At 72.3% G+C, this 112533-nt stretch carries 110 protein-coding genes and 1 pseudogene; 62 read left to right on the plus strand and 49 right to left on the minus strand.

Annotation, left to right across the window (positions count from 1 at the left end; all coding sequences use genetic code 11):
- Positions 1 to 236: 236 nt before the first annotated feature.
- Both MY520_RS09395 and MY520_RS09400 read left to right on the plus strand, forming a co-directional pair.
- Positions 237 to 1565, plus strand: coding sequence for an MFS transporter (locus MY520_RS09395; RefSeq protein WP_436691820.1), 1329 nt, complete (start codon positions 237 to 239; stop codon positions 1563 to 1565).
- The gene (locus MY520_RS09400) at positions 1562 to 2611 is read left to right on the plus strand and encodes a YeiH family protein (protein ID WP_436691821.1); all 1050 of its coding nucleotides are present in this window, start codon (positions 1562 to 1564) and stop codon (positions 2609 to 2611) included. Before MY520_RS09395 ends, MY520_RS09400 begins: the two co-directional genes overlap by 4 nt.
- 1112 nt (positions 2612 to 3723) lie before the next feature.
- Here MY520_RS09400 and MY520_RS09405 read toward each other — a convergent pair.
- The 3 genes from MY520_RS09405 to MY520_RS09415 form a co-directional block, all read right to left on the minus strand.
- A complete protein-coding gene (locus MY520_RS09405; RefSeq protein WP_436691822.1) occupies positions 3724 to 4185 on the minus strand; it encodes a DUF6069 family protein in 462 nt (153 codons plus the stop codon).
- Positions 4186 to 4526: 341 nt separating this feature from the next.
- Positions 4527 to 4877 (minus strand): hypothetical protein, encoded by a 351-nt coding sequence (locus tag MY520_RS09410; RefSeq protein WP_436691823.1) that lies wholly within the window; start codon positions 4875 to 4877, stop codon positions 4527 to 4529.
- On the minus strand, positions 4840 to 5088 hold the full coding sequence (locus MY520_RS09415; protein ID WP_436691824.1) for a hypothetical protein: 249 nt from the start codon (positions 5086 to 5088) through the stop codon (positions 4840 to 4842). The genes MY520_RS09410 and MY520_RS09415 overlap by 38 nt, the downstream gene beginning before the upstream one ends.
- A 1016-nt stretch (positions 5089 to 6104) precedes the next feature.
- On the opposite strand from MY520_RS09415, the gene MY520_RS09420 reads away from it, so the two are divergent.
- From MY520_RS09420 to MY520_RS09430, 3 genes are all read left to right on the plus strand, one after another.
- Complete coding sequence (locus MY520_RS09420) at positions 6105 to 6299, plus strand: transposase (RefSeq protein ID WP_436691825.1); 195 nt, start codon at positions 6105 to 6107, stop codon at positions 6297 to 6299.
- 354 nt (positions 6300 to 6653) lie between these two features.
- The gene (locus MY520_RS09425) at positions 6654 to 8630 is read left to right on the plus strand and encodes a DUF2510 domain-containing protein (protein WP_436691826.1); all 1977 of its coding nucleotides are present in this window, start codon (positions 6654 to 6656) and stop codon (positions 8628 to 8630) included.
- 217 nt (positions 8631 to 8847) lie between these two features.
- A complete protein-coding gene (locus tag MY520_RS09430) occupies positions 8848 to 9879 on the plus strand; it encodes a peptidoglycan recognition protein family protein (protein WP_436691827.1) in 1032 nt (343 codons plus the stop codon).
- A 625-nt stretch (positions 9880 to 10504) separates the two neighbouring features.
- Here MY520_RS09430 and MY520_RS09435 read toward each other — a convergent pair.
- Positions 10505 to 11467 (minus strand): aldo/keto reductase, encoded by a 963-nt coding sequence (locus MY520_RS09435; RefSeq protein ID WP_436691828.1) that lies wholly within the window; start codon positions 11465 to 11467, stop codon positions 10505 to 10507.
- 294 nt (positions 11468 to 11761) lie between these two features.
- Between MY520_RS09435 and MY520_RS09440 the strand changes: the two genes are divergently transcribed.
- The 3 genes from MY520_RS09440 to MY520_RS09450 all read left to right on the plus strand — a co-directional run bounded on the left by MY520_RS09440 (position 11762) and on the right by MY520_RS09450 (position 16516).
- Positions 11762 to 12961, plus strand: a complete 1200-nt coding sequence (locus MY520_RS09440) for a cytochrome P450 (RefSeq protein ID WP_436691829.1) — start codon at positions 11762 to 11764, stop codon at positions 12959 to 12961.
- Between the two features lie 26 nt (positions 12962 to 12987).
- Positions 12988 to 14721 carry a dihydroxyacetone kinase subunit DhaL gene (dhaL, locus tag MY520_RS09445; protein WP_436691830.1) on the plus strand — a complete coding sequence of 578 codons (1734 nt, stop codon included), beginning with the start codon at positions 12988 to 12990 and terminating at the stop codon, positions 14719 to 14721.
- A gap of 811 nt (positions 14722 to 15532) precedes the next feature.
- Positions 15533 to 16516 (plus strand): ABC transporter substrate-binding protein, encoded by a 984-nt coding sequence (locus MY520_RS09450; RefSeq protein ID WP_436691831.1) that lies wholly within the window; start codon positions 15533 to 15535, stop codon positions 16514 to 16516.
- A 22-nt stretch (positions 16517 to 16538) separates the two neighbouring features.
- On the opposite strand, the gene MY520_RS09455 is transcribed toward MY520_RS09450, so the two are convergent.
- On the minus strand, positions 16539 to 17450 hold the full coding sequence (locus MY520_RS09455) for a PaaX family transcriptional regulator (RefSeq protein WP_436691832.1): 912 nt from the start codon (positions 17448 to 17450) through the stop codon (positions 16539 to 16541).
- 126 nt (positions 17451 to 17576) lie between these two features.
- Here MY520_RS09455 and MY520_RS09460 point away from each other — a divergent pair, with 126 nt between their 5' ends.
- Genes MY520_RS09460 through MY520_RS09470 form a run of 3 tightly spaced genes read left to right on the plus strand, consistent with a single transcriptional unit; the run spans position 17577 to position 21012 of the window.
- A complete protein-coding gene (locus MY520_RS09460; protein ID WP_436691833.1) occupies positions 17577 to 18968 on the plus strand; it encodes a glycine cleavage T C-terminal barrel domain-containing protein in 1392 nt (463 codons plus the stop codon).
- Between the two features lie 5 nt (positions 18969 to 18973).
- Positions 18974 to 20587: a long-chain-fatty-acid--CoA ligase gene (locus MY520_RS09465; protein WP_436691834.1), complete on the plus strand. Its 1614-nt coding sequence runs from the start codon at positions 18974 to 18976 to the stop codon at positions 20585 to 20587.
- Positions 20584 to 21012 (plus strand): acyl-CoA thioesterase, encoded by a 429-nt coding sequence (locus tag MY520_RS09470; protein WP_436691835.1) that lies wholly within the window; start codon positions 20584 to 20586, stop codon positions 21010 to 21012. Before MY520_RS09465 ends, MY520_RS09470 begins: the two co-directional genes overlap by 4 nt.
- 144 nt (positions 21013 to 21156) lie before the next feature.
- Here the strand turns inward: MY520_RS09470 and MY520_RS09475 are convergent, their stop codons facing one another.
- A complete protein-coding gene (locus MY520_RS09475; RefSeq protein ID WP_436691836.1) occupies positions 21157 to 21852 on the minus strand; it encodes a hypothetical protein in 696 nt (231 codons plus the stop codon).
- A gap of 335 nt (positions 21853 to 22187) precedes the next feature.
- On the opposite strand from MY520_RS09475, the gene MY520_RS09480 reads away from it, so the two are divergent.
- Positions 22188 to 22544 (plus strand): methyltransferase, encoded by a 357-nt coding sequence (locus MY520_RS09480; protein WP_436691837.1) that lies wholly within the window; start codon positions 22188 to 22190, stop codon positions 22542 to 22544.
- Positions 22430 to 22777: a methyltransferase gene (locus tag MY520_RS09485; protein WP_436691838.1), complete on the plus strand. Its 348-nt coding sequence runs from the start codon at positions 22430 to 22432 to the stop codon at positions 22775 to 22777. Before MY520_RS09480 ends, MY520_RS09485 begins: the two co-directional genes overlap by 115 nt.
- A 253-nt stretch (positions 22778 to 23030) precedes the next feature.
- Here the strand turns inward: MY520_RS09485 and MY520_RS09490 are convergent, their stop codons facing one another.
- The 3 genes from MY520_RS09490 to MY520_RS09500 form a co-directional block, all read right to left on the minus strand.
- On the minus strand, positions 23031 to 23759 hold the full coding sequence (locus tag MY520_RS09490; protein ID WP_436691839.1) for an enoyl-CoA hydratase/isomerase family protein: 729 nt from the start codon (positions 23757 to 23759) through the stop codon (positions 23031 to 23033).
- Between the two features lie 729 nt (positions 23760 to 24488).
- Positions 24489 to 24689, minus strand: a complete 201-nt coding sequence (locus MY520_RS09495; RefSeq protein ID WP_436691840.1) for a hypothetical protein — start codon at positions 24687 to 24689, stop codon at positions 24489 to 24491.
- Between the two features lie 613 nt (positions 24690 to 25302).
- Positions 25303 to 25530 (minus strand): type II toxin-antitoxin system Phd/YefM family antitoxin, encoded by a 228-nt coding sequence (locus MY520_RS09500; protein WP_436691841.1) that lies wholly within the window; start codon positions 25528 to 25530, stop codon positions 25303 to 25305.
- A gap of 75 nt (positions 25531 to 25605) precedes the next feature.
- Between MY520_RS09500 and MY520_RS09505 the strand changes: the two genes are divergently transcribed.
- The 4 genes from MY520_RS09505 (at position 25606) to MY520_RS09520 (ending at position 29023) form a co-directional block, all read left to right on the plus strand.
- Positions 25606 to 25851, plus strand: coding sequence for a type II toxin-antitoxin system Phd/YefM family antitoxin (locus MY520_RS09505; protein WP_436691842.1), 246 nt, complete (start codon positions 25606 to 25608; stop codon positions 25849 to 25851).
- Entirely contained in the window at positions 25848 to 26063 is a 216-nt protein-coding gene (locus MY520_RS09510) for a Txe/YoeB family addiction module toxin (RefSeq protein WP_436691843.1), read from the plus strand. The genes MY520_RS09505 and MY520_RS09510 overlap by 4 nt, the downstream gene beginning before the upstream one ends.
- A gap of 751 nt (positions 26064 to 26814) precedes the next feature.
- Positions 26815 to 27576, plus strand: coding sequence for a hypothetical protein (locus tag MY520_RS09515; RefSeq protein WP_436691844.1), 762 nt, complete (start codon positions 26815 to 26817; stop codon positions 27574 to 27576).
- A 499-nt stretch (positions 27577 to 28075) separates the two neighbouring features.
- The gene (locus MY520_RS09520) at positions 28076 to 29023 is read left to right on the plus strand and encodes a DMT family transporter (protein ID WP_436691845.1); all 948 of its coding nucleotides are present in this window, start codon (positions 28076 to 28078) and stop codon (positions 29021 to 29023) included.
- Between the two features lie 96 nt (positions 29024 to 29119).
- Here the strand turns inward: MY520_RS09520 and MY520_RS09525 are convergent, their stop codons facing one another.
- The 4 genes from MY520_RS09525 to MY520_RS09540 form a co-directional block, all read right to left on the minus strand.
- Positions 29120 to 30472 (minus strand): MFS transporter, encoded by a 1353-nt coding sequence (locus MY520_RS09525; RefSeq protein ID WP_436691846.1) that lies wholly within the window; start codon positions 30470 to 30472, stop codon positions 29120 to 29122.
- Between the two features lie 120 nt (positions 30473 to 30592).
- Positions 30593 to 32350 (minus strand): CocE/NonD family hydrolase, encoded by a 1758-nt coding sequence (locus MY520_RS09530; RefSeq protein ID WP_436691847.1) that lies wholly within the window; start codon positions 32348 to 32350, stop codon positions 30593 to 30595.
- A gap of 108 nt (positions 32351 to 32458) precedes the next feature.
- Entirely contained in the window at positions 32459 to 33511 is a 1053-nt protein-coding gene (locus tag MY520_RS09535; protein ID WP_436691848.1) for a Gfo/Idh/MocA family protein, read from the minus strand.
- Positions 33512 to 33672: 161 nt separating this feature from the next.
- Complete coding sequence (locus MY520_RS09540) at positions 33673 to 34506, minus strand: shikimate dehydrogenase family protein (protein ID WP_436691849.1); 834 nt, start codon at positions 34504 to 34506, stop codon at positions 33673 to 33675.
- 365 nt (positions 34507 to 34871) lie between these two features.
- On the opposite strand from MY520_RS09540, the gene MY520_RS09545 reads away from it, so the two are divergent.
- The 11 genes from MY520_RS09545 (at position 34872) to MY520_RS09595 (ending at position 47791) form a co-directional block, all read left to right on the plus strand.
- Positions 34872 to 35666: an IclR family transcriptional regulator gene (locus MY520_RS09545; RefSeq protein ID WP_436691850.1), complete on the plus strand. Its 795-nt coding sequence runs from the start codon at positions 34872 to 34874 to the stop codon at positions 35664 to 35666.
- Positions 35667 to 35756: 90 nt separating this feature from the next.
- Positions 35757 to 37787 carry an acetoacetate--CoA ligase gene (locus tag MY520_RS09550; protein ID WP_436691851.1) on the plus strand — a complete coding sequence of 677 codons (2031 nt, stop codon included), beginning with the start codon at positions 35757 to 35759 and terminating at the stop codon, positions 37785 to 37787.
- Between the two features lie 22 nt (positions 37788 to 37809).
- Entirely contained in the window at positions 37810 to 39630 is a 1821-nt protein-coding gene (locus MY520_RS09555) for a PEP-utilizing enzyme (RefSeq protein ID WP_436691852.1), read from the plus strand.
- Entirely contained in the window at positions 39630 to 40727 is a 1098-nt protein-coding gene (locus tag MY520_RS09560; protein ID WP_436691853.1) for a PEP/pyruvate-binding domain-containing protein, read from the plus strand. Before MY520_RS09555 ends, MY520_RS09560 begins: the two co-directional genes overlap by 1 nt.
- 5 nt (positions 40728 to 40732) lie before the next feature.
- Positions 40733 to 41230, plus strand: a complete 498-nt coding sequence (locus MY520_RS09565) for an acetyl-CoA carboxylase biotin carboxyl carrier protein (RefSeq protein WP_436691854.1) — start codon at positions 40733 to 40735, stop codon at positions 41228 to 41230.
- Entirely contained in the window at positions 41227 to 42594 is a 1368-nt protein-coding gene (locus MY520_RS09570) for an acetyl-CoA carboxylase biotin carboxylase subunit (protein ID WP_436691855.1), read from the plus strand. Before MY520_RS09565 ends, MY520_RS09570 begins: the two co-directional genes overlap by 4 nt.
- Positions 42594 to 44075, plus strand: coding sequence for a biotin carboxyl carrier protein (locus MY520_RS09575; protein WP_436691856.1), 1482 nt, complete (start codon positions 42594 to 42596; stop codon positions 44073 to 44075). The genes MY520_RS09570 and MY520_RS09575 overlap by 1 nt, the downstream gene beginning before the upstream one ends.
- Entirely contained in the window at positions 44068 to 44919 is an 852-nt protein-coding gene (locus MY520_RS09580; protein ID WP_436691857.1) for an HAD-IIA family hydrolase, read from the plus strand. The genes MY520_RS09575 and MY520_RS09580 overlap by 8 nt, the downstream gene beginning before the upstream one ends.
- A gap of 179 nt (positions 44920 to 45098) precedes the next feature.
- The gene (locus MY520_RS09585) at positions 45099 to 46091 is read left to right on the plus strand and encodes a patatin-like phospholipase family protein (RefSeq protein WP_436691858.1); all 993 of its coding nucleotides are present in this window, start codon (positions 45099 to 45101) and stop codon (positions 46089 to 46091) included.
- 291 nt (positions 46092 to 46382) lie between these two features.
- Entirely contained in the window at positions 46383 to 47204 is an 822-nt protein-coding gene (locus MY520_RS09590) for a class I SAM-dependent methyltransferase (protein WP_436691859.1), read from the plus strand.
- A gap of 53 nt (positions 47205 to 47257) precedes the next feature.
- Complete coding sequence (locus tag MY520_RS09595; RefSeq protein ID WP_436691860.1) at positions 47258 to 47791, plus strand: methyltransferase family protein; 534 nt, start codon at positions 47258 to 47260, stop codon at positions 47789 to 47791.
- Positions 47792 to 47892: 101 nt separating this feature from the next.
- Here MY520_RS09595 and MY520_RS09600 read toward each other — a convergent pair whose 3' ends face one another.
- Positions 47893 to 48639, minus strand: a complete 747-nt coding sequence (locus tag MY520_RS09600) for a hypothetical protein (RefSeq protein WP_436691861.1) — start codon at positions 48637 to 48639, stop codon at positions 47893 to 47895.
- A gap of 263 nt (positions 48640 to 48902) precedes the next feature.
- On the opposite strand from MY520_RS09600, the gene MY520_RS09605 reads away from it, so the two are divergent.
- From MY520_RS09605 to MY520_RS09615, 3 genes are all read left to right on the plus strand, one after another.
- On the plus strand, positions 48903 to 49352 hold the full coding sequence (locus MY520_RS09605) for an RICIN domain-containing protein (protein WP_436691862.1): 450 nt from the start codon (positions 48903 to 48905) through the stop codon (positions 49350 to 49352).
- A 227-nt stretch (positions 49353 to 49579) separates the two neighbouring features.
- On the plus strand, positions 49580 to 50515 hold the full coding sequence (locus MY520_RS09610) for a patatin-like phospholipase family protein (RefSeq protein WP_436691863.1): 936 nt from the start codon (positions 49580 to 49582) through the stop codon (positions 50513 to 50515).
- Positions 50516 to 50693: 178 nt separating this feature from the next.
- Positions 50694 to 51233, plus strand: a complete 540-nt coding sequence (locus MY520_RS09615; protein WP_436691864.1) for an HU family DNA-binding protein — start codon at positions 50694 to 50696, stop codon at positions 51231 to 51233.
- Between the two features lie 255 nt (positions 51234 to 51488).
- On the opposite strand, the gene MY520_RS09620 is transcribed toward MY520_RS09615, so the two are convergent.
- Positions 51489 to 52376 carry a helix-turn-helix domain-containing protein gene (locus MY520_RS09620; protein WP_436691865.1) on the minus strand — a complete coding sequence of 296 codons (888 nt, stop codon included), beginning with the start codon at positions 52374 to 52376 and terminating at the stop codon, positions 51489 to 51491.
- A 220-nt stretch (positions 52377 to 52596) separates the two neighbouring features.
- Here MY520_RS09620 and MY520_RS09625 point away from each other — a divergent pair, with 220 nt between their 5' ends.
- The 3 genes from MY520_RS09625 (at position 52597) to MY520_RS09635 (ending at position 55698) form a co-directional block, all read left to right on the plus strand.
- Complete coding sequence (locus tag MY520_RS09625) at positions 52597 to 53412, plus strand: alpha/beta fold hydrolase (protein WP_436691866.1); 816 nt, start codon at positions 52597 to 52599, stop codon at positions 53410 to 53412.
- Positions 53413 to 53482: 70 nt separating this feature from the next.
- Complete coding sequence (locus MY520_RS09630) at positions 53483 to 54982, plus strand: flavin-containing monooxygenase (RefSeq protein WP_436691867.1); 1500 nt, start codon at positions 53483 to 53485, stop codon at positions 54980 to 54982.
- 470 nt (positions 54983 to 55452) lie between these two features.
- A complete protein-coding gene (locus MY520_RS09635) occupies positions 55453 to 55698 on the plus strand; it encodes a hypothetical protein (RefSeq protein ID WP_436691868.1) in 246 nt (81 codons plus the stop codon).
- A 34-nt stretch (positions 55699 to 55732) separates the two neighbouring features.
- Here MY520_RS09635 and MY520_RS09640 read toward each other — a convergent pair whose 3' ends face one another.
- The 4 genes from MY520_RS09640 to MY520_RS09655 form a co-directional block, all read right to left on the minus strand.
- Positions 55733 to 55975, minus strand: coding sequence for a hypothetical protein (locus MY520_RS09640; RefSeq protein WP_436691869.1), 243 nt, complete (start codon positions 55973 to 55975; stop codon positions 55733 to 55735).
- 182 nt (positions 55976 to 56157) lie between these two features.
- The gene (locus tag MY520_RS09645) at positions 56158 to 56433 is read right to left on the minus strand and encodes an RGCVC family protein (RefSeq protein ID WP_436691870.1); all 276 of its coding nucleotides are present in this window, start codon (positions 56431 to 56433) and stop codon (positions 56158 to 56160) included.
- 96 nt (positions 56434 to 56529) lie between these two features.
- Complete coding sequence (locus MY520_RS09650) at positions 56530 to 57081, minus strand: GNAT family N-acetyltransferase (protein ID WP_436691871.1); 552 nt, start codon at positions 57079 to 57081, stop codon at positions 56530 to 56532.
- A gap of 434 nt (positions 57082 to 57515) precedes the next feature.
- Complete coding sequence (locus MY520_RS09655) at positions 57516 to 58322, minus strand: hypothetical protein (RefSeq protein WP_436691872.1); 807 nt, start codon at positions 58320 to 58322, stop codon at positions 57516 to 57518.
- Between the two features lie 66 nt (positions 58323 to 58388).
- Here MY520_RS09655 and MY520_RS09660 point away from each other — a divergent pair, with 66 nt between their 5' ends.
- Together MY520_RS09660 and MY520_RS09665 are read left to right on the plus strand one after the other, a co-directional pair.
- Complete coding sequence (locus tag MY520_RS09660; RefSeq protein ID WP_436691873.1) at positions 58389 to 58547, plus strand: hypothetical protein; 159 nt, start codon at positions 58389 to 58391, stop codon at positions 58545 to 58547.
- Between the two features lie 324 nt (positions 58548 to 58871).
- Positions 58872 to 59810 (plus strand): hypothetical protein, encoded by a 939-nt coding sequence (locus MY520_RS09665; protein WP_436691874.1) that lies wholly within the window; start codon positions 58872 to 58874, stop codon positions 59808 to 59810.
- A gap of 72 nt (positions 59811 to 59882) precedes the next feature.
- On the opposite strand, the gene MY520_RS09670 is transcribed toward MY520_RS09665, so the two are convergent.
- A complete protein-coding gene (locus tag MY520_RS09670; protein WP_436691875.1) occupies positions 59883 to 60086 on the minus strand; it encodes a zinc-ribbon domain-containing protein in 204 nt (67 codons plus the stop codon).
- A 236-nt stretch (positions 60087 to 60322) separates the two neighbouring features.
- Between MY520_RS09670 and MY520_RS09675 the strand changes: the two genes are divergently transcribed.
- Complete coding sequence (locus MY520_RS09675) at positions 60323 to 62284, plus strand: hypothetical protein (protein WP_436691876.1); 1962 nt, start codon at positions 60323 to 60325, stop codon at positions 62282 to 62284.
- 12 nt (positions 62285 to 62296) lie between these two features.
- On the opposite strand, the gene MY520_RS09680 is transcribed toward MY520_RS09675, so the two are convergent.
- The 14 genes from MY520_RS09680 to MY520_RS09745 form a co-directional block, all read right to left on the minus strand.
- The gene (locus MY520_RS09680; RefSeq protein WP_436691877.1) at positions 62297 to 62971 is read right to left on the minus strand and encodes a response regulator; all 675 of its coding nucleotides are present in this window, start codon (positions 62969 to 62971) and stop codon (positions 62297 to 62299) included.
- The gene (locus MY520_RS09685; RefSeq protein WP_436691878.1) at positions 62968 to 65409 is read right to left on the minus strand and encodes an ATP-binding protein; all 2442 of its coding nucleotides are present in this window, start codon (positions 65407 to 65409) and stop codon (positions 62968 to 62970) included. Before MY520_RS09685 ends, MY520_RS09680 begins: the two co-directional genes overlap by 4 nt.
- Positions 65410 to 65581: 172 nt before the next feature.
- The gene (locus MY520_RS09690; protein ID WP_436691879.1) at positions 65582 to 66379 is read right to left on the minus strand and encodes a TetR/AcrR family transcriptional regulator; all 798 of its coding nucleotides are present in this window, start codon (positions 66377 to 66379) and stop codon (positions 65582 to 65584) included.
- A gap of 31 nt (positions 66380 to 66410) precedes the next feature.
- Positions 66411 to 67592: a PP2C family protein-serine/threonine phosphatase gene (locus MY520_RS09695; protein WP_436691880.1), complete on the minus strand. Its 1182-nt coding sequence runs from the start codon at positions 67590 to 67592 to the stop codon at positions 66411 to 66413.
- The gene (locus tag MY520_RS09700) at positions 67589 to 68011 is read right to left on the minus strand and encodes an ATP-binding protein (protein WP_436691881.1); all 423 of its coding nucleotides are present in this window, start codon (positions 68009 to 68011) and stop codon (positions 67589 to 67591) included. The genes MY520_RS09695 and MY520_RS09700 overlap by 4 nt, the downstream gene beginning before the upstream one ends.
- Positions 68012 to 68013: 2 nt before the next feature.
- Positions 68014 to 68337: an STAS domain-containing protein gene (locus MY520_RS09705; protein ID WP_436691882.1), complete on the minus strand. Its 324-nt coding sequence runs from the start codon at positions 68335 to 68337 to the stop codon at positions 68014 to 68016.
- Complete coding sequence (locus MY520_RS09710) at positions 68334 to 69902, minus strand: PP2C family protein-serine/threonine phosphatase (RefSeq protein WP_436691883.1); 1569 nt, start codon at positions 69900 to 69902, stop codon at positions 68334 to 68336. Before MY520_RS09710 ends, MY520_RS09705 begins: the two co-directional genes overlap by 4 nt.
- A gap of 189 nt (positions 69903 to 70091) precedes the next feature.
- Positions 70092 to 70910 carry a DUF6544 family protein gene (locus MY520_RS09715; protein WP_436691884.1) on the minus strand — a complete coding sequence of 273 codons (819 nt, stop codon included), beginning with the start codon at positions 70908 to 70910 and terminating at the stop codon, positions 70092 to 70094.
- A 61-nt stretch (positions 70911 to 70971) separates the two neighbouring features.
- Positions 70972 to 71535: a flavodoxin domain-containing protein gene (locus MY520_RS09720; protein ID WP_436691885.1), complete on the minus strand. Its 564-nt coding sequence runs from the start codon at positions 71533 to 71535 to the stop codon at positions 70972 to 70974.
- Between the two features lie 91 nt (positions 71536 to 71626).
- Complete coding sequence (locus tag MY520_RS09725) at positions 71627 to 71818, minus strand: PLDc N-terminal domain-containing protein (protein ID WP_436691886.1); 192 nt, start codon at positions 71816 to 71818, stop codon at positions 71627 to 71629.
- Positions 71819 to 71893: 75 nt separating this feature from the next.
- Positions 71894 to 72454 (minus strand): flavodoxin domain-containing protein, encoded by a 561-nt coding sequence (locus MY520_RS09730; RefSeq protein WP_436691887.1) that lies wholly within the window; start codon positions 72452 to 72454, stop codon positions 71894 to 71896.
- Positions 72451 to 73353, minus strand: a complete 903-nt coding sequence (locus MY520_RS09735) for a universal stress protein (RefSeq protein ID WP_436691888.1) — start codon at positions 73351 to 73353, stop codon at positions 72451 to 72453. Before MY520_RS09735 ends, MY520_RS09730 begins: the two co-directional genes overlap by 4 nt.
- A 10-nt stretch (positions 73354 to 73363) precedes the next feature.
- The gene (locus MY520_RS09740; RefSeq protein ID WP_436691889.1) at positions 73364 to 74029 is read right to left on the minus strand and encodes a CBS domain-containing protein; all 666 of its coding nucleotides are present in this window, start codon (positions 74027 to 74029) and stop codon (positions 73364 to 73366) included.
- 264 nt (positions 74030 to 74293) lie between these two features.
- Positions 74294 to 74557 carry a hypothetical protein gene (locus tag MY520_RS09745; protein WP_436691890.1) on the minus strand — a complete coding sequence of 88 codons (264 nt, stop codon included), beginning with the start codon at positions 74555 to 74557 and terminating at the stop codon, positions 74294 to 74296.
- A gap of 138 nt (positions 74558 to 74695) precedes the next feature.
- Between MY520_RS09745 and MY520_RS09750 the strand changes: the two genes are divergently transcribed.
- Both MY520_RS09750 and MY520_RS09755 read left to right on the plus strand, forming a co-directional pair.
- A complete protein-coding gene (locus MY520_RS09750; RefSeq protein WP_436691891.1) occupies positions 74696 to 75916 on the plus strand; it encodes an Nramp family divalent metal transporter in 1221 nt (406 codons plus the stop codon).
- A gap of 147 nt (positions 75917 to 76063) precedes the next feature.
- A complete protein-coding gene (locus MY520_RS09755) occupies positions 76064 to 76441 on the plus strand; it encodes a cupin domain-containing protein (RefSeq protein ID WP_436691892.1) in 378 nt (125 codons plus the stop codon).
- A gap of 37 nt (positions 76442 to 76478) precedes the next feature.
- Here MY520_RS09755 and MY520_RS09760 read toward each other — a convergent pair whose 3' ends face one another.
- The gene (locus MY520_RS09760; RefSeq protein WP_436691893.1) at positions 76479 to 77222 is read right to left on the minus strand and encodes a VOC family protein; all 744 of its coding nucleotides are present in this window, start codon (positions 77220 to 77222) and stop codon (positions 76479 to 76481) included.
- A 53-nt stretch (positions 77223 to 77275) separates the two neighbouring features.
- Between MY520_RS09760 and MY520_RS09765 the strand changes: the two genes are divergently transcribed.
- The 5 genes from MY520_RS09765 (at position 77276) to MY520_RS09785 (ending at position 82229) form a co-directional block, all read left to right on the plus strand.
- On the plus strand, positions 77276 to 78022 hold the full coding sequence (locus tag MY520_RS09765; RefSeq protein ID WP_436691894.1) for an SDR family oxidoreductase: 747 nt from the start codon (positions 77276 to 77278) through the stop codon (positions 78020 to 78022).
- A gap of 230 nt (positions 78023 to 78252) precedes the next feature.
- Entirely contained in the window at positions 78253 to 79755 is a 1503-nt protein-coding gene (locus tag MY520_RS09770) for a diguanylate cyclase domain-containing protein (protein WP_436691895.1), read from the plus strand.
- Between the two features lie 243 nt (positions 79756 to 79998).
- Positions 79999 to 81588 carry a CHAD domain-containing protein gene (locus MY520_RS09775; protein ID WP_436691896.1) on the plus strand — a complete coding sequence of 530 codons (1590 nt, stop codon included), beginning with the start codon at positions 79999 to 80001 and terminating at the stop codon, positions 81586 to 81588.
- Between the two features lie 156 nt (positions 81589 to 81744).
- On the plus strand, positions 81745 to 81885 hold the full coding sequence (locus MY520_RS09780) for a hypothetical protein (protein WP_436691897.1): 141 nt from the start codon (positions 81745 to 81747) through the stop codon (positions 81883 to 81885).
- Between the two features lie 158 nt (positions 81886 to 82043).
- Positions 82044 to 82229: a hypothetical protein gene (locus tag MY520_RS09785; protein ID WP_436691898.1), complete on the plus strand. Its 186-nt coding sequence runs from the start codon at positions 82044 to 82046 to the stop codon at positions 82227 to 82229.
- A gap of 28 nt (positions 82230 to 82257) precedes the next feature.
- Here MY520_RS09785 and MY520_RS09790 read toward each other — a convergent pair whose 3' ends face one another.
- On the minus strand, positions 82258 to 82923 hold the full coding sequence (locus tag MY520_RS09790; RefSeq protein WP_436691899.1) for a Crp/Fnr family transcriptional regulator: 666 nt from the start codon (positions 82921 to 82923) through the stop codon (positions 82258 to 82260).
- A gap of 217 nt (positions 82924 to 83140) precedes the next feature.
- Here MY520_RS09790 and MY520_RS09795 point away from each other — a divergent pair.
- Positions 83141 to 83209 (plus strand): annotated as a pseudogene (locus tag MY520_RS09795) (zinc-ribbon domain-containing protein); the annotation flags it as partial.
- Between the two features lie 48 nt (positions 83210 to 83257).
- Positions 83258 to 86596 (plus strand): ATP-binding protein, encoded by a 3339-nt coding sequence (locus MY520_RS09800; RefSeq protein ID WP_436691928.1) that lies wholly within the window; start codon positions 83258 to 83260, stop codon positions 86594 to 86596.
- Between the two features lie 16 nt (positions 86597 to 86612).
- Here the strand turns inward: MY520_RS09800 and MY520_RS09805 are convergent, their stop codons facing one another.
- Positions 86613 to 87068, minus strand: a complete 456-nt coding sequence (locus MY520_RS09805; RefSeq protein ID WP_436691900.1) for a S8 family serine peptidase — start codon at positions 87066 to 87068, stop codon at positions 86613 to 86615.
- Between the two features lie 232 nt (positions 87069 to 87300).
- Positions 87301 to 87708 carry a GAF domain-containing protein gene (locus tag MY520_RS09810; protein ID WP_436691901.1) on the minus strand — a complete coding sequence of 136 codons (408 nt, stop codon included), beginning with the start codon at positions 87706 to 87708 and terminating at the stop codon, positions 87301 to 87303.
- Between the two features lie 186 nt (positions 87709 to 87894).
- Between MY520_RS09810 and MY520_RS09815 the strand changes: the two genes are divergently transcribed.
- From MY520_RS09815 to MY520_RS09830, 4 genes are all read left to right on the plus strand, one after another.
- Entirely contained in the window at positions 87895 to 88284 is a 390-nt protein-coding gene (locus MY520_RS09815; protein ID WP_436691902.1) for a hypothetical protein, read from the plus strand.
- 48 nt (positions 88285 to 88332) lie between these two features.
- Complete coding sequence (locus tag MY520_RS09820; RefSeq protein WP_436691903.1) at positions 88333 to 89631, plus strand: MFS transporter; 1299 nt, start codon at positions 88333 to 88335, stop codon at positions 89629 to 89631.
- A gap of 14 nt (positions 89632 to 89645) precedes the next feature.
- Complete coding sequence (locus tag MY520_RS09825) at positions 89646 to 90980, plus strand: tetratricopeptide repeat protein (RefSeq protein ID WP_436691904.1); 1335 nt, start codon at positions 89646 to 89648, stop codon at positions 90978 to 90980.
- 490 nt (positions 90981 to 91470) lie between these two features.
- Entirely contained in the window at positions 91471 to 91650 is a 180-nt protein-coding gene (locus MY520_RS09830) for a hypothetical protein (protein ID WP_436691905.1), read from the plus strand.
- Positions 91651 to 91672: 22 nt separating this feature from the next.
- Here the strand turns inward: MY520_RS09830 and MY520_RS09835 are convergent, their stop codons facing one another.
- Both MY520_RS09835 and MY520_RS09840 read right to left on the minus strand, forming a co-directional pair.
- Positions 91673 to 92020: a hypothetical protein gene (locus MY520_RS09835; protein ID WP_436691906.1), complete on the minus strand. Its 348-nt coding sequence runs from the start codon at positions 92018 to 92020 to the stop codon at positions 91673 to 91675.
- Positions 92021 to 92112: 92 nt separating this feature from the next.
- Positions 92113 to 92502, minus strand: coding sequence for a DUF4326 domain-containing protein (locus tag MY520_RS09840; protein WP_436691907.1), 390 nt, complete (start codon positions 92500 to 92502; stop codon positions 92113 to 92115).
- Between the two features lie 187 nt (positions 92503 to 92689).
- On the opposite strand from MY520_RS09840, the gene MY520_RS09845 reads away from it, so the two are divergent.
- Together MY520_RS09845 and MY520_RS09850 are read left to right on the plus strand one after the other, a co-directional pair.
- Positions 92690 to 93559 (plus strand): 3-hydroxyacyl-CoA dehydrogenase family protein, encoded by an 870-nt coding sequence (locus MY520_RS09845; RefSeq protein ID WP_436691908.1) that lies wholly within the window; start codon positions 92690 to 92692, stop codon positions 93557 to 93559.
- Between the two features lie 213 nt (positions 93560 to 93772).
- Entirely contained in the window at positions 93773 to 94339 is a 567-nt protein-coding gene (locus MY520_RS09850; RefSeq protein WP_436691909.1) for a hypothetical protein, read from the plus strand.
- Between the two features lie 13 nt (positions 94340 to 94352).
- Here MY520_RS09850 and MY520_RS09855 read toward each other — a convergent pair whose 3' ends face one another.
- On the minus strand, positions 94353 to 94505 hold the full coding sequence (locus MY520_RS09855; protein ID WP_436691910.1) for a hypothetical protein: 153 nt from the start codon (positions 94503 to 94505) through the stop codon (positions 94353 to 94355).
- A gap of 508 nt (positions 94506 to 95013) precedes the next feature.
- Between MY520_RS09855 and MY520_RS09860 the strand changes: the two genes are divergently transcribed.
- Both MY520_RS09860 and MY520_RS09865 read left to right on the plus strand, forming a co-directional pair.
- Complete coding sequence (locus tag MY520_RS09860) at positions 95014 to 95460, plus strand: hypothetical protein (RefSeq protein WP_436691911.1); 447 nt, start codon at positions 95014 to 95016, stop codon at positions 95458 to 95460.
- 853 nt (positions 95461 to 96313) lie between these two features.
- Entirely contained in the window at positions 96314 to 96796 is a 483-nt protein-coding gene (locus MY520_RS09865) for a hypothetical protein (protein ID WP_436691912.1), read from the plus strand.
- Between the two features lie 543 nt (positions 96797 to 97339).
- Here MY520_RS09865 and MY520_RS09870 read toward each other — a convergent pair.
- A complete protein-coding gene (locus tag MY520_RS09870; RefSeq protein WP_436691913.1) occupies positions 97340 to 97855 on the minus strand; it encodes a MarR family winged helix-turn-helix transcriptional regulator in 516 nt (171 codons plus the stop codon).
- A gap of 96 nt (positions 97856 to 97951) precedes the next feature.
- Between MY520_RS09870 and MY520_RS09875 the strand changes: the two genes are divergently transcribed.
- The 4 genes from MY520_RS09875 to MY520_RS09890 all read left to right on the plus strand — a co-directional run bounded on the left by MY520_RS09875 (position 97952) and on the right by MY520_RS09890 (position 100516).
- Positions 97952 to 98527, plus strand: coding sequence for an NADPH-dependent F420 reductase (locus MY520_RS09875; RefSeq protein ID WP_436691914.1), 576 nt, complete (start codon positions 97952 to 97954; stop codon positions 98525 to 98527).
- 47 nt (positions 98528 to 98574) lie between these two features.
- On the plus strand, positions 98575 to 99012 hold the full coding sequence (locus MY520_RS09880; protein ID WP_436691915.1) for a DoxX family protein: 438 nt from the start codon (positions 98575 to 98577) through the stop codon (positions 99010 to 99012).
- Between the two features lie 29 nt (positions 99013 to 99041).
- Positions 99042 to 99950 (plus strand): dioxygenase family protein, encoded by a 909-nt coding sequence (locus tag MY520_RS09885; protein ID WP_436691916.1) that lies wholly within the window; start codon positions 99042 to 99044, stop codon positions 99948 to 99950.
- A gap of 173 nt (positions 99951 to 100123) precedes the next feature.
- Positions 100124 to 100516 (plus strand): nuclear transport factor 2 family protein, encoded by a 393-nt coding sequence (locus MY520_RS09890; protein WP_436691929.1) that lies wholly within the window; start codon positions 100124 to 100126, stop codon positions 100514 to 100516.
- A 51-nt stretch (positions 100517 to 100567) separates the two neighbouring features.
- Here the strand turns inward: MY520_RS09890 and MY520_RS09895 are convergent, their stop codons facing one another.
- A complete protein-coding gene (locus tag MY520_RS09895; protein ID WP_436691917.1) occupies positions 100568 to 101758 on the minus strand; it encodes a 4-hydroxybenzoate 3-monooxygenase in 1191 nt (396 codons plus the stop codon).
- 825 nt (positions 101759 to 102583) lie between these two features.
- On the opposite strand from MY520_RS09895, the gene MY520_RS09900 reads away from it, so the two are divergent.
- On the plus strand, positions 102584 to 104371 hold the full coding sequence (locus MY520_RS09900; RefSeq protein WP_436691918.1) for a BCCT family transporter: 1788 nt from the start codon (positions 102584 to 102586) through the stop codon (positions 104369 to 104371).
- A gap of 101 nt (positions 104372 to 104472) precedes the next feature.
- Here the strand turns inward: MY520_RS09900 and MY520_RS09905 are convergent, their stop codons facing one another.
- Positions 104473 to 105084, minus strand: coding sequence for a TetR/AcrR family transcriptional regulator (locus MY520_RS09905; RefSeq protein WP_436691919.1), 612 nt, complete (start codon positions 105082 to 105084; stop codon positions 104473 to 104475).
- A gap of 84 nt (positions 105085 to 105168) precedes the next feature.
- Here MY520_RS09905 and MY520_RS09910 point away from each other — a divergent pair, with 84 nt between their 5' ends.
- Positions 105169 to 106341 carry an MFS transporter gene (locus MY520_RS09910; RefSeq protein WP_436691920.1) on the plus strand — a complete coding sequence of 391 codons (1173 nt, stop codon included), beginning with the start codon at positions 105169 to 105171 and terminating at the stop codon, positions 106339 to 106341.
- On the opposite strand, the gene MY520_RS09915 is transcribed toward MY520_RS09910, so the two are convergent.
- Both MY520_RS09915 and MY520_RS09920 read right to left on the minus strand, forming a co-directional pair.
- Positions 106292 to 107464 (minus strand): NAD(P)/FAD-dependent oxidoreductase, encoded by a 1173-nt coding sequence (locus tag MY520_RS09915; RefSeq protein ID WP_436691921.1) that lies wholly within the window; start codon positions 107462 to 107464, stop codon positions 106292 to 106294. The two genes, MY520_RS09910 and MY520_RS09915, sit on opposite strands and share 50 nt — an antisense overlap.
- A complete protein-coding gene (locus tag MY520_RS09920; protein WP_436691922.1) occupies positions 107461 to 107781 on the minus strand; it encodes a bifunctional 3-phenylpropionate/cinnamic acid dioxygenase ferredoxin subunit in 321 nt (106 codons plus the stop codon). Before MY520_RS09920 ends, MY520_RS09915 begins: the two co-directional genes overlap by 4 nt.
- Positions 107782 to 107910: 129 nt before the next feature.
- On the opposite strand from MY520_RS09920, the gene MY520_RS09925 reads away from it, so the two are divergent.
- Entirely contained in the window at positions 107911 to 108711 is an 801-nt protein-coding gene (locus MY520_RS09925; RefSeq protein ID WP_436691923.1) for an IclR family transcriptional regulator, read from the plus strand.
- A 402-nt stretch (positions 108712 to 109113) separates the two neighbouring features.
- Positions 109114 to 110235, plus strand: a complete 1122-nt coding sequence (locus MY520_RS09930) for an aromatic ring-hydroxylating oxygenase subunit alpha (protein WP_436691924.1) — start codon at positions 109114 to 109116, stop codon at positions 110233 to 110235.
- A 63-nt stretch (positions 110236 to 110298) separates the two neighbouring features.
- Here MY520_RS09930 and MY520_RS09935 read toward each other — a convergent pair whose 3' ends face one another.
- The 3 genes from MY520_RS09935 to MY520_RS09945 form a co-directional block, all read right to left on the minus strand.
- Positions 110299 to 111204 carry an MBL fold metallo-hydrolase gene (locus tag MY520_RS09935; protein WP_436691925.1) on the minus strand — a complete coding sequence of 302 codons (906 nt, stop codon included), beginning with the start codon at positions 111202 to 111204 and terminating at the stop codon, positions 110299 to 110301.
- Positions 111201 to 112106 carry a methylenetetrahydrofolate reductase gene (locus MY520_RS09940; RefSeq protein ID WP_436691926.1) on the minus strand — a complete coding sequence of 302 codons (906 nt, stop codon included), beginning with the start codon at positions 112104 to 112106 and terminating at the stop codon, positions 111201 to 111203. The genes MY520_RS09935 and MY520_RS09940 overlap by 4 nt, the downstream gene beginning before the upstream one ends.
- Positions 112107 to 112116: 10 nt before the next feature.
- Positions 112117 to 112533: MBL fold metallo-hydrolase (locus tag MY520_RS09945; RefSeq protein WP_436691927.1), on the minus strand; the 417-nt coding region annotated here is incomplete at its 5' end.

Raw genomic sequence — 112533 nt, forward strand, 5'->3', positions numbered from 1 at the left:
AACCGCCGCCCCGGCCAGCGCGGCTTCCTGCACCACGCCTGACCGGCACCGCCTGACCGGCACTCCTGATGGGCGGCCACCCGACCGCCCGACGGGGGGTGCGGGCTCTCCTCTGATGAGCGCCCGCACCCCCCATGTCGATGACGAACACACGGTTCGACGTCGACCCTCTCGACCCGCCGCCCGTCCGGGCGGCACCTGGATCGCACATCGACTCGTCGAACTGGAGCTTCGTCATGGCAACCCTGATCACCGAGAGGGTGGACGACAGGGTCGTCGACCTGCCCTCGACCCATGCGGCCCCCCGGGCCCGGAAGTACTTCCCCTGGCTCGTCTTCGCCCTCACCTTCGCCCTGCTGTTGTCGGACTACATGTCCCGGCAGGTGCTGTCCGCCGTCTTCCCGTTCCTGAAGCTGGAATGGGCCCTGACCGACACCGAACTCGGCGGGTTGACCAGCGTCGTCGCGCTGACCGTCGGCGTGCTGGCGGTCCCCCTGTCCCTGCTCGGCGACCGATGGGGCCGGGTCCGCTCGATCGTCCTCATGGCCGTCATCTGGAGCCTCGCCACGGCCGGCTCCGCGATCGCGGCCAACTACGAGCAGCTGATGCTGGCCCGCGTCTTCATCGGCGTCGGTGAGGCCGCCTACGGCAGCGTCGGCCTGGCCGTCGTCCTGGCCGTCTTCCCGGTCTACCGCCGGGCCTCGCTCACCGGTGCCTTCATGGCCGGCGGCTCGTTCGGCTCGGTGCTCGGCGTCGCCCTCGGTGGTGCCCTCGCCGTCCAGTTCGGCTGGCGCTGGTCATTCGCCGCCATGGCCATCCTCGGCCTGGTCCTCGTCGTCGCCTACCGGGCGCTGATCAGCGACAAGAAGCTCGAGGCGCACCGCGTCGCCAGCCCCACCGACGGCCAGCCGGTGGCGGCCCCCGGCGGCCGGGCCAAGCTCCGCAGCCTGTTCAGCACCCCATCGGTCATCGCCGCCTACGTCGGTAGCGGTCTGCAGCTGTTCATCGCCGGCTCGTTGTTCGCCTGGCTGCCCAGCTACCTGGGTCGTGCCTACGGCCTGGCACCGGACAAGGCCGCCGGCGTCGCCGCGATCGCGATCCTCTTCATGGGCGTCGGCATGATCGTCTGCGGCGCGGTCACCGACCGGCTGAGCCGGACCGTGGCGATCCGCAAGTGGACGACGGCCATCGTCTACACGTCGGCCTCCCTGGTCTGCCTCGGCGTCGGCTTCTCGCTGAATCCGGGTGGCGCGCAGCTGCTGCTGTTGGCGGTCGGCGTCTTCTTCGCCGCCGGCACCTCCGGCCCGGCGGGTGCGATGGTCTCCAACCTGACCCACGAGTCGATCCGCGCCACGGCGCTGGGCACGCTCACGCTGGCGAACAACCTGCTCGGCCTGGCGGCCGGCCCGCTGGTCACCGGCATCCTGGCCGACAAGTTCGGCCTGGTCGGCGCCATGAAGATCGTTCCGATCGTGGCCGTCGGCGCGCTCATCGCCCTGCTGATCGGTCGCAAGTTCTATCTGCGCAGCCTCGCCAAGGTCAACGCTCATTCGGTCACCCGATGACCGCCGTTCTGCCCCGCGAGGACGTGCGTGAGAACGACATCGACGAGGCCGTCGCGACCCCCGTCGCGGCACCCCGCCGGAAGGTGTGGACCGGGCTGCTCGCCGCCGGTCTCGGGCTCGGCGGTGCCATGCTGGCCCACCAGTTCGTTCCCGCGATCGGCGTGCTCACCTGGGCGGTCGCGCTGGGCATGCTGGCGGGCAACACCCGGCTGCTGCCCGCCGGGGCGCGGCAGGCGCTGGGCAAGATCACCAAGCGACTGCTGCGGGTCGGGATCGTGCTGCTCGGCTTCTCGGTCTCCTTCGGCTCGATCGCCGCGCTCGGCCTCGGCACCATCGGCCTGGTCGCGGCTACCCTGGTGATCACGCTGGTGGTGACCACCTGGCTGGGCAACCGGGTCCGACTGGGCGCGGCACGCAGTCTGATCCTGGGCACCGGCTTCGCCATCTGCGGGGCCTCGGCGATCGCGGCGATGGAGGACACCGCCGGCGCCGACGAGGAGGACGTGACCGTCGGCATCGCGATGGTCACCCTGTTCGGCACGCTGGCGATGGTCCTGCTGCCGCTGCTGGCGGGCCCGCTGGGCCTGACCGACCAGCAGTTCGGCATCTGGGCCGGGGCCAGTATTCAGGAGGTCGGCCAGGTGGTCGCCGCGGCCGGCGCGGGCGGAGCGGGCGTCGTCGCCATCGCCGTGGTGGTCAAGCTGACCCGGGTGCTGATGCTGGCCCCGGTGGTCGCCACCGTCAGCGTCCGCAAGCGCTTGGCCGGCCAGAAGACCGAGGGCAAGCGGCCGCCGATCGTGCCGCTGTTCGTGCTCGGCTTCCTCGCCTGCGTCGCCTTCCGCAGCACCGGGATGGTCCCCGAGAGTGCGCTCGCCGCGATCTCCCAGGTGCAGGTCGCCGCCCTCGGCGCCGCACTGTTCGGCATGGGAGCGGCGGTGCAGATCAAGACGCTGTTCCGCCGCAGCGGCCCGGTGCTCATCGTGGCCACGTTGTCGACGCTGCTCGTCGCGGGTGTCTCGTTGGCGGGGGTCTTGCTGCTCGGGTGACAGAGGCAGACCGCTCCCTCGGCTCACACCAGACGCCGGACCCCGGACCTGATCACGGGTCGGGGGTTCGGCGTCTTCCGATGACATCGCCCACTGCCATCGTGCTCGAATGCTCGTCGCTGACGCGCACCCGATCAGGCGGCCACCGCGTGGTGCCACGACGGTGGCCAACGGTGCTGTGCACGGTCGTTCGCGGCGGATGGCTGACGTCGTCGGTCGCCGTTGACTGCTGAGACGACCTTCGGTGAACACGTGCGAACGCCCCGCAGCCGCCCTGGCAGTGTCGGATCGGGTCCGGGAGTCCCTCAGCTATCCGTGTTCGACGGGGGACTTGGGCACCGTGAAGTGGGAGCCGTCCCACCGCCAGTTCCCGAAGTGGGGGAGGGGCGCGGTGTGCGCGGCTTAGTGGACATGGTCGGAACGTAGCGCGCCGGCCGGACAGCCATGATCGTGGTGATCATCAGGTCGATGGCCACCCCGTGCTGAACGCGCGGTGAAGCCGGCGCGCGGAAGCTCCTGCCTCCACTGCGGCGTGGTGATCCGCGGCTACGAGACCGCGAGCCTTCACCCCGAGCCGGCGAACTGCTACCACCCCATCGCTCGGGGACCGCTCGACCGAGGAGTGCCCTGGTCGCGCGGGCCATACGTAGCCAGCGCCCCCGCCGGGACGGCGTGGTCGCTTCCGTGCTAGAGGTCACTGCCCGACCGGGCTGCCGGCAACAGGGGCTCTCCTCGGCGGTGGTGGGGACTCGCAGTGGGCCGACGGTGACGAGCTCGCCCCAGCGACAGGCGTCCTCGTCCTCGCCTACGCACTCGTGCCCCTGGTCGGGAGCGCGGCGGCGCTCCGCCGAACCGCGCCTGGAGGCCGCGCGGAAGCCCTCCGTCGACCAGGATCACGGCCACCGCGACGGCGAGCCCTCGCCGCATGCCGCGGCGCATCAGCGCACCGACGAGGGGGGTGGGCGACGGCGGTCGGACGAACGCCTGGGCGACGAGTCCCAGCAGCCGGCGGGCGGCGTGGATGCCCCACGGCGACGGTCGAGGCGGCAACGCCGAGTACGACGGTCAGCCAAAGCGGGAGGCCGCGGGCCCGCTCACCCCGTTGTCCACGGTCAGCGGTAGGACCGCGGGTCCGGTCGCCCGCCGGGCGGCGGTCGGCGGACGCTCGCCGTCCGTGCCAGCACCGACGACAGGAGACTCAGCACGCACAGGCCGATGATCAGGTCGACCAGGGCCGTCGCGAGCCGGCCGCCGAGGGACCCGTCCTCGGTCAACGGCAGGACGACGCCGACCACCGTGGCCAGCCCGACGATCCAGGAGAAGAAGGCGCGCGGGCGGGGTGTGGTCAGCACCAAGAGGTGCGCCAGTGCGGTGGCGACCAGCGCCAGGGCAGTGGCGGTGAGCGCGTACCGCACCGGGAACGAGTCGCCGATCGGCAGCAGCGGCGGCTCGACCATGCTCACGTCGAGCAGTCCCTCCGCGACGAGGACCCCGACCAGGGCGACGAGCGCGGCCACCACGGCGGTGGCGAGACCGCCCGCCCACAGCCGGCCCGCGTCGACCGCCGGCCGCACGGGCGAGGAAGTTTCGGGAGTCGGGTCCACACCTGGCCTCCGGAGTCGAGGGGCTCGTCGGACGGGGACGGTAGGGAGGCGTCCCGGCCGACGCCTCCCCTCCGGAGGGTGATCCGCGGATCGCGCCGGGCAGCGAGGGCCGGTCAGCCGTAGGTGTCGGCGGGGTGCGAGATCCGCACGATTCCGGACGAGCGCTTCGTCGGCGTGCGACACTCCGGCCGCGCCTCGAGCGGACCGGGCGTCCGCGGTTTCGCCGGCCTCCGGTCGGATCGGTGGCCTACCGGGCTGGGGAGGCCACCGGCTGCACGGCGGTGGGTGGCGCCGACCGTGTAGACGTCGGCCTACGGGGGGCTGGCGTCGGCAGAGGGGCGGCTGACCTGAAGCACGGCGGCCGAGTGCGGTTCGAGGTCGAGCGCGTCCTTGACGGACGTGCCCTCCCGGTCGCTGGCCGTGCCGTCGAGGACCACCCGCATGTCGAGGGCCGCCAGCCGGTCGGGCATGCGGAACTCGGTCGGCGTGGGGGCTCCGTTCAGCAGGAGCAGGTAGCTGTTGCCCGTGATGGGCAGGTCCACCTCGTCGAGCTCGCCGATCGCCTCACCGACCAACAGGACGCCGCTGCACTGCAGCGGCGTGCCCCAGTCGTCGAGCTGCATCTCACGACCCTCGGGGTTGACCCAGTAGATGTCCTTCACCGGTGCCACCGGAGAGGGGACGGCCCTGGAAGAACCCCCGGCGCCGGAACACCGGTTCGTCGGCGCGCAGCTCCAGCAGCCGGCGGGTGAACTCCACCAGCGCCCGGCGATCGTCCTCCTCGTGGAGCCAGCCCCAGTCCAGCCAGGTGAGCTCGTTGTCCTGGCAGTAGGCGTTGTAGCGCCACCAGCAGTGGCTGCCGGGACCCGGCACCGGAAGAGGTCTCTCCACGACGCGCGTGGGCCCCACCGAGCGGTACGGATCGATCAGCCGGCACATCGGTGCGGGTGTGGCTCCAGGCGCGGTAAGAGCGCGGTCCTCCTCGTGGGGTGACGCCGTGCGCGGAGATCCGGCGCAGGCTGACAGTCACGAGCAGGCGCGTCAGAGGCGGCCTCGTACTCACACAGAACAAGAAGGGGCGACCGATGAACGGCTGGCTCATGTGGGGACTGATCATTCCGTTGTTGCTGGTCGTCGCCGGGATCATCACCATCCGACGCCGCAACCACCGACCCTGACCTGCCGCCGCTCTTCGTGCCCCCGGTGGCTCACCGTCGAGAACGACGGCGGGCGTCCGTGGCGGAGCGCGTTGGAGGCCAGCTCCTCAAAGCAGGGCAGTAGCCGCTCCACCGCAGCCTGCTCCTACTGTCCAGGGTGCGCATGACGCTGGAGCTGCGGGTGGCGGCCATGTCGGCGGGCAGCGCCCAGCTGCCAGACAGGTCCACCTGGTGATCGCTCGCGTCCCGGCCGGCGCCGGAGGCGACCAACGCCCAGGGTGAACGCGTCGGCGGGTGCCCGCTCACCGGCGCTGCCCAGCAGCGCACCGAGGCCCGACCACGAGGACGGCCCACCGGTCAGGGTGGGGGAGGCCTGCAGCCCGGCGACGGGCGAGGCGGTCGCCCCGCCGCCGACGCCGGGGCGTGCTGCGGGGCGGGGAGAGGACTCGGTGCGCGGCGGCGGGCGGCCGGGTGGGGCAGGGGGAGCGAGGTTCGGCATGGGCCGTCGGTCAGCGGGCGCCCCGCTCTGAAACGCCTGGAGCAGCGCCCCTGCCCGCTGCCGCGGGAAATCAGACGCGTGCCGGCCAGAGCGGCCAGCGGATTGGTGCTGGCCACGATCGGCTCCGCCGCCGACGATTTCGGCCAGCGCGACGGCCGACCCGGTTGGGGGGACTGCTGCGCCCTTGGCTGACATCTGCTTTGTGGACCTGGTCCCGCAGGAAGGATGTCGCTGTGCCGAAGAAGTGCCCGCCGGAGTCCAAGCGTGACGTCCTGCGGGTCGCCCGCCGAGGCGACTCGAGCCAGGCCGAGGTCACCGCCGACTTTGGCATCTCCGTCGAGTCGGTGCGCCGCTGGGTCCGCCAGGCCGACATCGACGACGGCGTGGTGGACGGCCAGACCAGCAGCGACCAGTCGGCGACCGGATGATGTGCGGCCAGACCTCGAAGACCCTGGGCGGCGCGGCCATCCCCTCGATGCAGCCCCTCCCGCCGATCCAGTCGCCCGCCGACTCGCTCGACTCTCAGGAGAACCCGAACGGCTGTCGCGGGCCCGGCGCTCACCCCACCGCACGCCCGGGCCATCCGGGACAGCTGTGACGCCTGGGGCAGTTGGTCCCGTGGGCGTATCCCTGTGCCGTGTCCGAGCGATGACCGCAGTGAGATGGCCGCGCCGTCGACGCCCTCTGGCCCTTCCCGTGTGCCCGGCGGCGGCGAGACGCGGTCATCTCCCAACTGGCGCTCCCCCGCGCACACCGGCCGGGGGAGCCGATGCGGAGGTGCGATGCGTCAGTCGAGCCCGGACACCTTGCCCCGCCCTCGTGAATTGTCCGACCGCAGCGATCCGGCGGTGCTCTACGTCCGCTCGTACCTGCTCATCCGAACGGCGGTCGGGGCGATCGGCATCCTTCTGCCCCTCGTCCTGATCGCCGGGGAGAGCTGGGTCCGGGGCGGCGGTGTGCACATCGAGAGCTCGCTGAGTTCCTACTACCACACCTCGATGCAGGACGTGTTCGTCGGCGCTCTGTGCATCATCGCCGTCTTGCTGGCGACCTACCTCGCGGGGCGACCGTGGACGTGGGACTTCTGGTTGAGCCTGCTTGCGGGACTGGCTCTGCTCGGAGTGGTGTTTCTCCCGATCGGGCGGCCTGGCATCCCCGCCGGAGCCCCCCGGTGCGGCAGCACACCCGCGCTGTCCGGCTGCTCGCCGATGGAGCAGCTGCTCGGCGAGGTCCGGACGGAACAACTCCACCTGATCGCCGCGGGCGGGTGCTTCGTGCTGCTGGCCGCCCTGTCCTTCCTCTTCGCCCGGCGGGAGCGCGCCCAAGGCGGCAACCTCTCCGCGGCGTACGTCCACGGCCTCTGTGGTGGGGTGGTCCTGCTGTCGGTCGCCGCTGCGGGGCTCGGCCGGTACGGGGAGGTCGACCCCGGGCCGCTTCCCCTGCTGTTCGCGGCGGAGACCGCCGCCGTCTGGGCCTTCGCGGCGTCTTGGCTTCTCGCCGGCCGGGACCTGTGGCTACGGCTGCTGCGGCCGCGGCGCGGCGTCGCCCGCGCCGTTCCACGACCACGTGACGCGCAGCGTCGGCTGCTGGTGGATGGAACTCCCGTGGCGGCGCAGCCCGGTCCCGATTCGGCTCCGGACACGAACCGGGGTTCCGCCCCGCAGGCCGCCGGCTTCTATCCGGATCCCTTGTCACACGAGCAGTACCCACGGACCGAGCGGTGGTTCGACGGGAGCTCGTGGACCGCCGTCACATGCCCGGTCTTCGATCCGAGCCGGGGATCGGAACCGGCGCCGAGTCGCGGCGTCGGCCTTCCCCGACCCCGTGGCCGGTCGGCCCACCACGACGATCTCGGGGAGACCGTGAGTGCGGACCACGTGATCGACGGGGAGGGCGTCCAACTCCTGGCTCGATGCGGGAGGTGCAACGACCCCTCCTGCGCCGGCCACCCGGAGAGCACAGGACGGGGCGGGGCCACCCTTCCCTCGCCGGGCTCCCCGGACGTCACGGGTCATCCGGCCGGAGCAACGTCGTCGACCGAACAGCACGAGCGCGAGTGGACGGACGAGCGAGGGGCCGAGCTCGAGGTCGCGGACCTCACCAAGCTCCTGGCGGCGTCCTGCCCTGGCGGAGACGTCGTCCTCCCCAGGCTCGAACGCTGGCTCGACCTCATCGGGGTCGATACGGATTCGCGGTCCTCAGAGTTGTGGGGGGACGTGCCGGGGCAGCCGATGTGGTACGTCGGCGTGTACATGTGGTCGTGGTCCACCTCCACGCCCTGGGACGAGCGCGGTGAGAGCCTGTCGGCGAATCTGGCGACGTTCATCGACGCGAACGGCGTGCCGCTTGTTCCGGGACGACCCGGTGCCGAGTTCCGAGGCTCCTACCGGCCGTTGGCCGTAGCGCTGCGCAAGCGGATCGCGGAGCGCTCCGCTCGCGTGTCCGTCAGCCCCTCCCCGGTCGTCCACGAGCGCGCCCTGGAGCGGCACGCGGCGGCGAGTCACGCCCCGGTGGCGGCCGGGCGGCACGGCACCTCTGAGCCCACGATCCCTCCCTACGTGGAACGGGTACTCGCCCTCCGCCTCGACGTGCTGCGGCTCACCGCCGAACTCGATCAGGTCCGCGAAGCGCAACAGCGCCTGCAGTACCTGTACGACGGGACCGGGAGCAACGAGACGATCGCGGGTGACGCCTCGTCCATCGGTGGCCCGCGCGGCAGGGGAGGGCGCACCGACCCGGGCGGAGATGTGTCTGGCTGATCCCCTGCCGTGGGCCGGCGTGCAGGCCGACCGGTCGTCGCCCGGTGCTCTCAGGCGCCGCGCCCCACCATCGCAACCGCATCATCACCGACCGCTCAGACGATCCGCAGGACACGCCCCGGGCGGTCGGCTTCGGCCGTGGGCCTCGGGCGATGAAGCGTGCTGTTCCTCGCCGGTCGCGGCCGCGACCGGCCATGGCCGAGACCCTGGAGGACCCGTGGCCATCTACCCCGGAGCTGTCTTCAAGCCGACCGACTTCGGCGGGAGAACCCCCCGCACCGAGCAGGGTCGCGGCATCCTGCACGTCGCCGTCTCCGAGCGCCGGTCGCTGCCACCGTTCAACGGCAACACCTGGCACTTCTACGTCGCCAAGGACGGCTACTGCGAGCAGTACGTGGACACCGCCTTTCGGGCGTTCGCGGACGTCGAGGCCAACGACGACGCGATTGCCATCGAGACCCAGGGCGGCACCGGCTCGAGCGCTCAGGTCGAGAGCGAGCTGTGGACCCCGGCCCAGGAGGAGCGGCTCGCCGACATCATGCGCTGGGCCCGCGCCATCCACGGCGTGCCGCTGGAGCTGCTGCCCGACAGTCGACCCGGCCGGCGTGGCTGGGGCCCGCACCGGCTGGGGATCGAGCACTCCCGCGGCGTCGGCGCGGTGCCCGGGTGGCTGCAGCCGGGCGGTGAGCGCTGGTCCAGCGTGATCGGCAAGCTCTGCCCCGGCGCCGCGAAGGTCGGCCAGATCCCGGGCATCCTCGGCAAGGCGGCCGGAGGCGGAGTCCTCCCCCCTCCGTCCGCGCCACCGGTGCCGCCGCCGGTCGTGGTCCCGGGCGCTCCGCCGCGACGTGGTTGGGACCTGCCGCGCGGGCACTACTACGGCAACATCCGTGGCCCGGCTCGCAGCCACGGCGGCTACTACGTCCGCGAGCGGCCGTTCGTGCAGAACATCCAGCAGTGGCTGATCTGGCGGGGGTGCGTCGCCGAGGTGCCGTCTCGGGACTACAACCGCTCGGGCTGGGACGACGGGATCTGGCAGGCTGCGACCGACCGGGCGATGATCGAGTTCCACCGCCGCTTCTACCCGGGCCAGCCGTACCCGGCGCAGTGCTGGGCCGACGACTACGACCGCCTGGCCCGGGTGGAACCCGTGGCGTCGACCACCCAGCGGGGCCTGCGAGCACTGCTCAGTCGTCTGAGCGGCACACGACCGGGCCGTGTGGCGCAAGGGAACCAAACCGCTCGACTCTGAGCCGGTTCGCGGTGGCTGCGCTGCGCTGCTTCGCTCCGGTGCCGACGGCCCCGGGGGAAGCCGCGCGGCCGGCAGGGTGGGCACGGCCACAGCCGCTGTCCTCGTCGCGCGGCACCTCGGATACCCCCTGAGACGGCAACCACGGGAGGGCCAACGGGACGGGCAGAAGCGCGTGGAGCGGTAGAGCAACCGGAAGAGCAACCGGAAGAGCAACGCGCTCCGAACGGCGGCGAACCGAGAGCGACGACGGCGCACGCCGCCCGCTTCTGATGTGGCCGGATGGCACCCGGGCGGACGGCGGTGGACCCCTCGGACGTGACTGGGGGTCACGGGGTCGCAGGTTCAGATCCTGTCAGCCCGACAGCTGATCCGCAGGTCAGAGGCGGGTCGGCCGAACAGGCCGCTCGCGCGGGCCCGGTCCAGCAGCCGGGCCACCTGGATCGGCTGAGCCCGACTCCTCGGAGATGTCGACCTTGGACGCGTCCTCGAGGTGACAGCGGCGCGCGACTGCCGCCTCGGCCAGAGGCAATGACCCCGTCGGAGGCGCCGCCGAGGCGGCCACAGCACCGGGCCACGGCTCGGACGTCGCAGGCGGGCCGGCGACCAGGGCACGGGGAACCACGACTCATCGCCACGGTAGGCGGCTGCGACCGTCCCAGTACTCGCGGGGGTCCTGCTGCATGCCCAGCGTCAGCCCGAGGTCCTGCGCGTCGAGGATGTCGCGCACGGTGAGGGCCTGATGGTTCGCGGTCAGTTGCGCCACGGTCACTGCGCCGCTGAGGACGACGTCGCACCATGGCTGCGCCAGTGCGGCCGCCAGGGCCAGCGCGTCGACGGTGACACCGTGCGTGCGGGCCTCGTGGGCCAGTCCACCGTTGGCGGCGGCCGCCCGATCGGTCAGCCGGCCGTTGGCCAGCGCCTCCTTGACCACCACCCGCCAGCCGGCCGCATGTGCCTCTGCGAGCGCTGGTGCCACCGAGGACTCGCACAGGTTCCACGTGCTCTGCACGCTGCTGAACAGCGGCTGACCGTCGACGACGACGTCGAGCGCGCGGCGGACGGCCGCGGCCTGCGCAGGGCCGGACGTGGACAACCCGATCTCCACCCCGTCGGTCCGGATGCGCGCCAGCCCGTGCAGGACGGCGCGGTCCTGCCACAGCGGGCTGTCCAGGGTGAGCGAGTGCACCTGGTACAGCCGCAGATGGGCCCCGAGCAGCGTTCGGGACTCCTCGAACTGCCGTTCCAGCATGGCGAGACCGTGGTCCTTGACCTCGTGCTGCGGTGCGTCGATACGCCAGTCGGCGGTGTAGCGGTATCCCCACTTGCTCGCCACGAAGGGCGGTGGCGTGACCCGGCCGGGCAACCACGACCCGAGGAACTCCTCGGCCCGGCCGTAGGAGCGGGCGGCGTCCAGGTAGTCGACACCGAGGTCGGCCGCGGCATCCAGCAGCTCGTGCGCCCGGCGCCGGAGGCCCTCGGGGGAGCGGTCGGCTGGCAGGTCGGCGTCCCGGCCGGCGGTGATGTACGCCGGGCGGCCGACGGCGGCGAGCCCGAGCCCGAGGCGCGCGCGGTCACCCGTCCGGTGCATCCCGTCCCCCTACTCCCGGCCCGCCTGCCCGGGCGAGGTTAGGAGGGCCTCGGCCCTCGTGTCGAGCGGGGCTCGGTCGACCGGCGCCGGTGGGACGACCAGTTGTACGAGGTCCCCGACGAGGCCGTGCAGGGTGTGCGGGCGATCGAAACCGGCTATACCCGGGGTCGGTGACCCGGTGTCGGCATCCTCGCCGACCACTGACGCGTGGTGCCGCTCCCCGCAGCCGCCGGCGCGGGGACCGGCACCGCTCCCGCCACAGGTGTCGAACCACCCGAGACAGGTGCTTGCACGATGACCACGCTGCCCGTGACCGCCCCGGTCCTGGACGGGGACCCGTTCTCCCGCGCCGTGCTCGCCGACCCCATCCCCTTCGACACGCTCGTGCGGGAGACGGGCCCGGTGGTCTGGCTGAGCCGGTACGGCGTGTGGGCGGTGGGTCGGCACGCCCTGGTCGAGCAGGTCTTCAAGGACCACGAGACCTACATCTCCTCGGCCGGCACCGGCCTGACCAACATCAAGCACGAGGCGACGTGGCGTCGTCCCAGCGTCATCCTCGACCAGGACCCGCCGGAGCACACCCGGGCCCGGGCCGTCATGACCAAGGCGCTCTCGCCGCAGGTCATGCGGAGGCTGCGGGTGCAGTTCGCCGCCACCGCGGACGACCTCGTCGACGAGCTCCTGGCGCGGGGCACGTTCGACGCCGCGGTGGATCTCGCCGAGCGGTTCCCGCTGACCGTGCTGCCCGATGCCGTCGGGCTGGCCCCGGAGGGCCGCGAGCACCTGCTGCCGTACTCCGACGTCAACTTCCAGTCGATGGGCCCGCCCAACGAGCTGTGGCAGGAGGCCGTCGACCGGGCCGGCGACGCCGCCGACTACGTGGCGTGGCAGATGCGGCGCGAGGCGCTGTCCGACGACGGCATCGGCGCCGGGCTCTACGCCGCGGCCGACGCGGGCGAGATCACTCAGGAGGAGGCCGCCCTGCTGGTCCGGACCTTCCTGTCTGCGGGCATCGACACGACCGTCTTCGGCATCGGGTTCGCGCTGGACTCCCTCATGCACCACCCCGACCAGTGGGCCCTGTTGCGCGAGAAGCCGGTGCTGGCCAAGCACGCCTTCGAGGAGACCCTGCGGCACAGGCCGCCCAGTCCGATCATCGGCCGCACCACCGCCGTCGCCACCGAACTGGCCGGCGTGGAGCTGCAGGCCGACCAGAAGGTGCTGCTGTTCCTCGCCGCGGCCAACCGCGACCCCGACCGGTGGGAGGACCCCGACCGCTTCGACATCACCCGCCGGGCCTCCGGGCACATGGCACTCGGCGCGGGCATCCACGCCTGCGTCGGCCAGCTCGTCGCCCGCCTGGAGGCGGAGTGCGTGCTCTCCGCGGTCGCCCGGAAGGTGGCCAGCCTGGAGCCCGCCGGCGAGCCGGAGATCAAGTACTCGAACTGGCTGCGTGGCTACACGTCGCTGCCGGTCTCGGTCACGCCGGCCTGACGACAGCACCCGCCCGGAGGGGAACCGTGAAGAAGCTCGTCAACGCGCCCGCCGACGTCGTCCCCCAGATGCTGGAGGGGGTCGCGCTCACCAACCCTGGCGTCACGCTGCTCGAGGGGGGTGTGATCGTCCGCGCCGACGCCCAGGAGCAACGACGGCGCGGCGTGGTCGCCGTCCTCTCCGGCGGCGGGGCGGGGCACGAGCCGGCGCACGCGGGCTTCGTGGGGGCCGGCATGCTCTCCGGCGCCGTCGTCGGCGACGTCTTCACCTCCCCGTCGACGGACGCGGTGCTCGCCGCGATCCGGGTGGTCGGCGGCGAGGCCGGCGTCCTGCTCGTGGTGAAGAACTACACCGGTGACCGGCTCAACTTCGGGCTCGCCGCCGAGATCGCCCGGCAGGAGGGCATCCCGGTCGAGGTGGTGGTCGTGGCCGATGACGTCGCGCTGGCGGCCGACGGGCGCAACGCCGGCCGGCGCGGCCTGGCCGGGACCGTCCTCGTGCACAAGGTCGCCGGCGCCGCGGCCGAGGACGGCCGGCCGCTGGCCGAGGTGGCCGCGGCGGCCGCCGCGGTGGCCGGGGCCGTGGGCACCATGGGAGTGGCCCTCTCGGCCTGCACCGTGCCGGCCGCCGGAGCGCCGGGGTTCGACCTGGGGCCGGACGAGATCGAGTGGGGCCTGGGGATCCACGGCGAACCCGGGGTCGAGCGGACGGACAACCGCCCCGCCGACGAGATCGTCGATCGGCTGCTCGGCCAGATCCTGGGCGACCGGGGCATCCGCGCCGGCGACCGCGCGGTGGTGCTGGTGAACAACCTGGGTGGGACCCCACCGATGGAGCTGTCCATCGTCGCGCGGGCAGCGCTCGCCCGGCTGCGCTCGGTCGGTGTGACCGTGGAGCGGGCCTGGGTCGGAACCTTCATGACCGCGCTGGAGATGGCCGGTTGCTCCTTGTCGGTGCTGCCCGTGGACGACACCGTCCTGGCCTGGCTGGACGCTCCGTCCGCCGCGCCCGCGTGGCCACCGGCCGGCCAGGGCCGGGTCGCCGTCACCGCCGAACCGTCCGTGGCGCCGGTCGTCTCGACGGACGACGGACACATCCCGGTCCCCGAGGACTCGCCGTTGCGACGGGCCGTCGTGGCGGTCGCGGCCACGCTGGCCGACGCCGAGCCGGAGTTGACCGCGATGGACCGCGAGGTGGGCGACGGTGACCTCGGCGCCAGCCTGGAGCGGGGGGCCACGGCCCTGGCTGACGCGCTGGATCGCCTGCCCGGCGAGCACCCCGCTGCGACTCTTCGTGCCATGGCCGCGGTCGTCAGGCGGGTGGTGGGCGGCACCTCCGGCCCGCTGTACGCGGTGCTCCTCCTGCGCGCGGCCGGGGCACTGGAGGCCGTTCCCGAGCCGGAGCCGGCCGACTGGGCCGCCGCGCTGTCGGCCGGCGTCGACGGCGTCATGGAACTCGGGGGAGCCGAGCCGGGGGATGCCACGATGGTCGACGCACTCGTACCGGCCGCCCGCGCCCTGGCCGCGGAGGCTGCCAGCGCCTGGCCGGTGGCCTTGGCCGCGGCGGTCGAGGCCGCCCGCGACGGCGCCACGGCGACGGCCGGCCTGGTCGCTCGCCGTGGCCGCGCCAGTTACGTGGGCGAGCGGGCCGTCGGTCGGGTCGACCCCGGCGCGCACGCCGTCACCCTGTGGTTGGCAGCGGTCCAGCGGGCGCTCGCCGGAACCGACCGGTCGGATCCCTCGTCGTCTGCTCGTCCCTGACCGGAGCGAGGCGCCGCTCTGGCGACGGTCCTCGCCCGGCGGGCGCAACCATCGGCCGCATCCCCCGGTGGTGCTTCGGCCGCCCTGCCATGGAGCGCGCTCGGGTTCTGTCACGAGGGTTCGGAGCACCCTTCGAGTCCGGCACGGTCACGTCGATCGACAACGACGGGAGCAGGCCGCCAGATCCACTGGAGAAGAACTGGAGGAAGCCGCCGGGCAGTGCGTTGCGATTCTGCTGCGGTCCTACGGTTTCCTCCCGAGGGGGAGGCGATCCCTGGACGCAGCTCGATGACTGTTGGACTGCCGGTCCGTGCGCGTGCCGGACCCCCCGGGGTCCGACGCAGAAGGCTCGTGGCGCGCTGTGTCCAACGCCGTCGGGGTGCCCTCACTCAGCACCGGACTGGCATGGGAGGGCACGCCCGAGTGGTGGAGACGAAGCCGGCCTGCCGTCACGCCGAGCCGGCCAGCCGGCGTCCCTCCCCGACCCGCACAACCACCTGCACGGCGTCGTTGTGCCGGATCTGGGCGACGCCCTGTACGCGCCGGTCGCGGTGGGCGCTTGGCCGCCGGGTCCGCCCGGCTGGCGGGCCTGCACCCGGGGCGCCGCTACCGGGTCCGACTGCAGCTCCCGGGGATCGACACCGGCGGCGGCTGACCTGGCCTGCCCCGTGGTGCGCCGACGGGAGGGTGTGGCGACGCAGGTCACGCCGCCCGCAACTCTTGACTAGCCCATTGACGATCGGCCAGGTTGGTGTCTACCTTTCGGGTGCGCCGTCTCGGCGCATCCGTGGTGGATCAACGAGGAGTCCTCATGCGCATCCCGAAGGCCCTGTCGGCCGCCATTGTGGCCTGCCTGCTCGCGGCCGGCTGCGGAGGTGGGGCGTCGTCCGAGGAGGGCGGAGCCACCACCGGGGGGAGTGAGGTCACGCAGGTCTCGCTCGGTGTCCTCCCCCTCGTCGACCTGGCCCCCATCTACCTGGGACAGGAGCAGGGGTTCTTCGCCGACGAGGGGATCGAGCTGACGTTCCAGATCGCCCAGGGCGGCGCGGCGATCGTTCCCAGCGTGCTCAGCGGTGAGCTGGACTTCGGGTTCAGCAACCCCACGTCGCTGATCGTGGCGCGCAGTCAGGGCCTGCCGGTGAAGATCATCGCCCCTGGCGGCTCCAGCACCGGCGAGGTGGGCGCCGACTACGGCGCGGTGGTCGTGCCGCCGGGCAGCGACATCCAGGACGCCGCGGGCCTGGCCGGCCGCCGGGTGTCGGTCAACACGTTGAGCAACATCGGGGACACGTCCATCCGCGAGTCCGTCCGGGCGGCCGGCGGGGACCCGGACGCCGTGCAGTTCGTCGAGCTGCCCTTCCCCGACATGGGCGCGGCGCTGCAGAACGGCCAGGTGGACGCCATCTGGGTGGTCGAGCCCTTCCTGACGGGCGCGCTCGCCCAGGGGGCCGTGCCGGTCGCGTGGAACTGGATCGACGTGTCGCCGGACCTCATGGCCTCCGCGTACTTCACGTCCGAGCAGACGCTGCAGGAGAACCCCGACCTCGTCGAGCGCTTCGCCGGCGCCGTCGCCCGGTCGGCGGAGTACGCGCAGCAGAACCCCGACGAGGCTCGGGCGATCATCGGGACCTACACCCAGATCCCGCCGGAGGTCATCGAGCAGATCACCCTGCCGCGCTGGCAGCCGGAGGTGAACGCCGAGTCGACGCAGCGTCTCGTCGAGCTGGCCCTCGCGGACGGATTGATCGAGACCGAGGTCAGCACGGACGACCTCGTCGCCCAGACCGGAGACTGAGGCGCGGGATCTCTCGCCGGGGTCAGTCCTCGGCGAGGGCCTCCACCGACGTGTGGTGCCGGGCGAGCAGCGCGGCCCTCGGGTCGTCGACCGCGACGAGCTCCCGGAAGCGGCGGGTGGCCTGCGGGCCGAGGGTGTCGTAGACGTCGGTGAACAGCTCACGGGCCCGGCGTGCCGGCCACTTCGCGGGCAACAGTTCGGCCGGCAACTCGGGGTCGAGCGCGGGGAAGGTGCGCCAGACGTCGATGAGCGTCGTCCGCAGCACCAGCGCCTCGGCATCGGTGACCTCGCCCGCGTGGACTCGGTCGGCGACCCGGCTGAAGTCCTCGAGGAAGTCGGCGTAGCGGTCGCCCAGCTCCTGGAGGTCCCAGGCGCGCGCCGGGTCGCCGTCGGCGGGCCCGCAGGCCGTGCCGACGACGATGGTGGCGGTGCTCAGGGAGAGTTCGGCGAGCAGGGCGTCGGCCTGGCTGCTGTGATCGCCCGGCGCGGCCCACACGCCGTCGAACAGCGCGGTGAACCCCAGCCACCGCAGGCGCGTGCGCAGCGTGGACCGCAGGGAGCGGTTCTCCTCGGGAACGGAGAAGGCCACCATCGTCCACCGGCCGTCCCACGGCTGCGGATCGCTGCCGAACCGGAAGATCCGGTGAGTCCCCTCGAGGAGAGTGGTGTGCGCGGCCTCGCTCAGCGCGTACGCCGTCCGCCGGCCCTGACGGGTGGCGACGAGGAGGTCCTTGCGGGCCAGGCGGCTGATGGCGGCGCGCGCGTTCTGCTCGGTGACGCCGAACTCGGCCAGCAGGCGGACCAGCGCCGTCGAGGGCAGCGACTCGGTGCGGTGGTACCAGAAGTCGCCCAGCAGGGTGAGCAGCAGGTGCTGCGGTCGCGTCCCCACCCCGGCGCCGGCCGCCGCGTCCACGCCCTCCGTCACCTGGCTCACGCCGAGGATCGTAGGCACCGGCGATCCCCGACCAACGTTGGACAGCAGTGTTGACGCTCGTCCGAGTGAGCGTCTAGCTTTGGGATCGTCCCCACGGGGCCGCGACGACGTGATGAGCGAGGAACCATGGACGACCTGCGGGAGCTGTACCACCGCGCCAACCAGTACCGCGAGCCGGCGTTCCTCGAGCGCCCCTACCTCGGCTCGCCGGGAGCGCCGGCGCAGGACGAGACCAACATCAGCAAGACGTGGATGCACCTCAACGGCGGCTTCCTGATGGGGTACGAGTACACCCGCTGGTGGCAGGAGTCGCGGGCGCTGCGCACCACCGCGGTCCTGGGCGACTGGAGCTGGCTGAACAAGGTCCGCATCACCGGCCCGAACGCCGAGGACTTCCTGGACCGCATCTCGGTCAAGAGCGTGCGGCGGCAGGAGGTCGGGCAGACGCTGTTCACGCCGATGCTCAGCGAGCACGGCAAGATCGCGATCGAGGGGCTGGCCCTCAAGCTCGGCGACGACGACTACCTGTTCACCCAGTCCGGCGCCCAGTTCTGGCTGCCCCGGCAGGCCGAGCAGCTCGGCATCGACGTCCAGCTGGAGGACCAGACCCCCGACTGGACGTGCTACGCCCTGCAGGGGCCCCACTCCCTGCAGGTGCTGGAGGCGGTGACCGGCGAGGCGTTCGCCGACATGCGCTTCTCCCGCTGGCGCCGGATCGAGCTCTTCGGCACCGAGGTGATAGTCCAGCGCCAGGGCGTGACCGGCGAGGTCGGCTACGAGTTCTTCATGCGCACCGACACCGGCCGCGCCCACGAGCTGTGGCGCCGCATCCGCGAGGTCGGCCGGGAGTTCGGGCTGCGGGAACTGGGCTTCAAGGCGCAGCTGATCGGCCACACCGAGAGCAACATGCCCACGATCATCCGCGACTTCCTGCCCGACCGGTTCCCGCGCGAGAAGCTGTCCCGCTTCGCCCGGCTGTGGGTCACCGAGGAGGAGCTGGCCGCCGTCGACTACGACCTCGCCGATCAGCTGGTCACCCCGGCCGAGGTCGGCTGGGGGTACACCGTCGACCTCGACCACGAGTTCGTCGGCCGGGACGCGCTGCGCGCCGAGGCCGATGCCGGCGGACCCCGCCGGCTCTGGCGTGGCCTGCTCTGGAACGCCGACGACATCGGCGAACTGTTCGCCGCCCAGTTCCGTGACGCTCCCGCCCCGCCGCCGCCGGACCTCCCGTGGGGCCAGTTCCGCCTGCAGTTCCAGCGCGTGCGCCGGGACGACGAGCAGGTGGGCTGGGCCTCCGCCGCGACCTACAGCCCGAACCTCCGACGCATGATCAGCAACGCCCGCGTCGACCGGGAGCTGCCGATCGGCACCGCGGTCACCGTCGACTGGGGTTTCCCCGGCTACCCGACCTGGCGCCTGCGGGCCACCGTGGTGGAGCAGCCGTTCATCGCCCAGCACCGCCGCGACGACCTCACCGCGGCGGCCGCCGGCCGGGTGGGCACGGCGGGGGAGTGAAGGCGATGCACCAGTCCCTGGACATCGCCGCGATCCTGCGCCGCGCCGAGCAGTTCTCCCCGCGCCGCGAGGTGGTCAGCCGCGAGCCCGACCGCAGCTGCCACCGCACCACCTACGGGGAGCTGGCCGCCCGGGCCCGCCGGCTGGCCTCCGCCCTGCTCCGGCTCGGACTGGAGCCCGGCACGCGGGTGGCGACCCTGTGCGCGACGCACCGACAGCACTGGGAGGCCTACTACGCGGCGCCCATCGCCGGCCTGGTCACCCATCCGCTGAACCCGCGGCTGCACCCCGACGACATCGCCTTCATCGCCGACCACGCCGGCGACCGGGTCCTCATCGTCGACGAGGCGTTCCTTCCCCTGTTCGAGCAGATCCGCGACCGCACTCCGTTCCGGAACGTCGTGGTGGTGGGAACGGCACCCCCGGGACTGCTGGGCTATGAGCAGCTGCTCGCCACCGGAGACCCGGAGTGGCAGCCCGCCGAACTCGACGAGCGGTCGACCGCGCTGGTCACCTACACCAGCGGCACCACCGGCCGGCCCAAGGGTGTCGAGGTGTCGCACCGCGCGATCGCCGTGCACGCGCTGTCCAGTGCCCTGCCCGGATGGCTGGCCATCCGCGACGACGACGTCGTCATGCCGGTCGTCCCGATGTTCCACGCACTGGCCTGGGGCTGGCCGTACACCGCCGCCCTGCTCGGCGCCAAGCAGGTGCTCCCCGGGCCGTTCCTCGACCCGGACAGCCTGCTCGAGCTCATCGAAGGCGAGCGGGTCACCCTCACCGGCGGCGTGCCCACCGTGTGGATGGGTCTGCTCAACACCCTCGACGCCGCCCCCGGCGCGCACGACACCAGCTCGCTCCGTGCGGTGCTCAGCGGCGGCGCCACCGCCCCGCCGGCGATGATCGAGGGCCTGCGCGGCCGGCACGCCGTCCCGCTCGTGCACACCTGGGGGATGACCGAGCTCATCATGGGCGCCATCGCCAACCTGACCTGGGACCTGCAGGACGCACCGGAGGACGAGCAGCGCCCCAACCGCTACGCCCAGGGCGTGCCCATGCCGTTCCTGGAGATCCGGGCCCGGGGAGAGGCCGGCTTCGTGGCGTGGGACGGACACAGCCTGGGGGAGCTGGAGATCCGCGGCCCCTGGGTCGCCCAGGAGTACGTCGGCGCTCCGGAGGCCAGCGCGGAGCAGTGGACCGACGACGGCTGGTTCCGCACCGGCGACGTCGTGACCATCAGCGAGCGCGGCTACATCCGCATCGCCGACCGCGCCAAGGACCTGGTCAAGTCCGGCGGCGAGTGGATCTCCACCCCCGAGCTGGAGAGCGCCCTGATGGACCACCCGGCCGTCGCCGAGGCCGCAGTCGTCGCCGTCGCCGACGAGAAGTGGACCGAACGGCCCCTGGCCGTGGTCGCCTTCCGGACCGGCGCCACCGCGACATCCGAAGAGCTGCGGGAGTTCATCGCCCCCAAGGTGGCCCGCTGGTGGATCCCGGAGCGCATCGAGATCGTCGAGGCCATCCCCAAGACCGCCGTCGGCAAGTTCAACAAACTCGTCCTCCGCCAGCAGTACGACACCCCCACCGACACTCCGGACGCAGCGAAGGCAGACACATGACCGCGGCCAGCACCCCGACCCGTCACAACTACCGCGGCCGGGTCGCCTGGGTCGACACCGACGCCAGCGGCCGCATCCACTTCACCGCAGCCTTCCGCTGGGCCGAGGCCGCCGAACACGACCTGCTCCGCAGCCTCGGCCACTCCTTCCACGGCGGCTTCCCCCGCGTCGACGTCCAGGCCACCTACCGCGCCCCGTTGCGCTTCGACGACGAGTTCGAGCTCGCCCTCGGCGTCGCCACGGTGGGCAGGTCATCGATCGGCTACACATGGCTGATCCGCACCGGGAGCGACCTCGCCATCGAGGGACGTCACCTGGCGGTGTACGTCGGCGACGGGGAACGCCCGGTCCCGCTGCCCGCACAACTGCACGACCAGCTCTCACACATGCTCCCGAAGACCGCCGCCGTGCCGGGCGCGTCCTGACGACCAGCTGCACCTCGGCCGGGCGACGTCGGGTGGGTGGAATGCTCGGGACACGCAGGTGATCCGGCTGACTCACCGTCACGCTCCGCAAGGGCGCCACGGTCGCTGAAGATCAGTGCTCGTGCAGTTCGCGACCGCGATTCCTCACCACCTTTGTGACCACCAGGCACCCTGTGCGGAGTCCGTCGCCCCGTGCACCAGTCGAATCTCCTCGCCGGCCGGGAGGGCGTCGGGATGCCTCCGGGCCCAGGCCAGGAGCGCGATGTAGGCCACGTCGAAGACGAAGCACAGGATTCCGAGCGTCAGGATGAAGGCAGAACTCTCGTGGACACCGAAGATGATCGTGGGCGCGGCGGTCCCGATCCACTTCGCGACCGCAATGGTCATCGACTGCCCGCGCGGCCCGCGCCGCCCAACGAACATCGCGATGAACAGTCCAGACATCAGCAGGTTCTGCAGAAACGCTGAGTAGCGCGCCGCCTGGGCGTAGTCGAACTCGACGACGAAGGCCCATTGGACGACGTAGGCCGTGACGAAGACGAGGACCCCCCACCCGATGAACATGCCCCGGGTGAGGAAGGAGGGCAGCTCCCGCCGGCCGTACCGGAAGAAGGTGTAGACGATGACGACGTCGGCCAGGGCCCACACGAGATTGATGTACGCCTGAAGGCCGGGCTCCGTGGCCAGGCCCCACACCGAGTAGATGGACTCCCAGGCGATGTTCAGCGCGAGGGCGGCAACGGGCAGCGCGTAGGTCCGCTGGGCAAACCCCACCCGGATCGCTTCGATGTAGACGACGGTCCAGGCGATTCCGCTCAGCGCGGTGAGAAGCGTGATCATCGGTTCTCCCTGGCGGGCATCGAGCGTTCGCACCCTAGCCCCGGAGCGCGGTGTTCGGCGGCGTACGGACCTGCTGTGCCCAGCGGGTTCCCCGCCTGCGGGGCCGATGCAGAGCGGTCGTGGCGACACCATCCCCGGTGGCAGGGAGGCAGGCCGGCTTGATGAGCCGGCTTGGCCGCACCGCAAGGTTCACTCGTGCGGCGGCGACCTCGGAAGCTGCTGGTGCACGGTCGGCGCGCGACCCTCGCCCTCCGGTTGACACGGCCGACCGCGAGGGAGAAGTACGGCAACCGGTACAGCAACGAGCTTCGAACGACGTCACGGATCCCGCGAACGTGCCTGGAGATGACCTGGAACATGCCGTCCGGACCGGAGAGCCGGCGTTCGCGCGGGTGCACGACACCGATCCGCTCGGCCACCTGGAGACACATCCCGACGACGCCGCCGTCTTCGACGGCGCCATGCAGGACATCGCCGGGAGCTTTCTTGCCGGGATCCTTGTCGTGTACGACTTCTCCGGATACACGACCCTGGTCGACGTCGGTGGCGGCACCGGCGCCCTGCTCGCACCCCGCAGGTGGTCGCCGAAGCCGAACCGGTACTGCACGCCGCCGGGGTCGCCGACCGGTGCCAGCGGGTCGCGGGGAACTTCTTCGACCAGGTGCCGCCGGCAGCCGACCTCTACATCCTGAGCAACATCGTTCACGACTGGGACGACGGGAGTGCACTGCAGATCCTCGGGACATGCCGATCCGCGATGCGCGCCGACTCACGCCTGCTGATCATCGAGCTGGTGCTGCCTGACGACCCCGGCCGTCCATGGGGAAGCTGCTGGACCTCGAGATGCTCGCCGTCACGCCCGATGGACGTCAACGCACCGGCCTTCAGTACACCCGGCTGCTCGCTGACGCCCGGTTCGACGTGACTCAGGTCGTCGCTGCGCTGCCCGGCGCACCGGCGAGCTACGTGGACGCCGTTCCGGCGGGCGGACTGGCGCACCGCCCGGTCTGAGCGTTGGTGGTCGCCTCGAGAGGGTGCCGCGAGGGTCGCCAAGTGACGTTACTCATCGCCGTCCAGGTGGTCCGCCCTCGACCGTTCCGCCGGTTGACCTGCGGAGACGTACTCCGGTGGACATCCGCAGGCTTCGCTCAGCCGCCCCGGCAGTTCGGGTACCGAGTTCAGCGCCGGGTCAGCGCCGCGAGGGCGCCCTCGATCCGGAGCCGGGTGTCGTCGGAGGCCCAGCCGGCGAGGATGGCTGCGTCGCCACCGGCGTTCGCTTCGATCGCCGTGTTCGCGGGGCGGTGGAGCTGGATCTTGGCCAGCCGGTAGGACTCGGGCAACCGGGCGGCCAGCTCGGTGGCCAGCGCGACCGCCCGCGGCAGCAGCTCGCCCGGCTCGGCGAGCTCGTCGATCATCCCCAGGGCCAGCGCACGCTCGCGGTCCTCGGTCTGCGCGCCGAACAGCACCTGGCCGGCACGGGAACCGAGCGCGTGCCGGACGATCTCCAGGGCGGTGGTCGGGAAGGGGACGCCGACCGCCAGCTCGGTCAACCCGATCCGTCCACCCGACATCAGCCGCAGGTCGCAGGCGAGGGCCAGCACGCAGCCGCCGGCGATCGCATGCCCGTTGACCGCCGCGACGGTCGGCCGCGGATGGTCGAACACGACCCGAAACGTGCGGGACAGGGCCGCCAGGAGCTCCTCGGTGTATGGCCGGCCGCCGTCCAGGATCCGGCGCAGGTCCACCCCGGCGGAGAAGGACGCGCCGGTGCCGGTGATGACCAGCGCCCGGTCGGATGCGGTCACGGCCTCGGTGAGGGCGTTCAGCAGCTCCACGTCGAGGGCGCCGACCCGGCCGTGGTCGATGCGCAGAACGGCAACGTCATCCCGATCCTCGATGATCAGCATCGGGCCATCATCCACGCATCGCGGTGTGATGCCCGGACTGTTGGAGCTTCGCGGGAACGGACCCGACGAGGGCCTGCTGCTGCCGGAGGTCGGAGATCGTGTCGAGAGCCCGGCCAGGAGCTGACGCCGCCACCACGCCCGGGCGCCGGGTCCCGGGCCCGGAGAGGTGCCTGGTCTCCGCCCAGTGTAACGCCACCGCCAGCTGCGCCGGTGTGGTCTCGAGCTCCCCATCGCGCTTCACCACTTCGGCCGCGGCCCGGACCGGCCGATTCGGAGGTGGGGCATGGAGACAGTCCGGCGGCGACTCTTGACCACCATCGCACCCTGTTCGGGCTGGTCCGCCACCGAGCGCTGCCGTTCCGTATCTCCCTTGACCTGCGCAAGTGAACCCGGACAAACGGTTGTGGACCCGCGGCCGACGGCTGCGGGCAAAAGGCGCACGAGCCGCTTCGTGCTCTCACCGGGGAGACATGCTCCGTGCGGCCTTCGGGCGACGGGCACACGGTGAATGCGCCGCTGCTCGGCGTGGCGTGCCGGATCGGTCGGCCGTGATGATCCTGGGACATTCCCGATTCTGACGCACCGGACCCCTGTACGGGCACGTTGCGTCACGGTCGTCGAACGAGGCCGCGGCTGTCATGGAACGAGCGCTGCGGGGAGAGGTATGCGCCAGAAAGACGTGTCGGCAGTACCGGCGCAGGGTGGTCAGCTGCCGGGGCGAGACGGGGCCTACGTGGCCTGTCGGCTGAGGATCGCGTCGACTTCTGCGGTCTCCTCCGCCGAGTAGCGGCCGAGGATCAGGCCAAGCTCCATGCGCTCGGCGGGCGTCTGGTACGAGGCCAGCTCCTGCGCGAGACGCCGGCGCGCCGTGCGCGAGGCGCGGCGATGGGCGATCGAGGTACGCATCGTCGTGATCGTCGTGAAGGACATGGAACACCTCTTCTTTTCTCTCTCGTCGTGCGACCGAGTCTGCGTCGCCCTTTCAGTGTTGGCGGTCGGGCGTGCAATTACACGCAGGCCGGCTGTGATCCGCCTCAACACGTGGTGACGCACGTCATCGATCGAAGCGGTCTCCAAGCGCATCGTGGTCCGCCTCTCGGGAAACGCGTGAGCGCGCTCACGGATTTGTCGAGGGTCGCGCCTCTCAGTCAGAAACGGGCCTTCGCGGTTCTCCGGACGAAGCGCCGGTCATCGTGGAGGCGGCGTGTTCCGAGACGGTCTTGGGAGCGAGTCGGGTGATGCGGAGAAAGCGGGCAGAAAGGCCGAAGGCGTTGGAACCCATTCGTCACCTGCCGTTCATCGCCAGTCCACTCGGGCGTATCCGAGTTGCACGGCGACGAGGCTGGCGGTGGCGTTGCACCCCCGCGCGACGAAGGCCCGCAGAACCGAGGAGGCGCGGGCGGAGACCCGCGGCCCGATCATCGGGGCCGTCGTGGCTCAGGTCCTGGCCGGCGGGCGGCGGGGTGATGGCCAGGAGGTAGGACTACGGAGCGTCGCTCAGTGCCGCCTGCTGCGCCGGCGGGCCATGGCCGCCGCCAGGTCCTCACGGTTCTCGACCTTGCCGCGGGCGAGCTCGGCCTCGAGGCGTGCAGCCGCCGCATGGTGTCGGCGTCGGCGAGGTCTCGATGCTCTCCTCCAGCGACTCGAGGTCCTCGGTGGCCAGCAGCACCGCGGAGGACTTGCCGTGCACCCTCACGTCGCCGCGCATGTGCTGTCCGCTGACCCGCGCGACGACCTTCGACGCATGCGCCTTCGCGTCGGCCAGGGACACTCGGCCGGAACGGGTCGGCCGCGCGAAAGCAGCCGGGTGGGACGGTTTCTCCTACCACTAGCCGATGGAGTCTCCATGTCCGCGACGGCCAGCGAAGCGCGCCAGCGGTTGTTCCCACTGATCGAAGAGGTGAATGCCGATCAGATCGCGGTGGAGATCGTCTCGAAGAAGGGCACCGCGTTCCTGGTCGCGGCTGCTGAGTACCGGTCGCTGAAGGAGACCGTGTACCTGCTCCAGTCGCCGCGCAACGCCCAGCGCCTCGGGGAGAGCCTCGCCGACGTCGCGGCGGGTTCGGTGGAGCCTCACCAGCTGTCGGAGTGAGGATCGCGTTCACGGCGAACGACTGGGCGGACTACACCAGTGGGGCCGGGGACCGGAAGGTGCTCGCGCGGATCAACCGCCTGATCAGCGAAGCGGCCCGGGATCCAGCGACCGGTACCGGCAGGCCCGAGCGGCTCAGCGGGGACCTGTCGGGCTGCTGGTCGCGTCGCATCGACCATGGAGCACCGCCTGGTCTACGCGGTCGACGGTGACCAGCTCGTCGTCCTGGAGGCGCGCTACCACCACTGACGTGCCGTCGGCCCGTGCTTGGTTGCAGCCACCGGAGCGAACACCGGACTTTCGGCCCCGCTCGACAGCGCACCCAGAGGTGGGTCCAGGAGGCTGAGCACAGCGGAACGCCTGGCCCCGTCGCCCTCGGCGGCCCAGTTTGTGGGACACGTCCGGACCGACCCTGGGTGCGGCTCTCCAGTGTCAGACGGCGGGCTCACGCGATCTTGGACCACCGTCTGGCGGCCTGACTCGTCGGCGCGCATCGGCGAGGACGAGCTGGCTGAACGCAAGTAGCTCGATGCCCGGCAAGCGTTCGTCTCCGTCGAATGCACCGCGATCGACACGCCGGGAGGGCGAGCTGCACAACGCCTGGGCGGTCCGGCGGCTCAACCAGGTCAATCCGCGTCGGGAGTTCCCCTTCCCCACACCCGAGGAGGTCGGGGGCGTGCTGACCGAGAAGCTGGGCAGCATCGAGCACGCGGCGGCCGGCACGAGGCGTGCAACTGGGGACCGCGGTGGCCCAGCGTCACCGGGATCACACGGGCGTGTTCGTGCTGGTCACCGGCTCGTCGGGGGTGTGCCGGCTGCGGTCTCGAGGTGCGCGGGCTGGGGTCTGGACGCGCGGCACAGTAGCCTCGAAGGCGCTGACCTGGGTCGGCTCCGGCCTCTCCCGGGTCGTTTCCGACCGGACCCGTGCAGCCCTCCTCCCGGACATCGACCCCGACGGAGCTCATGACCGCCTCGAAGACCTCTCCCGACGACCGAGCCGACAAGGCCGAACCGTCCGAGAAGAGCCCCATCCTCAGCCCCGTCCAGATCGCCGCCGGCGCCCTCGCCGCCGTTTCCTCCGCCGTGGTCGCATCGCTGTTCGGGATGGCGGGCACCCTCATCGGCGCGGCGGTCGCGAGCGTGATCTCCACCGTGAGCGCCGCCGTCTACGGCGAGTCCCTGCGCCGGACGAACGAGCGGCTGCGGGGGGCCCGGAGCCGAGGGACCGGGCAGGCGGGAGCTCCGGCGGGGGAGCCCGACGCCACCCGCGTGCTGCCGCCGCGACTGGACCCACGGCGAGCTCCGGCGAGGTGGCGGCCACGGTGGTCGCGGATGGCGGCCGGTGCCGCCGCCGTCTTCGCGGTGGCGATGGGCATCGTGACCGGGGTGGAGGTGATCGGGCAGCAGCCGGTGTCGGCGCTCGTCGGTGACTCGTCCACCTCGGAGACGACGACGATCGGCGCGCTCACCAACGCGTCCTCGCACCGCGACCAGGCGCCATCGACGCCCGACTCCCCGACGACGCAGGCGCCCGCAACGCCCTCAGCCGAGAGCGCGCCCGGGGATGTTCCCGCGGAGCCGGATCCCTCCGACCGGAGCGAGACGGAGAGCTCGGAGTCGGCACCGACAGGATCCGCGAGCCCCTCCGCCGAGCCGACCGACCCCTCCGAGGAGTCGTCCGAGGAGGTCCCGGCCTCCGGCGAAGGTCAGTCCGCTGCACCCTGAGTGGGGCGCGCAGGATGTCGGTCATCCGATCCGTTGCGGCCTGAGAGCCTCCTCAACAAGGGCAGGGCGCCAGTCTGCGCTGCCATGTGAGGTCTCGTCCTCGAGGGGTCCGCAGGGCCGCCGTCCGGCCGGATGCACGCGGGGCCGGGACAGTCGTGTGAGCGGTCGTCGGCGTACTCTTCCTCGACGCTGCCAGCCCGCCCGGCCGCCGTGCTGAGGTGTAGCCGGTTCCACTCAGGGAACACCCGGACCTCGCGTGGGCTCACGTGGAAGGGTTCCGGACCAGTGGGGTCACCTGACGAGAAGAGTGTCCCGACGTGGCCCTCGTGGACCTGTCCATGCCGGTGATGAACAGCGTGGAGCACGACGGAAGCAGTGCCCGCCGTCCGAGCCGGGGCCGGGATCCTCGTGCTGACGGGGCAGGGGTACGCGGCACCATCCCAGGTGTGACCCTGACCGGACCGATCCGGCCACGCCGGGCATCGGGAGGTCGCGCCCGGTGACCCCGCCGGCGACGCGGGCGAGGGCGGTTCAGGCGCTGGACGAGCGGCCGTTGCTCATGCTGTGGATCGGTGTCGTGCTGTTCAGCCTCGGTCCGGTGCTGGTCGCCGGCTCCACCACGTCCGGTGCCGTGCTGTCCTTCTGGCGTCTGTGGATCGGCGCCCTGCTGCTCGGGGCGCTCACGCTGTGGCAGCACCGGGTCCGGGGGACGCGTGCCAGCCGACGTGGGTGGGGGTGGACGGCGGCGGCCGGTCTGGCCTTCGGCGCGCACCAGCTGTTCTTCATGATCTCGATCAAGGCGACGTCGGTGGTCGACGTGACCCTGATGCAGGTGCTGCAGCCGATCCTGGTCGGCGTTCTCGCCTTCGTGGTCTTCGGCGAACGTCCCGGCCTGGCCTTCCGCCTCTGGTCGGTGGTCGCGGGCGTCGGCGCGGCTCTGGTCGTGGTGGCGGGTACCACGGGACCGGAGGGGAACCCGGTCGGCATGGCGTTGGCGCTGGCGAACGTGGTGTGCTTCGCCTTCTACTTCGTCTGGTCCAAGCAGGCGATGGCCCACATCGGCGCGTTGCCCTTCCTGCTGGGGGTGGCGGTCGTCGCCGGACTGGCCGTCTCGTTGTTCGCTGCCGTGGTCGGGGAACGGGTCTCGAGCATCGACCTCACGGACCTGCTGATCGCGGCGAGCATCGCCGTCGTCCCGGGTGCCTTGGGCCACTTCCTCACGACGCACTCGCTGTCGCGGGTTCCGGCCAACCTGCCGCCGGTGATGCAGCTCGCCATGCCGTTCCTGTCCGGCGGCCTGGCCTGGTTGCTCCTGGGTGAGGGCTTCGCCGTGATGCACGTGGTCGGTGGCCTGGTGACCGTGGTCGGTGTCGTGGGTGCCCTGCTCTCACCGGCGGACCGGCAGCGATCGGTCAGCGAGTCCCCGGGACCTGTCACGCCGGACTGAGGTGTCGGCCTTCCGCCCTCCCGACATGCGCGACGCCGAGGGACTCGCGGAAGCCACTCCTCTCACCCGCACCGCGCTCGTCGTCGAGCCGGCGCCTCACACCCGAGTGGCGGCCTCGCCTGGCACGGCCTTACCGAGGTCGAGCATCGGTGTCCTGTAGTTCTCGCGCATGGTCATCGCCGCGATCGCCGCCACAGCCGCGGCCGCACTGGCGAAGACCGCCACCGGAACCCAGTTCTCGAGGTCCGGACCGGCAAGCGCCGCGGCGATGGCCGGGGCGAATCCGCCGAGCGCGAATCCGAACTGCGTGCCGATCGCGACGCCCGACATCCGGACCCTGGTGTCGAACTGCTCGCTCCACAGCGCGAACGCGGCCCCGCCGTACCCGCTGTAGAAGACGGCGACCATCAGGATCCCGAAGACCCACGTCAGAGCCATGTTGCCCTGGCTCACCGCCCAGATGAACGGCCAGACCATCACCGCGGCGCCCCCGACGCCGGTCACGTACACGGGCTTGCGACCGAAACGGTCCGCCAGGAAGCCAGCAGCCGGGATCGCGCCGAGCGCGATGATGTTGCAGGTGATCTGCAACCACAGCAGGGTCGTGCGGTCCATACCGACGGTGTTGACGCCGTACGTCAGCAGGTAGATGCCGAAGATCGTGCTGATGACCGAGGCCAGCGCAGCGAACACGATCTTCAACACCTCCGGCGTGTATCCGCGGAACAGCACCTTGAGCGGCGCCTTCGGCACCTCGTTGTGCTCGGCCTCCTCCTCGAAGGCCGGGCTCTCGTGCAGGGTGCGCCGGATCCACCAACCGACCGCCATCACCACGACGCTCAGCAGGAACGGGATCCGCCACCCCCACGAGAACAGAACGTCCTCGGGCATCGCCGAGATCGGGATGAAGACTGCCGTCGCGAGGATGAGCCCACCTTGCGTCCCGGCGAGGGTGAAGCTGGAGTAGAACGCCCTCTTGTTGGCCGGCGCGTGTTCCAGCGAGGTGGAACTCGCGCTGGACTGCTCGCCGGACACCGCCAGGCCCTGGAAGACGCGCAGGATCAGCAGCAGGACGGGCGCGGCGAAGCCGATCTGGTCGAAGGTGGGCAGACACCCGATGAGGAAGGTCGCGGCCCCCATGCCGAACAGGGTGAGGACCAGGACCTTCTTGCGGCCGATGGTGTCCCCGAGGTGGCCGAGGATGAAGGAGCCGACCGGGCGGGCGACATAAGCGACGCCGAAGGTCGCCAGCGACGCGATGGTGGCAGCGGCCTCGTTCCCCTCCGGGAAGAAGACCTGCGGGAAAATCAGCGCCGCCGCTGTCCCGTAGATGAAGAAGTCGTAGTACTCCAGCGCGCTGCCGATCCAGGCCGAGATCGCGGCCTTGCGGGGCGTCTTCTGCACATGCGGCTCGTGCGCGCCTGCGGGTTCGACCAGGGTCTCGTCCACGATGCCTCCGTCCCGAGCGGAAGTCCGACGATCGATTGCAGTGTCAGCCCAAGGGACCTCCGCCGCTCAGTGGCCTGGCGAGGCTTCCGCTCAGCGGAACGAAGCGAGCCTGACGCCGGCTCAGACGACGGTCACGTGGATCCTGCTCGGACGCGTCGGGTCGTGGAAGATCCGTTGCCGGGCGACGCGGGTCTCCGTGGCGTCCACCGGGTCGTCGTCGGTGTTGGTGTGGCGGATCCAGCGGGGGTGCGAGCTGGAGGTGACGTCGACGCGGATGCGATGGCCGGGCAGGAAGGTGAGTCCGGTTGCCCACAGGTCGATGCAGAACCGGTAGGGCGCGTCGGGCTCGAGCGGGCTGGGCGGAGCGGGCCGGACGACACCGGGCTCCGGGTAGGTGTCGCGGGCGCTGGCCCGGATGATGCCGTCGACGACGTTGAAGGCGCGACCGTCGGGATGCACGTCGACGAGCCGGGCCACGAAGTCGGTGTCGGGAGCGGACGAGGCGGCGAACAGCGTGACGGAGACGGCGCCGAGCACCGTGTAGGGCTGCTCGAGGGGCGCGCTGGTGTAGGACAGCACGTCCGGGCGCGCCTCGATCTCGCGTTGGTCGAAGGGGCCGGGCGGCAACGTCGGTGCCAGCATCGTCGAGCCGCCGCGCGTGGGGACCGGATCTGCGGGGTCGTAGTCGTAGCGGTCGGGCTCGCTGTCGGTTGCGGCGGTGCGTTCGAGGCCACCGCCGGGTTGCAGGTACCAGTCCTCCGTGCGTGCCCCCGGAACGGGATAGCTGTCGTAGGAGCGCCAGCGGTTCTCGCCCATCACGAAGAGCCGGACGGGTGCCGTGTCGGCCAGCGCGTCGTCGCGGCCCTTCAGGGTGGCGTCGTACCAGCGCAGGTGCTCGCCGTTGAGACCACCCCTGCCGTCGAGGACCGCCCCGGAGGCGGCGGGACCGAAGTCCAGCTCACCGGCATTGCCGAGATAGGAGCTGTGCGTCCACGGACCGACCAGCAGGTGGGGGACGCGGCGGCCGGTGCGTGCGGCCACGTCACGCATGGCCTCGTACTGGGTCAGCGTGCCGGGCGTGAAGATGTCGTACCAACCGCCGACGTGGAACGTGTCGGCGTGCACGCGCTCGTACGTGTCGGTGGGCCACGGCCGACGATGCAGCGCGGCGTCGAGGGGCCTGCTCATCGCGGCGATGACGTCGCCCATCATGCTCCCGGGCAGAGCTGCCAATTGATGCAGCGGCAGGAGTCGGAACAGCTCGCCGGAGGCCAGTCTCGCGGTGGTCCTGCCGAACTCGGCCATCGCCCGGGCCAGACCCTCGGGGTCCCCGCGGTGGCGCCGCGCCAGGATGTCGGCTCCGATCAGGAACTGCATCCAACCGAGGCGGGAGCCCTCGTGCGCGCCGCCCGGTCGCTCCTGGGCCTCGGTCGAGTAGTGGAAGCGCGACACACCGGTGACCATGCTCCTGAGCGCAGGCGGCTCCATGACCGCGGCGCGCCACTGCGTCTCCGAGTGGTAGGACCGCCCGAACATGCCCACCTGGCCGTCCGAGCCGGGGAGCTCGGCGGCCCACTGGACCGAGTCGTAGCCGTCCTCGAACTCCTGGTCACTGGGCGTGAACTCGCCGTCCGACGCGTAGCGGCCCCGGACGTCCTGCATGACGACGATGTACCCGTGGGCGGCCAGCCGGACGGGATCGGCGTACATCAGGTTGATGTTGACGTCCTTGCTGTACGGCTGCCGGGACAAGAGCACCGGGTATCGCCCGCCGTCGGCAGGTCGGTACACATCGGCCCTGAGCACGACCCCGTCGCGCATCCGCCCTTCGACGTCGTGCTGGACGAGAACGTCACGGCGCTCGGCGACGGAGGTCACGGTGCCGGAGTCTAGGTGTGAGCGGGGCGGCTCCTCTGACCGTTTCGGGCATCTGACCGGGCGGCGGAGGCGCGCTGAGCCTGCGCAGGATCCGCTGGCAGCCGTGACTCAGTCCGGGATGTCCTCCCACCGACCCGCCCGGGCCGACCGGAAGAGGGCCTCGATCGTCGTCAGCGTCACGGCGGCGTCCTCGATGGGCCAGGCCGGTACGGCCTCGCCCAGAAGGCGTCGGGAGAACCGCTCGATCTGCAGCGCGTACTGGTCCACCGGTTCGTACCCGATCGTCCGCGTCGGGAGGCACCCGACGCTGCCCGCATCGCCGATCTCCAGCCTGCACGCGGTCGGGCGGGCGTGGGCGAACGGGAAGTCGCACCGCAACCAGCCGGTGGATCCGAGGACCGTGAGCTGCTGATGGGTGGCCCAGGAGTCCGGACCGGACTGCGTCGCCACCGTGAACGTGGCATGGGCATCGCCGTAGTCCAGCATCGCGGTCGTCAGCCGGTCGATCCGGAAGTCGGGGTCGTGATCCATCGAGGCGGTGACCCTCCGGGCACCTCGACCGAAGACGGCGTTGCACGCGGCGAGGACGTACGAGCCGAGGTCGTACAGCGCGCCGCCGCCGCGAGCCGGGTCGTTGCGGATGTCGTCGGGGTCGAGGAACTGCTTGGCGAGGGTCGCCTGCAGGGACCGCACTGCGCCGATCGTCCCGGCCCGGAGCAGCGCGGCGATCTCGTACCACTGCGGGTGGTTGCGGAACCCGAACGCTTCTTCGATGTGACGCCCGGTGCGGTCGCGGACTCCGCGGAGGACGGCCACATCGCTCGCGCGGAGGCACAGCGGCTTCTCGCACAGCACGTGCTTGCCCGCCTCCATCGCCCGTACCGCCCACTCGACGTGCAGGTCGTTGGGCAGCGGCACGTACACCGCATCGACCTCCGGGTCGCCGAGCAGCTCGTCGTACGACCCGTACGCGCGAGGCGCACCCAGTTCCCTCGCGGCGAGCTCGGCCTGATCCCGCCGCCGGGAGGCGATCGCCAGCAACGTCGCGGACGGCGCCTGCGCCATCGCGGGGATGGTTCGCGTGGTCGCGATCATCGCCGTGCTCAGCACGCCCCAGCGGACCGTCGGCGGAGCGGCCCCCGACGCAGCGGGGCGAGTCACCTCGTCGTCACCCTCCGCTCCATCCCCTCCTGCATCGACTCTGCGTCGACGGTCGGGAACCGGCTGTCCGCGAGCGTCGTCGGCGCCGCCACCTGGTCGCATCGGCCCCGGTCGCCCCAGTGTGAACGACTCCTCACGGATGCGGAGGAACGAGGAGCCCGTCAGTCCTCCACCAGTGAGACTGCGCGGAGCTCCTCGGGGGTGGCCGTGCCGAACCCGAAGAACTCCAGATAGGCCGGGATCATCTCGAAGAGCATGTCCTTGCCCACCTGCACCTTGCAGCCCTTCTCCTGGGCAGCGCGCAGGAACGGGGTGATCTCCTGCTTCATCACGACCTCCCCGACGAACGCTGTCGGGGCGAGCCGGTCGACGTCCATCGGCAGTGGGTCGTCGTCGTTCATCCCCAGCGGGGTCGCGTTCACCGCGAGGTCGTAGCCGGCGGGGTCCTTCGAGCCGGTCGTGACCTGCAGCCGGGGGTAGTGAGCGGTCAACCGCTGCGCCAGCGACTCGGATGCGGCGGTGTTCGGATCGAACAGTCCCAGCTCCGCGACGCCCTCTTCGGCCAGCGACGCCGCAATCGGCGAACCGACGCCGCCGTTGCCGACGACGAGCGCCTTCTTCCCCTGCAACGTAAGGCCCTTCCGCAGAACGCCCCGCACGAAGCCGGTCCCGTCGAACTGCTCCCCGACGAGGGTTCCGTCCTCCCGGAGGAGGACGGCGTTGACCGCGCCGGCCGCGGCCGCGGTCGGCGAGAGCTCGTCGACCAGGCCCATGGTCGTGACCTTGTGCGGCATGGTCACCAGTGCCCCGCGGATGTTCGTCAGCGTGAACAACGAGCGGAAGAAGGTCGGGTAGTCCTCGGCCTTGACGCCCATCGGGACGACGACGGCGTCGATGTCCTTCTTCTCGAACCAGGGGTTGTAGATGAGAGGCGACTTGAACGCGAAGGTCGGGTAGCCGAGGTGGGCGATGAGGGTGGTCGTGCCGCTGATCATGTGCTCCTCCAGCCGGTCTCTCCCGCGGTGGACACGGTGGGTCCACGAGACCCGCGAAAGAGAATGATCGCCCCGACGGGTCCCTGGCGGACGTGTTTCCTACTCAGCGGAACGGCTCGTCATGCGCCAGGTCCCGAGGGCTGCACGGGTAGCACCGGCCTCGGGCGATGGGCGGCTTCCTGGCGCCAGGACTACATCTGCGCTGGTGGGGGCGTCGAGTCCTGACCCCATCGGCGTCCGTTCGGGGCGGTTCACTGCGGTCCGTGCCGAACCGGTCGGGGTCCGGGTAGCGACGCTCGTCCCGGTCGGAGCAGCACGACCTTCCGGGATCCGGAAGAAGTGATCCAGCGCACTAGCCTGGCGGAGTGGAGGACGATCGTCGGGCCGGCGAGGCGGGGGGTCGTCGATCGGTCACGGTTCGAGCCACCTCGCTGCTGAGCGCCTTCGACGCCGACCACCGGGTGCTGAACCTCTCGCAGCTGTCCCGCCGCAGCGGCCTCCCGCTGGCGACCGTTCACCGTCTGGCCGCCGACCTCGTCGCGAGCCGCCTGCTGGAGCGCCGGGCCGACGGCCGCTACGAGGTCGGCGCGCTCCTCTGGCGACTCGGGCTGCTCGCACCGCCCACCGAGCTGCGTGAGCTCGCCCAGCCCCACCTGCAGGACCTCGTGGCAGCCACGGGGCACACCGTCCACCTGGCCGTCCTGGACGGTGCCGGCGCACTGGTCATCGACCGGCTCTCCGGGACGCGGACCGTCCCCACCCGGCACAGTCCCGGTCACCACCTGCCGCTGCACTGCACGGCGGTGGGCAAGGCGCTGCTGGCCTACGCCGACCCCGGCCTCGTCGACCGGGTCGCCGGTGACCTCCGGCGGCACACCGCGTACACCGTCACCGATCCGGCTGCCCTGTGTCGACAGATGGACGAGATCCGGAGGAGCGGCGTGGCGCGCAGCGCCCAGGAGCACCGCCTCGGCGTCTCCTCACTGGCCGTGCCCGTGAACGGCCACGACGGCGTGGTGGCCGCGATCGGCCTCCTCGCCCCCCTCCGCAGCCCTCGCCTGTCCGGTGCCCTGCCGCACCTCCGGGCCGCCTCGGCCTCGCTGAGCGCCGATCTGCTCCGCAGCGGACTCGAGGTCGCGACCTCCGGCGGCCAGGCCTGAGCGTCTCCCGGAACGCCGCCGGGCCCGGTGTTTCCGGATACCGGGAAGGAGGTGTTGCCGGTCACACCCGCGTCGGTGACTGTCTCGCCCATGTCGAGCGCGGCGAGGCGCGGGGGAGCCGAGGGCGGATCCGTCCGCGAGGGCGACCTGCTGTGGACGCCGTCCCCCGATCGGGTCGAGCGGACCCGGCTCACCGCGTTCACCCGCTTCGCCGCGGAGCGCACCGGCCGGTCGTTCGACGACTACGCGGCACTGTGGCGGTGGTCGACGACCGAGCTGGGTGAGTTCTGGTCGGCGGTCTGGGACTTCTTCGACGTCCGGTCGTCCACGCCGTGCACGGCGGTGCTCGCGGAGCGTTCCATGCCCGGTGCCCGGTGGTTCCCCGGGGCGCACCTGAACTTCGCCGGGTACGTGTTGGACCAGGAGGTGTCGGGCGCACCGGCGCTGCTCTACGCCAGCGAGACCGAACCGCTGCGCGAGCTCTCCTGGGAGGAGCTCGCGAGTCGGGTCCGCGCGGTGGCCACCCAGCTGCGCGAGGTCGGAGTGCGGCCCGGGGACCGCGTGGTGGGCTACCTGCCCAACGTCCCCGAGGCGATGATCGCCATGCTCGCCGCGGCGAGCGCGGGAGCCGTGTGGGCGGGCGTCTCGCCGGACTTCGGCGCCCGCGGCGCGCTCGACCGGCTGGCCCAGCTCCGGCCCGTGGTGCTGATCGCCGCCGACGGCTACCGCTACGGCGGCCGCGAGTTCGACCGGCAGGGAGAGCTCGCCGAGGTGGTCGCGGGACTGCCCCAGTTGCGCCAGGTCGTCGCCGTGTCCGTGCTGGGTCTGGAGGTGGCCGACCTGACGGTGCCGGTGACGTCCTGGGCGGACGTCCTGTCCGGCCCGTCGGTCGACGCCGCGGAGTTCGTCTGCGAACAGGTCCCCTTCGACCACCCGCTGTGGGTGCTCTTCTCCTCCGGCACCACCGGGCTGCCCAAGCCGATCGTGCACGGGCACGGCGGGATCCTGCTCGAGCAGCTGAAGTCCCTCGCGTTCCACCAGGACCTGCGCTCCGGTGACCGGGCGTTCTTCCACACCACCACCGGCTGGATGATGTGGAACTTCCTGGTCAGCATGCTGACGTCGCGGATCGTGCCGGTGCTCTACGACGGCAACCCGTCGCATCCCGACGTCGACGTCCTCTGGCGGCTGGCGCAGGACAGCCGCGCCCGCTTCTTCGGGACCAGCCCCGCCTACGTCGAGCTGATGAAGAAGGCCGGCATCGTCCCTCGGGAGCGGTTCGACCTCTCCGCCCTCGAGGTCGTCATGCCGGCCGGTTCCCCGGTCGCCCCCGCCATCACGGCGTGGTTCTACGACGCCGTCGCGGAGGACCTGTGGGTGGCCACGGGCAGCGGCGGCACGGACATCTGCACCGGCCTGGTGGGCGGGGTGCCGACGCTGCCGGTCCGGGCAGGGGAGATCCAGGCGCGGTGCCTGGGCGTGGCCGCGGAGGCGTGGGACGACGCCGGCCGCCCGGTCGTCGGCCGGGTCGGGGAGCTGGTCGTCACCCAGCCGATGCCCTCCATGCCGCTGTTCTACTGGGGCGACGAGGACGGTTCCCGGTACCGGGCCAGCTACTTCGAGACCTTCCCCGGCGTGTGGCGGCACGGCGACTTCCTGGAACTCAACGAGCGCGGCGGCTGCTTCGTCCGGGGCCGCTCCGACGCGGTGCTCAACCGGCACGGGGTGCGGATCGGCACGGCCGAGATCTACCGCGTGGTCGAGGACGACCCCGCCGTCGTGACCTCGCTGGTGGTCAACCTCGACCTGCCCGGCGGAGGCTTCTTCATGCCGCTGTTCGTCGTCCCGGCGCCCGGCGCCGTGCTCGACGACGGACTCCGCGATCGGCTGCGCCGCAGGCTGCGGGAGGAGTACACCCCGCGGCACGTCCCCGATCGGATCATCGCCGTCCGCGCGATCCCGCTGACCCGCAGCGGCAAGAAGATGGAGATCCCGGTCCGCCGCCTGCTGATGGGCGCGGACCCCGCGGACGTCGCCGACCCCGCTGCCATGGCCGATCCCGGCTCCCTGTCCGACATCGTCGAGTACGCCCGCACGCAGCGGGACTACGCAGTCGCCTGACCCCCGAGAAGAGGAGACGAGGATGTCCCAGCCCACCGGCGAGCGGTCGTTCCCGCTGCCGTCCCAGATCGCCGACGTCTCGGGTGCGGAGGGCTGGGAGGCGATGTACCCCTACTTCTCCCGCTTCCAGCCCGAGGACGACCAGCGTTTCTGGTTCTACAACTCGATGCACTTCCCGGAGGTCGTGCCGGCCTTCGACGGGATCACCTCCGAGATCCCGTACACCGCGATCGGCGCGAACACCGCGCGCCTGTTCTCCTTCCCGACGACTCTCGGGATCGAGTACCGCATCCTCAACGGCCGCGTCTACATCACCGCCAACCCGGTGACCGACCCCGTGCAGATCGAGCAGCGGCTGGCGCACTTCCAGGAGCGGGCGGGCCACTACTACGCGAACTGGGACACGATCTACGCCGAGTGGCAGCAGCGGATCGAGACGCTCATCGCCGACATCGAGGCCGTCGAGGTGCCGCCGCTGCCCGAGCTGGACGACCTCTCCGTCGTCACCGGCCACCGCGGCTACGCCTCCAACCACCTGCTCCGCGAGAACTTCCACCGGTGCATCGACCTGTACTCGAAGATGTGGCACCACCACACCGAGCTGCTGATGCTCGGCTACGGCGCCTATGTCGTCTTCTTCGGCTTCTGCAAGCAGGCGTTCCCGGAGATGGGCGACCAGATGGTCGCCCGGATGGTCGCCGGCATGGACGTGACCATGTACCGGCCGGACGACGAGCTGAAGAAGCTGGCCGCGCTCGCGGTCGAGCTGGACGTCGCCGACCTGTTCGTCGAGGGCAACGACCCGGCCAAGGTGCTGGCCGGCCTCGGCGGGCGCGGGAACGCCGGCGCCCGGTGGCTGGCCGCCCTCGAGGAGGCCAAGGACCCGTGGTTCAACGTGTCGGTCGGCGACGGCTTCTACCACCACCACCTCTCCTGGGCCGACGACCTGACCGTGCCGTTCGCCGCCCTGCCCCGGTACGTCGAGCAGATCCGGGCCGGTGCGGACCTCACCCGGCCCACCGAGCGGCTGGCCGAGGAGCGGGAGCGGATCGCTCAGGAGTACCGGGCGCTGCTGGGCAGCGACGACGAGAAGGCCGCGTTCGACCAGATGCTCGGGCTGTGCCGGCAGGTGTTCCCCTACATCGAGTCGCACAAGTTCTACTGCGAGCACTGGTTCACGACGCGCTTCTTCCAGAAGATCCGCGCGTTCGGTCGGCTGCTCGCCGACCGCGGCGTCCTGGCCGAACCCGACGACGTGTTCCACCTGCGGCACCCGGAGGTCGAGGACGCCCTCGCCGACGTCCAGCTCGCCTGGGCTTCGGGTGGCGCCGAACTCGGCGCCCGGCACTGGCAGCCGATCGTCGCCGAGCGCAAGCGGATCGTGGAGGCGCTGTCGTCCTGGTCGCCGCCCCCGGCGCTGGGGCCCGCGCCCGAGGCGCTCAACGACCCGGCCGTCCAGATGCTCTGGGGCATCACCGACGAGACGATCGAGACCTGGTTGTCCGGTGCGGAGCTCGACGACAAGACCGTGCGCGGGTACGCGGCCTCCCCGGGCGTCGTCGAGGGGATCGCCCGCGTCCTGATGAACGTCAACGAGATCGGGTCGATCCGCGAGGGCGAGGTCCTCGTCTGCCCGGTGACGGCGCCCAGCTGGGGCCCGGTCTTCGGCAAGATCGCCGCCGCCGTCTCCGACATCGGCGGGACCATGTCGCACGCGGCCATCGTCGCCCGCGAGTACGGCATGCCCGCCGTCGTCGGCACCGGCCAGGCCACCACCAAGATCAGGAGCGGTGACCGCGTGCGTGTCGATGGTGACCGCGGCGTCGTGACCATCCTCGGCTGATGGGGACCACCATGACCGCGTTCCCGCCCGTGCTGCGCTTCGCCGACGTCGGCCGGGACGACGTCCCCGCGGCAGGGGGAAAGGGGGCCAGCCTGGGGGAGTTGATCCGGGCCGGCATCCGCGTACCCGACGGCTTCGTGGTGACGACGGCGGCCTTCCGGGCCGCGGTCGCCGCGCTCGACCTCGGATCCCGGGTGACGGTGCTCGACCCGTCCGACGGCGATGCGGTCGCGGCGGCCTGCACCGAGCTCCGGTCGATCGTCGAGTCGGCGCCGCTCCCGGCCGAGGTCGCCGAGGCGGTGACCGTCGCCTACGCCCGGCTCGCCGGCGAGTGCGGTCAGCCCGATCTCCCGGTGGCCGTCCGGTCGAGCGCCACCAGCGAGGACTCCGCCGAGGCCAGCTTCGCGGGGCTGCAGGACACCTACCTGTGGGTGCGCGGTGCGGACTCGGTCCTGACCCACGTGCGTCGCTGCTGGGCGAGTCTCTACAGCGTCGAGTCGGTGACCTACCGGCTGCGCCGCGGCATCCCCGAGACGGATCTGGCGATGGCCGTCGTCGTGCAGCAGATGGTGGGCTCCCGCAGCTCCGGGGTGATGTTCACCCGCAGCCCGCTGTCCGGCGACCGCTCCGTCGTCGCCATCGACGCCAGCTGGGGTCTCGGCTCGGCCGTCGTCAGCGGCGACGTCACACCGGACTCCTTCGTCGTCAGCAAGGTCACCGGCGAGATCGTCCGGCGGACGGTGGCGACCAAGACCCGCTGGCACCAACCCGACCCCGGCGGCGCCGGAGTGGTGGAGAGCGACGTGCCGGCGAACCTGCGGGACGTGCCCTCGATCAGCGACGAGGAGATCGCCGAGCTGGTGGCGATCGCCCGGCAGGTCGAGGCGCACTACGGCTGTCCGCAGGACATCGAGTGGGCGGTGTCCCGCACGGCGTCGCCCGGCGAGAACATCTTCCTCCTCCAGAGCCGCCCGGAGACGGTGTGGGCGGAGAAGGACGCTGCGGCCAAGCCCGCGGTCGCCGCTCCGACCGCCCGCGCCTTCGACCACGTGTTCAACCTGCTCGGCGGCAAGCCCCCGAGCTCCCCGGAGAGCTGAGCGCCGTGGACCTCACCCCCGACGACGTCCGCGACGTCCTGCACGCGCTCGACTCCAGCGGCCTGGACGAGCTGCACCTGGAGCTGGCCGACCTCACCCTGACCGTGCGCCGGGAGGGGGCGGCCGGCTGGACGGCCGAGCAGCAGGTGCTCCGCCGTCCGGCGGTGGAGCGGGGCGCGGAGCCCGCCGCGGCCGCCGAGCCGGAACGGCATCGCGCCGCCGTGGCCGAGGGCCTGGTGGCGGTGCACCCGCCGCTGCTGGGCACCTTCTACCGGGCGCCGAAACCGGGTGCGGCACCGTTCGTCGAGGTCGGCGACCGGGTCGCCGAGGAGACCGTCGTCGGCATCGTCGAGACCATGAAGATGATGACCCCGGTGCACGCCGGCGTCCGCGGCACGGTGGTGGAGTTCCGAACCGGCAACGGGGAGTTCGCCGACACCGACGCCGTTCTCCTGGTGGTGGACCCGGGCTCGGACACCGGGCTGGGCGAGGGCGCGTCGTGAGGATCCGCCGACTGCTGATCGCCAACCGCGGGGAGATCGCGGTCCGGGTGATCCGCACCTGCCGTCGGTTGGGCATCGAGTCGGTGCTCGCCGCCTCCGACGCGGACCTGGACTCGCTGCCGGCGCGGCTGGCCGACCGGGTGGTGCGGCTGGGCCCGGCGCCGGCGTCGGCGAGCTACCTCGACCCGTCGTCGGTGGTCGGCGCCGCGCAGGCGGCGCACGCCGACGCGGTGCACCCCGGCTACGGCTTCCTCTCGGAGAACCCGGCTCTGGCCCGGGCGTGCGAGGCGGCCGGCGTCGTCTTCGTCGGGCCGACCCCGGAGTCCCTGGAGGCGGTGGGGGACAAGCTGCGGGCCCGCTCGCACGCGATCGCCGCCGGCCTGCCGGTCGTGCCCGGCGGCGAGGCCGCCGACCTGGCCGGCGCGCAGGCGGTGGCGGCCGAGGTCGGCTGGCCGCTGCTGGTCAAGGCGGTCGGTGGAGGCGGCGGGCGGGGGATGAAGCTGGTCCGCGCGGCCGAGGAGCTGCCGCACACCCTCGACCTCGCCGTCTCCGAGGCCGCCGCCGCGTTCGGCGACCCGCGGGTCTACCTCGAGCGGTTCGTGGCCTCCGGCCGGCACGTCGAGGTGCAGGTGATCGGCGACGGCACCCGGGCGGTGGCCCTGGGCGACCGCGACTGCTCGGTGCAGCGCCGCTATCAGAAGCTGTTCGAGGAAGCCCCGGCGCCGCTGCTGCCCGACCGCGTGCACACCGAGATGGCCAGCGCCGCCCTCGCCCTCGCCGGGCACCTCGGCTACCGCGGCCTCGGCACGGTGGAACTGCTCTACGACCGCGAGCGCGAGACGTTCTACTTCCTGGAGATGAACGCCCGGATCCAGGTGGAGCACCCGGTCACCGAGATGGTCACGGGCATCGACCTGGTCGCCGAACAGCTCGCCGTCGCCGAGGGGCGGCCGCTGTCCATCCGGCAGGAGGACGTCGCCCTCACCGGGCACGCCGTCGAGTGCCGGATCAACGCCGAGGACTGGACCGCCGACTTCCGGCCGTCTCCCGGGCGGATCGACCGCGTGGTGCTGCCCGTCGGTGACGGCATCCGCGTGGACACCCACGTGCAGGGCGGGTCCGTCGTCCCGCCCTTCTACGACTCGCTGCTGGCCAAGCTGATCGTGCACGGAGCCGACCGTGCCGAGGCCCTCGCCCGGACCCGCGCCGCGCTCGCACTGCTGCGGATCGAGGGCGTGACGACCACCGTGCCCGTGCACCAGGCGCTGCTGGCGGACGCCGAGTTCACCGCCGGGGGAGTGGACACCGCCTACTTCGAGCGGTTCCTGCGCAACGCCCAGCCCGACCTGGCGGAGGTGTCCTGATGGCCGACGTCGGACTGGTCGACGTCTCCCTGCGCGACGGCAACCAGAGCCTCTGGGGTGCCGCGGGCCTGCGCACCGCACACGTGCTCCAGGTGGCGCCGCTCCTGGAACGGGTCGGCTTCCGGGCACTGGACTACAGCTCCAGCACCGCGATGGGCATGCTGGTCCGCACCCACCGGGAGGACCCCTGGGAGCTGTTCCGCCGCACGCGGGCCCTGATGCCGGCGACGAAGCTGCAGTTCATCGGCACCGGCTTCCGCTTCATCTCGTGGCAGAACTCCCACCCCGACACGATGCAGCTGGTCTACGACCGGTTGGTCGCCAACGGCATCGACCGGGTCGTCGTCCTCGACCCCATGCACGACATGGACGCCGCCCGCGCCACCGCCCGCCGGTTGAAGAAGGCCGGCGTCGACGAGGTGGTCGCGGCGCTGACCTTCACGATCAGCGCCGTCCACGACGACGCCTTCTACGCCGATCTCGCCCGGCAGATGCGCGAGTGCCCCGATGTCGACCGCGTCTACGTCAAGGACCCGGCAGGCATCCTCACCGCCGAGCGGGCCCGCACGCTGCTGCCCGCGATCACCACCGAGCTCGGCAGCACGCCGCTCGAGCTGCACTCGCACGCGACCATCGGACTGTCGCCGTTGACCTACTCGATCGCGCCGGAGCTCGGCGTCGAGGTCGTGCAGACCGGCTGCGGCGTGCTGGGCAACGGCTCGTCGCTGCCGGAGGTCCAGCGCACGGTGGCCAACCTGCGCGAGATGGGCCACCGCGTGGACATCGACGACCGTGCGCTGGGACTGGCCTGCGACTTCTTCGGACGCCTGGCCGCCGCGGAGGAGCTGCCGCCCGGTCGACCGCAGGACTTCGACGCCGCGTTCCTGCACCACCAGATCGCCGGTGGCGTCATGACCACGACCCGCCGCCAGCTGCGCGAGATCGGCATGGAGGACCGGTTCGACAGTCTCATCGACGAGGTCGGCCGGGTCCGCGCCGAGCTGGGACACCCGATCATGGTCACGCCGTTCCCCCAGATGGTCGTCTCCCAGGCGCTGTTCAACGTGATCGGAGAGCGGTACTCGAACGTGCCGGACCAGGTGATCCGGTACGCGCTGGGGAGCTTCGGGCGGCCGACCGCGCCGATCGATCCGGACGCGCTCGACCGCATCCTCGACCGGCCACGGGCGCGGGAACTGCAGTCGGAGCCCCCACCGCCGTCACCGGCCGAGCTGCGCCGGCAGTTCGGCTCCGCGATCAGTGACGAGGAACTGCTGCTGCGGGCGCACATGCCCGCCGAGCAGGTCGACGCCATGGTCGCCGCGGGCCCGTCCCCGGCGCACTACAACCCGACCCTGACACCGGTGCTCACCCTCCTCCGCGAGCTGGGTGAGCGGCAGTCCGTCCACGACCTCGCGGTCGGCAAGCCCGACCTGCGGCTGTTCGTGCACCGTCGCGCGAGAGGAGCGTCCCGTGCCTGACCTGGACCCCGGTGCCCTCGAACGGCTGCGGCGGGTCCGCGGCTTCGTGCTGGACATGGACGGGACCCTCGTCCTCGGGGACCGCAACAACCGGGGACTCCGCGCGCTGCCTGGAGCGGTGGACTTCGTGCGCCTGCTCGTGGAACGAGACGTGCGGTTCTGCGTGTTCACCAACGGCACCGTGAAGACCCCGAGGGAGTGCGCCGACGCCCTCCAGCAGGCCGGGTTCCCCGTGCCCGACGACGCCGTGCTCACGCCGGCCACCGCTGCGGCCGAGGTGTTCCGGCGGCGAGGACACCGGCGCGTCATGGTGCTCGGCGGAAAGGGCATCACCGAGCCACTGGAGGAGGCGGGCATCGAGACCCTCCCGCCCCTGCGCGGAGCGTCAGCCGATGCCGTCTTCGCCGGCTGGTACCGGCAGGAACTCACCTTCGAGGCCCTGGAGGCCGCCTGCTTCGCGGTCTTCGAGGGAGCGACGTTCTACAGCGCCTCCCAGTCGCTGTTCTTCGCCACCGCCGAAGGCCGCACGCTCGGCACCTCGCGGGCCATCAGCGCCGTCGTCCGCGACATCACCCGGACGCGGGTGACCGTCGTCGGCAAGCCGTCCCTGCAGGCGCTGAAGGCGGCGGCCCGCCATCTCGACGTCCCCGCGCCGGAGCTGGCGGTGGTCGGGGACGACCCCGAACTCGAGGTCCCGATGGCGCACAAGGGCGGGTCACTCGCCGTCGCCGTGCACACCGGCATCGGGCATGCCCAGTCCTTCACCGACCTCTCCGAAGACGTGCGCCCTCACCTCGACCTGCCGGACGTGGGCGTCTTGGCAGGCCTCTTGAGTCCGGCCTGATGCCGGTTGCGCACCGCGTCGCCGGCGTGCCATCGTCCCCGCGATCGTGATCCATCGGCAGGAGGTGAGACCCATGAACGCGTGTCCGCAGTGGGTGCTCCCCTGCAGTTCACGATCGCGCGACTGAGGTGGTCGCCACCGGGAGCGCCCCGCCAGGCAAGGCGCGAGAGGCGACTCCCATGAACACGACACCTCCTCCACCTCTGCACGTCACGTCGACGACGGCCTCCGACCGACCGAGGTCCGACCAGGTCGAGCCGCAGGTCGACGCCACGAGGCGGGCGCCCGCCGCGGGCGAGCGGGCGTTGGTCCTCGGTGGTGGCGGATCGACGGGCAACGCGTGGTTGATCGGCGTCATCAGCGGCCTGTTCGATGCCGGACTGGACGTCACCGAGGCCGATCTGGTCATCGGGACGTCGGCCGGGGCGACGGCCGCGGCCCAGATCACCAGCGCGACCCCGACCGAACTGCTGGACGCCGTCCTCGCCGCTGCGCCCCAGCGGAGGACCGGCCCGGGCGGACCCGACGGTGGACGCGCTTCCTCCGGTCCGGTGGCCGACCACCTGGAGAGGACGAGCCGGATCATCGCCGCCGCCGAGGATGCGGCCGACATGCGCCGGCGAATGGGTGCGGCGGCGCTCGAGGTGGATGCGGCGTCGGACGGCTCGGGGCACACGCGGTGGCGCACGACCGTCGCCGCCCGGCTGCCCGGTCAGCGCTGGCCGGAGCAGGCAGTGCACATCACGGTCGTCGATGCCCACACGGGTGAACCGGTCGTGTTCGACCGGCACAGCGGGGTCGACCTGGTGGACGCCGTTGCCGCCAGCACCGCCGGCGGCCCTCCCTACCGGATCGGTGACCACCTCTACATCGACGGCGGCTACCGATCCGTCGAGAACGCCGACCTGGCGGCCGGCTACGGGCGGGTGCTGGTGCTCTCACCACTGGGCGGCAGGTCGCGGCATCCGCGGGAGTGGGGCACCCACCTGGCAGCACAGGTCGAGCGACTGCGCGCAGGCGGGAGCAGGGTCGAGACGATCGTCCCGGACAGCACCGCCGAGCACCTGTTCGGCGCCAATGCGATGGATCCGTCGCTGCGGCCGCCCGCCGCTCGAGCCGGTCACGACCAAGGCAGAGCGCTCGCCGAGCAGCTCACCGGGTTCTGGCGCTGACGCCTGCCCTCAGCCGGCTCGGAGTCGCGCCCACCGGACGGTCCGACCTCGTGACATCAGGTCCGCGATGCGCTTGGGTTGTGGCCGGGAGGGAGCAGAGCAGAGGGGTCGCAGCCACCTGGGCCCAGGGTCGACCGACCGAGGTCCTCGGGACGCCTCCATCGAGAACCGTGCTCAGCGGCCCCGTGAGGATGGTGTGGGCGCACGCGCTGCCGGCCGCCCTCCGGCGCCGATGGTGACCGCTGACGTGGCCCGCACCGCCACGACCTCGAGCACGAGAGGACAGCACCCATGGCGACCACCCTGCCGGCCTTGACTCCCGTCGAGGACAGCTTGTTCCTGACGCTCTGCTGCAGGGCGCTCGACAACCGCTCGCCGCATCCCGTCCTGGGCGACGAGATCGCCGACGAGATCGTCCGCACGCTGGACTACGACTACGGGCGGTTGCACCTCAACACCGATCTCTGCCTCAACGTGGCCCTCCGTGCCAAGAAGATCGACGAGGTCGCGTCGCGGCTCATCGCCCGCCACCCGGATGCGGTCGGGCTCGACCTGGGCGCGGGGTTCGACACCCGGTCGGCCCGCATCACGCCGCCGCCCACGGTGGACTGGTACGACGTCGACCTGCCCGCGGTCGTGGCCGCCCGGGACGACGTCGTCCCGGATCGCGCGAGAGCGCACACCATCGGTGCGGACGTGACGGACCCGACCTGGCTGGACGCCCTCCCCACCGACCGGCCCGCCGTGATCACCGCCGACGGCCTGATGGGGTTCCTCGCCGAGGACGACCTGATCGCCCTGCTCAACCGGCTGGTCGACCACTTCCCGAGCGGAGAGATGGTCTTCAACGGCTACACGCGGTTCACGATCTGGGTGGCCCGGCACGCCCGCGGCACGAAGTCGGTCGCCGCCGAGGTGAAGTTCCCCGGCATGGACGACCCGAGGGAACCCGAGCGCTGGAACCCCGAGCTGACGCTGGTCCAGGAGATGCTCATCAGTCGGCAGCCCGAGATCGCCCAGTTCCCCCGGGTCCTGCGCACGTACTACCGGCTGCAGTCGCACAGCACGTGGTGGTCCCGGAAGGGGACGCTGATCCTGCACTACCGGTTCTAGGAGCCCTGCTGGGCGCGCCCTCGGGGGTCACGTCCAGCTGACCTGGGGGTGTCGTGAAGAGGACCTCGGCCGCACTCGGCAGCTCTGGCTGGCTGCTGGTGGCCCCCGGAACCGTCTGCGGTCTGGTGCCCTGGCTGATCACAGGATGGCGTCAGCCCGGCGATTCGGCGTCGTGGGTCGACGCCCTCGGCTGGCTCCTCGTCCTGGCCGGTGCGGCGGTGCTGGGACACGCGTTCGTCGCCTTCGCCTGGCACGGGCGGGGGACACCCGCACCATCGGCCCCCACCGAGCGGCTGGTCGTCGAGGGTGCCTACCGGCATGTGCGGAACCCGATGTACGTCGCGGTCCTGGGGATCGTGCTCGGGCAGGTCCTGCTCTTCGCGAGCTGGGGACTGTTCGCCTATCTCGTCGTCCTGGGCACCACGATGAACGCCTTCGTGCGCACCTACGAGGAACCCACCCTGCGCGAGGCCTACGGGCCCTCCTACGAGGAGTTCTGCGAGAACGTGCCTCGCTGGCTGCCGCGCCTGACTGCCTGGCAGGGAGCTGCGCGGCGCCCTGGTCACCGGATGCGCCGTCGTGTCTGACTCGTCCGCCGGCCTCCGGGTCCATCCGCCTTCGCTCCCCGCGCGTGATCAGGTAGGACAGTGCCGAGCGGCCGTTCAGCGGCGCCGCACCGGGCCGGCGCTCACCGGAGGACGGCGGTCGACCGGGCCAGTGACCGGCCGAGGCCGAGGAGCAGCACAGGCGCGAGGAGGGCCCCGGTCAGCAGCGAGGCGATGTCGTACACGGCTTCGGACCGGGTGAGCGCGGCGACCGTGCTGACCACCAGGCCCAGGGCGGTGGCGAGGGCGAGGAGTCGCAGCCGGCGGCCCAGGTGCACCGCGAGACCCGCCAGACCTGCGGCCAGCGTGAGGAAGGCTGCGTACTCGAGGTGGTCGGCGAGGTCGGTGATCGCCTCGGAGGTGCGCCCGACGGCGATGATGTCCGCCGGGGGTTCGGCGGTGAAGCCGGTGTCCCGCCACAGGCCCAGCTGGCTCACGTAGACGAGGTCGGCCAACGCCTTGAGCAGGGCACCGATCGAGATGACCAGCGCCCACGACTCCACGCCGGCCCGGCCGTCGCCACGCAACCGGACCCAGGCCCGGGCGAGCACGATCAGGGCGATGGCCGCGATCGGCCCGAGGACGTCTCTCAGCGCGATGTTCCACGCGATGTCGTGCTGGCGCTCGGCGAGCGCCACGAAGAACGCAGCCAGGTCCACGTCGCGGCCTGCGCCGGTCTCCCGGAACGGCGGGTTGCCGGGCAGGATCTCGACCGCGTCGACGAGGAACAACAGCGTCTGGGCGAAAACGCCCGCGGCGCTGACCGTGGCGGCGAGCAGGGCGGCGCGACCCCACTCCTGTCGGGACTGGCTGACACCGACCTCGTTCACCGCCATGAGCGTCCCTCCCTGACCCGTCTGCGCAGCCTCCGATCGGCGCACGGGGGCAGCGGGGCGTCACCTTTTCCCGGCTCCGGCCCGGCGGACAGGGCCTTTGTGCCCCGCCGACTCGAGGGGACGGGCGGCATGAGACCCGGTTGTGGAGAGTCGGTTCCAGGGGATCCGTTCTCGAGACGTGGAACCGCGTGGCCCACGAAGGAATGCGGAGTGACGTTCGCGGCCATCTCCACTATCTCGGAGCGATACTGTCCGGCATGGCGATCGCAAAGGTGTGGGGAATGGTCACCTCGCAGCACTCGGGCAGGATCTTCGACATCGCCGGGGGGCCGGCAGCGACAGGGCTCGGCGCTGTCCTGCAGCAGTGGCAGATCCTGCGCGACGCCTCCAACCAGCGCTTTCGCTTCGAGCAGCTGTCGGACGGCTCGTACCGCATAAGGGCAAGGCACAGCAACAAAGTCCTCGACGTCGCCGGTGGCTCACTGGACAACGGTGCGCAACTCATCCAGTGGGACTGGCACGGCGGACCCAACCAGCGATTCGACGTCACGGACCTCGGCGACGGCTTCCTCCGCATCGCCGCGCAGCACTCGGGAAAGGTCCTCGACGTGGCGGGCTTCTCCCGCGACAACGGCGGCCGCATCTGGCAGTGGGATTGGCACGGCGGCACGAACCAGCGCTGGCGCTTCGGGGTGCCGATCGACTGAGGTCCACCGCAGCACCACGTCGTGACCGGCTTCGGCGAGTCCAGTGCGGCGTCGTGAGCGATGCCGGCAGCAGGACGGCACCGCGCCTCTGATCGGCACGCATGGCGCCCTCCAGCCACTTGCCGGTTTCGCTGAGGTCGATCCGGTCCGCAGTCCCGCCAGGTCCGGTTGTGGGGCAGGCTGGGGGAGCGAGACAGGTCGGGTCTCGGGACTTGGGGGAGTCGTCGATGGCGGCTGTGGCGATCGCGTGCCAGGGCGGGGGCAGTCACTCGGCGTTCACCGCGGGTGCCCTGCACCAGGTGTTGAGCGGGAGCGGGCACCGGGTGGTGGCGCTGTCCGGGACCTCGGGTGGGGCGATCTGCGCCCTGCTCACCTGGTACGGGCTGCTGACCGGCGGGCCTCCCGAGGCCGGCCGCCTGCTGGAGCGCTTCTGGCAGGACAACACGGCCACCGGGCTGAGCGATCGGGTGACCAACCGCTGGCTGGTCGGCCTGGCCCGGCTGGAGGGACGGGTCACGCTGCCGGTCGTCAGCCCGTACGCCTATCCCGAACTGGCACGCAAGGCCCTGACCGAGCTGGTGACGCGTCATGTCGACTTCGACGAGGTCGCCCGGCTGCAGGAGTCCCCGCCCGACGACCAGCCGCTGCTGCTGGTCGGGGCGGTCGATGTCGCGACCGGCGACCATCGGGCGTTCTCCAGCCGGCGGGGAGAGATCACGGTGGACGCCGTGCTCGCCTCGGCCGCCGTGCCGCCGCTGTTCCGCGCCGTGCACCTGGAGGGCAGCTGGTACTGGGACGGCCTGTTCAGCCAGAACCCGCCGGTACGCGAACTGCCGGACGCCGGCCCGGAGGAGATCTGGGTGATCCGGGTCAATCCGCGCGCCCGGGCCACGGAGCCGACGACGATCGTCGACATCGCCGACCGCCGCAACGAGCTGGCCGGGAACCTCTCCCTGGAGCAGGAGCTGTACCTGCTTCGCAAGGTCAACGAGTGGGCGCCCCGCCTCGGCGGTGGCTACCGGCACATCGAGGTGCGCGAGATCGCCCTCGCCCTGGACCTCGATGTCGCCAGCAAGCTCGACCGCAGCCCGGCGATGATCCGGCAGTTGTTCCACCACGGGCAGCAGCAGGCGCGCCACTTCCTGGCCACGCTGCCCGGCTGACCGGGCTGGTGCACCGCCGAGTTCGCGCGCCGGGCTGCTGAGCGGGAGTCGAGGAGGCCCGTCCCCACGTCGGGACGGCGCCGGCCCTGTTGTGCCGGGGGCGTCTCGCGGTTTAGCTGAACCGGCTGTCCACACCCGGGCCGCTCCTCGTCCGCCCATGACTCAGCGGAGACCGCCGATGAACAAGTCCGACCTCGTCGCCCGGATGACCGAGCGGCTCGGCGGGGACCGCGCGGCGGCCGCTGCTGCCGTCAGCGGAGTCCTGGCCGAGATCGAGGGCAGCGTCGCCCGCGGGGAGAGGGTGTCGCTGAGTGGGTTCGGGACCTTCGAACGCCGCGAACGGGCGCCCCGGAGCGGCCGCAATCCGCGGACGGGGGAGGCGATCCAGGTCGGTCCCTCCGTGGTTCCCGTCTTCCGCGCCGGCAGCAGGTTCAGGACGCTGCTCACCCAAGCCGACGGCGCCGTGATGCCATCGGGACCCGCCGCCGTCGAGGACAGCGTTCCGAAGGCCACGGGCAGCAGGTCCCGGGCCGCCGCGTCGCCATCGTCCGGCGGAACGGCCGCGGTCGCTGCGGATGCAGCAGCGGACGGCAAGAAGGAGAAGAAGAAGGCCGCCAAGCAGGCGCGGGACCAGGCCGGCCAGAAGGGCGGCAAGAAGGCACGCACAGCGGGGAAGGGCAAGGCCGGGAAGAAGCAGGCGGCCAAGGGCACCCGCTGACCCACGATCCGGGTGCTGCCCTCGCGACGAGTCGGCCGAGCCGTCGAGCCGAGCGGCCGGCAGCGGACGGGGACCGACGCCACCGCGGCGCTGCAGGAGCCAGGCGGGGTGGGGCTGACGACCTACCTCTCCGGAAACGCCGGGAACGCGCCCGTCGTGCTGCGGATGGACGACCTCAGCGCGCGCCCGGTGGGCTGAGGGGCGCCCTGCAGCATCGGTCGGCGTGACCGCACCCGACGCGGCCGATCGTGACCTCTAGTGCTGACGGCTCCGGTACCGGCCGGGCGTGACGCCGACCCGCTTCTTGAACTCCCGGGTCAGGTGTGGCTGGTCGGCGAACCCGCAGCTGGCGGCGATGTCGGGGATGGGGGTCCCGGTGCGCTCCAGCAGCGTGCGGGCGCGTTCGACGCGCTGCTGGAGGACGAACGCGTGCGGCGTCGTGCCGATCGTCGCCCGGAACTTGCGGGCGAAGTGGAACCGGCTCAGGCGTGCGACGGCGGCGAGGTCGTCCAGGGAGACGGTCTCGGCGAGGTGGTCGTGGACGTAGTCACGGACCGCGCGGTCCTGCTCGAAGGTGAGCCCGTCGGAGCCGCCGCACTCCCGGAAGAGGACGTGCGCGTGCCGCCGCAGGATCTGGACGGCGAGCTGGCAGGACAGTGAGTCGACCATCAACCTGCTGCCGGCAGCGCCCTGGGCCGCCTCGTGGGCGATCTGCAGGATGGTGCGGTAGATCGCCGGGTCCTCGGCCTTGACGGTGTCGTGCAGCTCGACGTCGGCCACGTCGCGCTCGTACATCTGGCGGCAGGTCGCGGTGAGCTCGTCGTGCGTCAGGTAGACGTGCACGACCTCGATGTCGCGGGGCCACACCCAGTGGGACCCGACGGCGCGGGTGAGCAGCGAGACGTCGCCCGGGCCCAGCTCCTCGGCCGTCCAGGTCGTGTCGACGCGCCGGCGCATCGGGGTGACCCCGCGCCGGTAGGCGACGACGGTGTAGTCGCGCAGCGGCGGGACGACGACGTCCGACGGTCCGTAGCGGTACCCGCGGACCGACACGCCGTCCCAGCCGGCGTCCGGGTTGTGGACGGTGAGCCGGCCGGGCACCCACGCCGGCAGCTGATCCGGGGCTATCAACTGCTGCACCATGGTTGGCCTCCGGGTCCGCCCCCGCGTCGACACCGACGACTGCCCCGAGAGTAGGTCCGGTGACCTGCGTCACGACAGGGGCGCACGGCGATCCCCGACGGCAGGCGCATCCGCCGCCGACCGGCCTCCGCCGGCACGGGCCCGCCGGCCGCACGTTCCTTCAAACCGGCGCATCCGGAGGTTCAAGCCAGCACCGGGGGGCGCGGGGCATGGTCCCGGAATGCCGCTGCAACGAGTCCGTACCGGGGTCGGTCTGCACTACGAGGTCAGTGGGGAGGGCGATCCGGTCCTGCTGGTCATGGGGACGTCGGGGTCGATCGGCCTGTGGGCGGAGAAGGTCCCGCGCCTGGCCGAGCGGCACCGGGTCATCGCCTTCGACAACCGCGGACTCGGCGGGAGCGAACGCGGCGAGGGTCCCATCACCGCCGCGTCCATGGCCGAGGACGCCTGCGCCCTGCTGGAGGCCCTGGAGATCCCGGCGGCGCACGTCGTCGGCTGGTCGCTCGGCTCGGCGGTGGCCCAGGAGATGGCGCTCGCGCGCCCCGAGCAGGTCGCCTGCGCCGTCCTCTACGCGACGTGGGGCCGCTGCGACGGCTTCCAGCGCAGCATGTTCACCGCGCTGCGGCACCCGTACGCGACCCGGGACATGGAGGCCGCGCTGGCGGTCGCCGGGCTCGCCTTCTCCCCGCAGATCCTCGACCACCCGGAATTCCTGCAGCTCCTGGAGCCCATGGCGCCGTTCTTCCCGCAGAACGAGGAGCAGATGGGGGTCACCACGGAGCAGTGGGACGCCGACCTGGCGCACGACACGCTCGACCGGCTCGGGGCGATCAGCGCGCCGACCCTCGTCGTCGTCGGGGAGCAGGACCTGCTGACCCCACCCTGGCAGGCCAAGGCGGTCGCCGACCGGATCCCCGGCGCCCGTTACGAGCTGATCACCGGGCCCGGCTCGAGCCACTGCCTGCACCTGGAGCGGCCGGAGGACCTGGTCCGCGTCGTCACCGACTTCCTCGCCGAGCACCCCGTCACGGCCTGACAGCCGCTCCGGCGCCCACCGGCTCCGGGACCCGCCCCAGCAGAACGCGCACGCCACAGAAGGGGAAACCATGGACACCGAGGTCTACGAGGTCGCCATCCTGGGAGCCGGCCTGGCCGGGCTGGGCATGGGGATGAAGCTGAAGATGGCCGGCGAGGAGTCCTTCGTCATCCTGGAGAAGGAGGACCGCGTCGGCGGCACCTGGCGCGACAACAGCTACCCCGGCGCCAGCTGCGACGTCCAGTCGCACCTGTACTGGTTCTCCTTCGACGAACAGCCGGACTGGAGCAGGGTCTTCGCGTTCCAGCCCGAGATCCAGGCCAACATCGAGCGGCTCGTCGCCCGGCGCGGCCTCAACCACCACATCCGGCTGGGGGCCGAGATCACCGAGGCGGTGTGGCTGGAGGACGGCGGACACTGGCTGATCACGACGCTGTCCGGGGAGCAGGTGCGGGCGCGGGCCTTCGTGGCCGCCTGGGGCCAGCTCAACCGGCCCAGCTTCAAGGGCATCGAGGGCCGCGAGCACTTCGACGGCGACTCCTGGCACTCCGCCCGGTGGCGGCACGACGTCGACCTCACCGGCAAGCGGGTGGCGAGCATCGGCAACGGCGCGAGCGCCGTCCAGTTCATCCCCGAGGTGGCCGAGGTCGCCGGGCACCTGACCGTGTTCCAGCGGACGCCGAACTACTGCGTCCCGCGGCTGGACCGGCCCTACACCGAGGAGGAGCGGCGGCTGTTCCTGGACGAACCGACCCGGCTGCGGGAGAGCAGGGACGGCTTCTACTGGGAGCACGAGGGCTGGATCGGGGCCATGAAGCTGGAGGACAACCCGGTCGCCCAGGAGTTCACCCGGATCGCGCGGGAGCACCTGGAGTCCCAGGTCTCCGATCCCGAGCTGCGCGAGAAGCTGTGGCCGACCTACCCCATCGGCTGCAAGCGCCTGCTGATCGCCGACACCTTCTACCCGGCCCTCATGCGCGAGAACGTCGACCTGGTCACCGAGCGCATCGACGGCATCGAGTCCGCCGGGGTCCGGACCGCCGACGGCCGGCTGCACGAGATGGACGTGATCATCTACGCGACCGGGTTCGAGACGCTGTCCTTCATCGGGCACGTCGAGATCATCGGACGCTCCCCGAAGAGCTGGCCGCAGCGCCGCGGGGAGGGCGTCTCGCTGCGGGACGCCTGGCGCGAGTCGCCCGAGGCGTACCTCGGCATGACGGTGTCGGGGTTCCCCAACCTCTTCATCCTGTACGGGCCGAACACCAACCTCGGCCACAACTCGATCATCGCCATGCTCGAGTGCCAGTTCGACTACGTCCTCAAGGCCCTCGAGGCCGGCCGGCAGAAGGGCGCCGCGCTGGACCTGAAGCCCGAGGTGCTCGAGCACTACAACGCGCAGCTGCAGGACGAGCTCCGCGGCAGCTCCTTCGCCGGCAACTGCAACAGCTGGTACAAGACGCCGGACGGCCGCATCACCAACAACTGGTCCGGCAGCGTCGAGGACTACCGCAAGCGCACCGCCGACCTCGACCTCGCCGAGTACGAGCTGGTGCCGGCAGGCGCGTGAGCGGCAGCCGGGCGGCCGTCGACGGGGAGCGTCGTCCCCGTGGACGTCGTCCGCTGCGGGGCCGCCAGTGAGCCGGCACCCCGAGGAGTTGCTGCGCGTTGCGTGGTTGTCGCGGGGTGTGGTGGGTATTCCCGGCGCCGATCAGGGAGCCTCGAGGACTCATAGCGGCGGTCCGGCTCCTTCTCTCCGGCCTTCGAGCGCGGCGGCCAGGAAGAGGACCGCATGAGTGGCGGCGAGCGCGTCACCTGGGAGACCTGTCCGAGGTGCGGCCTGTCCGCATCTGCCCGCTGGCGCGACGGCACCCTGGTCGCCGTCGACTGCCCCGGCGGCTGCCGGCTGACCGCCGCGGACGTCGCCCGGCGCGGGGCGAGGGGGCTCCGGTTCCGGCCCCCGGTCGCGCCCGAGCCGACCGTGGGCGGGGCCGCGCGGGTGGCGGCCGGTCCGCCCCCGTCCCCGTCGGGGGCGGATCGGTGAGTGCCGCCGTGATCCGGTGCCCCGAGTGCGCCTCCCCGCGCGTCCACCACCTCTGGCGGGCCGACATGGCGCAGCTGGCCCTGATCGACCAGTGGAAGTGCCTCGACGCCACGTGTGGGCACCGCTGGGACACGACGGTCACCCATGCGCAGCTCCTGGACGCGGACGCGGCCGGCCCGGCCGAGGGTGACGAGGTGCCGGCAGACCGGCAGGACTCGGACGCGATGTCCGACTCGGGGTGAGTCCGGGGGCCGCGGGTGGCCCACGGTCGTCGGGTCAGGTCCACCCCGCGATGCGCTGGCACTCCGCACAGCGGGAGATGGCCCAGGCGTTGTGCCAGTCCATGTCGGCGATCGCGGTGACCAGGACGCCGCAGACCGACGAGGCGAGCCCGTCGACGACGGGCCGGGCGACCGCGTGGGCCAACGTCACCGCGCGGCGCAGGTCCCGGCCGTCCCGGAGCGGGTCGCGCTCGACCGACGCGACGTGGGTGCCGGTCACGTACAGGCTGGCCGTCATGCCCACAGCGTCGGCTCGTCGCATGACGCCGGTGCTACGGCTGCGCAGCGATCCTGCGATGGTCCGCGGGTCGCGGCGGGCGTGTCGCCCGAGCGTCCCTTGCCTGTGCAGTGCGATGGGCAACGGACCGCTCCCTGACGGAGCCACCGACGTCGACCGCCGCCGTGGGGGCCGGAGCGCGGTCAGGACCGGCAGACGCAACCCCTGGCGATCGCACCGGTGCCCGTCGCCGAGCAGAACCGCGCAGCGATCGCGTCATGGTCCGCACGCGGGTGTGGGCACACGTCGCACGCCTCGGTGGTCATGGCCTGCGCGGCGTCGTCGCGCAGCGATGCCTGCTCGCGGGCTCGGACGTCGGTAGAGGTCGTCATCGGGATCGTGGAGGAGGTCATGGCGGAAACGGCCTGACTCCACCGCAGCGCGGCGGGGTAGTGGTGAGTCGGTCCCGGCGCTGCCATGGGAGGCAGTGAACGAGGAGGGATCGGCAACCCCACGCTACGCGCGTGCCCGCCGGACACCGTGGCATCCCGCCGGGGCCTGCCCGTGTCCCGTGCTCACTGCGGCTCCCGCCACATCGGGTACACCGTGGGTCCGTTCGCGGGCAGGACCAGCTGCTCCAACTCGTGGAAGCCGTGGCGCCGGTACAACGCGCGGTTGCGGGGACTCGATGCCTCCAGATAGGCGGGCAGGCGCCGGCTGTCGCAGAGGTCGAGTACCGGGCGCATCACCGCGGCGCCGATCCCGGTGCCCTGCTTCTCCGGTTCCGTCCCCAGGTAGTAGAGGTACCAGTGGGGCTGCACGGGATGGTGTTCCTGCATCACGGACTGCGCCCGCGACGCGAGGCCGATCCTCCGGCCGAAGACACGCAGCGCCGCAGGCGTCTGCCGGAGCGTCTCCGTGGTGCTGGGCCGCCAGCCGCCCGGCGGGTACCAGATCGCGGCCCCGTCGCCGTCGGCCGACATCCAACTCCCTCCGAGGCGTTCGCTGCGGGGGAGCTCCAGGGCGAAGAACCGTGCCAGCCGTTCCTCCCGCCGACGCACGCCCGGGGGGAACAGGTAGGTGACGACGGGGTCGTCGGCGAAGGCTCCGGCCAGGACAGCTGCCACGCGCGCCCGGTCCGCGGCCGTGGCCGGTCGGGCCTGCGGTCGGGATGCGTTCATCGAGTCCGCCCTCTCTGTCTCGGCACGGCTCGGGGGGAGTCGGGCACGCCGGTCAGGGTCCTCCCGGCGGTTGTTCCTGGTCGCTCCGGGGGAGGGCCGCCGTCGGCCCGGGCGTGTCGGACGGGCGAGGTCGAGGACGAGCTCCCCGCCGAGGGAGCCGCCGTTGGTGTCGGCCTCCTTCGGCCGTGGTTGTGGCCGGTCTCACGGTGAGCCGGACGCTTACCGCCGTCGGCACGGGGCACCCAGACGTCGGTTGGGTCTTCGGGCCGGACCCCATCCAATGCCGGCTGGGCCGGCTCCAGCCCGTCCTCTACGGGGGCTGAACGGATCCCGGCCCTCGGGTGCCGAACCCACCGACGCCGCCCACCACATGACCGCCCCTATGAGAGGCCTGCTCCGCCATGGCGCAATCGAACAAGACCAAGTCCAGCGAGACCGAGACCGTTGCAGTTCCCGTCGACGTCACGGTCGAGGAGGGTGACCGCGGCGGAAAGGGCCCGACCGGCCCGGTCGGCCCCGCCGGTGAGATCGGTGACAAGGGTCCCCAGGGTCCGGCCGGCCCCGCCGGTGACCGAGGCGAGAAGGGCGCGCAGGGCCCCACCGGTCCGGTCGGTGAGCAGGGCGACAAGGGTCAGCAGGGCCCCAGCGGTCCGGTCGGCGAGCGAGGCGACAAGGGTGAGCAGGGCCCGACCGGTCCTGTGGGTCCGATGGGCGAGGGCGGTCTCCAGGGACCGGTCGGCGCGCGAGGCGACGAGGGCCCGCAGGGCGGCCAGGGGCCCGAGGGCGAGACCGGTCCGCAGGGCGAGCAGGGTCTGCCCGGCTCCACCGGTCGCCCCGGCGAGCAGGGCCAGGAGGGCCCGCAGGGCCTCCCCGGGCTGCGCGGCGAGACCGGCCCGCGGGGTGTGGCCGGCGAGCGAGGTGAGCACGGACCGCAGGGTGAGCACGGCCTGCGGGGCGCGCCGGGTCAGCGCGGTGTGATCGGCGAGACCGGCGAACAGGGCGAGAAGGGCTTGCCCGGTGCGCAGGGCGAGCAGGGCCAGCGCGGCGAGCAGGGCGCAGCGGGTGTCCGCGGCCTGCAGGGCCTGCAGGGCCTGCAGGGCGTGCAGGGCCCGGCCGGTCCCGCCGGTCCGGTCGGTCTCCCCGGCGTCCAGGGCTCGCAGGGCCCGTCCGGTCCGGCCTGGCTCCACCAGCCCAGCACCGCCGAGCTGGCGGCCAGGGTCAAGCAGGCGGCGTTCGATGTCACGCCGCGCACCGTGCTCGACCCTCGGGTGGGCGTTCACTACCTGGTGACGTTGGCCTCGCGGCTGGTCAAGTTGCAGGGCGGTCTGTTCCTGCGCGCCATCGTCGACACCGACGCCGCGGCGAACCGTCGGTCGACCGCCGACCTGTCCAACGTGCGCTCCATCGCCTGACCGACGCCGCATCGCTGAAGGGCGCCCCGCTTCGTCCGCTCCGGCGAAGTGGGGCGCCCTCCACCGTCGCGAGGCGGCTGGGTGCAGCACTGACTGCGTCAGGCCGGCGGGCGCAGGTGCACTCTGCGGCAACCGGTCACCGGCATCGACCTCAGCTGCGTCCCTGCGGCGACCCCGAGGAGGACCGGTCCTGCCTCTTGCCCGGGCCGCGGCCGAGGACGAGCCTGTACACGAGCGCCGGACCGAGCAGCGGGCCGTCGCCGGGTCGTTGCGGGGATCGGGTCGTCGAAGGCGGGCGCAGCGATGAGTCCACGAGAACCCGACGTGCGGGGCTCAGCGGCGCCTGAGGGGCGGGCTCCGGAGGACGAGGTCCGGGTCGGCTGCCGTCTGCTGCTGATCGCGTTCACCGGCCTCACGCTGCTCGCCGTACTCGGCTTGCTCGTCGGGGCGTCGAGGGCGCACGACGACTTCGCCTGGCGCATCTCCACGGAGCTCACGGCGGCCTTCCTCGGAGCCGCGTTCGCCGCGGGCTTCGTCCTCTCGCTGCTCTCCCTCCGGGAGCGGCGATGGAGCCGGATCCGGGTCCCCGTCCTCACGGTGACCGTGTACACCGTCCTCGCCCTCGTTGCGACGATCGTCCACAACCACGGCCTCCAGCTGTTCGCCGTCGGGGCCTCCGCGCGGTTCGCGGCCTGGTTCTGGCTCGTCGTCTACCTCGTCGTCCCCGGCGCCTGCCTCGCCGTCGTTCTCGGGCACGAGCTCCGCCGCGGCCCGGCCGAACCGGTCCACCGCCCCATGCCGGCCTGGCTGGTGGTGCTGCTCGCCGTGCAGGGCGCGACCATGGCCGGGGTCGGGGTGGTCCTCTACCTGGGCGGTGCGACGGTCCACCACACGCTCGACGACATGACGGGCTTCTGGCCGTGGGAGCTGGGGACGCTGAGCGGCCAGGTGGTCGGTTCGTGGTTGATGGCCTTCGGGGTCGCCGCCGCGCTGACCATCCGGGAGCGCGACCTGACCAGACTGGTCATCCCCGCGGTGGCCTACGCCGTCTTCGGGGTCCTGGAGCTGCTCGTGCTGCTCCGCTACCGGACCGAGGTGAGCGCCGACGACCCGTGGCTGTGGGTCTACGTGGCCGTCCTCCTCACCGTCGTCGGGAGCGGTGGCTACGGCTGGTGGGCCGGCCGGCGCCGGGCGGATGACCGGCTCGTGGTCCCCACGCGCCCCGGGCAGGCGACGGAGGACCGGAGCCCGGTCAGGCCCTGAGTCGGCGCGGCCGGTGCGCCTGCCGAGTTCCTGTGCCCGCGCCGGGACGGCCCGGACTCCGGACGACGGTGCTCAGATCCGCGCGGCCGTGCCGCAGATGCCGCAGACCTCGAGCTGACGGCGTCCCCACCGGGCGATGGGCACGAAGAACACCGTGAACTGCTTGAACTGGCGCACCCGCGACCACTGCGTGGTGTTGCCGCAGTGCGGGCAGGTGCGGACCTCCCCGGGGCCCAGGTCCTGCTGCTTGGTGCCGAAGCCGAAGAGGACGATCACGCCGCCACCCTAGGCAGCGGACCCCGCCGCCGTCCGACGCTCGTCAAACACGGCACGCGTGCCGACCGTGGACGGCGCACCCCCTGCACGTCAGCGGACACGCTCCCGCGCCCTGCGCGATCTTGACGGAATCCTTACGCCCGCGACCCGGTCGATCGACGTCCCGGGCCGTTCGCCGGCCGTACCGTCGGACCGACCCGAGTCCGGTGCCCACTCCGACGGGGACGGGAGTGAAGGTGGCCACCTCGACCGACACCCACGCCCCGGCGCAGACGACGTCGCCGTTGCGCGACTGGCTCCTGCAGGGCCGGCCGCGGAAGCGTCGGGGGATCCCCGGACCGCACGCCCACCCCGCGGCGACGCACACGACGCACCGGTGGTGGCAGGTCATGTGCCTCACCGGCGTCGACTACTTCTCCACCCTCGGCTACCAGCCCGGCATCGCCGCGCTCGCGGCCGGCCTGCTCTCGCCGATCGCCACCCTCGTGCTGGTCGCGCTGACCCTCTTCGGCGCCCTGCCGGTCTACCGGCGGGTGGCCGAGGAGAGTCCCCGCGGCGAGGGGTCGGTCGCGATGCTCGAGCGGCTGCTGCCGTCCTGGAAGGGCAAGCTCTTCGTCCTGGTGCTGCTCGGCTTCGCCGCCACCTCCTGGATCGTCACGATGACCCTGTCGGCCGCCGACGCGACGGCGCACATCGTGGAGAACCCGCACGTGCCGTCCTCCTGGCGCGGGCACGAGGTGGCGATCACCCTGGGGCTGCTCGCGTTGCTCGGGGCGGTGTTCCTCAAGGGGTTCACCGAGGCGATCGGGGTGGCCGTCGGCGTGGTCGCGGTCTACCTCGCGCTGAACCTCGTCGTGGCCGTCGCGGGTCTGTGGCAGGTGGCCACGGCACCGGTCCTGGTCACCGACTGGTGGAGCGCGCTGACCACCCAGCACGGCGGCCCGGCGACGATGGTGGCGGCCGCGCTGCTGGTGTTCCCCGCGCTGGCACTGGGCCTGTCCGGCTTCGAGACCGGGGTGGCGGTCATGCCGCACATCCAGGGCGAGCCGGGTGACACCGAGCAGCGCCCGCTCGGCCGGATCCGGGGCGCCCAGCGGCTGCTGACGACGGCGGCCGTGATCATGAGCATCTTCCTGGTCGTCAGCAGCCTGGTCACGACCCTGCTGATCCCGGAGGAGGAGTTCGCGCCGGGTGGGGAGGCCAACGGCCGCGCGCTGGCCTACGTCGCGCACGAACTCCTCGGCGACGGCTTCGGCACGGCCTACGACGGGATCACGATCGCCATCCTGTGGTTCGCCGGCGCATCGGCGATGGCCGGCATGCTGAACCTGATCCCGCGGTACCTGCCGCGCTACGGCATGGCGCCGGACTGGGCGCACGCGGTGCGCCCGCTGGTGCTGGTCCTGACGGCGGTGGCCTTCGTGGTGACCTGGGTCTTCGACGCCGACGTCGACGCGCAGGGCGGCGCCTACGCCACCGGTGTCCTGGCGCTGATCACCTCGGCCGCGGTCGCGGTCACCCTCGCCGCGCACCAGGCGGGCCAGCGGCGGCTGACCGTCGCGTTCGCCGGAATCGCCGCGATCTTCGTGTACACCACGGCGGTCAACGTCGTCGAGCGCCCCGACGGCGTGAAGATCGCCGCCTGCTTCATCGCCGCCATCGTCCTGGTCTCCCTCGTCTCCCGGCTGACCCGGTCCCTGGAACTGCGGGTGACGGAGGTCCGTCTGGACCCGCAGGCGGAGCTGTTCGTCCGCGACTGCTCGCGGCGCAAGATCCGCCTCGTGGCCAACGAGCCGGACGCTCTCGACGCGGCCGAGTACCTGGACAAGCTGCGGCAGATCCAGGCCGACAACGACCTGACCGACGACGACATCATCTTCGTCGAGGTCACGCTGACCGACCCCTCGGACTTCGCGACGGCGCTCGACGTCCGGGGCGAGGTCGTCCACGAGAGGTACCGGGTGCTGCGGATGCAGAGCTCCAGCGTCGCGAACGCGCTGGCGGCACTGCTGCTGCACGTCCGGGACGAGACGAAGCGCGTCCCGCACGTGTACTTCGAGTGGACGGAGGGCAACCCCCTCGTCAACCTGCTGCGGTTCGTCTTCACCGGCGCGGGGGAGGTCGCCCCGGTGACCCGAGAGGTGCTCCGGGAGGCCGAGCCGGATCGCGCGCGCCGTCCGCGGGTGCACGTCGGCTGACCGGAGGCCCGCTCAGGGACGGAAGCGGTAGCCCATCCCGGGCTCGGTGAGCAGGTGGCGGGGCCGCGTCGGGTCCGGTTCCAGCTTGCGGCGCAGCTGCCCCATGTAGACCCGCAGGTAGTGGGTCTCCTTCGCGTAGGCCGGTCCCCACACCGCCTGCAGCAGCTGCCGCTGGCTGACCAGCCGGCCCGGCGCGCGCGCGAGCTCGGACAGCAGGCCCCACTCGGTGGGGGTGAGCCGGACGACGGCGCCGTCCACGGTCACCTGCTTGGCGGACAGGTCGACGGTGAAGGCACCGGAACGCACCACCGAGGCCTCCGGCTCCGGAGCGCCGCGGCGCTGCAACGCCCGGAGCCGGGCCAGCAGCTCGCCCATGTCGAACGGCTTGGAGACGTAGTCGTCGGCACCGGCGTCCAGCGCGCCGACCTTGTCCCGGCTGTCGACCCGCGCCGACAGCACGAGCACCGGGCCGGTGAACCAGGGCCGCAGCCCCGCGAGGACCTCGGTGCCGTCCAGATCCGGCAGGCCCAGATCCAGGACGACGAGGTCGGGGTGGCGCGCGGCGACCTCACTCAGCGCCGCACGCCCGTCGGGGGCGGTGACCACCTCGTAGCCGGAGGCGCGGAGGGTGATCCGCAACGCCCGGGTCAGCTGCGGGTCGTCGTCGACGACCAGGACTCGGCTCACGGCGCAGCCACGGGTCCCGCCGGGGTCGGGACGGCGGCCGCCCGCAGGGCCACGACCATCGTCAGACCACCGCCCGGGGTGTCCTCTGCGGTCAGGGTGCCGTCCATCGCCTCGGTCAGGCCGCGCGCCACCGCCAGTCCGAGCCCGACGCCCTGCCCGGCGGGGGCGTCGCCCAGCCGCTGGAACGGCGCGAACACCCGGGCGCGGTCGGCCGGGGGGACGCCGGGTCCGCGGTCGACGACCCGGAGTTCGAGCCGGTCGTCCAGGGCGCCGGCGGTCACGGTGACCGGGCCGGTGGGGGCGTGACGCAGCGCGTTGCTGACGAGGTTGGCGACCACCCGCTCGAGGAGGCCGGGATCGGCCGGGACGGGTGGCAGGTCGTCCGGCCAGTCCCGCTCGATGCGCGCGAGGTCTCCTCCGTCCAGCCCGCGCAGTGCGTGGTCCACGACGGCCGGGACGTCGGAGGGGCTCAGCGCCGGACTGACCACGCCGGCCTGCAGGCGGCTCATGTCCAGCAGGTTGTCGATCAGGTCGGTGAGCCGGTCGGCCGACTCGTCGATCGTCGCCTCGAGCTCGGCCCGGTCGGCGTCGTCGAGGTCGAGGTCGTCGGAGCGCAGGGCCGACGCGGCGGCCTTGATCCCGGCCAGCGGGGTGCGCAGGTCGTGGCTGACGGCGGCGAGCAGGGCGGTGCGCATGCTGTTGCCGGCGGCCAGCCGGTCGGCCTCGGCGGCCTGGGCCGCCAGCCGGCCCTGCTGGAGTGCCACGGCGGCCTGCTCGGCGAAGGCGACCAGTACCCGCCGGTCGCTGGCGGGGAGACACCGGCCGGTCAGCCGGAGGACCAGGGAGTCGGTGACGGTCACGTCCTCGACCGAGTCGCCGGGAGCGCCGCCGCCGGTCTGGCCGCACGCGCCGACGACGCGGTCGCCGTCGGGAGTCCGCTCGACCATCTCCACCGTCGTGAGCCCGAACGCCTCGCGGATCTGCTCGAGCAGGCGGGGGAGCCCACGGTCGCCCGCCAGGACCGACCGCGACAGGGATGCCAGCATCGCCGTCTCGGCCTGGGAGCGCGCGGCGACGGTCGCCCGCCGCGCCGACCGGTCCACGACGGTGGCCACGGTGACCGCGACGATCAACCCGCCCACCAGGGCCACCACGTCGTCGGCCTGGTGCACGTCCAGCTGCCCGGTCGGAGCGACGAAGAACCAGTTCTCCGCCAGCCCGCCCAGCACCGCCGCGGCCACCGCCGGCCACAGCCCGCCGACCAGGGCGACGGCGAGGACGAGCAGCAGGAAGGCGAGCAGGACGACCGACAGCGACACGGCGGCACCGGCCGCGAGGCAGGCCACCGTCACCACGACCACGCCTGCCAGCGCAACGGTGAGGCCGAGCCAGCGGCGGCGGGGCGTGAGGGAGCCGGTCAGCGGCGGCAGCCGCCAACCCCGCGAGCCCGCCGCGGAGTGGGTGACGATGTGCACGTCGATGTCGCCGGAGTCGGCGATCACCTGGGCGCCGATGCCGCTGCGCAGCGCGCGGGCCCACCGGGAGCGACGGCTGGTGCCGAGCACCAGACGGGTGGCGTCCACGCTGCGGGCGAACTCCAGCAGCGCCGCGGGGACGTCGTCCCCGACGACCTGGTGGTTGCTGCCGCCCAGGCTCTCCACGAGCTCGCGCTGGGCGCGCAGCGCGGTGGGGGACGCGCCGGTGAGCCCGTCGGAGGCGAGCACGTGGACGGCGAGCAGGTCGCCGCCGGAGCGCTGGGCCACCCGGGCGGCGCGGCGGATCAGCGTCTCGCCCTCCGCGCCGCCGGTCAGCGCGACCACCACCCGCTCCCGCGTTCCCCGGACGTGGTCGACGTGGTGCTCGGCCCGGTACCGTCGCAGGCCCTCGCCGACCCGGTCCTCCGGCCGGAGCAGCGCCGGTTCGCGCTGCGCCTCGGGAGTCGTGACCACCAGCTCGATCCGGTCGGCCCCGCGGACCACGGCGTCGGGCACGGTCTCCCGGTGCTCGGTGCCGGCCATCTGCCGGACGAGGTCGCCGAGGCTCTCCAGGTGCTGGATGTCGACCGTGGACAGCACGTGGATGCCGGCGGCCAGGAGCTCGTCGACGTCCTGCCAGCGCGCGGGGTGCTCGGAGCCTGGGGCGTTCGTGTGCGCCAGCTCGTCGACCACGACGACCTCGGGTCGCCGCGCGAGCACTGCCTCGACGTCGAGTCCGGTCAGGGTGACGCCGCCGTGGGTGACCTCGCGGCGCGGCAGCACCTCGAGCCCCTCGAGCTGGGCGGCGGTGCGCCGCCGACCGTGCGTCTCCACCAGCCCGACGACGACGTCGCTACCGCGGGAGTGACGCCGGTGCGCCTCGTCGAGCATCGCGACGGTCTGCCCGGCGCCCGGAGCGGCGCCGAGGTAGATGCGCAGGGTTCCACGGGTCACGCCGTCCATGATCGACCGGATCCGGGGTCGACGAGCCGTCCCGCGCGTCAAGGACTCGTCAGGATCGGGGCGGAGGACCGGGACGGGACCCGAGGTCGATGGCGACCTCGGGCCCGCCCGGCGGGGTCAGCGGCGGCCGGTGCCGTCGGGCCCGTCGACCGGCCGCTGGGGGACCCGCACGTCAGCCGCGCCGGGCCTCCCGGCGCAGCCGGCCGAGGCGGTCCAGCAGGTTCTCCAGGGACTCCTCGAACTCCGCGGCGGACTCGTCCTGGCTCAGCAGCGGCTCCAGGCGGACCACGGAGGGGTACCGGCCGAGGTCGGTGTGGGGTGCGTCGGCGGGGTCGGTGTCGTCCCGCGAGCTGATGGGGACCCCGCGCTGGGAGATCTCCAGCAGCAGGTGGCCGAGCAGGAAGCTGGTGTAGGCCCGGTAGGCCGCCACCGCGGTCTCGTCCGAGAAGCCGCTGCCGGTCAGGGTCTCCAGGAAGGACTCCACCCAGCGCAGGCTGCGCAGCGGGGGACGCACCCACGGGGCGGCCGGCGGCCGGGTCGCCACGAGCGGGAAGACGGCGGGGTGCGCGAGGGCGATGCGGCGGACGCCGTGCGCCAGGCGCTGCAGGTAGTCCTGCCACCCGTGCGTGGCCTGCATGTGGACGTCGGGGTCGCCGTAGAGCTCGTCGACCACGCTCTCCACGACGCCGTCGAGCAGCTGCTCGCGACTGGGGACGTAGCGGTACAGCGCCATCGCCTCGACACCGAGCTGGGCGCCCAGCCGGCGCATCGTCAGCGCGTCGATGCCGTGCTCGTCGATGAACTCCACCGCAGCTCCCAGGATCCTGCGCCGGTCCAGTGACCCGCGAGGACTGCGACTGGTCGCGGCCGGGACCACCATGGCCGCGCCGCCGCGCGCCTCCGGGGCGTCCGGGTCCTCGGGCGCGCCGGCCATCGCGGTTCCCTCCCCGAGCAGACGTGGGACCGACATCATCGCTCCGGACCGCTGGGCCGCGCCGGTTCTACAGCTGGAGCTGCTGCTCCTCACCGGTCAGCCACTCCAGGACGACGATGCTCGCGTCGTCCTGCAGCTGGTCGGCCTGGTGCGCCAGCACCCGCCGCATCAGCCGCCGCACCGTCTCCGGGGCCGGGTCACCCGCGGCGAGGGCAGAGCTGATGAAATCGGCCAGCCGCTGCTCGCCGAAGAACTCCCCGGTCGGAGAGCGGGCCTCGGTGATCCCGTCGGTGTAGAGCAGCAGCCGGTCGCCCGGCTCCAGCCGGATCTCGCCGGCGGCCGGCTTGGCGTCCTGCAGTCCCAGCGGCCGGGAGGGTGGGCACCGTGGCAGGGCCACCAGGGCGGTGCCGCGCAGGATCAGCGGGTCGGGGTGGCCGGCGTTGATCCACTGCAGCCGGCCGGTGGCCAGGTCCAGGCGGGCGATGACCGCGGTGGCGAACTGGCTGCCGGGGAACTGCCCGGCGATCGCGGCGTTGATCTCCACCGCGATGTCGGGCAGACCGAGCAGGTTGCGGCGGGCGTGCCGGTAGGCGCTGATGGCGACGCTGGCCAGCAGCGCCGCCGGCAGCCCGTGCCCGACGGAGTCGATGACCAGCAGGTCGGCGATGTCGCCGTTGACCGCGTAGTCGAAGCTGTCCCCGCCGACGTCGTAGGCCGGCTCCAGGCCGCCGGTGATGACCACGCGCTCGGTGCCGAAGGTCAGCGGCGGGAGCAGCTCCCACTGCATCTCCGCGGCCAGGCTCAGGGTCTTGCGGCGCCGCAGCCGCGCGAAGACGTCGCTGTAGGCGTCGTTGATCACCACCAGCTCGGCGACCAGGCTGATGAAGGCCCGGATCCGCGCCTCGAACACCTCGTCAGGAGCCTCGTCGAGGGTCACCTCGACCACGCCGAGGCGCTCGACGCCGTTGAGCAGCGGCACCCACAGCCGCACCCCGCCGTCGGCGGCGCCGGTCACCGGCTCGACCCGGCGGAACGCCCGGCCGGCCATCGTCCCCTCGATGAGCAGCTCCTGCCGCTCGGGCACCCCGTCACCGGGCAGCGGCAGCAGGGTGACCTGCTCGTAGTCGGCCAGGTACAACACCGTCTCCGCGATCCCCATCGCGCGGCCGTGGGCGGCGACGGTCGCGGCCAGGTTGGCCGGGGAGAGCAGGTGCGCCGCCCGCAACAGCGAGCTCAGGGGGTCGGTCACCGATCAGGCCGGGATCGCGACGGCACGGGTACCGGTTCCGGACGTCGTCGGGGGACGGTCAGCTCGAACCACACGGTCTTGGCGCCGGTGGCCCGGCTGCGGCGGGCGCCCCACCGGTCGGCGAAGGCCGCGACCACCTGCAGCCCGCGGCGGTGCGCGTCGGTCACCGTCAAGGAGCGCAGGACCGGCTGCTCCCGTCCGGTGTCGGTCACGCCGACCCGTAGCCGGCCGTCGGCGTGCTCGACGGCGACGACGATCTCGGGGCCGTCGGCGTGGCGGACGGCGTTGCCGGCCAGCTCGGAGACGAGCAGCGCCGCCGTCTGACCGACGTGGTCGGGCAGGTCGGCGACGAGGTCGGAGACGAACCGCCGGGCGTCGGGCACCGAGACGGCCAGTGCCGGGAAGCTGCGCCTGGCCATGCTCAGGCCTCCTCGCGCAGGCCGAGCCGGGCGGCGAGGCCGAGGACCTCCACCACCCGCCGGACCACGGAGGTCGCGTGGACGATCTCGACGGGGGAGAAGTGGTCGGCGATGCGCAGCAACACCGCCACACCGGAGGAGTCGGCGAAGGTCAGCTCGGTCGCGTCGATGCGCAGGGGCTGGGCGTCCCGGCGCAGCAGGTCGTCGAGGTCCGGGCCGATGTCGGCCGCACCGGCGAGGTCCAGCTCGCCGCCCAGGCGGACCAGCAGCGGCGCGCCGTCGGCGGACTCCACCACGTCCAGCCGGGCCCGGGGCCCGTCGGTCATGTCGTCCATCGCATGCCCAGCAGCACGGTGTCGTCCCTCCCACCGTCGACGGCGAGCGCCCGCATCAGGGCGTCGAGGGCCTGTGGCAGCGGCCGCCCGTCGACGGCTCCGGCGCTGGCCGCGCGCAGCCGGTCCAGGCCCGCGTCGATGACCTCGTCGCGGCGCTCGACCAGGCCGTCGGTGAACGCCAGCAGCGTGCCGGCGCGCGGTATCCGGAACTCGGAGACCGGCAGCGGGGTCGATCCGCTCACGCCGATCGGCGGGGCGACGGGCACCTCCAGCAACAGGGCGCGACCGTCGGTGAGCAGCACGGGCGGGAAGTGGCCGGCGGAGACCACGGTCAGCCGACCGGCGCTCGCGTCCAGCTCGCCGAGCAGCACGGTGGCGAACTGGCGGTCGGCCGCCACGTCGAGCAGCCGGCGCAGCTTGGCCAGCACGACGTCGATGTCGTCGCCCTGGGTGAGGTAGGCGCGCGCCGCGAAGCGCAGCTCGGCCATCGTGGTGGCCGCCGGGAGGCCGCGGCCGGAGATGTCGCCGACGACGAACACGCAGCGCCCGGTCCCGCGGGGGAGGACGTCGTACCAGTCACCGCCGACCTCCAGCTCGTCGACGCCGGCGACGTAGCGGGCGGCGACCTCCATGCCGTCGATCGTGGGGACCTCGGGCAGCAGTGCGTGCTGCAGGGTCGCTGCGATGCTCCGCTGCTGCCGGTAGAGCCGGTCGTTGTCCGCCGCCAGCCGCTCGGCCTCGGCCCGCCGCCGGGACATGGTGGCCGCGGCCGCGGCTGCGGCCACGGCGAGGAGGAGTCCGACTCCGACCACGATCCAGGGCAGCGCCGAGGACAGATCACCGGTCAGGCTGGTCGGGGACGCGCCGACGACGGTGATGGAGGTGTTGCCGAACGGCACCGTGGTGCGGGCGGTGTACCCGCCGATCGGAACCGGGCCGGTGGAGTACAGGAGCTGATCGGTGGCCGTGCTCCGGCCCAGGTAGACCGCGAAGTCCAGACCGCCGAACGCCTCGCCGGGCGGTACCTGGACGCGCCGGTCGGGCGGGAGCAGCGACTCGGCGTAGACGACCAGCCCGGCGTCGCCGACCGGGCGCAGCGCGTAGCCCAGCCGGGCCGGCTCGCCGGGCAGGATGCCGGTGACCGCCAGCGTGCCGTCCTCGGGCACGCCGGCGAGGAACGCGGCGAACTCCTCGCCGTCGGGGCCGACGGGGTCCGGCCCCTGCAACGCCACCTGCTCGGCCTGCCCGCCGTCGCCGATCCGCCACAACGACAGCGACATGCCGTTGGCACCGGAGATCCGGGCGGCGGCGAACCGCTGGAAGGCGCCGGGATTCGCGTTGGTGGCGGTGGCGACCTGCCCGGCGTCGGCCAACTGCGTGGTGAGCACGGCGATCTGCGTGGTCAGCACCGTGCCGGCCTGGGCGACCTGCCGCTGCAGGGAGTCGGCCTCGGCGCGGGCGTTCACCTGCCCCGCGAGCACCGCCAGCACCGCCGCGACCGCGAGGATGACGACGGCGACGACGGCGGCGACGCGGCGGGGCGTGCTGCGGATCATGACCCGCGAACCGTACCGCCCGGGGATCCCCACGCCCGGTCACCGGCTCGGCCCGAAGCGGCGGGATGCGGAGATCCAGCTGCGGGGGACTCGGTGCGGGAACCGGTCGTGGCCCACCGGTCGCGGCGGGCGTGGCGGGTCCGCAGGCCGAGTGCACCGGCACCAGCGGTCAGCACCGGAGCAGGGGACTCACCGTCCCGGGGGGACGTCCAGCCGGAGGTCGACCAGGGTCATCTCGCCGTAGCGGAACTCGCCGTCGGGCAGGTGCCAGACGGCCGCTCCGCCGGTCATCCGGGGGAGTCCGTCGACGACGGTCCACCCCTGCACGGGCGTGCTCCAGGGCGCGCGGGTGAGCCCGCCGGGCAGGTCGGCCCAGCGGTCCTCGGTGCGGACGTCCCTCGGGCGGCCGTCGGCGTCCAGGAACACCTCAGCGCCCACCGTGTGCCCGGCGTCGGCCAGGGAGACGCGAAAGCCGTCGTCGCCGGCCGCCTCCCAGGTGGTGCGGGTGCCGAGGAGCATGCCCGGTGCCAGCAGCAGCGCATCGTCGAGCCAGGTCGTCAGCTCGCCGATGTCGAACTCGGGTCCGGAACCGTCGGCGACGGTCACCAGGTCCAGGACCTTGCCGCGCATCCGACCGGAACCGCCGCGGTAGGTGTCCCAGCCCCACATCGGGACGACCCTCCCCATCACCAGCCGTATCCGGTACAGGCGGGCGACCTCGACGGCGGAGTTGTACTGCCATGCGTCGCACGGCATCCAGGCCTGATCAGGCCCGCGGCGGAACCGGCCGGCGAAGTGCGCCCGCAGCGACCAGGTCCGTGGACGCCCGACGACGCCCATCGCCCGCAGGTAGCGGACGGCCGCCGGTGGCAGCCCGTCGAGGTCGGCCTCGGTCACCGCGTCGACGGACACCGGGCCGGTCGGGAGCCCGGCGGCGACCACTCGGCGGACGAAGGCCCGCGGCGGGCGGGCGCCGGCGGTGGCCCGCTCGGAGGTGGACGTGGACATCGGCGACCTCGCTCGTCGGTGGTCGTGGCGGGGGCTGGGTTCCGAGCGTTCGAGCCTCGGGTCACCGTGCGGTCGGAGGGTCGGCCGGTGACCCGCTCCGGTCGCGGCTCAGCTCGCCGAGCGCGGCTGCGATGTCGTCGGTCCAGGAGTCGATCGCCGGCCAGTCCCGATGGTCGCCAGGGCTGCCACCGAGCGCGCGCCAGAAGAGCTTGCCCCACAGCGGGAGGCCCTCCATGGCGACGATCCCGGCGAAGACCCGGTGCTCCCGGGGACGCAGACCGGCGGGGAAGGCCGTCTCGATCTTCCGGACCTCCATCCCGACGACGACCCGGCTGATCGGGCCGCGGGGTGCCGCGCCGGCCACGCTGAAGCACCAGAACGGCCGGTCGGCGAGGACTGCCCGCCCGCTGCGGAGGAAGTCCGACGCGGCCGGCAGCCAGGCCTGGTCGTGGACCGCGCTGCCGATCACGAAGGCGTCGAACCCGGTCGGGTCCACGTCCGGCCCGAGCGGGTGGACGGCGACATCGGCGACGTCGGCCAGGCCGACGGCGATCCGTTCGGCGATGCCCTGGGTGGACCCGGCCGCGGTGGCGTGACCGACCAGCACCCGCACGTTCCTCGCCATGCGTCCACGCTGTCCGCTGGGCAGCTGGAGGGGGAGGGACGGACGGCACCATCGGGGAGTGACGGACGTCGTCCGGTCGGCGTGCCGCAGTTCAGCGCCTGCGACCCCAGCGGAAGTACGTCAGGGGGCCGATCCAGTTGACGGCGATGACCGCAGCCCAGACGGCCTTGCGGCCGTTCACCTCCGACGCGCTCCGCCGGGCCAGATCGGTCCAGGCGGTGGCGGCCAGGGACAACTGGACGGACCCCAGCGTCAGCAGGAGCGCACGCTGACGCCCGCTCATGTCCGCCCACCGGCGCGGGAACCTCGGCGTGCGCCGACTCATGGCTGCCCCCTGGCCGCGTCGTCCTGCGCTCGGTCACGTCCCCTGGGGCTCCGGCGCCGCGAGCGGGGTCGTTCGGTCGGCCAGTGTGGCGGCGATCTCCTCGGCCCAGCTCCGGACGAGTTCCCAGTCGCGGAAGTCCCCGACGGGAGCCCGCATGGCCGTGACCATGGCCCGTTCGCCGAAGGCGAGCAGGCCCTTGTCCAGGCGGCCGGGGAAGACGCGGTGACCGACTGCGTCGAGCATCGTGGCGAAGGTCCCCGCGTCGTGCGGCTCGTCCGGCGGGAACGGCGGCGCTCCGATCGGTCCGCTGGAGAACAGCCAGACGGGCCGGTCGCGCAGGGCGGCCAGGTGCGCCGTGGCCAGGTCTCGGGCTGCCTCCAGCCAACGTCCGGCGTAGACCGCGCTGCCGAGGGCCACTGCCTGGTACATCGAGGGATCGGGGCGGTTCTCGGCCGGAACCGCCGAGGCGACCAGGCCCAGCGTGCGCCCGGTGGCGCAGCCGTTGAGGTCCCGGGCCAGGGCTGCGGCGATCTCGTGGGTGGAACCGTGCCTGCTCGCGGCCGTCACCAGGACCCGCAGGCCCGCCGTGGTCACCGGGCGCTGCCCGTGGGAACGGGGACGACGGCGACGGGGCAGCCGGCCCGGTGTAGGACGCCGTGGGTCGTCGACCCGAGCCGGGCGATGGATGCGCGGTGGCGGTGGCCGACGACCAGCAGTTGCGCGGTGAGCGCGACGGACACGAGGGCCCGCGCCGTCCGCTCGCGCAGGACCACCTCGCGGACGACCACGTCGGGTTCCTTCTCGCGCCAGCCGGCCAGCGTCTCGGCGAGCACCCGTTCTTCGTCGGCGAGGACCCCGGCCCAGTCGACGAGCGGACCCATCGACTGGAACGCGGTCTCCAGCGCGGCGTCCTGCCAGGCGTGGACGGCGACCAGGTCGGTCCCGCGGGCGGCGGCCTCGGCGAAGGCGAACGCCAGGACGGCGTCGTCGCGGCCGCGACCTTCCACGCCGACCACGACCGAGCTCCGCTGGGAGACGACGACCGTTGTCTGGTCGGGGAGGACCACGACGGGGCAGGAGGCGTGTCCCACGACGCCGTTCGCCGTGGAGCCGAGCAGCAGACCGGCGATCCCACCGACTCCACGGCTGCCGATGACCAGCAGCTGCGCCTCCCCGGAGGCCGCCTGCAGGGCGGCGACCGGGTCGCCGTCGACGACCGACCAGCTGACCGTGTCGGCTCCGAGGACGTCGGCGGCGTCGGCCGCGGCTCCGCGCAGGAGGGTCCCCGCACCCGCCTGGAGCATCGTCTGCAGGTCCGGGTCGGGCGACGGATCGGCGACGATGCCACCGAGCGGCCAGGACAGCGCGTGCACCAGCCGCAGCGGCGCCCGCCGCCGGCGCGCCTCGTCGATCGCGAAGGTCGTGGCGACACGGGCGGGCTCCGAGCCGTCGATCCCGACGACCACGGGAGGGGGCTGGGCGGGATGCGACATCGTCGTCACCTCACGCGTGCGCGGACACCGGCTGGACAGCTGCTGGGGTGTCGGGACCGTCGGAGGCGAGGACCCGGATCCCGACCACGCCGCCGACGGTCCGGGCGAGCGCGGAGAGTGCCCGCTCCTCCACGGCGGCCGACGGCCGCGGTGCGCCGCTGGTCCGCCGGATCGTGGCGGCACCGTCGGTGACCGAGACCGACCACGATCCGAGCTCTCCGGTGTAGCCCTCGACCAGGCGCAGCAGGTCGTGCCGGATCTCCTCGTCGGGGCGGATCAGCGTCCGGAGCACGTCTCGCCGGCTGACGATGCCCACGAGGCGCTCGCCGTCGAGGACCGGGACACTGCGCAGCCGCTCGTCGACGAACACCCGCGCGATGTCGGCGACGTCCGCGGTCGCCTCGACGGAGCGGACGGCACCGGTCATCACCCCCCGCACGAGCAGGGCCGGATGGCCCCCGGCCGTCCCGTCGCGGCGCAGGTGCAGCCGGGGGTCCTCCGGCAGCCGGTCGCGGAGGACGTCGGCCTCGGCGACGATGCCGACCAGCCGGTCCTCGCCGTCGACCACCGGCAGGGCCGCGAAGCCGTGCTCTGCCATCACCTCGGCCGCGTACTTGGCCGACGTGTCCGGTCCCACGGTGACGACCTGCCGGGTCATGACGTCTCTGGCCTGCACGGCTCCTCCTCGGCGGGCGGTTGCTGCGCCGGACGTTAGGCACCGGACCGGACCGGTCCCAGGGTCGCCGGACGCACCGAGCGGGGGACCTCCGTCCCTGCCCGACGACGGCGGAGCCCCCGGCAGCCGTCCGGCGGAGCTCCCTCGGAGCCGCCCACGTCGGAGCCCGCCGCGGTGCATGCCTGACCCGGGAGGTGGACGACGCGCCACGGGCGCCGGCGGACCGGGGCGGCGGAGCGGAGACGCGGCCCGCAGGCGGCGTGGTCACCCGCCGGGTCGATCAGCCGCCGGCGACTCCCAGAAGGACGACCAGTAGGGCTGGTTGCCGACGGCGTGGCACACGACATCCGGGCCGTGGAGCGGCTGCTGGCACCGCATGGCGGAACACAGGGGATGCGTGTGCGGGCAGCGCTCGGCGTCGGGCGGGATGGCCTGGCCGGTGAAGGGGGCGTCGGGGGGCTCGGGCGGCGGCGGGGGCGTGTGCTCCCGGCCCGCGTGCGAGCGGGCGTGGGCGACGCCGCTGTTCATGCGATCGCCGCCTCCGATCGGTGGCTCGGTCGGTCCCGTCGGCATTCTGGCTGCGCCTGTCGACGGTCCCGCGCATTGGGGGTTGGGTGCAACCAGGGTTGCTCCGCAGGATGACCCTCTCGGCTGAGGGGGTTGATCGTGCTGGAACAACAATGGCCCGACCGGGCCACGCGCCGCCGCAGGATCGCGCTGTTCGGTCCGGCCTTCGTCGCGGCGATCGCCTACGTCGACCCCGGGAACTTCGCGACGAACTTCTCAGCCGGCGCCGAGTACGGCTATCTCCTGCTCTGGGTCATCGTCCTGGCCAACGTCATGGCGATGTTCGTGCAGAGCCTGTCGGCGAAGCTCGGGCTGGCCACCGGGATGTCACTGCCGCGGAACTGCCGGAAGCAGTACCCCCGTCGAGTCGTCCTGGGGCTCTGGGCTCAGGCCGAGTTGGTCGCGATGGCGACCGACCTGGCCGAGATCGTCGGCGGCGCGATCGCGCTGAACCTGCTCTTCGGACTGGACCTGTTCGCCGGCGGCCTGATCACCGGGGCGTGGGCCTTCCTGCTGCTCGCCATCCAGGCCCCGGGGGACCGGCGCTACATCCACGCGGTGACCGCCTACTTCGGCCTGATCGTCTTCGCCTTCCTCCTGCTCGTGCTCAGCGCGGAGATCGACGTGTCCGAGGCGGCCGGCGGGCTGGTGCCCCGCCTCGACGACGAGGGCAGCCTCGTGCTGGCCGCGGGGATCCTCGGCGCCACGGTGATGCCCCACGCGATCTACCTGCACTCGGCGCTGGTGACCGAGACCGTCCGGGCCCACACGGTCACGCAGAAGCTGAAGGCACTGCGGGAGCAGCGGATCGACGTCACGACGGCGATGAGCCTGGCCGGGCTCGTGAACGTGGCGATGCTCCTGGTCGCGGCCGCACTGTTCGCCGGGTCGTCACTGGGCGACAACACGCTCGAGGGTGCCTACGACGGGTTCGGCGCCTTCAGCACGGCCGCGCTGCTGTTCGCGCTGGCCCTGCTCGCGTCGGGTTTCGCCTCGTCGAGCGTCGGCACCTACGCCGGCCAGGTGATCATGGACGGTTTCCTGCGGCGCCGGATCCCGCTGTTCCTCCGCCGGGCGCTCACCATGCTCCCCGCCCTGGCGATCCTGGCCCTCGGGGTCGACCCGACCCGGGCGCTGGTGGTGTCCCAGGTGGTGCTGTCCTTCGGGATCCCGTTCGCGCTGGTGCCGCTGCTGCTGCTGACCCGGCGCCCGGACATCATGGGCGAGCTGGTCAACCGGCGCCGCACGACCGTGGTCGCCGTCCTCGTCGCCGGCGTGATCATGACCCTGAACGCGGTGCTGCTGTTCCTGCTGTTCTGAGGGTGCCTCCGACGCCCGGTCCGACGAGAGCGAGACAGGTCGGGCGCCACCCGTCCTCGCCACGGGGGCCTCTTGCCGTCCACCCTCGCCCCCGACAGCATCGACCTCCCCGCCATCGCAGCCGGGGTGAGACGGAGGTCTGGTCGCGTGACGCAGGAACTGCAGCCGGTCGACATCACCGCGGTCGACACCACCACCGCCGAGTGGGTGGCGTTTCCCATCCCCGAACTGGGCGTCGACCTGGAACTCATCCCACTGATCGCCGACCCGGACACCGGGATGCAGGTGTTCAAGACCGTCTACCGCGCCGGCTTCACCAACGTCTGGCACACCCATCCGTGCGCGCACGGGTTCTACGTGCTCGAGGGCACGCTGCGCACCCACCAGGGCGACTACGGGCCCGGCAGCTTCGTCTGGTTCCCCGAGGGCGGGATCATGCAGCACGGGGCCACCGACGACGGCGACTGCACCTTCCTCTTCATCACCAACAAGCCGTTCGGCATCCACTACCCGGGCAAGAGCTGACACCTCGCCGCGGACTCCTGGCGACGCGACACGTCGGTCAGCCGGCGCCCCGGTCGGGGTGGTTGGCGGTCACGCAGAACGGCAGGCCGACCGGGTCGCGCAGCGCGACGAACCCGTCGCCCTGCCGCAGCAGCTCGGCGCCGAGTGCGCGCACCCGGACCACCTCGGCGTCGACGTCGTCGGTGCCCAGGTCCAGGTGCGCTCGTGCGTGCGTGCCGCCGTCGTCGTCCCCGAGTCGCTGGACCAGGAGCGCCAGCGGGCTCTCCGAGCGGTGCACCAGCCGGGAGAACTCGGGCGAGGACACCGGCTCGTCCGCCCACCCGGTCGCTGCACGCCAGAAGCCCAGCTCGGCGTCGTACCGGTCGGCCGGGACGTCGACGCACAGCTGCACCAGCCGGGTGCGGTGCCCCTCCGGGCACGCCACCGCGCCCGGGCGCTCGTGCGGCCAGGACTCCTCGCAGACGCAGAACGGCAGGCCGGCCGGCGAGGTCATCACCCGCCACCCGTCGCCCACGGGGCCGGGACGGGCACCCAGCTCCTCGAGCCGGGAGACGTCGCCGGCGAGCGAGCCGAGCAGGTCCGGGTGCACCCGCGGCGCCCCGCCGATCCGCTGCACGTGCAGATAGGGCGCCCCGGACGGCGGGACGAGCGAGACGAACTCCGGGTGGCCGGGCCACGGCGCGCCGGGTGGCCAGCCGGTCACCGCCGACCAGAACGCCCGGGCGGCGTCGACGCGGTCGCCCGGCACGTCGACGAAGGCGTGCACCCACGGGACCGGCACGCGCCCAGGCTCGCACGGCCGCACCCGCCACGCGCCCGTGGCAGGCTCCCCTCGTGGCCGAGCCGTTCCGCACCGCCGTGGTCACCGGCGCCGGCTCCGGGCTGGGCCGCGCCATCGCCCGTGCCCTGGCCGGCGACGGGTGGTCGGTCGCGCTGCTCGGCCGCACCCGCGCCGCGCTGGAGGCGACGGCGGCCGCCGGCGGCACCACCCTCGTGCTGCCCACCGACGTCACCGACGAACGGCGGGTCGACGAGGCCTTCGCCGCGGTGACCGACGGCTGGGGTCGGCTGGACCTGCTGGTCAACAACGCCGGCACGTTCGGCCCGTCCGGCGAGGTCGACGAGATCGCCGTCGCCGACTGGCGGGCCACCGTCGAGGTCAACCTCACCGGGATGTTCCTCTGCACCCGCGCCGCCGTCCGGCAGATGAGGGCGCAGGACCCACCCGGCGGGCGGATCATCAACAACGGCTCGATCTCGGCGCACGTCCCGCGGCCGGCCAGCGTCGCCTACACCGCCACCAAGCACGCGGTCACCGGGCTGACCCGGGCCGTCGCCCTCGACGGCCGCGCGCACGGGATCGCCGTGGGGCAGATCGACGTCGGGAACGCTGCCACCGAGATGACCGCGGGCATCGCCACCGGCGCCCGGCAGGCCGACGGCTCGGTCCGGCCGGAGGCGACGTTCGACCCCGCACACGTCGCCGCCACGGTGGTGCACATCGCGCGGCTGCCACTGGACGTGAGCGTGCCCTTCACGACGGTGCTGGCCACCGGCATGCCCTATCTCGGCCGCGGCTGAGGGCACACCAGCGAGGGGGAGGATCCCGCCGAGGGCGTGGCCGATCGAGATCCCCGAGTACCGGACGGCGACCGGGAACAGAGGAGTCCTCCGATGGCCGGCGGGCCGGCTCTCACCCCCAGGAGGGATCGAGCTCGACCCGCGCCGTGACGATGCCCTCTGCGGACGCACTTCCCCGAGGCCCACACGAAGGCGGGACGATGGCTCAGCAGTCCGGCGGACCGCCGCGCGTGGCCGTCGCTCTCGCGCTCGCGACGGCGCTGCTCTTCGTCGTGAGCCTGTTGCTGTGGCCCGCGCAGGCCGCGTCCGACATCTCGGACGTCGCGCAGGGGGTCGCCGCGCTGACTGCGAGCGGAGCGGCGGCCCGGCACGTCCGCCGCTGCACCGACCGGCGGACGCGGATCACGTGGATCTTCATGGCGGCCGCCTGCCTCTCCTGGGCTCTCGGCGAGACGTACTGGTGCTGGGTCACGCTGCGCAGCGACGTCGTCCCGTTCCCGTCCCTGGCCGACGTCGGGTTCCTGGGCTTCTCGGTCCTCATGGCGGTCGGACTGCTCGTCCACCCCGCCCGCGGCGGACGGATCCTGTTCCTGCAGCGGGTGTTCGACGGCCTGTTGGCTGCCGGGTCGATCGGGCTCGTCAGCTGGTTGACGACGCTCGGGGCGATCGCGGGTGCGGAGGACGACAGCGTCGGGCTGCAGCGGCTGTTGCTCCTCGCGTACCCGAGCATCGACGTCTCGCTGGTCGTGTTGGCCGTGCTCCTGCTGATCCGCACCGGCGGGAACCGCCCGGCGCTGTACCTGGTCAGCGCCGGAGTCCTCGCGCTGGCCGTCTCCGACAGTGCCTTCGCCTACCTGGCCGCCATGGGCTTCTACGACGGTGGACTGACCGACCTCGGCTGGATCGGCGGCTTCCTGCTGGTGGCCCTCGCGGGCACGTGCCCGGAACCGCCGCAGCCGTCGCCGTCCGTGCGGGCCGCCGACGCGGCCGGCGTCACGGTGCCCTCGTCCGTCCTCCCGTACGTCCCCGTGGTCGTGGCACTGTCGGTCGTCGCCGGCGTCACGCTGCTCGACCGACCGCTGACCAAGGCGGAGACGATGGCCGCCTGCGGGGTCGTGCTGTGCCTGCTCGCCCGGCAGTACCTGGCCGTGCGCGACAACGTCCACCTGGTACGGCAGCTCGCCGCGCGGGACCAGGAGCTGCGTCGCCAAGCGTTCTTCGACTCGCTGACCGGCCTGGCGAACCGGTCGCTGTTCCGGGACCGGCTGGAACACGTCCTGGAGCTGCACTCCCGCGACTGCCGGCCGGTCGCCGTCCTGTTCCTGGACCTGGACGACTTCAAGGCGGTCAACGACACCCGGGGGCACGCCGTCGGCGACGACCTGCTGGTGCGCGTGGCGGAGCGGATCACCGGCGCTGTCCGGACCGGCGACACCGTGGCGCGGCTCGGCGGCGACGAGTTCGCCGTCCTGCTCGAGGACGCCGGCGACCCGATGCACACGGCAGCCCGCATCCGCGAGGCTCTCCGGCGTCCCTTCTCACTCGCCGGTGCCGAGCACACCATCGAGGCCAGCGTCGGCGTGGCAGCGCTGACCGCCGACGAGGCGCCGGTCACGGCCGACGCCCTCCTGGCCCGTTCCGACGCCGCCATGTACGCCGCCAAGCGAGCGGGCAAGGCCGGCCTCGCCGCCGACTACGCCACGGTCTCCGGAGCCGTCGTCCAGTCCGGCTGAACGGCGACCCGCATCGGCCCGGCGGCCCACGCGTCCTGCTGGCACCTGGCCCATCCGACACCCAGCCGGGTCGGGTCCGCACGGAGGCGCCTCCCGTGCGCGCGTCAGGGGCCGCCAGGAAGCCCCGCCGGGCGCGATCGCGTAGCGCGGGGACCCGGCTGCGCCGACGGGACCGGCCTCGTCGTCGTGTCCGGTGGCGACCGCCGGAGGATTGGCGGCGCCCCGGCGAGGTACACCTCCTGGATGCCTGCTGTTCACCTGGAAGTGGAGCGGAAGTACGCCGCCGACGAGTCGTTCGAGCTGCCGCCGCTGGCTCAGCTGCTGGCAGGGGCAGCGGACGGCCGCGGTGGGGCGGAGAACGCCGGAGTCCCGGTCACCGAGGGAGAGACGGCGGACCAGCGGCTGGCGGCGACGTACTTCGACACCGCGGACCTCCGCCTGGCGACGGCGGGGTTGACCCTGCGCCGGCGGACGGGCGGTGACGACGCCGGCTGGCACCTGAAGGTCCCCGCGGGGACCGGAGCCCGCTCGGAGGTGCGCCTGCCGCTCGGCCGCGCCACCCGGACCGTGCCGGCGGAGCTGCAGAACATGGTCTGGGTCCACAGCAAGGGCGCCTCGCTGGGGCCGGTCGCCGAGATCACCACGGACCGGACGGTGCGCCGGCTGGTCGACGCGACCGGGCAGGTGCTGGCGGAGGTCGCCGACGACCGCGTCACCGCGCGCCGGGTCCGCCCGACCGACGGCAGCGGGGACGCGGTCGGTGCTGCGACGTCCTGGCGGGAGATCGAGGTGGAGCTCGTCGGCGGCCGGACCGACCTCCTGGAGGCCGTCGACACCGAGCTGCGCGCCCGCGGCCTGCGGGAGGCGACGAGCTCGTCCAAGCTCGCACGGGTGCTGGGCGGGGACGAGCGCGTCCGGCCGGCGAAGCGGAAGGCCGGGAAGCTCACCACTGCGTCGGCCGCAGGGGAAGTGGTCCTGGCCCACGTCCGCGAGCAGGTGGCGCAGGTACAGGCCCAGGACCTGCCGGTGCGCCTCGATGCCCAGGACAGCGTGCACAAGATGCGCGTGGCGACCCGGCGGTTGCGCAGCGCCCTGACCACGTTCAAGCCCCTGTTCGACGCCGACGTCGTCCGGCCGTTGCGGAGCGAGCTCAAGTGGCTGGCCGGGGAGCTCGGCGCCGCCCGGGACGCCGAGGTGATGCGCGACCGGGTGAACGAGGCCGTCCACGCGGAGGCCTCGGTCGCCGACCTGGGCCCGGTCGCCGAGGTCGCCGGCGCGGAGCTGGGCGAGGCCTACCGCGGCGCCCACGACCGGGTGCTCGCCGAGCTGGACGGGGAGCGCTACCACCGGCTCGTGCTCAGCCTCGACGAGCTGGTCAGCTCCCCGCCGTTGACCGAGCGCGCCGCTGCCCGCGCCGGGAAGACGCTGCCGCGACTGGTCGCCCGGAGCTACGCCGGGGTCCGGCGCCTCGTGGAGGACGCCGCCGCCCATCCGCCGGGTGCCGAGCGCGAGGAGCTGCTGCACGACGCGCGCAAGGCCGCCAAGGCCGCCCGCTACGCGGGGGAGTCGGTGAGCCGGGTCTTCGGTGCCGACGCCACCGCGTTCGCGGCGGCGATGGAGGCGGTGCAGGAGGCGCTGGGGGAGCACCAGGACTCGGTCCTCACCCGCGAGCGGCTGCGCGACCTGGCGATGGAGACGTCCAGCAGCGGGGCCGCGTTCCTGTACGGGCGCCTGCACGCCCTCGAGGAGGTGCGGGCGGAGCAGTCCCAGCGGCACTTCGACGACGCCTGGAAGGCGGCCGGCAAGAAGTCGCTGCACCGTTGGCTGCGCTGATCCCCGGCGTCGACGTGCGGCGCGGGCCAGGCCGATGGGGGGACGGCTGTCGCTCTGTCGGGTGGTGCCGGCCCGTTCGCCCATGTCCCTCGCCGGCACGGGGCGCGACCATCCGTCTCCGGATGGGTGGTCGAGGGGGCGTCGGTGGACAGTGTGATGGATCTGCTGCAGGTGTGGCTCGCACTCGCGGGGCTGGGTGTGGCGCTGCTGGCCGGGGTGCTGTTCACCGCGCTGCGGCTGGGATGGGGCGACTTCGGCGACGTGGACGACGAGCCGGTGCCCGCAGCGGCGGACTGAGCGCCGCCCCGGTGTGAGACGCGCCGGCCTCCCCACTGTCTGGGGGGTGTGCGGCGGGACCCCACGTGGGCAGGGTGGGGTTGCGCGGGGCGACAGTCCGAGCACACGGCGGGCAGCTCCGTCGGACCGGCCGCGAGGCCGAGGGGGAGGTGGCATCGATGCCGTGGTGGGCCTGGGTCGTGCTGCTGGTGAGCTGGGGCGCGTTGACGGTGATGATCGCGGCCTACTGGTGGGCGCCGCGATGGCCCGAGGTGAGGCGCGAGCTGGCCCGCGATCGAGCCGAGCGTCCCGTCCGCGCCGAGGCTGCCGAGCCGGTCCGCTGCACGGCCCACCGCGGCGACTGACACCCCGGCCGACCGGCCCTGCGACTCCTCAGCGGGGACTCAACCCGGCGTGACGTCGGAGCGGAGCCAGGTCCAGCACCTCGATCCGGCCCCGGGTCAACTGCAAGGCCTTCAACTCCTCCATCTGCCGCAGAACCCTGTTCGTGGTTGGGCGGCTCGTCCCGGCCATGCTGGCGAGATCCTCCTGTGTGAGCGGGACGGCGACCGGCAGCGGGCCGTCCTGGTAGAGCGCCACCAGGGCAAGGAGCCGGCGCAGCACCCGCTGCTCGGCTGGAACGTGCAGCGCCTCCACGAGGTGTGCGGACAACCGGGCGACGCGCCTGGCCAGCAGCGTCACGAGGAAGTGGTCCACCGCGGGATGCTCGTGCCGCAGCCGGTCGAAAGCCTGCTGGTCGAGAGTGGCGGTCTCGACAGACTCCAGCGCGACGACCGTGGCCGTCCGTTCATGGCGCGGGCGCACGAGCGCGAGTTCCCCGAAGATGTCCCCAGGACCGACGACGGACAGCGTGACGACATCGCCGGATGGAGTCGAGGCGCGAACCGCGACGTGCCCTCGCATCAGGATGTGCAGGGTGGTACCGGCGTCACCCTCGTGGAACAGGACTTCACCGCGTGAGTAGGAGCGCCGCCGAGCAGCCGACAGGATCCGACGGCGATCCTCCTCGGCGAGACCCTCGAGCATCAGCGCCTCCACCTGGCCCCCAGCCGCTCAGGGACTGACCCGAATGCGACGTTCCTATGGCTGTCAAGCCTGCCAAAGGGCAGGGGCCGACCAGTTGGTGTGACGAGGATCGGGGTCGATCCGCGGCGGTCACACTCACGGTGGACCGGGTCGTGACGGGATCACATCGAGTTCTTGCGTCCGTCATGTTGATCACCGGAACAAAGGGGAGCGCCGCTACCCTCGCAGCGTGGCGCCGTGTCATCGGTGCGGTGAGGAGAACCCAGCCCGCGCGCGCTTCTGCTCCGCCTGCGGAGCGGCGCTCGTCGCACCGCAGAGACCGCCCGAGCTCGAAGAGCGCAGGGTCGTGACCGTGCTGTTCTGCGATCTCGTCGGGTTCACCGCCCTGTCGGACAATGCCGATCCGGAGGATGTGCAATCCGTCCTGCGGCCGTACTACCAAACGGTGCGCTCCGAACTGGAGCGGTACGGGGGGACCGTCGAGAAGTTCATCGGCGACGCCGTGGTGGGAGTGTTCGGCGTCCCGGTGGCGCACGAGGACGACGCGGAACGGGCGGTGCGAGCCGGCCTGTCCATCGTTCCGGCGGTCAGCAGATTGCGAACGCCGTGGGGGGTGGGCCTGGATGTACGAGTCGGGATCGCCACCGGTGAGGCCCTGGCGTCGCTGACCTCGCGGCCACTCGAGGGTGAGGGGATCGCCGCGGGGGACGTCGTCAACACGGCGGCCAGACTGCAGGCTGCAGCTGGAACAGGCGAGATCGTGGTGGGTGCCGGCACCCACCGACTGACGCGGAACGCGATCGAGTACGTCGAGCTGCCACCCGTCAGGGCGAAAGGCAAAGCCGACCCGGTGGAGGTCTGGAAGGTGGCCGGGGCCCGGTATCGGCCGCAATCCCGAGTGGTGCGTCCGGCACCCCCTTTCGTCGGGCGTGAGCGCGAGAAGGCTCTGCTGCAGGCCGCCCTTTCCGGCGTCGTGCAGAACCGATCGGCACAACTGGTGACCATTCTCGGCGAACCCGGAGTGGGTAAGACACGACTGGTCGCTGAACTGTTCGACACCGTCAACGCCATGCCCGGCCGGGTGACGTGGCGACAGGGTCGCTGCCTGCCCTATGGAGACGGCATCACGTTCTGGGCGCTCGGAGAGATCGTCAAGGCACAGGCCGGCATTCTCAGCACCGATGATCCGGTCAGTTCCCGGAAGAAGCTGTCACGTGCCGTGGCCGGGGCCGTCAATGACACCGGCGAACGCGCCTGGATCGTTGCCACGTTGTGGCCACTGGTCGGTGCAGCGACTGGGGAGCAGGGCGCCTCGCGAGAGGAGACCTTCACTGGCTGGCGCCGGTTCTTCGAGGCGCTCGCCGAACGTCAGCCCCTGGTGCTCGTCGTCGAGGACCTGCACTGGGCAGACGCTGCGCTGCTCGACTTCCTGGACCACCTCCGCGACCGGTGCACTCACGTGCCGCTGCTTCTCATCGGCACAGCCCGCCCCGAGTTCGCCGCGCGCGCAGGGGCGTGGAGCCGCGACACGCCCAACTCGGTCACCGTGCCGATGTCCGGCCTGGGTGGGGCCGAGCGGGTCGAACTGCTCCGCGCACTGCTGGGCACCACAGTGCTCCCCGCGGACACCCAGGAGTTGTTGCTGACGCGGTGTGGCGGCAATCCGCTGTACGCCGAGGAGTTGGTCCGGCTGCTCCTCGAATCCGGTGAACGGACTGCCGGCGGTGCAGGCGGAGCGTCGGACGCCGACCGTGCCCTCGCGCTTCCGGACACCTTGCACGCGCTGATCGCCGCCCGTCTGGACACGCTGGACCAGGGCGACAGGGACCTGCTGCACGACGCTGCCGTCGTCGGTTCGGTGTTCTGGTCGGGTGCGGTGGCCACGGTGGGTGACAGGGACGAGTCCGCGGTCCGGATACGGCTCCACGAACTGGCGTGCCGGGACTTCCTGCGGCCTGTCCCGACCTCGAGCGTCGACGGTCAGGCGGAGTTCGCGTTCTGGCACGAACTGATCCGTGACGTTGCCTACGCTCAGATACCTCGCGGCGCCCGGGCGGCCAAACACGAAGCAGTCGCCGGCTGGCTGGAACGGACGGCAGGAAGTCGGGTCGCGGACTACGCGGAGATCCTCGTCCACCACTACGGCAGGGCGTTGGAGTTGAACGCGGCCGCCCAGTCGGGTCCGGTGGTGGTCCTGCACCACGCGTTGCGGAAGTTCTCGGTGCTCGCCGGCGACCGCGCTGTTCCGCTCGACCCGACGATCGCAGAGTCCTATTACCGACGTGCTCTCCAGCTCTTTCCGGCCGAGGATCCCGAGCGGCCAGCGGTACTGAACAAGGCGGGCTGGCTGGCCGCGGCGGCCGGACACGCAGACGCCGCGGTGGCGGCGTATCGGGAGGCCCACACCGTGAGCCTGGTGCACGGCGATCGGCGCGCTGCCGGCGACGCCAAACACCGGTTGGCGCATCTGTACTGGGACCGCGGCGACACGGCATCCGCGCGCGCGGAGGGAGAGGAGGCCATCGCGCTGCTCAACGACGCGGGGCCCTGTGTCGAGTTGGCCTACGCGCTGGCGTTCATGGCGTTCGACACGTGGACGTCCAGCCGGCCTGACGAGGCGTTGCGTTGGGCTGAACAGCTGATCGCGGTCGCTGACGTGATCGGTGGGGGTGAGATCCGCGGTCTTGCACTGATGGAGCGCGGGCGGGCGCGTCTCGACCTGGACGACCCTCAGGGGATCGAGGACGAGATGGCTGCCGTGGCGGCCACCAACGCTGCGCTCGAACGCGGCAACACAGCGATCCAGGGCAGCTGGCAACTGCTCAACTGGCAGTCGAACCTCGCAGAGGGTCTCTGGCTCGCCGAGGGGACCGCCGCTGCGCTGGCCGCTGGGCAGGAGGCTCAGCGGATGGCTGTACGACGGGGCCTTCTCCATCCGTTGCGAGCGGTTCGGGCCGACGGTCTCAAGGTGCTCTTGGACGCCGGGCGATGGGACGAGCTGCTGAGAGAAGCGACCGAGGTGAGCACCTCGGTCGAATCCGACGAGGCCGACTACTGGTGGGCCGTCGCGGACGCCAACCGAGCCCATGTGCTGCTCCGACGCGGTCAGGTGGCGAGCGCCGCAGAGATCATGGTTCGGGCGCTGCCCCAGGCGAGATCGATAGGCGACCTCCAGGTCTTCGGGCCGGCGCTGGAGGTGGCGAGCCTGATCCTGCTCGCCCAGGGGGAGCTCGACGAGGCCGCCGATCGGGTGCGCGAATTCGCGGACCGAGCGCAGTTCGTGCCGTCTCGCCGAGCCGTGCACCTGCCGGCCATGGTCCGGGTGTGCGCGGCGGTCGGTGAGCTGGGGCTTGCCCAACGGCTCGTGGAGGGCACTGAGCTGCGCCTGCGCCGCCACGCCTGCGCCCACCGCACGGCTCGTGCGATCGTGGCCGAAGCCCAGGGCGCGCTCGACACCGCCCTCCGCGAGTACGAGGAGGCCGCGGCAGGCTGGCAGGTGTACGGGCACGTCCTGGAACGTGGGCTCGCGCTCCTCGGCGCCGGCCGATGCGCGAGTCGTCTCGGTGAACTGCGCGCCGTCACATCACTGCAATCGGCCCGAGGCGTGTTCGCATTCCTGGGGGCCCGATCGTTGGGCATGGACGCCGACGCCCTTCTCGACCGCGCCGCGCCTGCTCACACATGACCCGAGCGGAGCCCGTTCACCCGGTGTCCGATTCGACGTTGTCCGCGAGTGCGTGCAGGACCGTCTTCATCCGGAAAGGGGTCAGCCCCGGGCGCTTGCTGAGAATACGGGCAACGAGCCCGCTCACATGCGCGGCAGCGAAACTGTTGCCGGTCACCTCGAGCGTGGTGTCGCCCTGCAGGCGACCTCTATCCCGATTCCTGGTGTCCGAACTCGACCGGCGGGGCGGGACTGTAGTCCAACCCGTACGGATCCTGACGGTCGTGAGCGGCCACCGAGAAAATGGAAGAGTATTGTGAGGGATAACTCGGTCCTGGCATGTTGTTGATGGCCACGCCGGCCTCATCGGACCGTCGCGCGACTCTTCGCGTAGTTCACCAGCTCCCTGATGATCGCGGTGGCAGCCAGCTGCTCCTCTTCGCCGAAGTGCCCGAGCTCGCCCGACAGCCGGCCAGATCGACGACTCCTGCATGCGGGCCAGCCATCGAGCGGGCCATCTCCAGCAATGACTCGGACACCGTCGCACTCCCACGCGTTGTGGAAGCGGCTGTGAAGAGCGCCCGACCCAGATCGTCGAATACTCGCGCGCCCTCTATGGCGAGGGCTGTCTGCCGAGCCAGCAAGATGAGGAGCTCCATGCTGTGGTCCCCGACAGGAGCACCCTCGCCAGGGTCGAGGACCTCGATGACCCCTAGCGTCTCGCGTTAGGTTCCCAGCGGCACGGCCAAGATCGAGCGTGGCACGTAACCAGTCGCTTCGGCGACGCCGCGCGCGAAACGCGGGTCGCGGGCTACCTCCGCTATTCCGATCGGCTGTCCGGACGACACGGCCCACCCGGCGATCCCTTGTCCGACAGGAAGGCGTTGTCCGACGATGCGTGCGGCACCCGCCCCGGATGCGCTCCGAAACACGAGCTGTTCTGACTCCGCCTCCGGCAGCGCCAATGCACAGGCCGCCGCGTCGAACAGCCTTCGCGTGAGCTCGGTGGTCGACCTCAACAAGTCTCGCGCCCCACCGGGACGATCACCCCACCGGGTCAGCCGCGATCTGCGCCAGTTGGTGCAGGACTTCGCCCGCGTCGCTCTGTTCGCTCGCACCCTGCCTTCGATCACCTGTCGAGGTGCCGACCCCTACTGAGCTGCCGGGATCGTCGGGTCGATCGGGAGTGTCGTGAGGATTGCTGATCCCGTGTCACCGGGACGACAGACGCCGAGGAAGGGCGAGCACACTATCAGCCTCGTAGCACACGCTCAGGGACCCCGAGTTTGCGGAGTTCCGCTGGCAGGGGGGACGAGATCATGAGTGCAGAGGTGACGAGCGGCGGACCGGTTCCCTTCAACCCCGCGGACGAGGACGACACCCAAGGGCACGGGATTCAGACGAACGTCAACGAGACCGCGGTGGACGACGACACCCGCGGCCACGGGATCCCAACCAACGTGAACGAGACCGCGGTGGAGGACGACACCCGCGGCCACGGGATGGCTATCAACGTGAACGAGACCGCCGTCGACGACGACACCCAGGGCCACGGGCTCTACTTGAACGTGAACGAGACCGCGGTGGAGGACGACACCCGCGGCCACGGGATGGCTATCAACGTGAACGAGACCGCCGTCGACGACGACACCCAGGGCCACGGGTTCGGGGTGAACGTGAACGAGACCGCTGTCGACGACGACGCGTAGCGGCTGTGTGGGGCCTAGAGGCACCCGGCCGTGGGATCGCCGAGAGGGGTGATTCCCCACCTGTCACGTTCTGCGTGGACGGTGCTGGGCGGGGACGCGCTCTCGGCGATCGGCAGCGGGCTCACACTCCCGTTCTTCGTGGTGTACCTGCACCGGGTGCGCGGCCTCGATGTGGAGGTCGCTGCCTTGGCCCTGGCAACGGTTGCGGTGGTGGGCCTTGCCGGCAACCTGATCGGCGGGTCGCTCGCAGACCGCTTCGGGGCCCGAGACGCGCTGATGTTCGGACTCGTACTCAATGCCGCGGGCACCGGGGCGATGACGCTGGTGCACGCGCCGTGGCAGGCGTTCGCTGCGGCAGCGACGTTGGGACTGGGCGCGTCGATTGCGTGGCCGGCGCAGGACGCGCTGTTGGCGACTGTATCGACGCCGGATCAACGATCCAGCGTGTTCTCGGTGCGCCACATGACGCTCAACGCCGGATTCGGTATCGGGGCGCTGGTGGCCGCCCTGATCGTCGACGTCGACTCTCCCGGTACTTTCGTGGCGCTCTATCTGCTCGACGCCGCCACTTTCCTGGCCTTCATCCCCATCCTGATGACCGTCAAGGCGGGGAACCGCCCGCAACTGTCGCACGAGACGTCGACACCAGGGCTGTCTGCCGGTTATCGAAGAATTCTCACCGACTGGACGTTCGTGCGCATCTGGCTGCTGACGGCGCTGCTGGTCGCTGCCGGGTTCTCACAGATGCACGCCATGTTCCCGGTGTTCGCGCTCGGGCCGGGAGGGATCGGTGAAGACGCCCTCAGCGTCGCATTCGCCGCGAACACGTTCACGGTCGTCGCCGCTCAACTGTTCGTACTGCGATGGATGCAGGGTCGCCGGCGCACCACAGGAATGGTGCTCACGTGCGGCTTCTGGGGAGCCGCCTGGGGGATGACCCTGCTTGCCGGGATGATCGGCGGCGGACCGCTGGCGGTCGCCACACTCGTCGGAGCTCTGGTCGTCTTCGCGATCGGCGAGACCGTGCTGACGCCGACGCTGTTGCCGATGGTCAACGACCTCGTCCCCGACGCACTCCGGGGTCGCTACAACGGTGTCTACACACTGGCGTGGACGACCGGGTTCATGCTCGGTCCTGCGGTGGCCGGCGTGGCGTTGGGTGCGGGCCATGCGACGGCATTCCTCCTCGGCCTGATCGGTGGCCTCGCACTTGCCGCCGGTGCGGCGTGGCGGGTGTCCGCGCACGTGCCCCCCGGTGCCAATCGGATCGGCGCCTCCGAGCCCGCAGCCGCTCCGTCGCCGGATCCGGTACAGGTCACGACTACTACTGCTGGTGAGGTCGTGTGATGCCTTCTCCCGCTGTGGTGCAGATCCGTTCCCTGCGGGGACGGGCCGACTACCGTTCGGCTCGATCGGCCGCCCGGCGGGCCTGGGAATCCGGGGAGGACCGAGCCGGGGTCTCGATAGAGCTGGGACGTCTGGACGAGGAGTTCGGCGACTACCCGGCCGCTGAGCAGGTCCTGAGCGGTGGAGTGCGGGCCACTGATCAACTCCCGGTCGGGCCGCCCCGCGACAGACTCCGTGCCGCCCTGTTGGCGATGCGGGTGCGCGTGTATCGCTCCCAGGGCCGCTTCGCCGACGCGAGTCCGGTGGCGGACGAGGCACTCCTCCTGAACCAGGCCGCCTTCTCGCCCGGTGACCCGACGGCGTGCGAGCCCCTGGTGGAGGTAGGGCGGCTCCGGCAGGACGTCGAGGACATCGACGGGGCCGAGCAGGTGTTCCGGCGGGCTGGAGAGATCGCGGACAAGGCGGCCGAGGGTCCCGCCAAGAGCGCCGCGCACGCGATCACGCTCGGCGCACTGGGAGGGCTCGAACGCGTGAAGGGGCGTTACGCGTCCGCCGAGGAGTTGCTGCGTCAGGCGCTGGAGCTCGGCGAGACGGCGTTCGGGCCGCACTCCCTGGAGGTCGCCAACGTGCTCAACGACCTCGGGATCACATTCAAGTTCTGCGGTCGATTCAGCGAGGCCAAGCCGCTCTACCTACGGGCGCTCACGATCATCGAGAGCGGAGTCGGGCCGGAAGCACCCGACGTGGCGAGCATCTATCACAACCTCGGCGGCTTGGAGCACGCTCGCGGCGACTACTTGGCGGGAGAGCCGTATGCCCGCAAGGCGATCGAGATCCGCGAGAGAGCCCTGGGGGCGGACCATGTGGCTGTCGCCGCCGACAAGGCCGCGTATGCCTCCATCATCGACCGTCTGGGCCGCGACGACGAGGCCGAGAGTTGTCTTCGGCAGGCGGTGGCGGTGCTCGAGGCCGCATTCGGCCCGGAGCACTACGAGATAGCCGTCAACCTCAACAACATCGCCGCAATCCTCCAGCGGCGCGGTGAACTCGCCGAGGCGGAGACTCTCTACCGGCGGTCGCTCCGGATGAAGGAAAGCGGGCTTGGTCCGCAGCACCCGGCGCTCGCCAACACTCTGAACAACCTCGCCGTGACCTGCCAGCGGCTGGGCAGGGCCGCCGAAGCGGAGGCGCTGTTCCGGCGCGCTCTCGACGTGTTGCAGGCTGTCGAGCCTGACCACCCGACCATCCGCAGGACACTCAGGAACTATGCGAAGTTGATGGGATCACGTGGCCGAACACAGGAGGCAGCGGCCTTGACTGCCCGCGCTGACGAGATGACGACACCCTGACCCGACAGGAAATCCGACTCAATCCCTCCTCGCGGTTGGGGGGGGCTACGCGATCGTGTTCCTGGTGTCCCGCTGGTCACCGCCCTGACGGGCACGGGCCCGCTCGTTGTCAACTTCGGATCGGCGCCGCGTCGAGCGGCCGAGTCCGCGAGCCTTCGGCGGCCCCCGTCTGCCACGGCTGCTTGGCTCCTTCGCCCCAGCGGCCGGGAAGTGCCCGGGGCGGCACTTCCGGGGAGGCCCGAGCCCGAGCGAGGATCATCGGGGTGAGCGGTCCCCATCGACACCTGCGGACGAGCCTCGACGGCGCGGAGACCAGCCGGGTCGTCCGGAGCGGCCGGAGCGGCCGGATGGAGCTCACGCTGGACGAGCGAGGGCGAGCCGGCCGCGGCCGTCCGCGGTGGGGCGGTCACCGAGCGCGGGCGGGCCGATCACCAGTCGGCCGGCGAGCCGACTCGGCAGCACCCTGCCTGTGGCTACTCGAGGAGGACGTATGGCCGACTACACCGCGACCGCGATCGCCGAGGGCGACCACTGGGTGATCGACGTCCCGGGGGTCGGTACCACCCAGGCGGACAGCATCGACGACCTCGAGGAGATGGCTCTCGATCTAATCGTCGCGATGACCCACACCGCCCCCGAGGACGTGCACATCTCGCTGCGCATCGTCTGAGCCCGCCGGCGACGGATCGGGGTCACGACCCGGCGGTGTCGGGTCCGTCCGGGCCGCGCTTCTCCTTGTCGAGCCGCACCCCCGAGGCGGGCGTGTCCATGCGCTCCAGGCGCTGACGGATCGCCGCGACGTTGAGCGCCAGGTCCTCGAGCGCCTCGACGGCGCGCGTCCCGAGCGCGAACGTGAGGTTCTCGCGCTGCCGTTCGGCGCTGGGCTCGCGGTCGCCGTGCGGGCCGCCGCTGCGCTCGCGCGGACGACGGGTCGCCTCCGCCCACGGCTCGTCATCACTCCGCGGTTCGCCGAACAGCTCGCGCAGCATCCGCTGCGCCAGTTCGAGGAAATCGCCCGGGTCAGGCCGGTTGGTCGCCATTCGTTCCCCTCTCAGCGCACGGGCGCACTCAGCACAGGTCTACACCCTCCAGACCAGTCCCACCGTGGTCCGGCGCTCGCGGCGGTGGGCGGTCAGCTGTTCGCCAGCTCGAGCAGGACGTCGGCGTGGCAGGGCTGGTCCAGTGGGCACCAGCAGGCGAGGTCGTGACCGCGCAGGACACGTCGGGCCTGGACGCTGTAGTCGCCGTCGGCCCAGCGACGGAACCACCGCACCGCGGTCGCCACGTCCGGGCAGCGGACGACGCAGAAGCCGTCGGCGTACTCGCCGGGCTCGCGATGGGTGGGGACCGGCCAGCCGCGGTCCTCGTCGCCGGCCGGCCACATGTAGGTGGTGCCGACGCGATACGGGTTGCCCCAGCGCGTGGGCCGGGCGACGACCACCGCGCCAGGCGGCTTGCGCCAGCCCCGCGCCCGACTCAGCCGGATGCGGTGCGGGGGTTCCCTGGTCTCCACGTGCACCACCCCATCGATCCCTTCCTCGGGCGGGCCCCTGCTGCCGTCGTCCTCGCCGGGAGGTCATGCCTACCGGTGGGGTCGGACAGTTCCGCCGGCCCACGGGCGGGGTGGACCGCTCCTGCCACCGGGACGCGTGCGCCGTGCCGGGAGGGCTGCGAGGCTCATGGCCTCGACCGCCACGAGGAGGGCCGCGATGGGCTACGTGTTCCCCGAGGACGCCGATCGGCGGCCGGTGGCCGTCGTCGGGGCGGGCGCCCTGGGTCGGCGCATCGCCGCCGCGCTGGCCGCGGGCGGCACGGACGTGCGCCTCACCGACCTCTCCGAGGAGCAGCGGGAGGCGGCGCGCGACTACGCCCTGGCCTCGGTCGAGGAGTTCCACCGGGCCCTCGGGCTGGCCAACGAGGAGCGCGGCACGGTGTCGTCGGCCGAGGGCCTCCGGGACGCCGTGACCGGCGCCTGGCTGGTGGTCGAGGCCGTGCCCGAGCGGGTGGACGCGAAGACCGCCGTCTTCGGGGAGCTGGACCGGCTGGCCGAGAGCGACGCCGTCCTCGCCAGCAACTCGTCGTCCATCCCGACCAGCCTGGTGATCGGCGAGGTGGCGCGCCCCGAGCGGGTGCTCAACGCGCACTTCCAGTCACCGCCGGAGCACAACGCCGTGGAGCTGATGTCCTGCGGGCGGACCGACCCGGCGGTGGTCGACGCGCTGATGGAGCGCCTGCCCCGGTACGGGCTCGTGCCCTTCCGCGTGCGCCGGGAGAGCGACGGGTTCATCTTCAACCGGATCTGGGCGGCCATCAAACGTGAGTGCCTCATGGTGGTCGAGGAGGGCGTGGCCTCCCCTGAGGACGTCGACCGGATGTGGCAGCTGTTCACCCGGCCGGGCACCCCGCCCTTCCGGTTGATGGACGTCGTGGGGCTGGACGTCGTCCTGGCCATCGAGGAGCACTACGCCGCCGTCCGCGAGGGGATCCCCGAGGGGCCGCGGCGGCTCGTGCGGGAGTACGTCGAGCAGGGGCGCCTGGGGCGCAAGAGCGGCCGCGGCTTCTACGACGACTACGGCTGAGGGCGGCCCGTACCCCGCAGCGGTCGTCACTCCTCGTCACCACTGGTTCGCGTGGCGGAGAGACCGGCCCGATGGTCGTACCGGCCGGATGACGACTGCGGCGGTTGTTGCCGAGGGGGAACGCGGAACTCTGGCGACTCCGCGCACGACGACCCCTGGTGACCCTCGGTGTGCCTGCGATCTCTTACGGCCCCGAGAACAAGGAGGTCTCCGATGCACCGCTCCGCCCTCGTCCCCTCGCTGCTGACCGCTGCGGTGGTGCTCGCCGCCTGCGGCGGCGACGCCGGCTCCGGCACCACCCCGCGGGCCGACGACCGCCCCACCGCCACGGTCGGGACCTCCGCACCCGCGACCGACGAGCCGGCCGAGCCGGCCGGGCCGCCCGACGCCGGCACGGTCGACGCGGCGCCCGACGACCAGACCCCGGCCGACGGTGGATCGAGCGGCGGCGACACCGGTGGCGGGTTCCCGCCCGAGGTCGTCCCGACCCAGGGGGCGCGGGTGTGGGCGGTCTACCTGGCCGTCGGCACTCCGTTCGACGAGTCGCAGGCCCACCTGCTGGGCGAGACGGAGTCGTACGCCAACGGCCTCGGGTACACCGGCTCCGGCATCGGCTCGGTCGGGTGCGACCAGGGGGCCGCGGAGCAGCTGGGCCTGGCCCCGGACGACAACCGGGTGGCCGTGTACTTCGCCACCGCCGAGCACGCGCAGCAGTTCGTCGCCGTCTACGACCGGCCGGACCTCGGGTCGGCCGAGGTGGCCACGTACTGCCTGGACTGAGCCGGTCGGTGGATCAGTCGACGAGCAGGGTCAGCAACGAGTCGGTCGGCATCGAGTGGGTCTCGTCGCGCACCGTCGCCAGCGTCGGCAGGAGCGCACCCATCGCCGTCCGCGCGGGGAAGAGCGCTTCGTCGAAGGTGATCCCGGGCGACCCCGGCGCAGCCATGGCCACCGCCACGCGCCCGGGCCCGGAACTCGATCTTCTCCCCGGTCAGGAGCTCAATCGCCAGCTCACCGTGCGCTTCACGCGGCGGCCACACACGCCGCCGGCGCAGGTCCTCGCACCCACCGACCAGGGCAGTCATCGTCTCGATGGACTTCTGGGTCGTCGAGCACAGGTGCGCCGTCCACAGGTGCAGCGACTGGCCGAGGATGAACACGTCCATGCAGCGCCGCGCCCTCCAGCGTCGCCGTCTTCAGGTTCTGGCGCGGCGCGACCTGGCCCACCTCGAAGTACACCGGAAACGTCCGGCTCGTCCTCCGCGAAGATCGCGTCAGGATGTCGACCTGCTCCGGGCCCATCGGCCGGCAACCTGCTCGGCCAGTTCGCCCGCCAGGTCGCCGTGCGTTTCCGGGTACTCAGGCACCCGCCTGGTCCGCAGTCATCGCGACCACTGGCGACGCCAGCGGCGGCAGCTGCAGGCCCCGCAGTCGGTGCCCTCGCGGTAGTGCTCGTGAGCGAGCCACTGGTGACCGCAGGGGCACCGCCGGTCCACGACCGCCCACCGGGCCGCGTTCGTGACCCCGTCACGGCCGGTGAACCGCTCGGCGAGTCGAGCGCGGGATGCGGCGGCGCGTCGGTGAAGCTCCGCAGCATGGTCGAGTACGCCGACTTCTACGTCCTGGTCGCGACGCTGTCCCCTCTCTTCCTCACCGGCAGCCTCGTCGCGCACTACCGGTTCGGGCTGGCTGAGTCGGATCCTCGTGCGCGCAGGGGTACCTGGCTCCTGCTCGGGATGAACGTCGGCTTAACCGTTGCGTTCATGGCTGTCTCGCTGCTGGTCCTCGCAGGCTCGTTCGTGGTGCACCCTCCGGGGAGGGTTGCGATGACGATCGCGTTGGCGATTCAGTTGGTCATCAGCGCCGGCTTCGCGATCTGGGAAGCCCGCACGAAGAAGTAGTGCGGTGGTCACGCGGTCACTGCCGGCCGGTGCTCGACGGGCGGCGCGTCCAGGACCTCGATGCGACGGTGCGCCGCGTCGCGGGTCAGCTCCGTGCTCGAGGCGATCGTGCGGCCGACCATCGCGCTCGTCCACTGCAGGCGCTCCTGCCGACGCGGACGCCATCTTCGGTCAGGAGGATCGCGACCTTCGTCAGCTGCCGGGGAGTGGCCATGGCTTTCAGGTCGTGGCTGTCGCCGTGGTGGGTCCTGGCGGCGGCGACAGCGCGGCGGGTGGCGTCGAGCGCTTTCGGCGCGGGTGGTGTAGCTGCCACCCGAGCCGCGGGCCGGGACCGGCTTCGGACGGCGGATCGGGGCAAGGCCCTGCCCGAGGAGCTGGCGGACGGCGCGGTCGGCCATCTCGGCCGGCTGCGGTGCGTCCACCTCTCGAGCTGCTCGGCGAGCCAGCGGGCGCAGGCGGGAGCGGGAGCAGGGCGGCGATCGCGCCGCGGACCGCTTGCGAAGTGGAGAGCTGCGCCTCGGCGGATCAGGCGTCGAGTTCGACAGCGGCCTGCTGCCGGCCTGTCCTGTCCGGGCCTTGGCCGACGGACGAAGCTGGGTGGCCGAGGTGGACTTCCCCGTCCAGCCCTACTGGGGAGCGGGAAGTGCGTCCCGTGCGTCGTCTCAGAACGAGTGCGACCACGCGAGGTGTGACCGCCGCGCCGTTGTGCACAGGTGTGGCTGCGGTGGCCGGACGGCGAGTTCCGGGCGTCGGTGACGTATTCCGTGCACGACGAGTGGGGTCGGCGGAAGTACGTACGGTCGGTGACGGCTGATGAGGTCCGGATTCAGGAACCAGAAGAGGAGCACGCGACATGACCCCACAGGTCCTTGCCGCGCTGTTCGGCGGAGCGGCGGCAGGCGCTGTACTGACTGCGCTCAACACCCTGGTCACCGGCTGGCTGACCCGCCGGCACGAGCGTCAGCGGTGGCTTCTCGACCAGCGTCTGGACATCTACTCCGACTTCAACCAGGCCATGGCAGCCCTCGAAACGGCGTACACGCGACAGTCGCCGAGTGAGGAACTGGTCGATCTTCTCGGTGCACTCACCGCTCAGCTGGCGCGGCTGGTGCTGGTGGCTCCCGCGGGTACGACGCAGCAGGCTCGCGCATTCTTCACCGACGTCGTCAGCTTCTACGACGCAGTCGTCGACCTGCGACTGGAGACGGGCCAGCACGGGCCCTACACGAAGGAGGTGCGCGACATCGCTCGCCGATTGGGGACGGGTCAGCAGCGCCTCTTGGCACTTCAGATAGAGGACATGCAGGGGGATCGTGTGAGGAACCGGGGGAACTAGCGGGCCGACCCATCGAAGGTCTGGGACCAGCCGCCGAAGTGCGCCTCGATCGCGAGCGACACCGGATGCCGGGCACGCTCGAGATGGGGTCCACGGGACCTCCTCCGACGGTGGGGACCCACAGAACGCGGGCGCGATGACCGGTGTAGAGGTCGGGGTGCCCGCCCTGCAGCGCAGGGAGGTCGAACACCGGCGTCGGCCGGGTCAGGTCGGCGTGCTCGGTGGCGACCCGCTTCCCAGACAAGGTGCCGTTGCGCCGCCAGGTGATCTACCGGTCGCCGGGCAGCTTGCGGACGGTGGCGTCTCGTCGCGGTCGACGTCTGAGCCGTGGCGCATCCAGCGACGCGAGGCGAACTCCAGCTGACCAAGTGCGAGCGTGCCACGCACCCGGCTCGACGACGGCGCGAACCGGTCCGCCTGGTCCAGACCCGGTGGAGTCGTTGATCGCGCTCTCGAACCGAACGCCGATCGCCTCTGGATCTCGGCGTCCTGGGCCGCCGCCGGAGCTGGTCGTCGTCGCGCCGGCGGTGATCGCGGCGCCGGTCAACGGGCCGTCCCGTCCTCGGGCGCGTCGTCGTAGCGGGTGTAGGTCGCGGCCATCGACCCCGTCGGGTCCAGCCTGGTCAGGAGGGCGTCGCCGATCTCGGCGAGCTGGTCGATCTGCTCGTCGCTGAGCGCGTCGACGACGTGGTGCCGCACGGTGGCGACGTGGCCGGGTGCCGCCTCCTGCACCGTCGCCCACCCCGCGTCCGTGAGCCGGGCGTTGGTAGCCCGGCGGTCCTCGGGGCAGGCGAAGCGCTCCACCAGGCCCCGGGCCTCCAGGCGGCTCACCACGTGCGAGAGCCGGGGGAGTGTGGCGTTGGTCTGCCGGGCCAGCTCGGTCATCCGGAGCGTCCGGCCGGGGGCCTCGGAGAGCATCGCCAGGGCGTAGTAGTCGAACTCCGTCACGTCGGCGTCCCGGCGGAGCTGCGCGTCGAGGACGCCCGGGAGCAGCTCGAGCACCGCCCGCAGGCGGATCCACGCGCGCAGCTGGCGCCGGTCGAGCCAGGGAGTGTCCACGGTCACATCCTCGTCGGGAATAGTTGTCGCTACAAGTTCGCTACAGTAGTCGTAGGTTGTCGCTACAACCAATCATCCCACGGCAGGAGAACCGTCATGGCACACGTGAGCATCATCGGGACCGGCACCATGGGCCAGGCCGTCGCCGGCCTCGTCACCAAGGGCGGCAACACCGTCGAGCTGCTCGGCCGCGACGACGCCGACACGCCGGTGACCGGCGACGTCGTCGTCCTCGCCGTCTACTACGGCGCGGTGGCCGATGTGATCGCCCAGCGCGGTGCGCAGCTGGCCGGCAAGGTCGTCGTGGACATCACCAACCCGGTGGACGTGGAGACCTTCGACTCCCTGGTTGTCCCCGCCGACGGCTCCGCCACCGCCGAGATCGCCGCGGCGCTGCCCCAGTCCCGGGTCGTCAAGGCGTTCAACACCACCTTCGCCGCCACCCTGGCCTCCGGCACCGTCGGCGAGCAGCCCACGACCGTGCTGATCGCCGGCGACGACACCGACGCCAAGTCCGAGCTGGCCGCGATCGTCACCGCCGGCGGCCTGCGCGCCATCGACGCCGGCTCGCTGCGCCGCGCCCGCGAGCTGGAGGCGCTCGGCTTCCTGCAGATCAGCCTGGCCGCCGGCGAGAAGATCGCCTGGACCGGCGGGTTCGCCGTCGCCGCCTGACCAGCGCGTTCCCCGGACCATCCGACCCGCCAGAGACAGGACCCGCCATGACCTTCCCCCCTCCCGCCCGTGACCTCGCCCTCCTGGCGACCCGCGTCGCCGTCGGCCTCGTCTTCATCGCCCACGGCTGGCAGAAGCTGTTCACCAACGGCATCGACGGCACCGCCGCGTTCTTCGACCAGGTCGGCGTGCCCGCCGCCTCGGCCGCCGCGTGGTTCGCCGCGGTCGTCGAGCTCGCCGGTGGCGCCGCTCTCGTCCTGGGCCTCGCCGTTCCCGTCGCCGGGCTGCTGCTGCTGGTCGACATGATCGGCGCGTTCGTGTTCGTCCACGCCGGCGCCGGCCTCTTCGTCGACCAGGGCGGCTACGAACTGGTCCTCGTGCTCGGCGCGGCCGCCCTGCTGTTCGCCGCCATCGGCGCCGGGCGCCACAGCGTCGATCACCTGCTCGCCGGCCGCGGCCGGACCGCACGGCCCGTGCGCGTCTGACCCGTCGCTCCGACCATCGAGGAGTCCGCATGACCACGTCTCCCACGACGACCGCCGTCGCCGACGCCCGCATCCCGGCCGCGCACCCGTTCGCCGCGCACCTGCGGCGCGTCGCATCCCTCGAGGCCGAGCAGCCGCACCGGGTCTGGACGCCGGAGGACGGACCGCTGCCCAGCCTGTACCTCTCTCACGGTGGCGGCCCGCTGCCGTTCGGCAGCCGCGAGTGGCTCGACCCGCTGCACGGCTGGGCCCGGGCGCTGCCCAAGCCGACGGCGATCCTCGTCGTCTCCGCGCACTGGGAGTCCGCGCCGCTGGCGGTGAGCGCCACCCGGCCGAGCGAGCTGGTGTACGACTTCGGCGGCTTCGACGCGCTGTACTACACGTTCCGCTACGACACCCCCGACGCCGGCGAGCTGGCCCGGCAGGTGGTCGGGCTGGTGCCGGACACCGAGCAGGTGCACCAGCACGCCCGGCGCGGGCTGGACCACGGCGCCTGGGTGCCGCTGAAGATCATGTACCCCGCCGCCGACGTCCCGGTGCTGCAGCTGAGCCTGCCCACCGAGGACCCGGACGAGCTGCTGGCGCTCGGGGAGCGGCTGCGGCCGCTGCGCGAGCAGGGCGTGCTCGTCGTGGGGTCGGGCCACATGACCCACGGCCTGCCCTTCCTCACACGGGAGATGTGGCTGGAGAACGAGGTGCCGGGCTGGTCGGCGGACTTCGACGCCTGGGCCGCCGACGCGCTGGCCCGCGGCGACGTCGCCGAGCTCGCCCGGTTCCGCACCGCCGCGCCGGGGATGCCCTACGCCCACCCGACGGTGGAGCACTTCACGCCGCTGTTCGTCGCCCTCGGCGCGGCCAGCGACCCCACCGCGCCGGTGCTCACGACGCTGGACGGCTACGGCGTCGGCCTCTCCCGGCGGTCCTTCCAGGCGGCCTGAGCACGACGGGCACCACCCAGCGCCCACAGCCGCAGACGTCGGTGTCCGGCTGGAGCGCGTGGCGCGTCGGTCGCGGGCCGAACGGGATGGCTGTTCCCGGCGCCCGGGCGGGTCTAGGTTGGCGCCGTCGATGCGGACAGCGCGAAAGGGCGGCCACCATGTCGACGTTGAACGTGACCCAGAAGTCGTCGATCGATGACCACGACGCCATCTGCGCCGTGGTCCAGCTGTGCCTCGACGGCGAGGCGACCGGAGACGTCGCCAAGCTGCAGGAGGCGTTCCACCAGGACGCCCGGATGTTCGGCGACCTCGCCGGCACCCGCTACGACGTGCCCATACGGAAGCTCTTCGAGATGTCGGCCAAGGACCCCGCCGACACCGGGAACTACCGGAGCCGGATCCTCTCGGTCACCCAGCTCGGAGACGTGGCGACCGCGACAGTCGCCGAGGAGGGCTACTGGGGCACGGTCTCCTTCGTGGACTTCCTCAGCCTGTGCCGCATCGAGGGCAGCTGGAAGATCGTCAACAAGACCTTCGCGCACACGGGCGGTGAACCGCCCGCCTGACGGTCAGGGGCCGCCGGCGCCGGCCGGCCCCACCCGGCCGGCGTCCTCGGGTCAGTGGGTCGGCCAGCCGGTGTAGGCCTCGGCGAGGTAGGCCGATCCGTGGCGGGAGGTGACCACGCTGGTGAGCTCGCCCAGCTGGCGCTTGAAGTCGAACGGGTTCCCGTCGGGCCGGGTGTGCAGCATGGAGGTCATCCAGTAGGAGAAGTTCTGCGCCCGCCACACCCGGTCCAGGGCGCGGTCGCTGTAGCGGTCGAGGAGGTCCCGGGAGCCGGTGGACGCCCAGGACTCGATGCCCTCGAACAGCACGCGGACGTCGGCGAAGGCCAGGTTGAGGCCCTTGGCGCCGGTCGGCGGGACGGTGTGCCCGGCGTCGCCGGCGAGGAAGAGGTTGCCGTACCGCATGGGCTCGCAGACGTAGCTGCGGAACTTCAGCACCGTCTTGTCGAAGATCTTCCCCTGCTTCAGTTCCAGCCCGTCGGGGCCGGCGACCCGCCGCTGCAGTTCGGCCCAGATCTGGTCCTCCGACCAGGCGGCGGCGTCCTCGTCGGGGGAGCACTGGAAGTACATCCGCTGGATGTTCGCGTCGCGCTGGCTGATCAGCGCGAAGCCGTGCTCGGAGTGGGCGTAGATGAGCTCCTCGGCACTCGGCGGGGCCTGGCACAGGATGCCGAACCAGGCGAAGGGGTACTCGATGAAGTTGTCGGTGCGGTGCTCGGCCGGGATGGCCCACTTGGTGATGCCCTGCGAGCCGTCGGCGCCGACCAGCAGCTCGGCCCGGATCTCCCGGGCGACGCCGTCGGCGTCGGTGAAGGAGATGCGCGGGGTGCCGGTGAGGTCGGCGACGGCGGTGTCGGAGACGCCGAACCGGACGTCGCCGCCGTCCCGCCGACGCGCAGCGGCGAGGTCGGTGAAGACCTCGTTCTGCGGATAGAGCCACACCGCCTCGCCGACCAGGTCGGTGAAGTCGATGCGGTGGCTCTGACCGCCGAAGCGCAGGTCGATGCCCTCGTGCTTGTGCCCGGCGGTGAGCACCCGGTCCGAGACGCCGGAGTCGACCAGCATGGACACGCTGCCGTGCTCGAGGATGCCGGCGCGGTGGGTGGTCCGGATGGTCTCGTGGTCGCGGTTGTCCACCACCACGTTGTCGATGCCGGCCTGCGCCAGCAGGTGGGAGAGCATCAGTCCGGCCGGGCCCCCGCCCACGATGCCGATCCGGGTCGTGATCACCTCAGGTCCGGGCACAGCTGACTCCTTCGGTCGAGGACGCTCGGGTTGCCGGTAGTGTGCCGCGCTCCTGGTCGCGCGGCTGCCGGACGGCTCTCGGGGCAGGGCCGCCTCCGCGTCCCTCACTTCTCGGTCGGCGCGGTCACGAAGTGGGTCACCAGGGCGGCGGCCTCCGGCGAGTGGGGGGCGATGACGGCGCGGAGGCGTTCCTCGGCGAGTGGGCCGAGCCGGCGGTGGAGGTCCAGGAAGAGCTCCCGTACGGCGTGCCGCGGCCAGCTGCCGGGAGAGTGCGCCGAAGTACTCGGCGTGGCGCCGTTCGGCGGCGAGCTCCTGGACCGAGGCGAGCATGCCGAACCGCGGCCCGGCTCGGTCACGTCGATGGTCCCCCGGCTGCGCGCGCAGAGCACGTCGAGTGCCCGGTCCTCGGGAGGTCGGAGACGTGCACGGCCGCCTCGACGGTCCACCCGTCGACGAACACCGACAGGGTCGCCAACATCTGCTGCCCGGCGTCCTCGACATGCACTCGTGCTCGTTTTTCTCGGCAGGGTCCCGCGAGGCGGATCTGTGCGGAAAATCACTGAGGACCCTTGCTCCGCGACCGGGCCTCTGGTTCCCTCATGCGAAGTCGGTCTCGAATGACGCAACAACGATGGGAGTGTCATGGAGCAGCCGCGCAACCAGCAACCCTCGCCCTCCGGCCCACCGAGCCGCTCGGAGGCCGTGGAGACTGACCCGACGTCTGTCAACGGCGCCGGCCAACCAGGGACGGAGCGCTCCACCGTCGAGGCGACGGATGTGTCTGCGGCAGGGACTCACCCGGCCCTCGCCGAGACGCCACCCTGCGTGGCCGACCGGCACTGGGCCGTCGACAGGGTCCTGTTCGCCGTCGCCGCGGCCATGGCGCTGGGCTTCGTCGTCTGGGGCTTCGCGTCACCCACGGGGCTGGGCACCGCGAGTGGGTCGGCTCTCGGCTGGATCACCGGCAATCTCGGCTGGTTGTTCGTGCTCCTGGCATCGGCGTTCGTCATCTACGTGATCTGGCTGGCGGCCGGCAAGTACGGGCGCATCCCGCTGGGGCGCGACGACGAGCGGCCGGAGTTCCGCACGATCTCGTGGATCGCGATGATGTTCAGCGCCGGCATGGGCATCGGGCTGATGTTCTTCGGGGTCGCCGAGCCGCTGTCGCACTTCGTCTCCCCGCCGCCGCTCACGACCGAGGCCGAGTCGTCGCAGGCGATCCAGACGGCGATGGCGACCACGCTGTTCCACTGGACGCTGCACCCGTGGGCGATGTACGCCGTCGTCGGGCTGGCCATCGCCTACGGAACCTTCCGGAAGGGCCGCCGTCAGCTGATCAGCTCGGCCTTCATCCCGTTGCTCGGCGAGCGGCGGGCCGCCGGCCCGGCCGGCCGGATCATCGACGTCCTGGCCATCTTCGCGACTCTGTTCGGGTCGGCGGCCTCCCTCGGCCTGGGCGCACTGCAGATCGGCAGCGGCGTGGAGATCCTCGGCTGGGTCGGACCCGTCGGCAACGGCGTCCTGGTGGGCATCATCGCGGTGCTGACCGCCGCCTTCGTCGCCTCCGCCGTCTCGGGCATCGCCAAGGGCATCCAGTGGCTGTCCAACATCAACATGGTGCTGGCCCTGGTGCTCGCGCTGTTCGTCTTCGTGCTGGGCCCGTCGATCTTCATCCTGAACCTGATCCCCGACGCGGTCGGTAGCTACTTCTCCGACCTCGGCGAGATGGCCGCACGCACCGAGGCCACCGGCGGTGACCCGATGGCCGCGTGGCTCCGCGGCTGGACCGTCTTCTACTGGGCCTGGTGGATCAGCTGGACGCCGTTCGTCGGGTTGTTCATCGCGCGCATCAGCCGCGGCCGCACCATCCGGCAGTTCGTCACCGGCGTGCTCCTGGTGCCCAGCCTGGTCAGCCTCCTGTGGTTCGCCGTGTTCGGTGGGGCGGGGATCGCCGCCCAGCGCGCCGGCCTCGACGTCGCCGGCCAGGGCACCACGGAGGGGCAGCTGTTCGCAGTCCTGGGGGAGTACCCCCTGGCCACCGCCGCGACCGTGCTGGTGATGATCCTCGTGGCGATCTTCTTCGTCTCCGGTGCGGACGCGGCCTCCATCGTCATGGGATCGCTCTCGCAGCGCGGCACCCTGGAACCGAGCCGCTCGGTGGTCGTCTTCTGGGGCGTGGTGATGGGCTCCGTCGCCGCGATCATGCTGCTCCTGGGCGAAGACGGCGCCGCCCTGACCGGGCTGCAGAACCTGACGATCATCGCCGCCCTGCCGTTCGCGCTGGTGATGGCGGCGATGGCGGTGAGCCTGGTCAAGGACCTCCGGCGGGATCCCATCGTGCTGCGGGGCACCTACGCCAACCTGGCGATCGAGCAGGCCGTCGTCGACGGCATCAGCCGGCACGGCGACGACTTCGTCCTGGTGGTGGAGAAGACGGCGAAGGCACCATCGGACGCCGCGGCGCAGACGCCCCCGACGAGCCCGGGGGTGAACGGCCAGCTGTCGGTCAGTCCGGGCGGCAACGTCGTGTCGCCGGCGGGAGGTGCGCCCGTCACTGCGCAGGGTCAGCCGAAGGCGGAGGCCATCGGCCGTCCGCAGGACCCGCGCGACTAGGTCCCGACCCGCAGGAGACGGCCGCCCGGCGGTGGAGCTGCACGAGTCAGCTCCCCCGCCGGGCGGCCGTTCTCTGCGGTTCCGGCGCCGCGCCGCCGGGCTCAGGCGGACGGGCGAACGGGACGCATCCGGCCCGCAAGCCAGTCGGCCGCCATCTGCCGGGCGCGGCCCACCGGGTCGCCGGTGTCCAGTCCGGAGGTGGCCGCCTGGCGCGCGAGGCGCGCCAGTGCCCCGTCGTAGAAGGCCAGCAGGCCGTCGGCGATCCCCGTGGGGTCGTCGGCGCCGGCGGCCTCGGCCAACCGGTGGAGCCGATCGGTCAGCAGCCGGGAGTCGGCGTCCAGCCACTGCCGGCCGGGATGCCCCGGCGGCAGCTCGGTCGCTGCGGCGAGGAACGCGCACCCGCGGCGGCTGCCCTCGGCCTCGCGGTACCGCACGACCGCGTCGAAGACCGACAGCAGCCGGTCGACCCCCTCGGTCCGCTCGTCGAGGACGTCGTCCCAGGCCTGCTGCCAGCTCCGGAAGCGACGCTCGAGGTAGGCGGCCACCAATCCGTCCTTGCCGGAGAAGTGCGCGTACAGGGTCGCCGGGGAGACCCGGGCGCGGGCCAGGACGGCGTCCACCCCGGTCGCGGCGATGCCCGACTCGTAGAACAGCTCGCCGGCAGCGTCGAGCAGCCGCTCCCGGGCCGGTCGACTCGCAGTGGGGGAGACCACGCACCTAGCATAACGATCGTTATGGTGAAACGATCGTTACGTCAGGTTCAGACCCCTGGCGACCGGCACGCGCCGCATCGGCTCGTGGTCAGCGGGCTGCTGGTCATCGCCGTGACCTACGGCCTGACCCGGTACGGCTTCGGCCTGTACCTGCCGCAGTTCAGGGCGGACCTGAGGCTGACCTCCGGCGTGGCCGGCGGCATCGCCGCCGGCAGCTACCTCGCCTACTGCCTCGCCGCCGTCCTGGGCCTGCGCCTGGTCGATGGGGGCCGGGCACGGCGCGCCCTGTGGTGGGCCGGTGTCAGTGCAGCCGCGGGTTCGCTGGTCGTCGCTGCCGCGGAGTCGGTGCTCGTCCTCGCCGTCGGGGCGCTCGTCGCCGGGAGCGGAGCGGGAGCTGCCAGTCCGGCGCTGGTCTCCGCCGTGGCCGGGACGGTGTCGCCGCCGGCCGAGCCACGGTCCCAGGCGGTCGTGAACAGCGGCACCGGTGCGGGAGTGGGCGCCGGCGGCCTCGTGGTGCTGGTCTGGCCGGGGGAGTGGCGGTGGGCGTGGCTCGGCTTCGCCGCCAGTGCACTGCTCGTGACGTGGTGGGCCGACCGATCCGCCTGCTGGCGCCGACCCGCAGCCGAGCCCGGTCGGCCGGGCCCCGGACCACGGCCGCGCCGCATCCTCCGCCCGCTGACCGCCAGTGTGCTCGCGGGCGCGGGTGGGGCCGGGGTGTGGACGTTCGGTCCGGATGCGACGACCGCGAGCGGGCTGTCCACCCAGGTCACCGGGATGCTGTGGTGCCTGCTGGGTGCGGCGGCCCTCTTGGGCGGCCTGAGCGGGAGCGTCGTGCGCGTGGCAGGCCTCTCCACCGCCTGGCTGGTCGCCGCGGGCCTCACCGTCGTCGGCACGGTGCTGCTCGCCTGGCGGCCGGGGAGCGTCGGAGTCGCCGCGGGGGCGCTGGCGCTGTTCGGCTGCGGTTTCGTGGCCCTCAGCGGCGTGCTCATCGCCTGGGCCAGCCGGCGCGTGCCGGAGGCGGCTGCGCAGGCCACGGCCCTCCTGTTCATCGCCCTGACCGCCGGCCAGGCCGCCGGCGCCGCCCTCCTCGGCGTCCTCGCCGAAGCCGCCGGCACGCCGGCCACCCTCCTCGCCGCCGCGGGCCTGGTGGCCGGCGCCGCGGTCGCCGCGCCGCGGGAGCGCCGTCGGCAGCCGCCCGGCCGGTCGGTCAGGAGGCCGTCGGCACGGCCGAGCGCAGCTGGCGGCGCCAGCGGGTGAACAGGCGCGGCTGGTTCATGCCGAGGACGGCCACGGGGTTCCCGTCGCGCTCGTAGACGACGAGGAAGCTGCGGTCGGCGCAGCTGCCCTCCACCACACGGGCGACGTCCCCCTCCCGGCGCGATCCCGCGAACTGGATGCGGGCGCCGTACTGGTCGGACCAGAAGTAGGGCACCGGCGTGGGAGCCGGTGTGGCCCCGCCCAGCAGGGTGGCCACCGCGGTGGCCGGCTGCTCGAGCGCCGACGTCCAGTGCTCGATGCGGACGTGCCGCTCCGCCGAGGCCGACCACGCCGCGGCGCAGTCGCCGACGGCCACCACGCCCGGGACGTTGGTGGCTCCACGGGCGTCGGTGAGGACGCCGTTGCCGAGGGCGACGCCCGAGTCGGCCAGCCACTCGGTGTTGGGCACGGCGCCGATCCCCACGACGACCACGTCGGCGGGCAGGCGCGTGCCGTCGGTCAGTTCGACGGCCTCGACCCGGCCCGAGCCGACCAGCCCGGCGACCCCGGTACCGGCCAGCAGGCGGGTGCCGTGGTCGGCGTGCAACCCGGCGCAGACGGCCCCCATGTCGGCGCCAAGCGGACCGGCGAGGGGAACGGGCTGGGTCTCGACGACGGTGACGTCGAGACCCAGCCCGCGGGCGGTGGAGGCGACCTCGGCCCCGATGAAGCCGGCGCCGATCACCACGAGCCGCTCGGCGGCGGCCAGGTCGTCCCGGAGGGCGATCGCATCGTCCAGAGAGCGCAGCACGTGCACGCCGTCGAGCCCCTCACTGCCGGGCAGGCGCCGCGCGCGAGCGCCCGTGGCGAGGACGACGCCGTCGGCGCGGACCGCGCTGCCGTCGCTCAGCAGCACCGAGCGGCCGAGGTGGTCCAGGCCGACGGCCGTGGTGCCCAGCCGCCACTCGATGCCGAGCTGGTCGTCGTCGGGTGTGCCGAGTGCGACGTCGTCCAGCGACGCCGTGCCGGCCAGGAACTCCTTGGACAGGGGCGGGCGGTCGTACGGGGCGTGCACCTCGTCGCCGATGACCACGATGCGGCCGTCGTACGACTGCTCGCGCAGCGCGCGGGCGGCCGAGAGGCCGGCCAGGGAGGCCCCGACCACGGCGACCGTGGGGCTCATGCCGCACCGTCCACGGGGATCCCCGGCTGCACGAAGACCATGCCGTCCTGCACGACGACCCGGTGCGTGCGGACCGGGGTCTTGGCCGGTGGTCCGGACACCTTCCCGGTGCGCAGGTCGAAGCACGAGGCGTGCAGCGGGCACTCCACGGCGCACCCGTCCAACCAGCCATCGGCCAGCGAGGCGTCCTGGTGGGTGCAGGTGTCGTCGATCGCGTAGAAGTCGCCGTCGACGTTGAAGACCGCGATGGGCTCGTCGGCCTCGACGCGGGTCGCCTCGCCGGGCGGCAACGTGGTCGTGGGGCAGACCGGGATCATGGGACGCTCCAGAGAGAGATTGTTGCTCTTGCCGCAACTCGGTGCTTCTGACGCAACAGCATCGTCGCGCACCATGGGGTCGTCAAGAGGGTTGGCGGTGCTCCCCGGGCCGGGACCTACGCTGAGGTCATGACTGGGCCGCAGGGTGCGAACGGAGAGCGGAACTCGGTCGCCGCGGTCCAGTCGGTGGACCGCGCGCTGAGCGTCCTCGAGATCCTGGCGGCCCACGGGGAGGCCGGCGTCACGGAGGTGGCGGCCGAGCTCGGCGTGCACAAGTCCACGGCGTTCCGCCTGGTCGCGGTGCTGGAGAGCCGCGGCTTCGTCGAGCAGCTGGCCGACCGCGGCAAGTACCGGCTGGGCTTCGGCGTCGTGCGCCTGGCCGGCGCCGCCGCCGCGCAGCTGGACATCGCCCAGCAGGGCCGGCGGATCTGCGAGGAACTGGCCGTCGATCTCGGGGAGACGGTCAACATCGCCATCCTGGACAGCGACCGTGCGGTGAACGTCACCCAGGTCCGCGGGCCGGCGGCGCTCAGCACCCACAACTGGGTGGGGCAGGGCACCCCCCTGCACGCGACGTCGAGCGGAAAGGTGCTCCTGGCCCACGCTTCCGACGCCGTCCGCAAGGACGTGCTCTCCCGCGAGCTGCCGCGCTTCACCCCGGCGACCATCACCGACCCCGAGGCGTTGCAACGGGAGCTCGACCGGATCGTCGAGCAGGGATGGGGGTCGACGGTCGAGGAGTACGAGGTCGGGCTCAGCGCCGTCGCCGCACCCGTCCGGGGTGCGGATGGGGACTTCATCGCGGCCCTCAGTGTGTCGGGGCCGTCCTTCCGCATGGACGCGCACGACTTCCCGCGGCTCGCCCGGCGGGTGGTGGCGGGCGCCGACGAGCTGAGCAGGAGGCTCGGCTTCTTCGGTCAGCCGGACTGATCCGGCGGGGCGCTGCCGCGGTGGTGGAGACGTCACTCCGACCTCTCCGCGCCCCTCCGGTCGCGATGTGGGCACACGGAGCCATCGGTTCGGCGTCATGGCGCGCTGTGTGCACACACCGTCAGGTCCGCGGCACCGTTCCGATCGTCGCCCGGTGCGGCGCAGCGGGTCGGCACCGCCCACCGACCGCCGATCGGTCGTGGCGCGGGGCCGCCCGCTTCGTTCGCGTTCCCCGTCGAGGACGTGACGCAAAGTGTTGCGTCTGGCGCGACTGGCTGTGTAATGTGCAACACATCGGTCGCCTGGAGCTGGCTGGCGGACGGCGACCGCGGTTGATCACAGACCTGTGTTGTCCGACTCCGGCGTGTCCTCCCGACGCCCGACGGAACCCCGAGGTGCCGTATGACCACCACCGAACAGCCCGCGAGCCTCATCTCCACATTGCCGGGCCACTACTACACCGACCCCGCCGTGTTCGCGCTGGAGCAGTCGCACGTCTTCGAGGACATGTGGTTCTGCGCGGTGCGGTCGGGCGACCTGGCGAAGCCGGGTTCGTTCAAGAAGGTCCAGGTGGGCAGCGAGAGCGTCCTCGTGGTCCGCGGCCGGGACGGGCAGCTGCGCGCGTTCCTCAACATCTGCCGGCACCGCGGCGCGCAGATCTGCACGGAGGACTCGGGCGCGACCAACCGGGCCTTCCGGTGCCCGTACCACGCGTGGACCTACGACCTCGAGGGCAAGCTGATCGCGGCCCCCAACCTGACCAAGATGCCCGACATCGACCGGGTCGAGTACGGCCTGGTCACGGTGGCGCTGCGTGAGTGGTTGGGGTACGCGTGGGTGTGCCTGGCCAAGGAGCCCCCGTCCTTCGAGGACGACGTCGTGGGCGCCATCGTCGAGCGTCTCGGGAGCGTGGAGGCGATCGAGCGCTACGACATCGATTCGCTGTCCGTGGGGCGCCGCGTCACCTACGAGGTCAAGGCGAACTGGAAGCTCATCATCGAGAACTTCATGGAGTGCTACCACTGCGCGACGATCCACCCGGAGCTCACCGAGGTGCTCCCCGAGTTCGCCGACGGCTACGCGGCGCAGTTCTTCGTCGGGCACGGCGCGGAGTTCGGGGACGACGTCAAGGGCTTCACCGTCGACGGCAGCGAGGGCTTCGACCGGCTGCCGGGCGTCGACGAGGACCAGGACCGGCGCTACTACGCCATCACGGTCAGGCCGACCGTCTTCGTCAACCTGGTGCCCGACCACGTCATCTTCCACCGCATGTTCCCCGTCTCGGCCGACCGGACGATCGTCGAGTGCGACTGGCTGTACTCGCACGAGGTGGTGGAGTCGGGCAGGGACGTGACGCGGTCGGTGGAGCTTTTCCACCGGGTCAACGAGCAGGACTTCGCCGCGTGCGAGCGGACCCAGCCGGCCATGTCCTCCCGTGCCTACGCCAACGGCGGCGTGCTGGTGCCCTCCGAGCACCACATCGGTGCCTTCCACGACTGGCTGACGCAGCGGCTGTCGCGCTGAACCGCTGACCGGCGCGGCTCCGGGGCCGGGGGGCGACGTCTCCCGGCCCCGGAGCCGCGTCCGTCAGACCGCGAGGTAGCCGTCCTCGGTGGCGACGACCCGGCCGAGGCGCTCGAGTCGGGCCAGGTGCAGCAGGGCGGTGCGCCGTTCGACCGCCTCGACGATCGGCAGCCGGACGTGCGGCCGGTACACGAGCCGATGAGCGACGACGTCCGCCGGCGTCCGGGGCTGCCGCAGCAGCTCCAGGAGGACCTCGTCGCGACGTCGGATGACCGCGGTGAACCGCTCCAGGGCGCCGAGGAAGGCCGGGCGCCCCTCGATCACGCCCATCTGGTGGGACGTGCCGTACCAGCGGGCCTCGACGTCCCGCAGCCGGCCGATCGACGCCTCGAACTCCTCCAGGCTGCTGGAGAGGTCGCCGTAGTAGGGGCCGAAGGACGTCAGGTCGATGTCCGCCACGAACAGGAACCCGTCGGGCTCGACGAGGAAGCCGCAGTGGCCCGCGGTGTGCCCCGGCAGGTGCACGACGGTCACCGTCCGGCCGCCGAGGTCCAGCACGTCGCCGTCCTCGAACGGGACGACGTCGCGGCGTTCGGTGAGGTGGAAGGTGTCCCGGAGCCGGCCGTGGAACTCCTCGGCCTCGTCGGCCCCCATCCCGAAGCCGGCCAGCAGGACCTCGGGGGAGCGGACGGCGCCGACCTCGGCGGGGTGGGCGAGCACGGGCACGTCCGGGAACAGGTGCAGTCCCGCCAGGTGGTCCTCGTGGGCATGGCTGACGGCGATCAGGTCCACGCCGCCCGGCGACCGGCCGCGGCGGTGGACCTCGATCGAGGGGTCGACCAGCACGGTGCCGTAGGTCCCGCTGATCAGCAGCGAGTGCCCGCCGGGGTAGCGACCGCCGTCCGGTGACGCGAGGAGCGTGACGCCCCCGTACGACACGTCACCGTGCGGCACGGGCGCTCCGCTCACCGGTCCTCCGACCCGGTGTCCGACAGGCGGGCCAGCCACGCCTGCCGCCACGCCTCGGTCCGCGCCACCTCGTTGAAGGTGAAGAGGTGGAAGCCCTGCAGGTTGTGCCCGGGCTGCCCGAGAGCGGGTGCGAGGCGCTCGAGCAGGCGATCGGGCCGGTAGCCGTGCGGCAGGAAGAAGCGCCAGAACATGCTGTGCTGCTTGGCCAGGAACCGGGCCGACTGGCCGAGCCCGAGCCCGGCCGAGATCCGCACCAGCTTCTGGCGGGTCACCGCGCCGGGCAGCCCGATCCGGATCGGCAGGTCGACGCCCCGCAGCTCGACCTGCCGGGCCCAGGCCGCCGTCGTGGCGGGGTGGAAGCACAGCTGGGTGACGATGTGCGTCGCGTGCGGGGCCTTCCGCTCGAGGGCGCGTTCGATCAGGTCAGCGCTGATGTGCCCGTGCCCCTCGGGATAGCCGCCGATCCCCACGTGCCGGAAGTGGTGGCCGACGGTCTCCAGTTCCTGGAGCAGGCTGAGCGCGTCGGGGAACCTCCCCGCGGGCTCGGCGGCGTCGCCCCCGACGACGAACACGGCGTCCACGTCGGCGGCGCGCAGGCGGGCCACGATGTCGGTCAGCTGGGCCCTGTCCCGGACCAGCCGGGCGGCCAGGTGCGGCGCGGCGGTGAACCCGTGACCGGAGAGCCGCTCGGCCAGCTCGATGGTCGGCGCCAGCCCCTTGGCCTCGGTCGTCGTGATGGTCAGCGGCACGTGCCGAGGGACGTGCTCGACGACCGACTCCTCCGCGTTCCGGAGCGGCAGCACCTCGTAGCTCGCCTCGCGCAGCGCCGATGCCAGGACGGCGTCCTCCGACCGCCGCCGGGCGGATCGACCGGTGCCCGGTGATCTCGGCGGACAGGCCACCCCAGGATGCTCAGGCGACACGGCACACCTCCGCGGCGATCGTCGTGTCGGGGCCGTGGCCGGTCCTGACGACGGTGTCCGCCGGCAGCGTCAGCAGCCGCGAGCGGATGGACCCCAGGATGGTCGGCCGGTCGCTGTGGGACCGCCCGGTGGCGCCGGGGCCGCCGCAGAAGAGCGTGTCCCCGGTGAAGACCGTGTTCAGGTCCCGGGCGTAGAGCGACGTGCTCCCGGGGCTGTGGCCGGGGGTGTGCACCGACACCAGCTGCGTCCCGGCGACGTCGAACCCGGTGCAGTGACCGACGGGACGGTCGGGCAGGGCGCCGGGGTGGACGTCCCGCCACAGCACGAGGTCGGCCGGGTTGAGCCAGATCGGCGCGCCGGTGGCCTCGCGGAGGTCGACCGCGGCGGTGATGTGGTCGTTGTGCCC

Source organism: Geodermatophilus sp. CPCC 205506, assembly GCF_051383635.1.
GTDB lineage: Bacteria > Actinomycetota > Actinomycetes > Mycobacteriales > Geodermatophilaceae > Geodermatophilus.

Excerpts from the sequence above, each read along its gene's own strand:
- MY520_RS09590 (WP_436691859.1), top strand. The coding sequence starts at position 46,383 with ATGGCGACCACCCTGCCGGCCTTGACTCCCGTCGAGGACAGCTTGTTC.
- MY520_RS09920 (WP_436691922.1), bottom strand. The coding sequence starts at position 107,781 with ATGATCCCGGTCTGCCCCACGACCACGTTGCCGCCCGGCGAGGCGACC.
- MY520_RS09785 (WP_436691898.1), top strand. The coding sequence starts at position 82,044 with ATGCCGTGGTGGGCCTGGGTCGTGCTGCTGGTGAGCTGGGGCGCGTTG.
- MY520_RS09915 (WP_436691921.1), bottom strand. The coding sequence starts at position 107,464 with ATGAGCCCCACGGTCGCCGTGGTCGGGGCCTCCCTGGCCGGCCTCTCG.
- MY520_RS09735 (WP_436691888.1), bottom strand. The coding sequence starts at position 73,353 with ATGTCGCATCCCGCCCAGCCCCCTCCCGTGGTCGTCGGGATCGACGGC.
- MY520_RS09830 (WP_436691905.1), top strand. The coding sequence starts at position 91,471 with ATGGCCGACTACACCGCGACCGCGATCGCCGAGGGCGACCACTGGGTG.
- MY520_RS09495 (WP_436691840.1), bottom strand. The coding sequence starts at position 24,689 with ATGTCCTTCACGACGATCACGACGATGCGTACCTCGATCGCCCATCGC.
- MY520_RS09450 (WP_436691831.1), top strand. The coding sequence starts at position 15,533 with ATGCGCATCCCGAAGGCCCTGTCGGCCGCCATTGTGGCCTGCCTGCTC.
- MY520_RS09585 (WP_436691858.1), top strand. The coding sequence starts at position 45,099 with ATGAACACGACACCTCCTCCACCTCTGCACGTCACGTCGACGACGGCC.
- MY520_RS09835 (WP_436691906.1), bottom strand. The coding sequence starts at position 92,020 with ATGGCGACCAACCGGCCTGACCCGGGCGATTTCCTCGAACTGGCGCAG.
- MY520_RS09540 (WP_436691849.1), bottom strand. The coding sequence starts at position 34,506 with ATGATCAGCGGCACGACCACCCTCATCGCCCACCTCGGCTACCCGACC.
- MY520_RS09615 (WP_436691864.1), top strand. The coding sequence starts at position 50,694 with ATGAACAAGTCCGACCTCGTCGCCCGGATGACCGAGCGGCTCGGCGGG.
- MY520_RS09440 (WP_436691829.1), top strand. The coding sequence starts at position 11,762 with ATGACCACGCTGCCCGTGACCGCCCCGGTCCTGGACGGGGACCCGTTC.
- MY520_RS09775 (WP_436691896.1), top strand. The coding sequence starts at position 79,999 with ATGCCTGCTGTTCACCTGGAAGTGGAGCGGAAGTACGCCGCCGACGAG.
- MY520_RS09460 (WP_436691833.1), top strand. The coding sequence starts at position 17,577 with ATGGACGACCTGCGGGAGCTGTACCACCGCGCCAACCAGTACCGCGAG.
- MY520_RS09700 (WP_436691881.1), bottom strand. The coding sequence starts at position 68,011 with ATGGCCAGGCGCAGCTTCCCGGCACTGGCCGTCTCGGTGCCCGACGCC.
- MY520_RS09465 (WP_436691834.1), top strand. The coding sequence starts at position 18,974 with ATGCACCAGTCCCTGGACATCGCCGCGATCCTGCGCCGCGCCGAGCAG.
- MY520_RS09645 (WP_436691870.1), bottom strand. The coding sequence starts at position 56,433 with ATGGCAGCGCCGGGACCGACTCACCACTACCCCGCCGCGCTGCGGTGG.
- MY520_RS09725 (WP_436691886.1), bottom strand. The coding sequence starts at position 71,818 with ATGAGCGGGCGTCAGCGTGCGCTCCTGCTGACGCTGGGGTCCGTCCAG.
- MY520_RS09855 (WP_436691910.1), bottom strand. The coding sequence starts at position 94,505 with ATGGCTGCGCCGGGGTCGCCCGGGATCACCTTCGACGAAGCGCTCTTC.
- MY520_RS09575 (WP_436691856.1), top strand. The coding sequence starts at position 42,594 with ATGGCCGACGTCGGACTGGTCGACGTCTCCCTGCGCGACGGCAACCAG.
- MY520_RS09470 (WP_436691835.1), top strand. The coding sequence starts at position 20,584 with ATGACCGCGGCCAGCACCCCGACCCGTCACAACTACCGCGGCCGGGTC.
- MY520_RS09925 (WP_436691923.1), top strand. The coding sequence starts at position 107,911 with ATGACTGGGCCGCAGGGTGCGAACGGAGAGCGGAACTCGGTCGCCGCG.
- MY520_RS09550 (WP_436691851.1), top strand. The coding sequence starts at position 35,757 with ATGTCGAGCGCGGCGAGGCGCGGGGGAGCCGAGGGCGGATCCGTCCGC.
- MY520_RS09875 (WP_436691914.1), top strand. The coding sequence starts at position 97,952 with ATGGCACACGTGAGCATCATCGGGACCGGCACCATGGGCCAGGCCGTC.
- MY520_RS09515 (WP_436691844.1), top strand. The coding sequence starts at position 26,815 with ATGACCGCCTCGAAGACCTCTCCCGACGACCGAGCCGACAAGGCCGAA.
- MY520_RS09805 (WP_436691900.1), bottom strand. The coding sequence starts at position 87,068 with ATGCAGGAGTCGTCGATCTGGCCGGCTGTCGGGCGAGCTCGGGCACTT.
- MY520_RS09555 (WP_436691852.1), top strand. The coding sequence starts at position 37,810 with ATGTCCCAGCCCACCGGCGAGCGGTCGTTCCCGCTGCCGTCCCAGATC.
- MY520_RS09685 (WP_436691878.1), bottom strand. The coding sequence starts at position 65,409 with ATGGACGGCGTGACCCGTGGAACCCTGCGCATCTACCTCGGCGCCGCT.
- MY520_RS09630 (WP_436691867.1), top strand. The coding sequence starts at position 53,483 with ATGGACACCGAGGTCTACGAGGTCGCCATCCTGGGAGCCGGCCTGGCC.
- MY520_RS09780 (WP_436691897.1), top strand. The coding sequence starts at position 81,745 with ATGGATCTGCTGCAGGTGTGGCTCGCACTCGCGGGGCTGGGTGTGGCG.
- MY520_RS09610 (WP_436691863.1), top strand. The coding sequence starts at position 49,580 with ATGGCGGCTGTGGCGATCGCGTGCCAGGGCGGGGGCAGTCACTCGGCG.
- MY520_RS09490 (WP_436691839.1), bottom strand. The coding sequence starts at position 23,759 with ATGCTGATCATCGAGGATCGGGATGACGTTGCCGTTCTGCGCATCGAC.
- MY520_RS09930 (WP_436691924.1), top strand. The coding sequence starts at position 109,114 with ATGACCACCACCGAACAGCCCGCGAGCCTCATCTCCACATTGCCGGGC.
- MY520_RS09880 (WP_436691915.1), top strand. The coding sequence starts at position 98,575 with ATGACCTTCCCCCCTCCCGCCCGTGACCTCGCCCTCCTGGCGACCCGC.
- MY520_RS09845 (WP_436691908.1), top strand. The coding sequence starts at position 92,690 with ATGGGCTACGTGTTCCCCGAGGACGCCGATCGGCGGCCGGTGGCCGTC.
- MY520_RS09435 (WP_436691828.1), bottom strand. The coding sequence starts at position 11,467 with ATGCACCGGACGGGTGACCGCGCGCGCCTCGGGCTCGGGCTCGCCGCC.
- MY520_RS09720 (WP_436691885.1), bottom strand. The coding sequence starts at position 71,535 with ATGGCGAGGAACGTGCGGGTGCTGGTCGGTCACGCCACCGCGGCCGGG.
- MY520_RS09505 (WP_436691842.1), top strand. The coding sequence starts at position 25,606 with ATGTCCGCGACGGCCAGCGAAGCGCGCCAGCGGTTGTTCCCACTGATC.
- MY520_RS09625 (WP_436691866.1), top strand. The coding sequence starts at position 52,597 with ATGCCGCTGCAACGAGTCCGTACCGGGGTCGGTCTGCACTACGAGGTC.
- MY520_RS09425 (WP_436691826.1), top strand. The coding sequence starts at position 6,654 with ATGCGTCAGTCGAGCCCGGACACCTTGCCCCGCCCTCGTGAATTGTCC.
- MY520_RS09475 (WP_436691836.1), bottom strand. The coding sequence starts at position 21,852 with ATGATCACGCTTCTCACCGCGCTGAGCGGAATCGCCTGGACCGTCGTC.
- MY520_RS09560 (WP_436691853.1), top strand. The coding sequence starts at position 39,630 with ATGGGGACCACCATGACCGCGTTCCCGCCCGTGCTGCGCTTCGCCGAC.
- MY520_RS09715 (WP_436691884.1), bottom strand. The coding sequence starts at position 70,910 with ATGTCCACGTCCACCTCCGAGCGGGCCACCGCCGGCGCCCGCCCGCCG.
- MY520_RS09605 (WP_436691862.1), top strand. The coding sequence starts at position 48,903 with ATGGCGATCGCAAAGGTGTGGGGAATGGTCACCTCGCAGCACTCGGGC.
- MY520_RS09710 (WP_436691883.1), bottom strand. The coding sequence starts at position 69,902 with ATGATCCGCAGCACGCCCCGCCGCGTCGCCGCCGTCGTCGCCGTCGTC.
- MY520_RS09400 (WP_436691821.1), top strand. The coding sequence starts at position 1,562 with ATGACCGCCGTTCTGCCCCGCGAGGACGTGCGTGAGAACGACATCGAC.
- MY520_RS09705 (WP_436691882.1), bottom strand. The coding sequence starts at position 68,337 with ATGACCGACGGGCCCCGGGCCCGGCTGGACGTGGTGGAGTCCGCCGAC.
- MY520_RS09850 (WP_436691909.1), top strand. The coding sequence starts at position 93,773 with ATGCACCGCTCCGCCCTCGTCCCCTCGCTGCTGACCGCTGCGGTGGTG.
- MY520_RS09395 (WP_436691820.1), top strand. The coding sequence starts at position 237 with ATGGCAACCCTGATCACCGAGAGGGTGGACGACAGGGTCGTCGACCTG.
- MY520_RS09620 (WP_436691865.1), bottom strand. The coding sequence starts at position 52,376 with ATGGTGCAGCAGTTGATAGCCCCGGATCAGCTGCCGGCGTGGGTGCCC.
- MY520_RS09640 (WP_436691869.1), bottom strand. The coding sequence starts at position 55,975 with ATGACGGCCAGCCTGTACGTGACCGGCACCCACGTCGCGTCGGTCGAG.
- MY520_RS09690 (WP_436691879.1), bottom strand. The coding sequence starts at position 66,379 with ATGTCGGTCCCACGTCTGCTCGGGGAGGGAACCGCGATGGCCGGCGCG.
- MY520_RS09865 (WP_436691912.1), top strand. The coding sequence starts at position 96,314 with ATGACCCCACAGGTCCTTGCCGCGCTGTTCGGCGGAGCGGCGGCAGGC.
- MY520_RS09745 (WP_436691890.1), bottom strand. The coding sequence starts at position 74,557 with ATGAACAGCGGCGTCGCCCACGCCCGCTCGCACGCGGGCCGGGAGCAC.
- MY520_RS09815 (WP_436691902.1), top strand. The coding sequence starts at position 87,895 with ATGAGTGCAGAGGTGACGAGCGGCGGACCGGTTCCCTTCAACCCCGCG.
- MY520_RS09885 (WP_436691916.1), top strand. The coding sequence starts at position 99,042 with ATGACCACGTCTCCCACGACGACCGCCGTCGCCGACGCCCGCATCCCG.